Annotated in this window: 111 protein-coding genes and 1 pseudogene (1 of these 112 running past the window's edge); 51 read left to right on the top strand and 61 right to left on the bottom strand. The window is 71.0% G+C overall.

The window, feature by feature from the left end; translation table 11 throughout:
- Positions 1-522, top strand: partial view of a DUF461 domain-containing protein gene (locus IE145_RS10070; RefSeq protein WP_189520574.1) — the 3' portion only. 201 nt of this gene lie to the left of the window's left edge; the window shows 522 of its 723 coding nt (coding positions 202-723); its start codon lies off the left edge, out of view; it ends in the stop codon at positions 520-522.
- A 98-nt stretch (positions 523-620) separates the two neighbouring features.
- Here IE145_RS10070 and phoP read toward each other — a convergent pair whose 3' ends face one another.
- Together phoP and phoR are read right to left on the bottom strand one after the other, a co-directional pair.
- Positions 621-1301, bottom strand: a complete 681-nt coding sequence (phoP, locus tag IE145_RS10065; protein WP_189520573.1) for a two-component system response regulator PhoP — start codon at positions 1299-1301, stop codon at positions 621-623.
- Positions 1298-2560, bottom strand: coding sequence for a two-component system sensor histidine kinase PhoR (gene phoR, locus IE145_RS10060; RefSeq protein WP_030720523.1), 1263 nt, complete (start codon positions 2558-2560; stop codon positions 1298-1300). The genes phoP and phoR overlap by 4 nt, the downstream gene beginning before the upstream one ends.
- A gap of 198 nt (positions 2561-2758) precedes the next feature.
- Here phoR and phoU point away from each other — a divergent pair, with 198 nt between their 5' ends.
- Entirely contained in the window at positions 2759-3436 is a 678-nt protein-coding gene (gene phoU / locus IE145_RS10055) for a phosphate signaling complex protein PhoU (RefSeq protein ID WP_006125649.1), read from the top strand.
- A gap of 330 nt (positions 3437-3766) precedes the next feature.
- The gene (locus IE145_RS10050) at positions 3767-3916 is read left to right on the top strand and encodes a hypothetical protein (RefSeq protein ID WP_189520572.1); all 150 of its coding nucleotides are present in this window, start codon (positions 3767-3769) and stop codon (positions 3914-3916) included.
- 87 nt (positions 3917-4003) lie between these two features.
- On the opposite strand, the gene IE145_RS10045 is transcribed toward IE145_RS10050, so the two are convergent.
- A complete protein-coding gene (locus IE145_RS10045) occupies positions 4004-5332 on the bottom strand; it encodes an MDR family MFS transporter (protein ID WP_189520571.1) in 1329 nt (442 codons plus the stop codon).
- 229 nt (positions 5333-5561) lie between these two features.
- On the opposite strand from IE145_RS10045, the gene IE145_RS10040 reads away from it, so the two are divergent.
- Together IE145_RS10040 and IE145_RS10035 are read left to right on the top strand one after the other, a co-directional pair.
- Positions 5562-6323 carry a phosphoglyceromutase gene (locus IE145_RS10040; RefSeq protein ID WP_006125651.1) on the top strand — a complete coding sequence of 254 codons (762 nt, stop codon included), beginning with the start codon at positions 5562-5564 and terminating at the stop codon, positions 6321-6323.
- A 223-nt stretch (positions 6324-6546) separates the two neighbouring features.
- Positions 6547-6969: a hypothetical protein gene (locus IE145_RS10035; RefSeq protein ID WP_189520570.1), complete on the top strand. Its 423-nt coding sequence runs from the start codon at positions 6547-6549 to the stop codon at positions 6967-6969.
- 34 nt (positions 6970-7003) lie between these two features.
- Here the strand turns inward: IE145_RS10035 and IE145_RS10030 are convergent, their stop codons facing one another.
- The gene (locus IE145_RS10030; protein ID WP_189520569.1) at positions 7004-7744 is read right to left on the bottom strand and encodes a class I SAM-dependent DNA methyltransferase; all 741 of its coding nucleotides are present in this window, start codon (positions 7742-7744) and stop codon (positions 7004-7006) included.
- A 99-nt stretch (positions 7745-7843) separates the two neighbouring features.
- Here IE145_RS10030 and IE145_RS10025 point away from each other — a divergent pair, with 99 nt between their 5' ends.
- The 4 genes from IE145_RS10025 (at position 7844) to IE145_RS10010 (ending at position 9198) form a co-directional block, all read left to right on the top strand.
- On the top strand, positions 7844-8053 hold the full coding sequence (locus IE145_RS10025; RefSeq protein WP_229825468.1) for a hypothetical protein: 210 nt from the start codon (positions 7844-7846) through the stop codon (positions 8051-8053).
- Between the two features lie 42 nt (positions 8054-8095).
- The gene (locus IE145_RS10020; protein WP_189520568.1) at positions 8096-8482 is read left to right on the top strand and encodes a YunG family protein; all 387 of its coding nucleotides are present in this window, start codon (positions 8096-8098) and stop codon (positions 8480-8482) included.
- A 228-nt stretch (positions 8483-8710) separates the two neighbouring features.
- The gene (locus IE145_RS10015) at positions 8711-8959 is read left to right on the top strand and encodes a hypothetical protein (RefSeq protein ID WP_189520567.1); all 249 of its coding nucleotides are present in this window, start codon (positions 8711-8713) and stop codon (positions 8957-8959) included.
- A complete protein-coding gene (locus tag IE145_RS10010) occupies positions 8956-9198 on the top strand; it encodes a hypothetical protein (RefSeq protein ID WP_069738112.1) in 243 nt (80 codons plus the stop codon). Before IE145_RS10015 ends, IE145_RS10010 begins: the two co-directional genes overlap by 4 nt.
- A gap of 63 nt (positions 9199-9261) precedes the next feature.
- Here the strand turns inward: IE145_RS10010 and IE145_RS10005 are convergent, their stop codons facing one another.
- The 3 genes from IE145_RS10005 to mshA all read right to left on the bottom strand — a co-directional run bounded on the left by IE145_RS10005 (position 9262) and on the right by mshA (position 12256).
- Positions 9262-10068, bottom strand: a complete 807-nt coding sequence (locus tag IE145_RS10005; RefSeq protein ID WP_189520566.1) for a hypothetical protein — start codon at positions 10066-10068, stop codon at positions 9262-9264.
- Positions 10069-10298: 230 nt separating this feature from the next.
- The gene (locus IE145_RS10000; protein ID WP_189520565.1) at positions 10299-10811 is read right to left on the bottom strand and encodes a type III secretion system chaperone family protein; all 513 of its coding nucleotides are present in this window, start codon (positions 10809-10811) and stop codon (positions 10299-10301) included.
- A gap of 92 nt (positions 10812-10903) precedes the next feature.
- Positions 10904-12256: a D-inositol-3-phosphate glycosyltransferase gene (gene mshA, locus IE145_RS09995; RefSeq protein WP_189520564.1), complete on the bottom strand. Its 1353-nt coding sequence runs from the start codon at positions 12254-12256 to the stop codon at positions 10904-10906.
- Between the two features lie 202 nt (positions 12257-12458).
- Here mshA and IE145_RS09990 point away from each other — a divergent pair, with 202 nt between their 5' ends.
- The 3 genes from IE145_RS09990 (at position 12459) to IE145_RS09980 (ending at position 16264) form a co-directional block, all read left to right on the top strand.
- Positions 12459-13244, top strand: a complete 786-nt coding sequence (locus IE145_RS09990; protein WP_189520563.1) for a class I SAM-dependent methyltransferase — start codon at positions 12459-12461, stop codon at positions 13242-13244.
- A 283-nt stretch (positions 13245-13527) separates the two neighbouring features.
- Positions 13528-14610 carry a C40 family peptidase gene (locus IE145_RS09985; protein WP_189520562.1) on the top strand — a complete coding sequence of 361 codons (1083 nt, stop codon included), beginning with the start codon at positions 13528-13530 and terminating at the stop codon, positions 14608-14610.
- A 304-nt stretch (positions 14611-14914) separates the two neighbouring features.
- Entirely contained in the window at positions 14915-16264 is a 1350-nt protein-coding gene (locus IE145_RS09980; protein WP_189520561.1) for a PP2C family protein-serine/threonine phosphatase, read from the top strand.
- Here IE145_RS09980 and IE145_RS09975 read toward each other — a convergent pair.
- The 3 genes from IE145_RS09975 to IE145_RS09965 form a co-directional block, all read right to left on the bottom strand.
- A complete protein-coding gene (locus tag IE145_RS09975; protein WP_189520560.1) occupies positions 16246-16581 on the bottom strand; it encodes a DUF2516 family protein in 336 nt (111 codons plus the stop codon). The two genes, IE145_RS09980 and IE145_RS09975, sit on opposite strands and share 19 nt — an antisense overlap.
- A 275-nt stretch (positions 16582-16856) precedes the next feature.
- Complete coding sequence (locus IE145_RS09970) at positions 16857-17546, bottom strand: hypothetical protein (RefSeq protein ID WP_189520559.1); 690 nt, start codon at positions 17544-17546, stop codon at positions 16857-16859.
- A 37-nt stretch (positions 17547-17583) separates the two neighbouring features.
- Entirely contained in the window at positions 17584-18081 is a 498-nt protein-coding gene (locus IE145_RS09965; protein WP_189520558.1) for a helix-turn-helix domain-containing protein, read from the bottom strand.
- 365 nt (positions 18082-18446) lie between these two features.
- On the opposite strand from IE145_RS09965, the gene IE145_RS09960 reads away from it, so the two are divergent.
- The 4 genes from IE145_RS09960 (at position 18447) to IE145_RS09945 (ending at position 22411) form a co-directional block, all read left to right on the top strand.
- Positions 18447-19301, top strand: a complete 855-nt coding sequence (locus tag IE145_RS09960; protein WP_189520557.1) for an alpha/beta fold hydrolase — start codon at positions 18447-18449, stop codon at positions 19299-19301.
- Positions 19302-19636: 335 nt separating this feature from the next.
- Positions 19637-20668 carry a peptidoglycan-binding protein gene (locus IE145_RS09955; protein WP_189520678.1) on the top strand — a complete coding sequence of 344 codons (1032 nt, stop codon included), beginning with the start codon at positions 19637-19639 and terminating at the stop codon, positions 20666-20668.
- A 248-nt stretch (positions 20669-20916) separates the two neighbouring features.
- On the top strand, positions 20917-21564 hold the full coding sequence (locus IE145_RS09950) for an HAD-IA family hydrolase (RefSeq protein WP_229825489.1): 648 nt from the start codon (positions 20917-20919) through the stop codon (positions 21562-21564).
- Positions 21565-21598: 34 nt separating this feature from the next.
- Positions 21599-22411 carry a phosphotransferase gene (locus tag IE145_RS09945; protein WP_189520556.1) on the top strand — a complete coding sequence of 271 codons (813 nt, stop codon included), beginning with the start codon at positions 21599-21601 and terminating at the stop codon, positions 22409-22411.
- A gap of 27 nt (positions 22412-22438) precedes the next feature.
- Here the strand turns inward: IE145_RS09945 and IE145_RS09940 are convergent, their stop codons facing one another.
- From IE145_RS09940 to IE145_RS09925, 4 genes are all read right to left on the bottom strand, one after another.
- Positions 22439-23116 carry a TetR/AcrR family transcriptional regulator gene (locus IE145_RS09940; protein ID WP_189520555.1) on the bottom strand — a complete coding sequence of 226 codons (678 nt, stop codon included), beginning with the start codon at positions 23114-23116 and terminating at the stop codon, positions 22439-22441.
- Between the two features lie 64 nt (positions 23117-23180).
- Positions 23181-24437, bottom strand: coding sequence for a GNAT family N-acetyltransferase (locus IE145_RS09935; RefSeq protein WP_189520554.1), 1257 nt, complete (start codon positions 24435-24437; stop codon positions 23181-23183).
- Between the two features lie 24 nt (positions 24438-24461).
- Complete coding sequence (locus IE145_RS09930) at positions 24462-25448, bottom strand: asparaginase (protein WP_189520553.1); 987 nt, start codon at positions 25446-25448, stop codon at positions 24462-24464.
- A 51-nt stretch (positions 25449-25499) separates the two neighbouring features.
- Positions 25500-26147, bottom strand: coding sequence for an RsiG family protein (locus tag IE145_RS09925; RefSeq protein WP_229825465.1), 648 nt, complete (start codon positions 26145-26147; stop codon positions 25500-25502).
- Positions 26148-26262: 115 nt separating this feature from the next.
- On the opposite strand from IE145_RS09925, the gene dtd reads away from it, so the two are divergent.
- Positions 26263-26712 carry a D-aminoacyl-tRNA deacylase gene (dtd, locus tag IE145_RS09920; protein ID WP_189520552.1) on the top strand — a complete coding sequence of 150 codons (450 nt, stop codon included), beginning with the start codon at positions 26263-26265 and terminating at the stop codon, positions 26710-26712.
- Between the two features lie 15 nt (positions 26713-26727).
- Here dtd and ygfZ read toward each other — a convergent pair whose 3' ends face one another.
- Genes ygfZ through IE145_RS09905 form a run of 3 tightly spaced genes read right to left on the bottom strand, consistent with a single transcriptional unit; the run spans position 26728 to position 28861 of the window.
- Positions 26728-27693: a CAF17-like 4Fe-4S cluster assembly/insertion protein YgfZ gene (ygfZ, locus tag IE145_RS09915; protein WP_189520551.1), complete on the bottom strand. Its 966-nt coding sequence runs from the start codon at positions 27691-27693 to the stop codon at positions 26728-26730.
- Positions 27694-27703: 10 nt separating this feature from the next.
- The gene (locus IE145_RS09910; RefSeq protein WP_189520550.1) at positions 27704-28231 is read right to left on the bottom strand and encodes a Fur family transcriptional regulator; all 528 of its coding nucleotides are present in this window, start codon (positions 28229-28231) and stop codon (positions 27704-27706) included.
- Positions 28232-28288: 57 nt separating this feature from the next.
- Positions 28289-28861, bottom strand: a complete 573-nt coding sequence (locus IE145_RS09905) for a heme-binding beta-barrel domain-containing protein (RefSeq protein WP_032781356.1) — start codon at positions 28859-28861, stop codon at positions 28289-28291.
- Between the two features lie 358 nt (positions 28862-29219).
- On the opposite strand from IE145_RS09905, the gene IE145_RS09900 reads away from it, so the two are divergent.
- The gene (locus IE145_RS09900) at positions 29220-29582 is read left to right on the top strand and encodes a DsrE family protein (RefSeq protein WP_093807666.1); all 363 of its coding nucleotides are present in this window, start codon (positions 29220-29222) and stop codon (positions 29580-29582) included.
- Between the two features lie 42 nt (positions 29583-29624).
- Here IE145_RS09900 and IE145_RS09895 read toward each other — a convergent pair whose 3' ends face one another.
- From IE145_RS09895 to IE145_RS09865, 8 genes are all read right to left on the bottom strand, one after another.
- The gene (locus IE145_RS09895; protein ID WP_189520549.1) at positions 29625-29882 is read right to left on the bottom strand and encodes a DUF3099 domain-containing protein; all 258 of its coding nucleotides are present in this window, start codon (positions 29880-29882) and stop codon (positions 29625-29627) included.
- Positions 29883-30075: 193 nt separating this feature from the next.
- Positions 30076-30363 (bottom strand): DUF1416 domain-containing protein, encoded by a 288-nt coding sequence (locus IE145_RS09890; protein ID WP_003968135.1) that lies wholly within the window; start codon positions 30361-30363, stop codon positions 30076-30078.
- 38 nt (positions 30364-30401) lie between these two features.
- Positions 30402-31241, bottom strand: a complete 840-nt coding sequence (locus IE145_RS09885) for a sulfurtransferase (RefSeq protein ID WP_189520548.1) — start codon at positions 31239-31241, stop codon at positions 30402-30404.
- Positions 31242-31427: 186 nt separating this feature from the next.
- Positions 31428-31508 carry a putative leader peptide gene (locus tag IE145_RS33925; protein WP_350310325.1) on the bottom strand — a complete coding sequence of 27 codons (81 nt, stop codon included), beginning with the start codon at positions 31506-31508 and terminating at the stop codon, positions 31428-31430.
- A gap of 185 nt (positions 31509-31693) precedes the next feature.
- Entirely contained in the window at positions 31694-32383 is a 690-nt protein-coding gene (locus tag IE145_RS09880; protein WP_189520547.1) for an LmeA family phospholipid-binding protein, read from the bottom strand.
- Between the two features lie 233 nt (positions 32384-32616).
- The gene (locus IE145_RS09875; RefSeq protein ID WP_189520546.1) at positions 32617-34095 is read right to left on the bottom strand and encodes a hypothetical protein; all 1479 of its coding nucleotides are present in this window, start codon (positions 34093-34095) and stop codon (positions 32617-32619) included.
- A gap of 10 nt (positions 34096-34105) precedes the next feature.
- Positions 34106-34360, bottom strand: a complete 255-nt coding sequence (locus tag IE145_RS09870; protein ID WP_006125697.1) for a MoaD/ThiS family protein — start codon at positions 34358-34360, stop codon at positions 34106-34108.
- 62 nt (positions 34361-34422) lie between these two features.
- Positions 34423-35298 (bottom strand): alpha/beta hydrolase, encoded by an 876-nt coding sequence (locus IE145_RS09865; protein WP_189520545.1) that lies wholly within the window; start codon positions 35296-35298, stop codon positions 34423-34425.
- A gap of 344 nt (positions 35299-35642) precedes the next feature.
- Here IE145_RS09865 and IE145_RS09860 point away from each other — a divergent pair, with 344 nt between their 5' ends.
- The 5 genes from IE145_RS09860 (at position 35643) to IE145_RS09840 (ending at position 41079) form a co-directional block, all read left to right on the top strand.
- Complete coding sequence (locus IE145_RS09860; RefSeq protein WP_189520544.1) at positions 35643-36461, top strand: response regulator transcription factor; 819 nt, start codon at positions 35643-35645, stop codon at positions 36459-36461.
- A gap of 24 nt (positions 36462-36485) precedes the next feature.
- Positions 36486-37526, top strand: a complete 1041-nt coding sequence (locus tag IE145_RS09855) for a LacI family DNA-binding transcriptional regulator (protein ID WP_189520543.1) — start codon at positions 36486-36488, stop codon at positions 37524-37526.
- 103 nt (positions 37527-37629) lie between these two features.
- Positions 37630-38712: a S1C family serine protease gene (locus IE145_RS09850; protein ID WP_189520542.1), complete on the top strand. Its 1083-nt coding sequence runs from the start codon at positions 37630-37632 to the stop codon at positions 38710-38712.
- A 70-nt stretch (positions 38713-38782) separates the two neighbouring features.
- Positions 38783-39523, top strand: a complete 741-nt coding sequence (locus tag IE145_RS09845) for a response regulator transcription factor (protein ID WP_189520541.1) — start codon at positions 38783-38785, stop codon at positions 39521-39523.
- Between the two features lie 86 nt (positions 39524-39609).
- The gene (locus tag IE145_RS09840) at positions 39610-41079 is read left to right on the top strand and encodes a HAMP domain-containing sensor histidine kinase (RefSeq protein WP_189520540.1); all 1470 of its coding nucleotides are present in this window, start codon (positions 39610-39612) and stop codon (positions 41077-41079) included.
- Between the two features lie 138 nt (positions 41080-41217).
- On the opposite strand, the gene IE145_RS09835 is transcribed toward IE145_RS09840, so the two are convergent.
- A complete protein-coding gene (locus IE145_RS09835; protein WP_189520539.1) occupies positions 41218-42171 on the bottom strand; it encodes a phosphatidylinositol-specific phospholipase C in 954 nt (317 codons plus the stop codon).
- A 380-nt stretch (positions 42172-42551) separates the two neighbouring features.
- Between IE145_RS09835 and IE145_RS09830 the strand changes: the two genes are divergently transcribed.
- The gene (locus IE145_RS09830) at positions 42552-43217 is read left to right on the top strand and encodes a fascin domain-containing protein (RefSeq protein ID WP_189520675.1); all 666 of its coding nucleotides are present in this window, start codon (positions 42552-42554) and stop codon (positions 43215-43217) included.
- 13 nt (positions 43218-43230) lie between these two features.
- On the opposite strand, the pseudogene IE145_RS33355 reads toward IE145_RS09830, so the two are convergent.
- Positions 43231-43441: pseudogene (locus IE145_RS33355) on the bottom strand (hypothetical protein); the annotation flags it as partial.
- Between the two features lie 221 nt (positions 43442-43662).
- On the opposite strand from IE145_RS33355, the gene IE145_RS09825 reads away from it, so the two are divergent.
- Both IE145_RS09825 and IE145_RS09820 read left to right on the top strand, forming a co-directional pair.
- The gene (locus IE145_RS09825) at positions 43663-44136 is read left to right on the top strand and encodes a spore-associated protein A (RefSeq protein ID WP_189520538.1); all 474 of its coding nucleotides are present in this window, start codon (positions 43663-43665) and stop codon (positions 44134-44136) included.
- A gap of 739 nt (positions 44137-44875) precedes the next feature.
- On the top strand, positions 44876-46216 hold the full coding sequence (locus tag IE145_RS09820) for an LAETG motif-containing sortase-dependent surface protein (RefSeq protein ID WP_189520537.1): 1341 nt from the start codon (positions 44876-44878) through the stop codon (positions 46214-46216).
- A gap of 97 nt (positions 46217-46313) precedes the next feature.
- Here the strand turns inward: IE145_RS09820 and IE145_RS09815 are convergent, their stop codons facing one another.
- From IE145_RS09815 to IE145_RS09710, 22 genes are all read right to left on the bottom strand, one after another.
- Positions 46314-47384 carry a dTDP-glucose 4,6-dehydratase gene (locus IE145_RS09815; protein WP_189520536.1) on the bottom strand — a complete coding sequence of 357 codons (1071 nt, stop codon included), beginning with the start codon at positions 47382-47384 and terminating at the stop codon, positions 46314-46316.
- Between the two features lie 43 nt (positions 47385-47427).
- Positions 47428-49743 (bottom strand): non-ribosomal peptide synthetase, encoded by a 2316-nt coding sequence (locus IE145_RS09810; protein ID WP_189520535.1) that lies wholly within the window; start codon positions 49741-49743, stop codon positions 47428-47430.
- A gap of 158 nt (positions 49744-49901) precedes the next feature.
- The gene (gene glyA / locus IE145_RS09805) at positions 49902-51260 is read right to left on the bottom strand and encodes a serine hydroxymethyltransferase (RefSeq protein ID WP_229825464.1); all 1359 of its coding nucleotides are present in this window, start codon (positions 51258-51260) and stop codon (positions 49902-49904) included.
- 58 nt (positions 51261-51318) lie between these two features.
- Positions 51319-52077: a hypothetical protein gene (locus IE145_RS09800; RefSeq protein ID WP_189520534.1), complete on the bottom strand. Its 759-nt coding sequence runs from the start codon at positions 52075-52077 to the stop codon at positions 51319-51321.
- Between the two features lie 182 nt (positions 52078-52259).
- On the bottom strand, positions 52260-53453 hold the full coding sequence (locus tag IE145_RS09795; RefSeq protein WP_189520533.1) for an MFS transporter: 1194 nt from the start codon (positions 53451-53453) through the stop codon (positions 52260-52262).
- Between the two features lie 46 nt (positions 53454-53499).
- Positions 53500-54117 (bottom strand): TetR/AcrR family transcriptional regulator, encoded by a 618-nt coding sequence (locus IE145_RS09790; protein WP_189520532.1) that lies wholly within the window; start codon positions 54115-54117, stop codon positions 53500-53502.
- A gap of 151 nt (positions 54118-54268) precedes the next feature.
- Entirely contained in the window at positions 54269-55948 is a 1680-nt protein-coding gene (locus IE145_RS09785) for an ATP-binding cassette domain-containing protein (RefSeq protein WP_189520531.1), read from the bottom strand.
- 44 nt (positions 55949-55992) lie between these two features.
- Entirely contained in the window at positions 55993-57312 is a 1320-nt protein-coding gene (gene rfbH, locus IE145_RS09780; RefSeq protein ID WP_189520530.1) for a lipopolysaccharide biosynthesis protein RfbH, read from the bottom strand.
- Between the two features lie 44 nt (positions 57313-57356).
- A complete protein-coding gene (pabB, locus tag IE145_RS09775) occupies positions 57357-59390 on the bottom strand; it encodes an aminodeoxychorismate synthase component I (RefSeq protein WP_189520529.1) in 2034 nt (677 codons plus the stop codon).
- Entirely contained in the window at positions 59387-60883 is a 1497-nt protein-coding gene (locus IE145_RS09770; RefSeq protein ID WP_189520528.1) for a class I adenylate-forming enzyme family protein, read from the bottom strand. Before IE145_RS09770 ends, pabB begins: the two co-directional genes overlap by 4 nt.
- 41 nt (positions 60884-60924) lie before the next feature.
- The gene (locus IE145_RS09765; RefSeq protein WP_189520527.1) at positions 60925-61890 is read right to left on the bottom strand and encodes an NAD-dependent epimerase/dehydratase family protein; all 966 of its coding nucleotides are present in this window, start codon (positions 61888-61890) and stop codon (positions 60925-60927) included.
- A 9-nt stretch (positions 61891-61899) separates the two neighbouring features.
- The gene (locus IE145_RS09760; protein ID WP_189520526.1) at positions 61900-63111 is read right to left on the bottom strand and encodes a hypothetical protein; all 1212 of its coding nucleotides are present in this window, start codon (positions 63109-63111) and stop codon (positions 61900-61902) included.
- Positions 63108-63656: a nucleoside 2-deoxyribosyltransferase gene (locus IE145_RS09755; protein WP_189520525.1), complete on the bottom strand. Its 549-nt coding sequence runs from the start codon at positions 63654-63656 to the stop codon at positions 63108-63110. Before IE145_RS09755 ends, IE145_RS09760 begins: the two co-directional genes overlap by 4 nt.
- Positions 63653-64402 carry a class I SAM-dependent DNA methyltransferase gene (locus IE145_RS09750; protein ID WP_189520524.1) on the bottom strand — a complete coding sequence of 250 codons (750 nt, stop codon included), beginning with the start codon at positions 64400-64402 and terminating at the stop codon, positions 63653-63655. Before IE145_RS09750 ends, IE145_RS09755 begins: the two co-directional genes overlap by 4 nt.
- A 7-nt stretch (positions 64403-64409) precedes the next feature.
- Positions 64410-65897, bottom strand: a complete 1488-nt coding sequence (locus IE145_RS09745) for a glycosyltransferase family 4 protein (protein ID WP_189520523.1) — start codon at positions 65895-65897, stop codon at positions 64410-64412.
- 40 nt (positions 65898-65937) lie between these two features.
- A complete protein-coding gene (locus IE145_RS09740) occupies positions 65938-67350 on the bottom strand; it encodes a GNAT family N-acetyltransferase (protein WP_189520522.1) in 1413 nt (470 codons plus the stop codon).
- A 26-nt stretch (positions 67351-67376) separates the two neighbouring features.
- On the bottom strand, positions 67377-68150 hold the full coding sequence (locus tag IE145_RS09735; RefSeq protein ID WP_189520521.1) for a sugar phosphate nucleotidyltransferase: 774 nt from the start codon (positions 68148-68150) through the stop codon (positions 67377-67379).
- Between the two features lie 45 nt (positions 68151-68195).
- Positions 68196-69176 carry a Gfo/Idh/MocA family protein gene (locus IE145_RS09730; RefSeq protein ID WP_189520520.1) on the bottom strand — a complete coding sequence of 327 codons (981 nt, stop codon included), beginning with the start codon at positions 69174-69176 and terminating at the stop codon, positions 68196-68198.
- Positions 69173-70498: an NDP-hexose 2,3-dehydratase family protein gene (locus tag IE145_RS09725; RefSeq protein WP_229825487.1), complete on the bottom strand. Its 1326-nt coding sequence runs from the start codon at positions 70496-70498 to the stop codon at positions 69173-69175. Before IE145_RS09725 ends, IE145_RS09730 begins: the two co-directional genes overlap by 4 nt.
- 50 nt (positions 70499-70548) lie before the next feature.
- Positions 70549-71619: a DegT/DnrJ/EryC1/StrS family aminotransferase gene (locus IE145_RS09720; RefSeq protein ID WP_189520518.1), complete on the bottom strand. Its 1071-nt coding sequence runs from the start codon at positions 71617-71619 to the stop codon at positions 70549-70551.
- A 437-nt stretch (positions 71620-72056) separates the two neighbouring features.
- Positions 72057-72848: an aminotransferase class IV gene (locus IE145_RS09715; RefSeq protein WP_189520517.1), complete on the bottom strand. Its 792-nt coding sequence runs from the start codon at positions 72846-72848 to the stop codon at positions 72057-72059.
- 357 nt (positions 72849-73205) lie between these two features.
- Entirely contained in the window at positions 73206-75029 is a 1824-nt protein-coding gene (locus IE145_RS09710; RefSeq protein ID WP_189520516.1) for a bifunctional metallophosphatase/5'-nucleotidase, read from the bottom strand.
- Positions 75030-75269: 240 nt separating this feature from the next.
- On the opposite strand from IE145_RS09710, the gene mshD reads away from it, so the two are divergent.
- The 12 genes from mshD to pstB all read left to right on the top strand — a co-directional run bounded on the left by mshD (position 75270) and on the right by pstB (position 88229).
- Entirely contained in the window at positions 75270-76193 is a 924-nt protein-coding gene (gene mshD, locus IE145_RS09705) for a mycothiol synthase (protein WP_189520515.1), read from the top strand.
- Between the two features lie 563 nt (positions 76194-76756).
- Entirely contained in the window at positions 76757-77095 is a 339-nt protein-coding gene (locus tag IE145_RS09700) for a MerR family transcriptional regulator (protein WP_069738074.1), read from the top strand.
- Positions 77096-77250: 155 nt separating this feature from the next.
- Positions 77251-77706 (top strand): GntR family transcriptional regulator, encoded by a 456-nt coding sequence (locus tag IE145_RS09695; protein WP_189520514.1) that lies wholly within the window; start codon positions 77251-77253, stop codon positions 77704-77706.
- Positions 77703-78614, top strand: coding sequence for an ABC transporter ATP-binding protein (locus tag IE145_RS09690; protein ID WP_189520513.1), 912 nt, complete (start codon positions 77703-77705; stop codon positions 78612-78614). The genes IE145_RS09695 and IE145_RS09690 overlap by 4 nt, the downstream gene beginning before the upstream one ends.
- The gene (locus IE145_RS09685) at positions 78611-79612 is read left to right on the top strand and encodes an ABC-2 membrane transporter-related protein (RefSeq protein ID WP_189520512.1); all 1002 of its coding nucleotides are present in this window, start codon (positions 78611-78613) and stop codon (positions 79610-79612) included. Before IE145_RS09690 ends, IE145_RS09685 begins: the two co-directional genes overlap by 4 nt.
- Positions 79613-79945: 333 nt before the next feature.
- Positions 79946-82195, top strand: coding sequence for an RNA degradosome polyphosphate kinase (locus IE145_RS09680; RefSeq protein ID WP_189520511.1), 2250 nt, complete (start codon positions 79946-79948; stop codon positions 82193-82195).
- On the top strand, positions 82182-83363 hold the full coding sequence (locus tag IE145_RS09675) for a CHAD domain-containing protein (RefSeq protein WP_189520510.1): 1182 nt from the start codon (positions 82182-82184) through the stop codon (positions 83361-83363). Before IE145_RS09680 ends, IE145_RS09675 begins: the two co-directional genes overlap by 14 nt.
- The gene (locus tag IE145_RS09670) at positions 83360-83785 is read left to right on the top strand and encodes an NUDIX hydrolase (RefSeq protein ID WP_189520509.1); all 426 of its coding nucleotides are present in this window, start codon (positions 83360-83362) and stop codon (positions 83783-83785) included. The genes IE145_RS09675 and IE145_RS09670 overlap by 4 nt, the downstream gene beginning before the upstream one ends.
- A 308-nt stretch (positions 83786-84093) precedes the next feature.
- The gene (gene pstS, locus IE145_RS09665; protein ID WP_189520508.1) at positions 84094-85230 is read left to right on the top strand and encodes a phosphate ABC transporter substrate-binding protein PstS; all 1137 of its coding nucleotides are present in this window, start codon (positions 84094-84096) and stop codon (positions 85228-85230) included.
- 102 nt (positions 85231-85332) lie between these two features.
- Positions 85333-86334: a phosphate ABC transporter permease subunit PstC gene (pstC, locus tag IE145_RS09660; protein WP_189520507.1), complete on the top strand. Its 1002-nt coding sequence runs from the start codon at positions 85333-85335 to the stop codon at positions 86332-86334.
- Positions 86331-87413, top strand: a complete 1083-nt coding sequence (gene pstA / locus IE145_RS09655) for a phosphate ABC transporter permease PstA (protein ID WP_189520506.1) — start codon at positions 86331-86333, stop codon at positions 87411-87413. Before pstC ends, pstA begins: the two co-directional genes overlap by 4 nt.
- A gap of 39 nt (positions 87414-87452) precedes the next feature.
- A complete protein-coding gene (gene pstB, locus IE145_RS09650; protein ID WP_189520505.1) occupies positions 87453-88229 on the top strand; it encodes a phosphate ABC transporter ATP-binding protein PstB in 777 nt (258 codons plus the stop codon).
- A 128-nt stretch (positions 88230-88357) separates the two neighbouring features.
- On the opposite strand, the gene IE145_RS09645 is transcribed toward pstB, so the two are convergent.
- Positions 88358-89356: an inorganic phosphate transporter gene (locus IE145_RS09645; protein WP_189520504.1), complete on the bottom strand. Its 999-nt coding sequence runs from the start codon at positions 89354-89356 to the stop codon at positions 88358-88360.
- A gap of 5 nt (positions 89357-89361) precedes the next feature.
- Positions 89362-89982, bottom strand: a complete 621-nt coding sequence (locus IE145_RS09640; protein WP_069740154.1) for a DUF47 domain-containing protein — start codon at positions 89980-89982, stop codon at positions 89362-89364.
- Positions 89983-90169: 187 nt separating this feature from the next.
- Between IE145_RS09640 and IE145_RS09635 the strand changes: the two genes are divergently transcribed.
- Positions 90170-90580 (top strand): metal-sensitive transcriptional regulator, encoded by a 411-nt coding sequence (locus IE145_RS09635; protein ID WP_308427801.1) that lies wholly within the window; start codon positions 90170-90172, stop codon positions 90578-90580.
- Positions 90581-90649: 69 nt separating this feature from the next.
- On the opposite strand, the gene IE145_RS09630 is transcribed toward IE145_RS09635, so the two are convergent.
- Positions 90650-90868, bottom strand: a complete 219-nt coding sequence (locus IE145_RS09630) for a hypothetical protein (protein WP_189520503.1) — start codon at positions 90866-90868, stop codon at positions 90650-90652.
- Positions 90869-91137: 269 nt separating this feature from the next.
- Positions 91138-92013 (bottom strand): SCO4651 family lipoprotein, encoded by an 876-nt coding sequence (locus IE145_RS09625; protein WP_189520502.1) that lies wholly within the window; start codon positions 92011-92013, stop codon positions 91138-91140.
- 113 nt (positions 92014-92126) lie between these two features.
- On the opposite strand from IE145_RS09625, the gene IE145_RS09620 reads away from it, so the two are divergent.
- On the top strand, positions 92127-92399 hold the full coding sequence (locus IE145_RS09620) for a hypothetical protein (protein WP_189520694.1): 273 nt from the start codon (positions 92127-92129) through the stop codon (positions 92397-92399).
- A 123-nt stretch (positions 92400-92522) separates the two neighbouring features.
- Here the strand turns inward: IE145_RS09620 and IE145_RS09615 are convergent, their stop codons facing one another.
- The 7 genes from IE145_RS09615 to IE145_RS09585 form a co-directional block, all read right to left on the bottom strand.
- On the bottom strand, positions 92523-93254 hold the full coding sequence (locus tag IE145_RS09615) for a phosphatase PAP2 family protein (protein ID WP_189520501.1): 732 nt from the start codon (positions 93252-93254) through the stop codon (positions 92523-92525).
- 335 nt (positions 93255-93589) lie between these two features.
- Positions 93590-94585 (bottom strand): C40 family peptidase, encoded by a 996-nt coding sequence (locus IE145_RS09610; RefSeq protein WP_373296582.1) that lies wholly within the window; start codon positions 94583-94585, stop codon positions 93590-93592.
- A 151-nt stretch (positions 94586-94736) separates the two neighbouring features.
- The gene (locus tag IE145_RS09605; RefSeq protein WP_189520500.1) at positions 94737-95324 is read right to left on the bottom strand and encodes a hypothetical protein; all 588 of its coding nucleotides are present in this window, start codon (positions 95322-95324) and stop codon (positions 94737-94739) included.
- Positions 95321-97798, bottom strand: a complete 2478-nt coding sequence (locus tag IE145_RS09600; RefSeq protein WP_189520499.1) for an alpha/beta hydrolase — start codon at positions 97796-97798, stop codon at positions 95321-95323. The genes IE145_RS09605 and IE145_RS09600 overlap by 4 nt, the downstream gene beginning before the upstream one ends.
- Positions 97799-98031: 233 nt before the next feature.
- Entirely contained in the window at positions 98032-98571 is a 540-nt protein-coding gene (locus IE145_RS09595; protein WP_229825463.1) for a hypothetical protein, read from the bottom strand.
- The gene (locus tag IE145_RS09590) at positions 98568-100379 is read right to left on the bottom strand and encodes an alpha/beta hydrolase (protein WP_189520498.1); all 1812 of its coding nucleotides are present in this window, start codon (positions 100377-100379) and stop codon (positions 98568-98570) included. Before IE145_RS09590 ends, IE145_RS09595 begins: the two co-directional genes overlap by 4 nt.
- Entirely contained in the window at positions 100376-100792 is a 417-nt protein-coding gene (locus tag IE145_RS09585; RefSeq protein ID WP_229825484.1) for a hypothetical protein, read from the bottom strand. The genes IE145_RS09590 and IE145_RS09585 overlap by 4 nt, the downstream gene beginning before the upstream one ends.
- Positions 100793-101142: 350 nt before the next feature.
- On the opposite strand from IE145_RS09585, the gene IE145_RS09580 reads away from it, so the two are divergent.
- The 7 genes from IE145_RS09580 to IE145_RS09550 all read left to right on the top strand — a co-directional run bounded on the left by IE145_RS09580 (position 101143) and on the right by IE145_RS09550 (position 109361).
- Positions 101143-101757 carry a hypothetical protein gene (locus IE145_RS09580; protein WP_189520496.1) on the top strand — a complete coding sequence of 205 codons (615 nt, stop codon included), beginning with the start codon at positions 101143-101145 and terminating at the stop codon, positions 101755-101757.
- A 197-nt stretch (positions 101758-101954) separates the two neighbouring features.
- On the top strand, positions 101955-102263 hold the full coding sequence (locus tag IE145_RS09575) for a DUF8827 family protein (protein ID WP_003968086.1): 309 nt from the start codon (positions 101955-101957) through the stop codon (positions 102261-102263).
- A gap of 199 nt (positions 102264-102462) precedes the next feature.
- Entirely contained in the window at positions 102463-103332 is an 870-nt protein-coding gene (locus IE145_RS09570; protein ID WP_189520495.1) for a DUF8175 domain-containg protein, read from the top strand.
- A complete protein-coding gene (locus IE145_RS09565; RefSeq protein WP_189520494.1) occupies positions 103322-104689 on the top strand; it encodes a hypothetical protein in 1368 nt (455 codons plus the stop codon). Before IE145_RS09570 ends, IE145_RS09565 begins: the two co-directional genes overlap by 11 nt.
- Positions 104686-106236 (top strand): SCO6880 family protein, encoded by a 1551-nt coding sequence (locus IE145_RS09560; protein WP_189520493.1) that lies wholly within the window; start codon positions 104686-104688, stop codon positions 106234-106236. Before IE145_RS09565 ends, IE145_RS09560 begins: the two co-directional genes overlap by 4 nt.
- A gap of 103 nt (positions 106237-106339) precedes the next feature.
- Entirely contained in the window at positions 106340-107767 is a 1428-nt protein-coding gene (locus IE145_RS09555) for an ATP-binding protein (RefSeq protein WP_189520492.1), read from the top strand.
- 1 nt (position 107768) lies between these two features.
- A complete protein-coding gene (locus IE145_RS09550; protein ID WP_189520491.1) occupies positions 107769-109361 on the top strand; it encodes a type IV secretory system conjugative DNA transfer family protein in 1593 nt (530 codons plus the stop codon).
- A gap of 19 nt (positions 109362-109380) precedes the next feature.
- On the opposite strand, the gene IE145_RS09545 is transcribed toward IE145_RS09550, so the two are convergent.
- Positions 109381-109941 (bottom strand): GNAT family N-acetyltransferase, encoded by a 561-nt coding sequence (locus tag IE145_RS09545; RefSeq protein ID WP_189520490.1) that lies wholly within the window; start codon positions 109939-109941, stop codon positions 109381-109383.
- 144 nt (positions 109942-110085) lie between these two features.
- Between IE145_RS09545 and IE145_RS09540 the strand changes: the two genes are divergently transcribed.
- From IE145_RS09540 to IE145_RS09525, 4 genes are read left to right on the top strand one after another with little or no spacing between them, the layout of a single operon-like run.
- Positions 110086-111060: an ABC transporter ATP-binding protein gene (locus IE145_RS09540; protein ID WP_189520489.1), complete on the top strand. Its 975-nt coding sequence runs from the start codon at positions 110086-110088 to the stop codon at positions 111058-111060.
- Positions 111057-111851 (top strand): ABC transporter permease, encoded by a 795-nt coding sequence (locus IE145_RS09535; RefSeq protein WP_189520488.1) that lies wholly within the window; start codon positions 111057-111059, stop codon positions 111849-111851. The genes IE145_RS09540 and IE145_RS09535 overlap by 4 nt, the downstream gene beginning before the upstream one ends.
- Before the next feature lie 18 nt (positions 111852-111869).
- Positions 111870-113225, top strand: coding sequence for a sensor histidine kinase (locus IE145_RS09530; RefSeq protein WP_373296580.1), 1356 nt, complete (start codon positions 111870-111872; stop codon positions 113223-113225).
- On the top strand, positions 113222-113887 hold the full coding sequence (locus IE145_RS09525) for a response regulator (RefSeq protein ID WP_189520487.1): 666 nt from the start codon (positions 113222-113224) through the stop codon (positions 113885-113887). Before IE145_RS09530 ends, IE145_RS09525 begins: the two co-directional genes overlap by 4 nt.
- The last annotated feature ends 79 nt before the right edge of the window (positions 113888-113966 follow it).

Below are 113966 nucleotides of genomic sequence, written 5' to 3'. Positions count from 1 at the left end.
GTCGTCGCCGCGACGCTGTTCAACGACGGCACCGAGCGCGAGGTGCTGGAGGCGATCACGCTGCCCGGCAGCGACGTCGAGGTGAAGCTCCAGGCGGCCGGCGGCAAGGGACCCATCGTGGTCCCGGCCGGCGGTCAGGTCATCATCGGCGGCAAGGGCAACGCCGCCGCCGTGATCGAGAACAGCGGCGAGGCCGCGCGCAACGGCGACGTCCAGCAGGTCGTCTTCAAGCTCAGCCGGACCGGCGACGTCGGCCTCGGCGCGAGCGTCTTCCCGGCCGAGGGCTTCTTCAAGGACTTCGGTCCCAGCCCGCAGGCCGAGCCGCCCGCCCCGAAGCCGAGCCCGACGCCGTCCGGCAGCGCGACCGGCGACGCCGCGAACCCCGGCACGGCCGAGGGCGCCACGGGCGGTACGCCGACGGACGGCGCGACCGCCGAGGGCGCCACGGGCCAGGGCGAGACGGGCGCACAGGGCGATGCGGCCGCGCAGGGCGCGGGCGACGACGTGCCCGCGGCTGACTGACACGGCAGTACCCGCAGCACACACGCCGAAGGGCGCTTCCCGGCCGGGAAGCGCCCTTCGGCGTACACAGGCGTGCGCAGGGCCGCCCGGCCCGCGGTTTACGGCTCGAACTTGTACCCCAGGCCGCGCACGGTGACGAGGTAGCGCGGGGCGCCCGGGTCGGGCTCGATCTTGGCGCGCAGACGCTTGACGTGGACGTCGAGGGTCTTGGTGTCGCCGACGTAGTCCGCGCCCCAGACCCGGTCGATGAGCTGCATGCGGGTGAGCACGCGGCCCGCGTTGCGCAGGAGCATCTCCAGGAGGTCGAACTCCTTGAGCGGGAGGTCGACCTTGCCGCCGGAGACGGTGACGACGTGCCGGTCGACGTCCATCCGGACCGGGCCCGCCTCCAGGGCGGCCGGGGTGACCTCCTCCGGCTCGCCGCGGCGGCGCAGGACGGCCCGGATGCGGGCGACGAGCTCACGGGAGGAGAAGGGCTTGGTGACGTAGTCGTCGGCTCCTATCTCCAGCCCGACGACCTTGTCGATCTCGCTGTCCTTGGCGGTGACCATGATCACCGGGACGTTGGAGCGGCTGCGGAGCTGGCGGCACACCTCGGTGCCGGGCAGGCCGGGCAGCATCAGGTCGAGGAGGACCAGATCGGCGCCGTTGCGCTCGAACTCGTCGAGTCCCTCGGGGCCGGTCGCCGCGATGGCGACCTCGAAGCCTTCTTTGCGCAGCATGTAGGACAGGGCGTCGCTGAAGGATTCCTCATCCTCGACGACAAGCACTCGGGTCACGGAAGAGCCTCCGGGGCAGGGAAGGGGTCAAAGGTGTCGGTCTCGTACGGCCCCTCGTCGTCGCCGTTGACGATAAGCGGTCCGCCGGTGGTGCGCTCCCTCGTGGCGCCCGTTTCGGGCAGCCGGAGGGTGAAGGTGGAGCCCTGTCCCTCGGAGCTCCAGACGGTGACCTCCCCGCCGTGCGAGGCGGCCACGTGTTTGACGATGGCGAGGCCGAGACCGGTGCCACCGGTGGCCCGTGAGCGGGCCGGGTCGACGCGGTAGAAGCGCTCGAAGACCCGTTCGCGGTCCTTCTCGGAGATGCCGATGCCCTGGTCGGTGACGGCTATCTCGATGAGGTCCCCGCCGGGCGAGGCGAGGCGGCGTGCGGCGATGCCGACGCGGGTGTGGGCGGGGCTGTAGTTGACGGCGTTCTCGACGAGATTGCCGAGCGCGCCCACGAGCTGGCCGCGGTTGCCCCAGACCGTGAGGCCCTCGGCTCCCGCGGAGGCCATGGTGATCTGCTTGGAGCCGGCCTGCTGGCGGCAGCGGTCGATCGCCTCGGCGACCAGCGTCTCCACCTTGACCGGCTCGGCGTCCTCCAGCGGGTCGTCGTTCTGCACCCGGGAGAGGTCGATGAGTTCCTGTACGAGGTTGGTGAGCCGGGTCGCCTCGATCTGCATCCGCCCGGCGAACCGCTCCACGGCCTCCGGGTCGTCGGAGGCGTCCATGACCGCTTCGGAGAGCAGGGAGAGCGCTCCGGTCGGGGTCTTGAGCTCGTGGCTGACGTTGGCGACGAAGTCGCGCCGTACCGCTTCTATCCGGCGGGCCTCGGTGAGGTCCTCCACCAGCAGCAGCACCAGCCGCGAGCCGAGCGGGGCGACCCGGGCGGAGACGGCGAGGGTGTCCCCCCGGCCCGTGCCACGCCGGGGCAGGTCCAGCTCGACCTGCCGTATCTCGCCGTCCCGCCGGGTGTCCCGGGCCATGTTGAGCATCGGCTCGACGGACAGCCGGCCGCCCCGCACCAGGCCCAGGGCGTACGCCGCGGAGCTGGCCTTGACCACGCTGTCGCTCTCGTCGAGGACGACGGCGGAGGAGCTGAGGACGGAGAGGACGGTGTCCACTCCGGGGGGAAGGGCGGCGTTGCTGTCCGGCCGCAGCGAGGTGCGCGTGGGCCGTTTCAGGTCGCGCTCGCTCCAGCGGAACGCCAGCATGGCGATCACGCCGGTCAGGAGACCGGCGATCGCCGCAGCTGCGGCGACCGCCGCGTTCACGTCCATGCTTCAAGGTTATGCGGGTGCGACGAGTCCCTCCCAGCCGTCCGAGTGCCATCTCGAACACTCGTCGCCCAGAGTTCACCGAGGGGTAGGAGCCGGTTCACTTAGGGGGCCGGATCCGGACGCGTTACGGCCCCACCGTGGCACCGTGGGGGTCGGTCCGAGACCCCGGCCTCAGTCTGGAACTGGAGAGGGACTTCCATGCGCGACGCTTACCACGAGGAACTCGATTCGATCGGAGAAGGCCTGGTCGAGATGGCCCGGCTGGTCGGTTCGGCGATCGGGCGGGCGACCACGTCCATGCTCGACGCCGACCTGACGCTGGCGGAGAACGTGATCGCCGGCGACCAGAAGGTCGACGACCTCCAGCACGACCTGGAGGCCCGCGCCATCGCGCTCCTGGCCCGCCAGCAGCCGGTGGCCACCGACCTGCGCATCGTGGTGACCTCGCTGCGGATGAGCGCCGACCTGGAGCGCTCGGGCGACCTCGCCCAGCACGTGGCGAAGCTGGCCCGGCTGCGCTTCCCGCAGTCGGCGGTCCCGCACGACCTGCACGCCACGATTCTGGAGATGGGCCAGCTCGCCCAGCGCCTGATGGCCAAGGCGGCCGAGGTCATCATCACCAAGGACGTCGATCTGGCGCTCCAGCTGGAGCAGGACGACGACGAGATGGACCTGCTGCACCGCACGCTGTTCCAGCACCTGATGGACGACCGCTGGAAGCACGGCATCGAGACGGCCGTGGACGTGACGCTGCTGGGCCGCTACTACGAGCGCTTCGCCGACCACGCGGTGTCGGTCGCCAAGCGCGTGGTCTACCTGGTGACGGGCGAGCACGCGGACGAGATCCAGGCGGCGGCCCCGGTCGAGGGCGCGTAGGGGAGGGCACGCGGGGAACGGCACGCGGGGACGGCCCGCACGGACGGGCCTGAACGGACGGTCCGCACGGACGGGCGGGGCGGACGGAGTCTGCACGCACGGACGGGCGGGGCGGACGGGCCGGGGCGCCTCCGACGTACCACCGGCGCTCACCGGCGTAGACGAGTCGCACATACGTTCCTGCGCGCGTGCGCCGTTGATGCGCCTGCCGGGATGGGCATGCAATGGGACGGGGGCGTCGCCATGGCCGGGAGCGGTGGGTCGTGCCGTACGTCCCCGGCGGCGACGCACCGGCGTCCGCCGCCCAGCCGTATGCCCTGAGGAGGGACCATGGCCGATTCCCCCACGACCGAACCCCAGCAGGAGACCCCGACCGAAGTGGTGCGCCTGACGGTGCTCGGAGCCTGCGGATGCGGGGCGGGCTGCGGGTGCGGCTGCCAGTCCGGAGCCCCGTGCCAGTGCGGCGGCTGCTGCGGCTGACCCGCACCCGCGGGTACGCGTACCTGCACGAGAAGCGCGCGGTGCCCGCCCGGACCCCCGTTCCGGATGGGCGCCGCGCGCCGCGTTTCAGCAGGCCCGCTCGACCGCCGCCGCGGGTGCGGCCTCCGGTTCGGCCTGGTCCGGCCGGGCCTCGGCCGGGACCGGCGCGGGCTCGGGCAGGACATCCGCCGGGGCGTGCTCCCCGCGCGGCAGGTTGCGCATCAGCAGCCAGTAGCCGAACCCGGCGAGGGTGCCGATGACGGCGCAGGCGGCCCAGAGCCAGGCGGCGCCGTAGTGGTCGATCACGAAGCCGGACATCAGCGGCGCGACGAGCGCGGCCACCGACCAGGACATCGTGTACATGCCCTGGTAGCGGCCCCGGCCCCGGGCGGGCGAGAGCTGGACGACGATGCCCGTCTGGGTGGGCGCGTTCACGATCTCGGCCAGCGTCCAGACGCAGACGGTGAGGGCGTACGCGGCGACCGACCCGGCGAAGGCGGTGAGCCCGAAGCCGTACCCGGCGAGCATCGACGAGATGATCAGCAGCCGGCGCGGGTCGCGGTCCTGGATGAAGCGGGTGACGGGGATCTGGAGGACCACGATCAGCACACCGTTGACGGCGATGGCGGTCCCGAAGTCGGAGCTGGACAGCCCGTCCGTACCCATCGCCACCGGCAGCGCCACGTACCCCTGCTGGAAGATCAGCGCCACCAGGAACGACAGCCCCACGACCCCCATGAACCGGCCGTCGCGCAGGACGGTGGTGAGCCGCACCTCGTCCTTGGGCCGCTTGCCGCCGGTGGTCTTCACCACCGCTTCCTCGGGCCGCGACTCCGGCACCTTCACGAAGACGAGGACGGCGCAGACGAGCGTCATCAGGGCCTCGCCGAGGAAGCCGGCGAGGTAGCTGTACTCGGCGATGAATCCGGCCCCGGCGGAGGAGATCGCGAAACCGAGGTTGATGGCCCAGTAGTTCAGCGAGAAGGCCCGGACCCGGTCCTTCGGGGGCACGATGTCCGCCATCATCGCCTGGACGGCGGGGCGGGACGCGTTGCTCGCCATGCCGACGAAGAACGCCACGGCGGCGATGGCGAACGGATGCTGCATGAAACCGAGCACCGCCACCGACACGGCGGTCGACGTCTGCGCGATCAGCATGGTGGGCCGCCGGCCGAGCCGGTCGGTCATCACGCCCGCGCCGAGCGAGGAGATGACCCCGCCGAGCCCGTGGAGGGCGGCGACGAGCCCCGCGTACGAGGCGGAGTAGCCCCGGTCCAGGGTCAGGTAGAGGGCCATGAAGGTCGCGACGAACGCGCCCAGGCGGTTGACGAGGGTGCTGGTCCACAGCCACCAGAACTCGCGGGGCATCCCCGAGACGGTCTCGCGGGCGGCTGTGCGCAGACCGGCGACGGACATAAGGATTCCCCCCACGGGACGTACGGATGGATGCGGAGACGGGCCTCGGGTAACACCCCCCGACCCGTTCGAGACATTACGAAGCCGGCTCCCCGCCCGCCACTGGATTGACGCCCCCCGTCAATCGTCCGCACGCCGGGCGCCGGGGCCCCGGCGTGCGTGGACCCGGCCCTGTCCGCGTTACGGGCGGGCGCGCGGGGGTCGCACGGGTTCGATTACGCTCGGACTCATGGCCGACGCACCGTACAAGCTGATCCTCCTCCGCCACGGCGAGAGCGAATGGAACGCGAAGAACCTGTTCACCGGTTGGGTGGACGTCAACCTCACCGAAAAGGGCGAGAAGGAAGCAGTCCGCGGCGGTGAGCTGCTCAAGGACGCCGGTCTGCTCCCCGACGTCCTGCACACCTCCCTCCAGCGCCGCGCGATCCGCACCGCGCAGCTGGCCCTGGAATCCGCCGACCGCCTGTGGATCCCGGTCCGCCGCTCCTGGCGCCTGAACGAGCGCCACTACGGCGCGCTCCAGGGCAAGGACAAGGCGCAGACGCTCGCCGAGTTCGGCGAGGAGCAGTTCATGCTGTGGCGCCGCTCGTACGACACCCCGCCGCCGCCGCTGGCCCGCGACGCCGAGTACAGCCAGTTCGACGACGCGCGCTACGCGACCCTCCCCCCGGAGCTGCGCCCGGACACGGAGTGCCTGAAGGACGTCGTCGTCCGCATGCTCCCGTACTGGTTCGACAGCATCGTCCCGGACCTCCTCACGGGCCGCACGGTCCTGGTCGCCGCGCACGGCAACAGCCTCCGCGCGCTGGTGAAGCACCTGGACGGCATCTCGGACGAGGACATCGCGGGCCTCAACATCCCGACCGGCATCCCGCTCTCCTACGAGCTCGACGCCGACTTCAAGCCGCTGAAGCCGGGCGGCACGTACCTCGATCCGGACGCCGCGAAGGCCGCGATCGAGGCCGTGAAGAACCAGGGCAAGAAGAAGTAGTTTCGCTGATCATGCCCCCGCCCCGCGCTTACGGCGCGGGGCGGGGGCATTTTCGCGGCCGGGCGAATGTTCCGGGCGCGGGCCGCTGGGTGCGACGGGCTGATTACCTCGAAGGTAATTGATGCCCTCCGGGGGGCCGCCTACTTTCGGCACTGTCCGGCGGCCCCACGGAGAACCCTCTTCCGTATCGGGCAACTCCGTTGCACACGAAAGGAAGACACCCATGGTTTTGACGCAGTACGACCGGGTTGCCCCAGACGCGAGGGCGACGGGAACCGACGGTTTCGCGCGGCTGGCACTCAAGCTGGACGCGGTGGCCACCGGCCTCAACGGCATCGCGTACCTGGCACTCGCCACGGTCCTCGACTCCGTCTTCGGCGTCCCGACGGCCGTCCAGTACCCCGTCGGGGCGTTCCTGCTCCTCTACGCGGTGGGAGTGCTCGCCATCGGGACGCGGAAGGCGATCAGCCGCACGGGACTGACGGCGGTCATCCTGGCGAACGTGCTCTGGGTCGTGCTCAGCCTGGCGGTCGTGGTCTCCGGTGCGCTCTCCCCGACCGGCGTCGGTGCGGTCTGGATCGTGCTGCAGAGTCTGACGGTCGGCGGGTTCGCCGGCCTCCAGTACGTCGGGCTCAAGCGGATGTGAGCTCCTTGAGCGGGCCGGCCTCCCCGGGATGGCCTCAGACCGGCTTGCGCCACACCGAGATGTGCTGGGCGGAGTCCGGGCCGAACGGCGTGCCGTTCCAGTCCTCGGCCCGGCTCTCCAGCTCCAGCCCCGCGATGCGGGCCATCAGGTCCAGCTCGGCCGGCCAGGCGTAGCGCTGGCGGCAGGTGTCCCGGCGGAAGCGGCCGTCGTCGCCGTCGCGGGTGAAGTGGTGAGAGACGAGGGTCTGCTCGACCAGGTCGAAGGTGTCGAAGCCGAGGTGCCGCTCGGACACGTCGAACGGCGCCGCGACCTGGCCGGGCGGCAGGAACCGCAGCGGCGGTACGGTCAGTTCGACGACGAACCGGCCCCCGGGGGCCAGATGGCGGGCCGCGTTCTCGAAGCACGCGACCTGTTCGTCCTGGGTGAGCAGGTTCCCGATGGTGTTGTAGACGAGGTAGACGAGGGTGAACGCGCCGGGGACGACCGTGGTGGCCATGTCCCCGATCACCACGGGGAGCGTCTCCTTGTCAGCCTTGCGGCGGAGCACCGCCGCCATCGGCTCGGAGAGTTCGATGCCCGTCACCGGTACGCCGCGCTGCCGGAGGGGAACGCCGACGCGGCCGGTGCCGATGGCGAACTCCAGGGCGCGGCCGTTCCCGGCGAGTTCGGCGAGGAAGTCGAGGGTCGGTCCGAGGGCGGCGGGTGAGGAGTTCTCCGCCTCCTCGGCGTCGTAGCGGTCGGCGGTCTCTCGGGTCCACAGTTCGCTGCTGGTCACGGGCGACCACTCTGCTGGAACCCCGCGGCCTCTGTCGACGTCATTTCCGGGGAAAATGGGTGCGGTTGGCGTCACCGGACGGCGGGCCGGAGAAGTGGGGTGGCAGTGGCCGGGAAACGGCTCTGTCTCGACACGCCGGGCTATCTGGCGTTCCTCGCCGTCGTGGCGTTCTGGGCGGCAGCGAGCTCCGGAAGCCCTCTCCACGTACGGGTGTTGGCAGGCATCACCGCAGCCCTCGCCGCAGGCCACCTGTCCGTGACCCTGGTCGGGCGGCGACGCGACCGCCGTACAGCCTCCGGTGGCGGCTGAGGTGCGGCCGCACTGTCAGTCCCCCCTGCCACGATGGTCACCATGACGATCCACCTGCTCACCGACATCGAACAGGCCCTGCGCGGCAGTTGGAGCGCCGAGACCTGCACGCCGGAGTACCGCGACCGCTGGACTCCGGACAATCCGGCGCGCGATCAGTGCGGGGTCACCGCCATGGTGCTCAACGACCTGCTCGGCGGGGAGCTGATCCGGGGCGAGGTGCATGTCGACGGGGTGCGCACCGACTTCCACTGGTGGAACCGGCTGGGCATGGGCGTCGAGGTCGATCTGACCCGGGAGCAGTTCGGGCCCGAGGAGGTCGTCGTGGGCGGTGAGGTCGTGGCCCGGCCGCCCGGCGAGCTGCCCCGGCTCCAGGAGGAGTACGCCCTCCTGCGCGACCGGGTCGCGGAGCGGCTCGGGCGGAGCTGAGCGCGGAGCGGCTCGGGCGGAGCTGAGCGCGGAGCGGCTCGGGCGCCGCTGAGCGCGGAGCGGCTCGGGCGGAGCTGAGCGCGGAGTCCCGCGTCGCACCTGATCCGTGGCCGATCCGTGCCCGGACGCGACGGCCGGAACACGCCTCGTACGCACTACGGTGAGCCCATGCCGTCACGCCGCCCGTGACGGCGACCCTCCAGGGCAAGGAGATCGAGGAGAGCGATCATGGGTGAGTCTCTGAAGACCTTCGTCGGCGGTACCGAGGTCGAGGTGCCCAACAGCATCCCGGACATCCGGGCCACGCTCCCCGAGGAGAGACGCGAGGAGTTCGATCTCGCCATCAACGAGGCGGGGGTGCACGAGATCCAGGCCGTCATGCGGCACTGGATGCTGGAGGCCGTCCCCGATCCCGAGGCCGAGAGGATCCTGGACCGGCTGGCGCGGGACGAGGCCGAGAGGCGGAGCGTCGCTTGAGCTTCCGCATCTCCTACGCACCGCCCGCCGACGACACCCTGGCCAAGATGCGCGGCGGCGAGTCCTTCCGGGACGAGATGGTCCGCACCCTCGGCGAGGAGCCGTACGGCCACGCCTCCTCCGCCGTCAAGAGCGAGCGGGACCGGCGTGAGGCGACCGTCGCCGGGGCCATCGTCCTCTACTACGTCTCCCGGTCCGTCCTGACCGTGACCGTCGTCCGGCTCGTGCCTCTGCCCTGATCCGCCACGAACGCGGCGCCCCTGCCCTGTGGCGGATCAGGACCAAGACGCCGCGGGCGTACGTCAGGCGAGCTTCTTGTCCTGCGCCGCCACGACCTCCGCCGGCACCTCGAACTTCACGTCGCCGCCGGCCGCCGCCAGGTTGAAGGCGAAGAACGTCGCCACGGAGCTTCCCTTGCGCAGCGCCACCAGCTTGAACGGGGCGGTCTCGCCCTCGTCCTCGGAGGTGACCGTCCAGGCGGCGGCCTCGTCGCCGCCGGTGACCTTCTCCTCGGTGATCGAGGCGACCTTGGTCGGCGTCCCCGCGACCGTGGCGGTGAAGCCGCCCGCGCAGTCGGCGGCGGCCTTCTTCAGCGCGGCGAAGGCGTCCGGGCCCGCGGTCCCCTCGTAGGAGGTCAGCGCGACGAACGTGGACGTCAGGTTGAACGCGTCCTTGAAGGCGTCGGCACCCTCGCCCTTCGCCACGTCCTCCAGCGACTTCTTGCCGTCGGCCTTCGGCTCGTCGATCACCTTGCGCTTCGTGGTGGCCACGGCGTCCTTCTGCGCCACGCCGTACATGGCGTGGGCGACCGGCAGGCAGGCCTCCTTGTCGGCCTTGACACCGTCCGCCGGAACCTCGTCGGCCGGACCCGTCTTGGTGATCTTGGTGCCCTTGACGTCGCCCTGGGCGAGGGTGGCCGTCTCCAGCTCGGCGGCGGTGAGCGCCTTGGCGGGGGCTTTCGGGGCCGAGCTGCTGCCGTTCGCGGCGCCCTTCTCGTCCTTGCCGTCCTTGGCGTCGGCGTCCGACGAGCCGCCGCAGGCGGTGGCCAGCAGGGCGAGGGCGGCCGCGGAGGCGGCGAGGGCGGTACGTCGTACGGCAGTGGCGCGCATGGTTCTTCTCTCCGGTTCGAGGAGCGACCGCCCTTTCCCCGTACGGCGGTTCGACACCGCCTGGGACGGGCCGTCGCAGTGATCCACACCTTACGATCGAACCTGTGAGCGAAGACGGGTCCGGCGGCGCTCTGCCGTGATCGTCATTTCGTTGTGATCATTCTGTGCATGCACCGTGCGGAAAGGCCGTGCAACCTTCCTGCCCCTTCCCGAATCCAGGAGGGCGGGCGTCAGCCGCCGGACGCGTCCCGGGTCAGGTGGCTGAACGCGTCAAGGTTCCGGGTGGACTCACCGCGCGCCACCCGCCACGCGTACTCCTTGCGGATCGAGTTCGCGAAACCCAGCTCCAGAAGGGTGTTGAACGCCCCGTCGGCCGCTTCGAGGACAACGCCGAGCAGCCGGTCCAGCTCCTCGGGGGTGACCACCGCGAGGGGCAGCTTGCCGACGAGATAGACGTCTCCGAGTGAGTCGATGGCGTAACTCACCCCGAACAGGCGGAGGTTGCGCTCCAGGAGCCAGCGGTGCACCTCGGCGTCGTTCTCGTCCGGGTGCCGGACGACGAACGCGTTGAGGGAGAGGGAGTGCTTGCCGACGATCAGGGAACAGGTCGTCGACAGCTTGCGGGTGCCCGGCAGGGTCACGACGTAGTTGCCGCGCTCCGGGCTCTCCCATTCGAGCCCGGCATCGTTCAGCGTCGCCTCGATGACCTGGGCCGCTGCTGTCTCGTCGGGTGCGTCAGCCATGCAGCGAGCGTACGACAGGCCGGTGCCGGCGGCAGGAGGGGCCTCGGCGGCCGTCCGCCCCGGGCGGTCAGCCCTGATACGCCGCCGGCCGGTCAGCCGTGGTGGGACCGGGCGCGGCGGCGGTGGTCGCAGAGCGCGGCCGTGTACACGTCGGCGGTCGCCGACGCGGAGGTGTCCCAGCCGAAGGACTGGGCGTGCGCCGCGGCGGCCGCGCCCATGCGTTCGACCAGCTCCGGCGCGTCCGCGAACCGCCCGAGCGCGCGGGCGTACGCCTCCGGCTCGTGCCCGGGTATCAGAAAGCCGCTGACCTCGTCGCGCACCGCCACCGGGAGCCCGCCCACGGCCGCCGCGACCACCGGCGTACCGGTCGCCTGGGCCTCGATCGCGACCAGGCCGAAGGACTCGCTGTACGACGGCATGACCAGCACCGACGCGGCCCGGAACCAGTCCGCCAGCAGGTCCTGGCCCACCGGCGGGCAGAACCGTACGACGTCGGCGATGCCGAGGCGCGCGGCCAGCTTCTGGAGCCCCTCGGGCTTGGCGAGACCGCTGCCGCTCGGCCCGCCGACCACCGGCACCACGATGCGCGAGCGCAGCGACGGGTCCCTCTCCAGCAGCACGGCCACCGCCCGCAGCAGGACGTCCGGGGCCTTCAGCGGCTGGATGCGCCCCGCGAAGAGCGGGATCAGCGCGTCCTGCGGCAACCCGAGCCGGGCGCGCGCGGCGGCACGGCCGTCGGCCCGGCGGAAGCGGTCGAGGTTGACGCCAGGGTGCACGACGGCGACGGCGGCGGGGTCGGCGCCGTAGAAGCGGACGAGTTCGTCGGCCTCCTCGGCGGTGTTGGCGATCAGCCGGTCGGAGGCGTTCACGATCTGGGTCTCGCCGATGACCCGGGCGGCCGGCTCGGCGGTGTCGCCCTCGGCGAGCGCGGCGTTCTTGACCTTGGCCATGGTGTGCATGGCGTGCACGAGCGGGACGCCCCAGCGCTGGGCGGCGAGCCAGCCGACCTGGCCGGAGAGCCAGTAGTGGGAGTGCACGAGGTCGTAGTAGCCGGGGCGCTGGCCGGCCCAGGCCTGCATCACGCCGTGGGTGAAGGCGCAGAGCTGGGCGGGCAGATCCTCCTTGGCGAGACCTTCGTACGGCCCGGCGTCGACGTGCCGGACCAGGACGCCGGGGGCCAGCTCGACCGCGGGGGGCAGGGAGCCGGTGGTCGCCCGGGTGAAGATCTCGACCTCGATGTTGATCGCGGCGAGGCGCTTGGCCAGCTCGACGATGTAGACGTTCATCCCGCCCGCGTCACCGGTACCGGGCTGGTGGAGGGGGGAGGTGTGCACGGAGAGCATCGCGACGCGGCGCGGCTTGCGGGAGGCCCCGGAGAGGCCTCCGGGGAACCTGAGGCGCGCGGCCGCGCGGGTGGAGCCGAGCCGGGAGACGTACTGGCTCACCTCGTCGGTCCTCCTCGATAGGGGCATGCTGCCGGGGAGGGCGTGAGGTCCCTCCGAAGGGCGAGAACAGCGGAACGCCGCCTTTCATTTCCGCTTTGCCAAATCATTACGCGGTCGGCGGCGTGTCGCACCGGGCGCCCGCCCGTCCGGGCGGGGCCCACCGCCGCCGGGTGCCCCGCGTCGCGTCGCATACGCTCGACCCATGCGCCAGCGCCCCATCGGCACCGCCACCCGCGGGACCACCAACCCGAACCGGCTGCGCCGCATGGACCGCTGGATCGCCGACGCGCACGGACCCGCCCTGCGCCGCGCCGGGACGCCCGTGGCCGTCGACCTCGGGTACGGGGCGGCCCCGTGGACCGCGGTCGAGCTGCTGGGCCGCCTGCGCACCGCCGAGCCGCGCACCGCGGTGGCGGGGATCGAGATCGATCCGGACCGGGTCGCGGCGGCGAAGCCGTACGAACGTGAGGGGCTCACGTTCGCGCACGGCGGCTTCGAGGTCCCCCTGGCGGTGCGGCCCTTGCTCATCCGGGCGGCGAACGTGCTGCGTCAGTACGACGAGGACCGGGTCGCCGAGGTCTGGGCGCGGCTGTGTTCCCGCCTCGACGCGGACGGGCTGCTGGTGGAGGGGACCTGCGACGAGATCGGCCGCCGTCACGTCTGGGTGGCACTGGGGCCCGAGGGGCCGCGCACGGTCACCTTCGCGACCCGGCTCGGCTCGCTGGAGCGCCCCTCCGACCTGGCGGAACGGCTGCCGAAGGCGCTGATCCACCGCAATGTGCCGGGCGAGCCGGTCCACGCGTTCCTGCGGGACTTCGACCGGGCGTGGGCGGCGGCCTCCCCGTACGCCTCGCTGGGCGCGCGGCAGCGCTGGATCGCGGCGGTGCGGGCGGTGGCGGCGGACTGGCCGGTGACGGACGGGGTACGGCGGTGGCGGCAGGGCGAGATCACCGTGGCGTGGGACGCCCTGCGGCCCAACAGCCGCTGAACGCTCCCCCCTAACCGGAGACCGCCGGCAGAACACCGGCAGATCACCGACATTTCACCGGCGGAGATCGTCCGCTACGGGAACGCCACGGGGGCATCGTTCGTCCCTGAGGGTGGGGATGACGGAGCCCGGGGGGGTTCCTGGCGAACTTGTCCTGTGCGGGCGGTATGTGACGTAGCGGGTGCCGTCGGCCTCTGTTGCTTTGGAGGACGACATGGCACGATCGCGACGTTGCCGCAAAGTTACTGACGGTAAGTCAGATGTGTGCCCGGAGGGGGAGCTCGTGAACCGACGCCACTGCGCCACTGCCGCCATCACGCTGGTCTGTGCGCTGGCCCTGCTGACGTCCACGGGCCAGGCCTCGGCCGCCCCGATCCCGGAGCCCTCCTCGTCGCCCTCCGCCCCGGCCGATCCCTCGCAGCGCTACTCCAACGCGGACCTGGAGAAGGTCCGTGAGCAGATCGAGACGCTGTACCGGAAGGCGGGCGCGGCGACCGACGCGTACAACCTCGCCGAGGAGCAGACGAAGAAGCAGTCCGGCGAGATCGTGAAGCTGGCCAAGGCGATCGTCGACGGCCAGGCGCGCATCGCCGCACTGAAGGACCGGGCCGGCGCCCAGGCCCGCGAGCAGTACCGCAACGGCGGCCTGCCGCCCGGCGCGCAGCTGGCCCTGAGCAACGACCCCAAGCTCTTCCTGGACGGGATCAACAAGGTCCGCCAGAGCCAGCAGGCCTCCAAGTCGCTGCTGACCGAGCTGAACCAGACGCAGCAGGACCTGGAGACCTACACCCAGGACGCCAGCGCCAACTGGGAGAAGCTGGAAGCCAACCGGGTCAAGCAGGCCAAGGCCAAGAAGAAGATCAACGCCCAGATCAAGGCGGCGGAGAAGCTCGAATCGCGGCTGGAGAAGAAGGAGCGCGACCGGCTGCGCCAGTTGGAGCAGGACGCGGCGAACCGGGCGCAGACCGCCTGGCTCTCCTCCGGCGCGGTCAAGGACGTCAGCGGCGAGGCGAGCGAGACCGGAGCGGCGGCGGTGGCCTTCGCGACGGCGCAGATCGGCAAGCCGTACGTCTGGGGGGCCGAGGGCCCCGGTTCGTACGACTGCTCCGGCCTGACGTCCCGGGCCTGGCTGGCGGCGAAGCGGCCGATCCCACGCACCTCGCAGGAGCAGTGGCGGCTGCTCCCCCGCATCGACATCCAGGACATGCGCCCCGGCGATCTGATCATCTACCACGCCGACGCCAGCCACGTCGGGATGTACGTCGGCGACGGCGCGATCGTCCACGCCCCGCGCCCCGGCCGCAACGTCACACTGGCGGGCGCGGGTTCGATGAAGATCCTCGGCGTGGTCCGCCCGGACAAGTAGGGATCCGCCCGGACAAGCAGTGCCCGCCCGGACGGGGAACCCATCGACGTGGCCCGGGCCACGTGAGCGGGGCCACGCCGTCGGCGGTGGGAGCGTGATGTTTGTCATGGGCGCTTCCGCCCCCGAACGGCCGCCCATCGCGCCGGATCCGTGTCGGGACGCGGCTTATGGCGGCGCATATGACAGGGGCCCGTCCCCGTGTGCCATTCCGTTCCCCCACCGGGGACCGCTATCGTCCCCGACTGGCGGATCGTCGATCGTCGACCCGCCGCGCCCTCGGGGGGAGGGAAGGAAACCTGAACCGATGCCCGTACCCGTACCGCAGCAGCGATCCGTTCCCGCTGCGGAGACCTCCCACGGCGACCTCACCCTGCTGGTGATCGAGGACGACCCGGCGGGCACCACCATCACCGTGCCCGAACTCTCGGCGGCGGCCGGGACCCGGGTCCGTATCCGTACCGCCCGCAACCTCACCGAGGCGGCGCGGCTGCTCACCGACGACGTGGACTGCATCCTGCTGGACCTGGCCCTGCCGGTCGCGGGCTCCGACAGCGGCCCCGGCGACGGCGCGGGCCCCGGCCGGGCCGCCGAGCTGGCCGCCCTCACCCACGTCCTGCGCATCGCCCCGCTGCACGCCGTCCTGGCGCTGACCGCCGAGGACGACACGGAGCTGGCGGCGGAGGCGGTACGCGTCGGGGCGCAGGACTACCTCTTCCGCGGCGAACTGGACGCGCGCGTGCTGAGCCGCGCCATCCGGTACGCCGTGGAGCGCAAGCGCGCCGACATCGCCCAGCACCAGCTGACCGAGTCCCGGCTGCGCGCCCAGGAGAACGCCCGCCTGGAACGCGGCCTGCTCCCCACCCCGCTGCTGGACGGCTCCGGCCTGAGCTTCGCCGCCCGCTACCGTCCCGGCCGCAGCCGCGCCCTGCTCGGCGGCGACTTCTACGACGTCGTCCGCACCCCCGACGGCACGGTGCACGCGATGATCGGCGACGTCTGCGGCCACGGCCCGGACGAGGCGGCGCTCGGCGTCGAGCTGCGGATCGCCTGGCGGGCGCTGACGCTGGCCGGGCTGTGCGGGGACGAGCTGCTCTCCACGCTCCAGCAGGTGCTGGAGCACGAGCGGCAGAGCGAGGAGATCTTCGCGACGCTCTGCACCGTCGACATCGCGCCCGACGGGCGGCGGGCCGGCCTCTGCCTGGCCGGACACCCCGCGCCGCTGCTCGCCCGCCACGGCCGGCCGGCCGAGCTGCTCCCGTACGAGGACGGCGGCCCGGCGCTGGGGCTGCTGCCGCGGGCCCGGTGGCCGCGCCGCCAGGTCGAGCTGGGCGGCGCCTGGAGCCTGATGATGTACACCGACGGGCTCATCGAGGGGCGGGTGGGGGCCGGCACCAGCGAGCGGCTCGGCCAGGACGGCATGGTCGCGATGGTCAACGGCCGACTGGCGGAGGGGCTGGCCGGCGAGGAGTTGCTGGAGGCGGCGGTCGCCGAGGTGCGGGAGCGGCACGGCGGCGAGCTGACCGACGATGTGGCGGTCCTGCTGCTGGGCCGCGATCCGGAGCGGATACGACGAGGGGGCGGCAGCGCACCGCGCTCCCGCCCCGCTTCATCCGTCGTCGCACGCCCCCCGGGCGCTCAGCGCCCGCCGTTGTAGGGGCCGTAGGGGCCGTCGCTGCTGGAACCGCCCCTGCGGCCACCGCCGCCGCCCGAGACCGCCTTGAGGGCGGGGCGCACGTCGACCATGAACACGATCGACGCGACGACGCCCGCGAGCTGCAGGAACAGCATCGGGATCAGGTTCACGGCGACGGCGATGCCGAGAATGATCAGCCAGAACGACTTCTTCTTCTTGTCGGCGGCACGGTAGGCGTCCTCACGGGCGGTCGCCGCGAAGACGAACGCGACCACGGCCAGCACCAGCATCGCCAGATAGAGCAGCTGGAGCATCGTGCCGAATCCTGAGAGCAACATGCTGTGTACCGCCTAGTGAGTGGATGAGCGCCCTGCGGCCGAGAAGGCCAAGGTACCGGGACAACGAACCGGCACCCCGTAAAGGTGCCCGCCCCGCGTCCCGGTCACGCGTACCGCGTCGGGGTCCCGTCCGGGTCCCGCGTCCCGGTCACGCGTACCGCGTCGGGGTCCCGTCCGGGCCCCGCGTCTGGGTCCCGTCCAGGTCCCGCCGGGTTTCGCTTCCGGGTCCCGTCCAGGTCCTGCCGGGTCCCGCGTCCGGCAGGGACCCGTGAGGGTCACTTGCCGTCGGCCGGAGGGGTCTTCCGGGCGGCGGGCTTGCGCGGCGCGGGCGCCTTCTTGGCGGGCGCGGCCTTGGCCTCGGCGGGCTTGGCCGGGGCGGCCTTCACGGAGCCCCCGGCGGCGGGCCCGCTCTTGGCCTCGCCCTTGGGGGCGGCCTTGGGCGTGACCTTGGAGGCGGCGGGCTTCGAGGCGGCGGGCTTCGAGGCGGCGGGCCCGGGCCCGGCCTTCGGCTCGGCCTCGACGACGGCGGCGATCTCGACGATCTCCTCCGCGGTCTCCCCGCGCCAGGTCCGTACGGTCTGCTCGCCGTGCTCGGCGACCTTCTCGTACGTCTCGCGGGCCTTGATCGCGTACTCGGCGGCCACGCCCACGCTGCGGAGCGCCAGGTCCTGAGCGCTCTCGCCGAGCTTCTTCAGATCGGCGGCGTCGAACGAGCCGAAGACCTCGGTCACCTTCGCCTGCACGGTGGCCTGGGCCTCCTTGGCCTGCGTGGTCACCTTCTCCTGCACGGCCTTGGGGTCGGTGTTGCGCACGGCGTCGATCCGCTCGGGCGCCTCGGCGCGCAGCTGCTCGATCAGCGCCGGGACCTTGCGCGCCTGCTGGACGGCCAGGTCGGCCGTACCGGCGGCGAAGTAGAGGGGGGTGGGGTCGGTGAGGGTCTTGCGCAGGTCATCGGTGATGGCCATGACTGTGGTCCTCCCGGATCATCGGAATCAGCCGCTGTCAGCTGTGAGGGTGTTGGTCCTTGGTGGCGCCCGTACCGGCGTCGTCGCCGTCACGGGTCCCGGCATCGCCGCCCGCGTCGCCGCCGGCGCCGGCGTCCGCGCTCGCACCGGCATCCGCTTCCGCGTTCACGTCCGCGCCGGGCCCGGGCGGGAATCCGTTCTCGCGGCGGAAGGAGTCGTAGATCTGGAGCAGAACGTTCTTCTGCCGCTCGTTGATCGACGGATCGGCCAGAATGACCGCCCGCGTCTCCAGCTCCTCCCGCTCCCGCTCGTCGAGGATCCCCGCACGTACGTACAGGGTCTCGGCCGAGATCCGCAGCGCCTTGGCGACCTGCTGGAGCACGTCCGCGCTGGGCTTGCGCAGACCGCGCTCGATCTGGCTGAGATACGGGTTCGACACCCCGGTGGCATCGGCGAGCTGCCGCAGCGAGAGCTGTGCTGCACGGCGCTGCTCCCGCAGGTACTCACCGAGATTGCCGACGTTGAGTGATGCCATGACTCGATAGTGCAACACCCTTGCTAACTTTTGCAAGCAGGTGCTTGCAAAAGTGTCGCGTGTCCGGGCTGGAGGACGCCCCCGTTGATCGCGAATGTTCTGGCCCGTCAGCCATCGCCCGGCCGGCCCCGCGAGGAAGGCGACCACGTCCGTCAGATCCTCGGGCCGGCCGAGGCGTCCGAGGGAGGTCATGGCGATGGCCATCGCCAGCTTCTCCGGCTCGTTGGCAGCGTTCAGGAGACCGACTCCCCGCTGACGGCCACCACCACCTTCGCCGACGCCGACGCGGTGACCCGGCTCCGGGGCCGAAAACCTCGCCTCCCGGACCTTGCCCCCGAAGATCATTTCGTTGGAGCCTGGGGAGTATGCCGAATCTTCCGACCTTCGTCCTCGTCCACGGCGCCTTCGCGAACTCGTTCTCCTTCGCGCCCCTCCAGGCCGAACTCGCCCTGCTCGGCCACCGGTCCGCCGCGGTCGACCTTCCGGGGCACGGGTTCGGGGCCACGTACCCCGCCGCCTACCAGACACCCCAGGATCTCGGCGCGCTCGCCGCCGAGCCGGGGGCCATCAAGGGCGTCACGCTCGCGGACAACGTGGCCCATGTGATCGAGGTCCTCGAACGGGCCAAGCGGAACGGGCCGACCATCCTCGTCTCGCACAGCCGGGGCGGGGTCACGGCCACCGCCGTCGCCAACGCCCGGCCGGACCTCATCGACCGGCTCGTCTACGTCTCCGCCTGGTGCCCCGTCGCCCTGGACGTGAACGACTACTACGCCGAGCCGGAGATGGCCGACGTCGACGCGGGCGCCCTGGCCCTCGCGCTCGTCGGGAACCCTGCCGAACTCGGGCTGCTGCGGGTCAACTTCCGTACCGCCGACCCGGCGGCGCTCGACGCGTTCAAGCACGCGTTCGCCGCCGACCTCACCGATGACGAGTTCCGGACCTTCCTCAACACCTTCCAGCCCGACGAGAACCTCGACGTCGGCACGTCGGCCGACCGGGCACAGGCCGCGACCTGGGGCCGGGTCCCCCGGACCTATGTGCGCCTGGCCGCCGACACCAGCCTTCCGCCCGCCCTGCAGGACCGCATGATCCGCGAGGCCGACGCGCTCACCCCCGACAACCCCTTCGACGTGCGGACCCTCGAAGGCAGCCATCTGCGCTGGCTCGTGCGCCCGAAGCCGGCCGCCGAACTGCTCGCCGGACTCGCCGCGCTCTGACACCCCCTCCGGGGCGGTCGGCCGGCGTCGGAGGAGGCGTCCCGCCGCCTCTGACGCCGACAGCGTGGGCCCGGGGCGGGCCGCTCCCGCCACGCCCCCGGCAAGGGGCCGCCGTGGCCTCCACCGCGCTGTGCGGGTCCCGCCGGACGGGCACTGCGGAAGGGGCGAGCTGATCGCTCAACACGCCTTACTGGTAAGTCCATTGGGCCCGCGCGTAGGCCCGTGGGCCCCTGACAGGGCGGCCGGACAACCCTAGCGTCTATGCGGGTAGAACCTCGTACCCCCGCTCGTGCCCCGCGCCCCGCCGACCACCCGCCTGCTTCGAGGGAGACATGATGTGCCGATCCTGCGCAACCACTACCGCACCGGCCGAAACCCCGGTGGACGCGAAGAGTCCGGCCCACGGGCTGTCACGGCGAGGGCTGCTGGCCGGGATCGGTCTGGGCGCGCTCACCGTGAACCTGAGCCTGTCGACCGGAGCGTCCGCGGCGGAAGCGGCCGAAGCGCTTGAAGCGGTTGAAGCGGCCGAAGCGGCGGCGACCATGGCCGCGAAGAACGGGGCGTGGGCCAATCCCGCCCTGGGGCGGTTCCCGGCCGGCGGCCACTACGGCGCACCCCGGGGCGGCGCGTCCCACGCCGGCCAGGACATCAGCAACTCCACGGGCACCGCCGTCCACGCGGCGGCCGCGGGCACCGTCGTCCGCCGCTCGTGGGGCGGAGGTCTGCCGGGCCGGACCGGTAACGGCCTGGTGATCGCCCATGGCGGCAACCAGTACACGTACTACGGACACCTCAGCGCCTACCGGGTCGCCCTCAACGCAAGGGTCTCCGCCGGACAGCGGATCGCCGACATGGGGGCGACCGGCAATGTGACAGGGCCGCACCTCCACTTCGAGACGCACTCGGGGAGCCTCGGCGCCACGGTGAACCCGGTCCGCTTCCTGGCCGCCCGGGGCGTGGACCTGGCCGGCGGCTGGTCGAGGATCGACCCGGGCGCGAGCGGCGCCACGGTCGTCGTGATCCAGCACCTGATGACCCGGCGCGGCTACGCGCTGGTCGCCGACGGACAGTACGGCTCCGTGTCGGTCGCCGCCGTCAAGCGGTTCCAGAGCTCCAAGGGGCTGGTGGCCGACGGTCAGGTCGGCCCGGCGACCTGGCCCGCGCTCGTGTACACGCTGCGGCAGGGCGCCGGCGGGGCCCACGTCCGGGCCCTGCAGACCGCGCTGAACAAGCGCGGCGCCCGGCTGGCGGTCGACGGCGCCTTCGGTTCCGTCACCACGACCGCCGTCCGCGCCTACCAGAGCTCCAACCGGCTGGTGACCGACGGCGAGGCGGGCCCGGTGACCTGGCGGGCGCTGACCGGCTGACCCACCGCCGTCCGGGGGCACGCGGTGACGTGTACTGTCCCGCAGGCCGCTCGGAAGGGCGGTGCCGTGGTCGGCCAGGAACGGTCCGGCGGCCGCTCGTGGCCGACCACGTCCTCCCCCGTCGAAGCCCACGCAGGAGACCAGCCATGAGCACGCGATCCGCCCCGGCCGGGGGCCGCGCCCCGATCGCCGCCACCGCTCCCCCGCCCGCCGCCGCACCGGGCCCCGCCGACCGCGCCTTCGACGCGGTGCTCTGCGATGTCGACAACGTGATCCGCTTCTACGACACCGCCCCTCTCGCCGCCCTGGAGCGGGCCGCCGGACTGCCGGAAGGCACCACGACCGGCATCGGCTACGCGCCCGCGGTCGACCTCCCGCTGCTGCTCGGCCGGATCACCCCGGACGCCTGGGTGGAGTCCATCGCCGCCGGGCTCACGGACCGGGTGGGCGCGGAGCGGGCCCACGAACTGGGCCGGGCGCTCGCGGACGCGCCGTTCCGGGCCGACGAGGAGGTGGTGTCGCTGCTGCGCCGGGCCAGGACCCACGTCCCGCTGGTCCTCGTCACCAACACGACCCTCCAACTGGACGCGGATCTGGCCTCATTGGGCCTGACCGACCTGGCCGACGCGGTCGTGAGCAGCGCGGTGGAGCAGGTGGCCAAGCCCGACCCGGCCATCTACCGCATCGCGGCCGAGCGGGCGGGCGTACCGATGGCACGATGCCTGTTCGTGGACGACCGCCAGGAGAACATCGACGCGGCCGCCGCCCTCGGCATGACCACCGCCCTCTACCGCGAACCGGCCGATCTGCGAGCGGCGTTGGGGCACTGTGCGGAGGAGGCAGCGGAGGAGGCAGCGGAGGAGACAGCGGAGGACCCGGCGGTGGGTCAGTGGTGAAGGCGCAGCGCGCCGGGCGGGAGCCGTGAGCCCCGTGAACCGCGAACCGGAAGCGGATCGCGAACCCGAAGTGCTGTCCGGCGGGCTGGCCAACGCCGGGGCCGTCCTGCGTCACGGCGATACCGTCGAACGTCCCGCCCCACCGCACGTCAGCCTCCTGCACGCCCACCTCCGGGCCCTCCGGGAGCAAGGGTTCGACGGTGTGCCCGTGCCCCTGGGCGTCTCCGCGTCCGGGCAGCGCGAGCAACTCTCGTACGTCCCCGGCGAGGTCGCCGTCAGTCCCTACCCGGACCGGGTCTGGACGGACGACGCCCTGCGCTCGGTGGGGGCGCTGCTCCGGCGCATGCACGACGCGGCGACGGGGGTACCGTTCGACCGCGCGGCCGGCTGGCCCGCCGACCTGGCCGATCCGGAGGGGGCGACGGCTCCCGGTGCGGTGATCTGCCACAACGACGCGTGCCTGGAGAACGTGGTGTTCCGGGGCGGTCGTGGCGCCGCCGCCCTCATCGACTTCGACCTGGCCGCGCCCGGCCGCCTGGTGTGGGACGTGGCCATGGCGGCGCGTTACTGGGTGCCGATGCGGGGCCGCCCCGGCCTCGACCCGGCACACCGGCTGCGCGTCCTGGCCGGCGGCCACGGACTGGGGCGCGCGGACCGGGCGGCCCTGCCCCGGGTGATCGAGCAGGCCACCGCGGTGTGCCGGGCGTTCGTCGAGCGGCGGGTGGCGCGGGGAGACGCGGCGTACTCGGCGGCGTACGAGCGGAACGGGCGTACGGAGTGGGACCGGCACCAGGAATGGCTGGCGGACCACCGCCCCGCCCTCACCGCCGCCCTGCTCGCCGACTGACCGGAGTCCTCCCCCTCGGGCGTGCGGCTACGACGGAGGCTCCAGCCCCGTCCGCAGCTGGACGAACGCCTCCTCGGCCGCCTGCACCGCCCCCGCGTAGACCCGGTCGGCGCTCTCCCCCGCGTCGATCCGCCTCCAGTTCTCCAGGGCCAGGATGCGCTGGACGGCGACGATCTGCCCGGCCGCCAGGCGATCGGGGACCCGGCCGCCGAGGGCGCGGGCGAGGGCCGCCTCGGAGCGGCCCTGGTAGGCGTGGAGGCGGGCGACCAGGGACGGTGTTCCGTACAGCAGGCGCAGGAACGCCAGCACCTGCGGTATGTCGCAGAGGCCGGTCACCGGGTCGCGGCGGTCGAGGCCGTCGAGGAAGTGGCGGCGCAGGGCGTCCAGCGGGGTCTCGTCCGGGGCGCGGCCCGTGACCACCCGGGCCGCCTCGTCCTCGTGGTCGGCGAACCGGTGCAGGACCAGGTCCTCCTTGGCGGGGAAGTACCGGAACAGCGTCGGCTTGGAGATGTCCGCCGCGGCCGCCACCTCCGCCACCGACACCTTGTCGAAGCCCCGCTCCAGGAACATCGTGATCGCCGCGTCGGAGACCGCCTGGTAGGTCAGCCGCTTCTTGCGCTCCCGTAGCCCGACCGGCGCCGCCCCGTCGCCGGAAGCGGAATCGGAACGGTCGCCGTTCGCGGGGTTCTCTCCGTTCATGACCATGAAGCGTACGCGCCCGGCCTCAGGCGGAATTGACGCCATCGGCCGGGTGCCGGAGCCGGGCCGCTCAGAACACGTCCGGGCACCAGGGCCGCCGGCCCGTGCGGAACACCGCGTCCGCCGTCGTCGCCGCGGCCGGCCGCAGCTCCTCCGCCCGGCCCAGGTCCACCAGCCGCCGCACGGACTCGTCGCCCAGGTACAGCGTGGACAGCTCCGCCACGTCCAGGGCGAGATCGGCGCTCCGGGTGGTCGGCGTGCAGCGGGCGCCGGAGTCCGAGGCGTCCAGCAGGAAGCGGCCCCCGGCCAGACCCGCCGGGTCCCGGACGTCCAGGACGAGCGATGCCTCGACGGCGTACGTCCGGGCCTCCAGGGCGCGCGGCACGTCCAGCAGCCTCAGCCACAGCCAGTCCGCGTGGGTGACCATGCGGGCCGCACGCGGGTCGGGCAGCAGCAGCGGAAGCAGGTCGTCGGGGGCGCGGTGGCCGGAGCGGACCGTGGTGATCCAGTCGACCGAGCAGAGGTAGTGCCACAGGGCCCGCTCCGCCGCCGGGTTCAGCGCGATCAGGTCCCGTACGGAAGCGGTGTTCAGCGGCTGCTTGGCGTCGCTCCACTTGTCGTCCACGCCGTACACCAGCAGGCCGTCGACCTCGCCGTCCGCGGCGCGGTGCACCACGTAGAACGGCTCGGTCCACGTCTCGTGCTCCGCCCGGGGCGCGACGCCCGTACGCGTCCGCCACCAGCGCTCGCCGCGGCCGACGACGCCGGGCTGCCGGGCCGCCAGCGCGGCGTGCACCTCGGGGCCGGTCTTGCGGACCTCCGCGCCGTCGACCAGCTCGACGCGGCCGCCGTCCGCCGGCTGCCCGGAGCGGCGCGGGTCGAGCCCGGCGCGGTCCACCGAGATCTCCCACTCGGCGGCCCAGGCGGCGGGGCCGAAGCCGTACCGTCCGTAGATCGGGTACTCCGCGGCGATCAGCGAGGCGACGACCTCGCCGCGCTCCTTGGCCGCCGCCAGGTCCGTGGCCATCATCCGGCTGAGCAGTCCGCGGCGGCGGTGCGTGGGCGACACCGTCACGCCGGTGACCGCGTCGGCCGTCACGGCGGCCCCGCCCACCACGGTGAGCTGCTGGGCGAACGAGCGGAACGTCGCCACGCAGCGCCCCTCGTCGAAGACTCCCTGCATCCGGGAGAGGTCCGTGTCGCCGAACCGGTCGGCGACCAGCTCCTCACCCGGCTTCTCTGCGGCGGGGGTCAGGAAACCGGTGCCCACCGCCTTCATCCAGTCGGCGATCTCGGAGCGGGTGACGGGGCGGACATCGAGGCTCATTCCTCCACGCTAAGCAGGCACGGTTCAGAATGTCGCCCGAATTTCCCCGACCTCGGCCGCCCCGCCGAGCAGCGGCGCCCGTCCGATCCTGGCGACCACCGGGGCATCGACGCCCAGCAGCTCCAGGGCGCGGGCGAGCACCGGGCCGAGGGCCCGGCCCGCTCCGTCGTCGATCTTGAAGGCGAGGGCCCGACCGTCGGCGAGGGCGACCGCCTGGACGGCCTCGGCGCCCATCTTGGAGAGCGTCCCGGGCACCTCACGCATCAGCCAGGTGTCGGGGCGCCGGGTGCCCGCCACGTACTCCGGGTGGGCCCGCATCGCGTCGGCGACCCGTCGCTCGGCGGTCCCGGGCTCCGCGAGCACGAAGGAGCGGTAGGCGCGGGCCAGACCGGTCAGTCCGATCGCCATCAGCGGGGCCCCGCAGCCGTCCGTGCCGAGGGCCGCGACGGGCTCGCCCGCGGCCTCGGCGACGACCTGGCCGACGAGCCGCTGGAGCGGGTGGGCGGGGTCCAGGTAGGTGGCGGTGTCCCAGCCGTTGCGGACGCAGACGGCGAGCATCGCGGCGTGCTTGCCGGAGCAGTTCATCGTGATCCGCTCGCGTACGTTCCCGGCCGCGAGGTACGTCTCCGCCTCCACCGGGTCCAGCGGCAGGTCGGGCGGGGTCCGGAGATCGGCGGTGCTCAGTCCGTACTCGGCGAGCATCTTCCGCGCGAGGTCGAGGTGGAAGGGCTCCCCGGAGTGGCTCGCGGCGGCCAGCGCCAGCCGCTCGCCCGACAGGTCGAGGCCCGCCCGCAGGATCGCGGCGGCCTGCATCGGCTTGTTGGAGGACCGGGGGAAGACCGGCGCCGCCGGGTCGCCGATCGCCCGCTCCACGCTGCCGTCGGCGGCCAGCAGGACCAGCGACCCCCGGTGGTGGCCTTCGGTGAATCCGGAGCGCACGACCTCGGCCAGGACGGGCGGGGTGGCCGCCGGGGCGGAGGATATGGCGGACGGGGCGTCGCTCGATGTCATGGGTGACCTTCCGGGGACGGGGGTGCGGGACCCGCGCCCGGAAGGATCGCTTCAGGCGAGCAGGTCGTCCACTTGTGCTTCCCCGTCACGGTACCTGCGGGCGATCTCCGCGCCGCAATCGTCGGCCGTGCGCTGGAGCTCGTGACGACGCCGGGAGACCTGCTGTTCGTAGCGGACGAGCCGACCCATCGCCGTGTGCAGTTCCTCGTCCGTCCGGGCGTCCAGGTCGGACAGCTCGACCTCGGCGAGGTTCTCGGCGGCGAGCTGCCGGAACTCGTCGCCGCGCGGCGTCGTCAGCGTGACGTGCCGGGCGGAGGAGCGGTGCCGGGACGGGGTGTCGGCCAGGATCTCCGAGAGCCGGTCGACCACCGCGGCGTCCTCCACCGGCGCCTCCGGGTCCCGGCGGCGGGCCAGTTCGGCCCGGAGGATGTCGATCCGGCCCTGCACGAGTCGGCGTACGTAACTGAGATCGGCCTCGTCGCGCTGGGCCTCCCGGCGCAGCGTCCGCAGCTCCGGCAGCCGCAGCCCGCCGAACCCCGCGTCGCCGCCGGCCTGCTCCGGCACGGTGGCGGTGGCGGGCGTGGCGGGTGGCACCACGGGAGCATGTCCCGGCAGACTGCGCTGTACGGGTGACCTCAGGGTGCTGGTACGGGCCCCCGGTACGGCACCGGGAGATTGTCCTGCTCCATATGTGCTCATGCTGTTTTGTCCCCTCGACCGGTGCGTCGGCACACCGACATCGTGCATCGTGCCACCCCGGCCCGTGCCCCCGCTGGCGTCTTGTACCCGTTCAGCCCAAGATAGGTTGGTCTGTATGCGTGCAGTGGTACAGAGAGTGGATGGCGCGAGCGTCTCCGTCGCCGGCGCGACGGACGACCCGTCGGCCCCGGGAATCGTCGGGGAGATCGTCGGCGAGGGCCTGTGTGTACTGGTCGGGGTCACCCATGACGACACCCCCGAGAAGGCGGCGCAGCTGGCCCGCAAGCTCTGGTCGGTGCGCATTCTGGAGGGCGAGAAGTCCTGTTCGGATGTGAATGCGCCCCTCCTGGTGATTTCTCAGTTCACTCTCTACGGGGACGCCCGCAAGGGGCGCCGGCCCACCTGGAACGCCGCCGCGCCGGGCGAGGTCGCCGAGCCGCTGGTGGACGAGGTGGTGGCGCAGCTGCGGGCGCTCGGGGCGCACGTCGAGACGGGCCGGTTCGGAGCGGACATGCGCGTCTCGCTCACGAACCACGGCCCGTTCACGGTGATCGTCGAGGTGTAGCCGTACGGGGCGTGCTTACGGCTCGACGACCGTCTCCTGAGCGGCCGCCGTGTCCCCGGCGATCAGCTCCGCGTCGACGGCCACGTTCCGCTTGACCAGGGCCAGGGCGATCGGGCCCAGTTCGTGGTGGCGGGCCGAGGTGGTGATGAAGCCGAGCTGGCGGCCTTCGGGACCGTCGGCGGCCAGCCGTACCGGTGTGCCGTGGCCGGGCAGGTGCACCTCGCTGCCGTCCAGGTGCAGGAAGACGAGCCGGCGCGGCGGCTTCCCCAGGTTGTGGACGCGGGCCACGGTCTCCTGGCCCCGGTAGCAGCCCTTCTGGAGGTGGACGGCGGTGCCGATCCAGCCCAGCTCGTGCGGGATGGTGCGGTGGTCGGTCTCGAAGCCGACGCGCGGCCGGTGCCCCTCGACGCGCAGCGCCTCGTAGGCCAGGATCCCGGCGGCGGGCCCATGGGTGGCGGCGAACGCCTCCAGGTCCTCGCGCGGCAGGAACAGGTCCCGGCCCTGCGGGGTCTCCCGTACGGTCACCCCGTCCGGGGCCTCGGCGATGGAGCCGACCGGGAGGTGGACGACGGCGATGTCCTGGGTCCGGTCGGCGACCTCGACCCGGTAGAAGAACTTCATCGACTCCAGATAGGCGATCAGCTCGGCCTGGGTGTCGGGTTCGACGTGCATCCACACCGTCGTGCCGTCGTCCACCAGATACATCGCGTGCTCGATGTGCCCGTTGGCGGAGAGGATGAGCGCCTCGGTGGCCCGGTGCGGGGCGAGGTCGCTGACGTGCTGGGTGAGCAGCAGGTGCAGCCAGCTCAGCCGGTCGTCGCCGGTGACGGTGACGACGCCCCGGTGGGAGAGGTCGACGAAGCCGTTGCCGTCGGCGAGGGCGCGTTGCTCGCGGAACAGGTCGCCGTAGTGCGCGGCGACACCTTCGTCGCGGCCTTCGGCGGGGACGGCGCCGGGCAGGGACAGCAGGGGGCTCTTCATGCCGCCCAGCCTACGACTTGGCGGAGGCGTCCTTCGCGGCGTCCTGCGCCTTCCCCGCCGCCTCCGTCTTCGCGGCGTCCCGCGCCTTGCCCGCCGCCTCCGTCTTCGCGGGCTCCGTCCTCGCCGCCGTGCAGTCCGCGCAGCGGCCGAAGATCGCGAAGTGCTTCATGTCCGTGTCGAAGCCGAAGTCGGCGCGCAGCTTCTCCGTGAACTCCGCGACGACGGACAGGTCCGCCTCGATGACGTCCTTGCAGTCCCGGCAGACCAGGTGGATGTGGTGGTGCCGGTCGGCCAGGTGGTACGAGGGGGCGCCGTGGCCGAGATGTGTGTGGCTGACCAGCCCGAGCTCTTCGAGGAGCTCCAGGGTCCGGTAGACGGTGGAGATGTTCACGCCGGACGCCGTCTTGCGCACCTCGCACAGGATGTCGTCCGGAGTGCCGTGCTCCAGGGCGTCGACCGCCTCCAGGACGAGCTGCCGCTGGGGCGTCAGCCGGTAGCCGCGCTGCCGAAGATCGGTCTTCCAGTCGGTGGTCACCACACGCCCAGTCTAGGACGTGTGGTCAAACCCCGGCCGGTCCCGCGGTCCTGGCTGTTCCTACTTGAAGAAAGCGATGCCGTCGTCCGGCATGTCCTCGAGGTTCCGCGCCATCTCGGCGACCTCCTCGGGGGTGACGACCTTCTTCAGGTGCGCCGACATGTACGGGCGCAGCTCGACGTCGGGGGTGGCCTTCTCGCCGACCCACATCAGGTCGCTGTTGACGTACCCGTAGAGCCGCTTGCCACCGCTGTACGGGCCGGAGGCCGCCGTGCGGGCGACCGCGTCGGTGACCAGGTCGATCTGCGGCTTCTGGTCGGCCAGCTCGCCGTACCAGATCTCGATGACGCCCTGGTCGCGGGACATGACGACCTCGACCTTGCGGTCCTTGTCGATGCGCCAGTAGCCGCTCTCGGTCTCCAGCGGCCGGACCTGCTTGCCCTCGCCGTCCAGGACCCAGGTGTGGGAGACGTACTCAAGGAAGTCCCGGCCGTCGTGGCTGAAGGTGACTTCCTGGCCGAAGTTGCACTTCTCGGCACCGGGGAAGTCGGACACGCCCGCGCCCGCCCAGTTGCCGAGGAGGAAGGCCAGCGGGACGAGGTCCGGGTGGAGGTCGGACGGAATCTCGATCATGAGCGGCTCAGACGATCTGTGAGGGTGCGAGCGGTGGGCGGGAACCGACGGCCGACGAGGGTCAGCGCTGGCCCTGATACAGCTTCTTCACGGTGAGCGCGGCGAAGGCGGTGACGCCCACGCAGACCAGGACCAGCAGGGCGGTGAAGAAGGCTTCAAGCACGGGGAGCTCCTCGTGACGGGCGGTTGGGCGGCGGTGACAGGGCCGGGCCCCCAGCCTAATGGGTGGGGGCCCGGTCTTCTCGTTCAGGTGTCGGCCCGGCGGGAGGCTGCCGTCCGGGCAGGTGCGGACGGATGCCGGCGGATGCCGTCGGATGCCGTCAGATGTCGTCGGACACGGATGGATACAGTTCGCGATATGCCGAAGAAGCTCGTGATCAAGGTGACCGCCGGGCCCGAGGCCGCCGAGCGCTGTTCGCAGGCCTTCACCGTGGCGGCCGTGGGGGTCGCCAGCGGGGTGGAGGTCTCGCTCTGGCTGACCGGGGAGTCCTCGTGGTTCGCGCTGCCGGGCCGGGCCGCCGAGTTCGAACTGCCGCACGCCGCCCCGCTGCCCGACCTGCTGGACTCGATCCTGGCGGGCGGCCGGATCACCCTGTGCACCCAGTGCGCGGCCCGGCGCGACATCACCGAGAAGGACGTGCTGGAGGGCGTACGCATCGCGGGTGCGCAGGTCTTCGTGCAGGAGGCCATGGCGGACGACACGCAGGCGCTCGTCTACTGATCCCCCGCTCCTCCCCCCGCCCGGGCGGGGGGAGGCCAGGTCTCAGTGGCGTTTCTTGCCGTCCAGCTCGTCCCACCACGCGTCGGACTCCGGGTCACCGGAGGGGTCGTCCCACCAACGGTCCTCCGGGCCCCGCCGGTTGGCGATCATCGCGGCGATCGGCGGGATGACCATGGCGACGACGCACATGCCGACGGCGACGGGCATGGACCACAGGCGCACCACGGCCCAGGCGGACACGAAGAGCACGATGCATCCGCCCATCATCAGGAAGTAGTTCCTCCTGCGTCGGGCGTACATGCTTCCAGCGTAGGTCTCCGGCCGTCGGAGGGCACGAACCACGGACAGCACGAACCACTCGACGGCACGAAGCACCGGACGGCACGAAGGGCCGCCCCCCGCGTCAGGTGGCGTCCAACCCCCTGGGGTGCGGCCCTTCGGCCGTTCGGTGTGCCGGGAACAACGCGTCCCGGCGTGCCCTGATCCCTGAGGATCAGACGGCGATGGCGACCTCCGAGAGCCCGCCCGTCTGCGCGACGACCGTGCGGTCGGCGCTGCCGCCCGGCACCAGGGCGCGGAGCGTCCAGGTGCCTTCGGCGGCGTAGAACCGGAACTGTCCCGTCGCGGAGGTCGGGACCTCGGCGGTGAACTCGCCGGTCGAGTCCAGAAGACGCACGTAGCCGGTGACGGGCTCGCCGTCACGGGTCACGCTGCCCTGGATGGTGGTCTCACCGGGCTTGATCGTCGAAGCGTCGGGGCCACCGGCCTGTGCTCCACACATGGTTCTGTCCTTCGGTCGTCGTGGTGCTGGTCGGTGGGTTACTTGTTGGCGCCGAGCTCGATCGGCACGCCGACGAGGGAGCCGTACTCGGTCCAGGAACCGTCGTAGTTCTTGACGTTCTCCTGGCCGAGCAGCTCGTGGAGCACGAACCAGGTGAGCGCGGAGCGCTCACCGATGCGGCAGTAGGCGATGGTGTCCTTCGCCAGGTCGACCTGCTCGGCCTCGTAGAGGGCCTTCAGCTCGTCGTCCGACTTGAAGGTGCCGTCGTCGTTGGCGTTCTTCGACCACGGGATGTTGCGGGCGCTCGGCACGTGGCCGGGGCGCTGCGACTGCTCCTGCGGGAGGTGGGCCGGGGCGAGCAGCTTGCCGCTGAACTCGTCGGGCGAGCGCACGTCGACCAGGTTCTGGTTGCCGATGGCCTTGACGACGTCGTCGCGGTAGGCGCGGATCGACTCGTCCTGCGGCTTGGCCGTGTACCGGGTGGCCGGCCGCGTCGGGACGACGTCGGTCAGGTCGCGGGAGTCCAGCTCCCACTTCTTGCGGCCGCCGTCGAGGAGCTTGACGTTCTCGTGGCCGTACAGCTTGAAGTACCAGTAGGCGTACGACGCGAACCAGTTGTTGTTGCCGCCGTAGAGGACGACCAGCGTGTCGTTGGCGATGCCCTTCTCGCTGAGCAGCTTCTCGAAGCCGGCCTGGTCGACGAAGTCACGGCGGACCGGGTCCTGGAGGTCCTTGGTCCAGTCGATCCGGATCGCGTTCTTGATGTGGTTCTTCTCGTACGCCGAGGTGTCCTCGTCCACCTCGACGATCGCGACCTGCGGGTCGTCGATGTGGGCCTCGACCCAGTCGGCGTCTACCAGGACGTCGCTGCGGCTCATGCTGTTCTCCTCCGGGGCAGTCTGCGGCGGGGTGGTGCGAGATGCGGAGTTGCTGGGTGCGGGTGTACGCGCGGAGGCACGGAACGCGGCGCGTACGGGGCACGGGGCCGGCCCTGGTGACGGTCGGGGGTGACGGTCGGAGGGCCGGGGGAAGCGGGGTGGCTGCGACGGTGCGAGCGGTCCCGCTCAGAAGGTGCGACAGAGCATGGCGGCGACGCGGCACAGGTCTACTGCCCGCCGCTTCGTGAGATCCGCCTGTCGCTTCATGCGTCCGATCGTAGGGAGGTACGGACGGAGATGTCACCGTCGTGTCGCATGGTGAGACACGATCATCCGTGATGCGAGACGGAAGAGCGACGATCCGGCCCGGATCCGCTGCCGTGTCCCCCTGAGCCTGCCCCGCATCTGCGGACCGGACGCGGGTGTCTCACCATCCGGATCGGAGGGCCGGATCAGCCGGTCAGGGAGACGTCCGAGCCGGTCACCGAGATCTCCAGGCCCTTCTCGGTCACCTTGACCTCCTGGAGCTCCAGCCCCCTCGGCAGCCCGTCGATGTCGCCCTCGAAGTCGGTCTTCTTGCGGACCAGCTCCTCCACGCCGGGAATCCCCTCGCCCGGCACCTCGTCCGCACGCACCTTGATCGTGTGGCCGTCGACACGGGTCACGGTGGACAGCACGCTGCGCGAGATCGGCCGGCCGAGGACCTCGACCGTGCCGGTGACCTTCGCCTTGCCCTTGCCGCCGTACTCCACGACGACGCCGTCGCTGGCCGCCGCCGTGAGGTCCTCGTAGCTGACGAGCGCGGTGCCGGTGGCGCGGGTGGCGGTCGCGGTCCGGTAGCCGGAGCCGAGCTTCACGTCGTGGAGCCGGGCCCGGACCTCGCTGACCCGGATCGTGCGGCCCGCGGCGCTGGTCTTCATTCCGGTGAGGCTGACGTCGACCCGGTCGAGCTTCGATCCGGCGAGCTGGGTGAGGAAGGGGAAGCCCTTGATCGAGATCTCCGTCGTGGCGGGGCCGCCCCCGCTGATCGTGACCCGGTCCTCGGCCTCGGACTCGGCGAACCAGAGGGCCGCGCGGTCGACGGCGAGGAAGAGGCCGCCGAGCACCACCACCAGGACCAGCAGTATTCGCAGTGCGCGCATGTCTCGATTCCCCACCCTGAGCCGATCGGTCCCCCTGGCGCCCGTGAGCCTACTGCGGCAGGAGTGGACGCCCTGGATGATCGACGACCGACGGCCCCCCGGTGGTTCCCGAGGGGCCGTCAGCAGCCGTACGAAGCAGATGTCGGCGGTCAGCCCCAGGCGGTCGGTCGTCGGCGGTCGGTCGTCGGCGGTCGGTCGTCGGCGGTCGGTCGCAGGCGGTCGGTCGCAGGCGGTCAGAGGAGGGCGCGGCCGACCACGTGGACGGCCGGGGCCGCCAGGGTCAGCGGCAGCGCCACCCCGGCGGTCATGTGCACGAACCGGGACGGGTAGTCGTAGCTCGCCACGCGCAGCCCGATGAGCGCGCAGCCGGCCACCGCGAGACCGAGCAACGTGCCCTGCGGACCGAGGTCGGTCGAGTTGCCGAGGACGAGGCCCGCGCCGACCCCCGTGACCAGCGCCATCACGAGGGAGGCCGCGCCGGGCAGCGGGAGGGCGCGGACGAGCGTGGCCGCCGCCACGGCCGCCCCGCCGACGACCACCGCGTCCGGGTCCGCCGCGAGGAACCCGCCCGCGAGCACCGCGAGGGCCGCGGAGACGACGGTGGCCATCAGGCCGTACATCCGCTCGTCGGCCCCCGCGTGGCTGCGGAGCTGGAGGACCACGGTGAGCAGCACCCAGACGCCCAGGGTGCCCAGCAGCGCGGCCGGACCGTGCTCCCGGCCCGCCACGAGCAGGGCGACATCGGCGACCAGGCCCCCGGCGAAGGCGAGCGCGATGCCCTGGCGGGCGGGCCACATGCCGTTGAGCCGGAACCAGCCGGCGGCCGTCACCGCCTGGAGGAGCACCACCGCGACGAGCAGGGCGTACGTCCCGATCGCCGCGCCGCCCGCGAGCAGCAGGCCGAGCGCGGCGGTGAGCGCCGCGGGCTGGATCCCCGGCGCGATGATCGGCGAGCGCCCCTCGGCTCGGGCCCGCTGGGCGTCGGTGACACGGGCGTTGCCCAGCGTCGTGGGCGCGCTGTAGCCGGTGTCGCCGGGGCCCGACTGCGCGGTGGCGGGCGCGGGCGCGGTCCCCGGCTCGGACACGGCCGCGGGTGCGGCCGGCGTGGCGGGTGCGGCCGGCGTGGCCGGAACCTCGGGCGGCAGCGGGTAGGAGCCCGAGGCTCCCTGGGGCGGCAGGTAGGCGGTGTCGGCGGCCGAGGGCGGGTACGCGTGCCGCTGGTCCTGCCGCTGCTGCTGTCCCTGCCCCTGGGACTGCTGGTGCTGCTGGGGGTACGAAGGCTGAGGCTGAGGCGTCCCGTACGGATCCGGCGCGGGCTGCTGTCGCCCGTACGGCTCCGAGTGAGACTGCGGCTGCTGCCCGTACGGCTCCGCGTGAGACTGCGGCTGCTGCGCGTACGGCTCCGCGTGAGGCTGCGACTGCTGCGCGTACGGATCCGGCTGCCGGCCGTACCCGGGGCCCTCCCCGTAACCGTGCGCCTGCCCGTACCCCTGGCTCTGCCCCGGGTCCCCGTCCGGGCGGATCGTCGGCTGGTACTGGGTGTCCCAGGTCGGTGCCTGCCACGTCTGCGTACCGCCCTGGTCGAAGGCGGCCGGCTCCTTGGGCCCGGCGTGCTGCCCGGCCGTCCCGTCGGGCCACTGCGGCGCGGGCGGCGGCTGCTGCCGCTGCTCGGGGTCGTACGGATACGGGTACTGCTGATCGCTGCTGCTCATGGCCTGCGGTTCACCCTCCTGCGAACGGCGGGAGCACCTCGACCGTGCCGCCCTCGGCAAGGCGTACGGTCTCATGCTCGCGGGTCCCCACGGGGTCCCCGTCGACGAGGAACGAGCACCGCCGGAGCACCTGGCTCAGCTCGCCGGGGTGCCTCTCGCGCACCGCGTCGAGGGCCTCGGCGAGGGTCGCCGCCGCGTACGGCTCCTCCGCGGTGCCCGCGGCAGCCTTCGCCGCGGCCCAGTAGCGGATCGTCCCCGCTGCCATGGCGCCACTCCTTCGGTCGGTCGGTTCGTCGGACGCCTCGTGCGTCAGCTCTCCATGATGGGTCACGCGGGCGGTGCGCCCGTCGCCCAGTCGGCGATGCGGGCCAGGAGGGCGTCGTCCGCCGCGTCCTCCGCGTGCCCCATCCCGCGCTCCAGCCACAGCTCCGCGCCGCCGGGACCGGCCGCCTCCGCCAGCATCCTCGGGTGGTCCAGCGGGAAGTACGGGTCCCGGTCGCCGTGGACGAGCAGCAGCGGGGCCGGGGCGATGAGCGGGACCGAGGCGACCGGGGAGAGCGGGACGGGGTCCCAGTCCTCCGTGGCGATACGGGTGCGGAATCCGTAGCGGCCGACGAGGCGGCCCGAGGGGCGGGTGACCACCCAGTGCAGCCGGCGCATCGGGGCCGTCCCCCGGTAGTACCAACGGGCGGGCGCGCTGACGGAGACCACCGCATCCGAGTGCGCCCCTGTGCGCTGTGTGCGCCCCTCGCGCTCCGGCACGCGAACGGGTGTATCCCCGGCCGCGGATTCCGCCCCCTCGGCGACGGGGTCCGCCGCGTACAGAGCGCCGTGCCGGAGCACCACCGAGCCGCCCATCGAGAACCCGACCGTCACCACCCGGGTGTGCCCGAGCTGCCGCGCCCAGGCCACCGCCGCCGCCAGGTCCAGCACCTCGCGGTCGCCCACCGTGGACCGCCCGCCGGACCGCCCGTGCCCCCGGAACGAGAACGTGATCACGGCCGCACGCTGGGCGAACACCCGCGCGGCACGGCGTACGGCGGGACGGTCGGCCGACCCGGTGAACCCGTGCGCGACGACGATCGCGGGAGTCGTCGCCGAGGTCGCGGAGAGGGCCCCGGAGGCCCCGCCGCCCGGGGCTCCGAAGCCCGCCGTACACGGTTCGTACACCGCCTCGACCGGCACGCCGTCATCCGTCAGCAACGTGGCGCATCGTGGGGGTGGCGTGAGCAAGGGAACAGAGGAACCCCGGAATCGACCCTCGGACACGGAACTCATGTGGGCTATTCTGCTGCGAAGAGGATCCGGGCAAAGCAGCCCCCGGGTCCTTTTGTGCTTTACGGGCGTTGTTACGACGACGTTTCCACAAGCTCAGCGGTCCCCGGGGCGCGGGACCGCACGCAACACCCGCTTGACGTACGAAGCAGTGCCGCATACTCCCCCGGGTCCGGCCCGGGAGTGCCCCTCTCGCAGGGAACGAGGAGGACCGACGTAATGGGCGAGCGAACCGTGCAACACGATCGACCGAACCGGGCAGGTGGGCGGCGATGAGTTCACTGCTGCTTCTGACGAACGCACTCCAGCCGTCGACGGAGGTGCTTCCCGCCCTCGGCCTTCTGCTCCACAGCGTGCGCGTGGCCCCCGCCGAGGGCCCGGCCCTCGTGGACACCCCGGGCGCCGACGTGATCCTCGTCGACGGGCGGCGCGACCTTCCGCAGGTCCGCTCGCTCTGTCAGCTGCTGCGGTCCACGGGACCCGGCTGCCCGCTGATCCTCGTCGTCACCGAGGGCGGTCTCGCGGCCGTCACCGCCGACTGGGGCGTGGACGACGTCCTGCTGGACACGGCGGGACCGGCGGAGGTCGAGGCGCGGCTGCGGCTCGCCATGGGCCGCCAGCAGATCACCTCCGACGACTCCCCGATGGAGATCCGCAACGGTGATCTCTCCGTCGACGAGGCGACGTACAGCGCGAAACTCAAGGGCCGGGTCCTGGACCTGACCTTCAAGGAATTCGAACTGCTGAAATACCTGGCCCAGCACCCGGGCCGGGTGTTCACCCGCGCCCAGCTCCTCCAGGAGGTCTGGGGGTACGACTACTTCGGCGGTACGCGGACGGTCGACGTCCACGTACGGCGGCTGCGCGCCAAGCTCGGCCCCGAGCACGAGTCGCTGATCGGGACCGTCCGCAACGTCGGCTACCGCTTCGTCGTCCCGGAGAAGGTGGAGCGCGCGGCGGAGGAGGCGAAGGAGCGCGCGGGCGGGCGGCCGAAGGCGGAGGGACCCGACTCCCGGCCTGTCGCCCGTTCGGAGCAGTCCTCTTCGGCCACGGCGGAGCAAGAAGCCCCGGTCCGGGCTGCCAAGGGATAGGTCCATCCGCGTAGACTGCCGCGCGTGGCCAAGGTGACGCGGGACGATGTGGCGAGACTGGCGGGGACGTCGACCGCGGTCGTCAGCTACGTCATCAACAACGGACCCCGGCCGGTCGCCCCGGCCACGCGCGAGCGGGTGCTCGCCGCGATCAAGCAGCTGGGCTACCGGCCCGACCGGGTCGCCCAGGCCATGGCCTCGCGCCGCACGGACCTCATAGGCATGATCGTGCCGGACGCCCGCCAGCCGTTCTTCGCGGAGATGGCGCACGCGGTCGAACAGGCCGCCGCCGAGCGCGGGAAAATGGTGCTGGTCGGCAATTCCGACTACCGCGACGAGCGCGAGGTCCACTATCTGCGGGCTTTCCTCGGGATGCGGGTCTCCGGGCTGATCCTGGTCAGCCAGGGCCCCAGCGAGCGCGCCGCCGCCGAGATCGAGGCCTGGGACGCCCGGGTCGTCCTGCTGCACGAGCGCCCCGAGGCGATCGACGACGTCGCCGTCGTCACCGACGACGTGGGCGGCGCCCAGCTCGCCACCCGGCATCTGCTGGAGCACGGCCATCCGTACGTGGCCTGCCTCGGCGGGACGGAGGAGACCCCGGCGGTCGGCGACCCGGTCGCCGACCACGTCGAGGGCTGGCGGCGGGCGATGCACGAGTCGGGCCGCTCCACGGAGGGCCGGCTGTTCCAGGCCCCGTACAACCGCTACGACGCCTACCAGGTGGCCCTCGGTCTCCTCTCCGGCCCCGACCGGCCGCCGGCGATCTTCTGCGCCACGGACGACCAGGCCTTCGGCGTGCTGCGGGCCGCCCGCGAGCTGCGCATCGACGTGCCGGGCGAGCTGGCGGTGGCGGGCTTCGACGACGTGAAGGAGGCGGGTCTCACGGACCCGCCGCTGACCACGGTCCACTCCGACCGTCCGGCGATGGCACGGGCGGCCGTGGACCTGGTCCTGGACGACGCGCTGCGGGTCTCGGGATCGCGGCGGGAGCGGCTGAAGCAGTTCCCCTCGGCGCTGGTGGTCCGGCGCTCGTGCGGCTGCGGAGAGCCCACACCGTCCGTCTGACCGCCGGCCCCCGCCGGGTCTTTACAGCGGGCATACGCGGTTCTTCCGGGCTTCTCAGGACGTACTCAGGCCGTTCTCATCTTCGCCGCTCAGCCTGGTGGACATGACGGAGAACCTTCGCCCGAGCGGCGCGCACTCGACGGACCAGGACCCGACCTCGTACCCGTACGCCCCCTCCTACGCCACGGCGTACGACGGCACAACGGGCGCAACGGGCGCAACGGCGTACGACAGCGCTGCGGGCGGTTACCCCCCGCCGCCCGCGTACGCCCCCACCGCCGGCAGGCGCAGGGCGAAGCGGCCGGTGGCGCTGCTGGCGGCGGTGGCGATCGCGGCGGGTGTGATCGGCGGCGGCACCGCCACGCTCGTCGGCCATCTGAACGGCCAGAACGCGGCCGCCACCGCTTCGGGCGGCGCGGTCAACGGCACCACCGTCGCGCAGAGCAGCAAGGGCACGGTGGCGGGCGTCGCGGAGGCGGTCTCGCCCGCGATCGTGGAGATCGGCGCGGCCTCCTCGGCGGGCAGGTCCACCGGGTCCGGTGTGGTGATCACCGAGGACGGCGAGATCGTCACCAACAACCACGTCATCTCGGGCGCCCAGCAGATCCAGGTCACCCTCTCCACCGGCAAGACGTACACCGCCGACGTCGTGGGCACCGACCCCGACAAGGACCTGGCGCTCATCAAGCTCCGGAACGCGAGCGGGCTGAAGACGGCGCCGCTGGGCGACTCCTCCAAGGTCAAGGTCGGCGAGCAGGTCGTGGCGATCGGCTCGCCGGAGGGCCTGACCGGCACCGTCACCAGCGGGATCGTCTCCGCACTCGACCGGGACGTGACGGTCGCCAAGGACGACTCCGGCGGCTCCGGGCAGGGTCAGGGCCGGCAGGGTGGCGGCCAGGAGTGGCCCTTCGAGTTCGGCGGGCAGCAGTTCAACGGCGACACGGGCGAGGAGACCACCACGTACAAGGCGCTCCAGACCGACGCCTCGCTCAACCCCGGCAACTCCGGTGGCGCGCTGATCAACATGAACGGCGAGATCATCGGGATCAACTCGGCCATGTACTCGCCCAGTTCGTCTGCAGCGGGCAGCGGTTCCGCGGCCGGAAGCGTGGGTCTCGGCTTCGCGATCCCGGTGAACACGCTCAAGGCCGACCTGGACACCCTGCGCGCCGGGAACGGCTCCTGACCGTGCGAGGCTGAGAGTGCCCGCGCAGGGCGGACGGACCGGGTCGACACGAGAAGAGGACCAGACAGCGATGAGCCCCGCCGAAGACGATCCCCAGCGCATCCTGATCGTCGACGACGAGCCGGCCGTGCGCGAGGCGCTGCGGCGCAGCCTCGCCTTCGAGGGGTACGGGACGCAGGTCGCGGTCGACGGGTACGACGCCCTGGCGGTGGTCGAGACGTACGCCCCCGACCTCATCGTCCTGGACATCCAGATGCCCCGGATGGACGGCCTCACCGCCGCCCGGCGCATCCGGGCCACCGGCTCGACCACGCCCATCCTGATGCTCACCGCCCGCGACACCGTCGGGGACCGGGTCACCGGCCTCGACGCCGGGGCGGACGACTACCTGGTCAAGCCGTTCGAGCTGGACGAGCTGTTCGCCAGGATCCGGGCCCTGCTGCGCCGCAGCTCGTACGCGTCGGCAGCGGCGGCGGGCGCGGAGGCCCCCGACGACGACGTCCTGTCCTTCGCGGACCTGCGGATGGACCTGTCGACCCGCGAGGTCACCCGGGGCGGGCGGCGGGTGGAGCTGACCCGCACCGAGTTCACGCTCCTTGAGATGTTCCTGTCCCACCCCCGCCAGGTGCTGACCCGGGAGCAGATCCTCAAGGCCGTCTGGGGCTTCGACTTCGAGCCGAGCTCCAACTCCCTGGACGTGTACGTGATGTACCTGCGCCGCAAGACGGAGGCGGGCGGCGAGCCGCGCCTCGTCCACACCGTGCGCGGGGTGGGGTACGCGCTGCGGACGGGCGGGAGCGGGGAGGCGTGAGCGGGTCGTCGCCCATCGCGGACGGGCGGGGGCAGGAAGGCATGAGCGGGTCGTCGCCCATCTCCGACGGGCGGAGGCAGGAAGGCATGAGCGGGTCGACGGCTGCCACGACCGGGCGCGGGCGGCGGGGCAGGGGTCCGCTGCGCCGGTTCCGGGCGCTGCCGCTGCGCTCGCGGCTGGCTCTGCTGGTGGCCACGGCGGTGGCGGTGGCGGTCGCGGCGGTGGCGGTGGCGTGCTGGTTCGTGACCCGGGAGCAGTTGGAGGACCAGCTCGACGACTCGTTGCGCAACGCGAAGATGGACAACGCGCCGATGCGCGATCTGCTGTCCTCGTGTCTGAGCGGAGGGCAGTTGCCCGCCCAGGAGTTCCCCGGCCAGTACACGGTGCAGATCGTCGCGGCCAACGGCGACTACTGCACGGCCCCGAACACGACGCCCGTCCCGGCCCAGCCCAGCGACATCGCGGTGGCGGCGGGGCGCGAGGCCGACGCCCTGCACACGACGGAGAACGACGCCGGACAGGCGATGCGGGTCTACACGCGCAAGCTGCCGCCGGTGGTCAGCTCCGGCCAGGCCAACAACGACCTGGCGGTCTCGGTGGCCCGCCCGCTCAGCGAGATCGACGCGCCGCTGTCCACGCTCGCCTGGGTGCTGGCCCTCGTCGGCGGCATCGGCGTCGTCGGCGCGGGCGCGGCCGGGCTGTGGGTGGCGCGGGCGGGGCTGCGCCCGGTGGACGAACTCACCGACGCGGTCGAACACGTGGCACGCACCGAGGACTTGACCGTACGGATCCCGGTCGACGGCGAGGACGAGATCGCCCGGCTGTCGAACTCCTTCAACTCCATGGCCGCCCGCCTGGCCTCCTCGCGCGACCGCCAGTCGCAGTTGATCGCGGACGCGGGGCACGAGCTGCGCACCCCGCTGACCTCGCTGCGGACGAACGTGGAACTGCTGGCCCGCAGCGACGAGACGGGCCGGGTGATCCCGGCGGAGGACCGCAAGGCGCTGATGGCCTCGGTGAAGGCCCAGATGACGGAGCTGGCCGCGCTGATCGGTGACCTCCAGGAGCTCGCCCGTCCGGACGCGGCCGAGCCGGGCCCGCTCCAGGTGGTGGCCCTGCACGAGATCACCCGCACCGCCCTGCGCCGGGCCCGCCTGCGCGGCCCGGAGCTGACGATCACGGAGGACCTGGCCCCCTGGTACGTACGGGCGGAGCCGGCCGCGCTGGAGAGGGCGATCGTCAACGTCCTGGACAACGCGGTGAAGTTCAGCCCGCCGCGCGCCACGGTCGACGTGCGGCTGCACCGGGGCGAGCTGACGGTACGGGACCGGGGCCCCGGCATCCCCGCCGAGGAACTCCCCCACGTCTTCGAACGCTTCTGGCGTTCCCCGACCGCCCGCCAGCTCCCCGGCTCGGGCCTGGGCCTGTCCATCGTGGCCCGCACGGTGCACCAGGCGGGCGGCACGATCACCCTGCGCCCGGCCCCGGACGGGGGCCCCGGCACGGTCGCGGCCCTGACGCTGCCGGGGGCGCCGACGCCGCCGCCGGAGATGTGAGGCCGCCCGGGATCAGGCGGTCGGGACCAGCCGACCGGGATCAGCCGACCGGGGTCACCCGGCCGGGGTCAGCCGACCGGGGTCACCCGGCCGGGGTCAGCCGACCGGGGTCAACAGCCCGGGATCACCCGGCAGAGGTCAGCCGACCGGGTTGTGCCGGATCAACGACTCGACGAGGCCGGACCGCTGGTTCGGATAGTCCAGCGGGACGATGCCGAGACCCGTCCATCCGGCGGTCTCCGCGCGCTCCAGGAAGGCGTGCACCTGCGGGTTGAGCCGGTCGGCGTTCCAGCGGGGCGGCATGAGGGCGGCGGTGGAGACGTAGTTCATGTAGAACGCGCCCGGCCGCGAGGCCGCCTTGCGGAACTGTGCCTCGATCTTCGGGTACTTCGCGAACGGCTCCGCCATGTAGTCGTCCTGGATGTCGAAGAGCGCCGGGTCCGCGTACCGCACCCCGGGCAGCCCGCCGTTGTCCGCGAGCAGCACCACCTTGCCCCGGGCCCCGCCGAGGTCGGGGAGGTCGGAGTCGAGGCGGAACAGGGACCGCCAGCCCCGTCGGTCCAGGTAGTCGTCGAAGACCGCCCGGAACGCGGCGTCGCTCGCGGAGGAGTACTCCTGCTTGACCCGCATCAGCACGGTCTCGGTGGGGCGCGCGGCGAGGAAGTCCCGGCAGGCGATGAGGACATCGCCGAACATCATGTTCTGGAACGACGCCCCGTGGTGGATCGCGAACGAGCCGTCGATCAGCCGGCAGCGCACGTCGAGGAAGCGGATGCCACTCGTCAACTGCTGGGCGACCGTGGTGTTCTGGCACTCCGACCAGGGCCCTCCGAACCGGGCCCCCGAGTCGTGCGTCCCCGGGATCGTCAGCCGCTGGAGCGCGGTGCCGTCGGGCAGGGCGGCCATCCAGTCCTGCACGCCCCGGACCGCCCGGGCCTTCTCCCGCGTGGCGGCGACGGCGGGTGCCGCACCGACGATCGCGGTGGCGGATACGGCGAGGGCACCGGCCAGAAAGCCTCGGCGGGAGGGTATGGAGAGCCGGGAGAGCCGGGACGAGGACGCGGGGTCGGGCGTGCGCGCAGGGGTGGACATGCGGGGTGCCTCCAAGGGCCGTGGGGGAGCCGGACCGGGCCGGGCCTGACCGGGCGGGACCCTTGGATTCTGTCGGGTACATGCCATATAGGAAAGAGGACGTACGCGCCCGACCTGCGGGGCAGAGCCGCGTCAGAGTGAACGGAATACCACGGAACAGAATATTCACCATGTCGCCGGGCAGAATTACCGAAGCCGCATAAAAAGATTGCCGGAAATAGTGAAATGCCTCTATTCTGAGGCCACTTGACCGGACCTTTCGGCCTGCATCTCCGCGGAGAAAAGGCGATTCTCGGCAAGCTCACGAGCAGCGGCCGACGCCTTCATTTCCCTCCGCCACGGAATCCATCGACCACATGTGAGGAAGACCCGTGCGACGTATGACCTCCGCCGTCCTTTCCCTGAGCGCCCTCCTGGCCGCCTCCGCCCTCGTCGCCCCCGCGGCGGGCGCCGCACCGCAGAACGACAGGCCGGCCGCGGCGCCCGCCGGATGGGAGAGGGTGGACGGGGCCGAGCTGGCGAAATTCGCCCGGAACGACGGGAGAGCCCAGGCCCCGGCCGCCAACGGCCTCAGCGCCTCCGCCCAGGCGGACGACTCCGGAACGTTCGCCCTGAAGTCGGTCCGCAACGGAAGGTTCACGGCCACCGAGAAGAACTACGCCGCCCCCAACACCGGTGTCCTGCGGGCACGTTCCGCAGAGGTGACCGGCGGCTGGGAGGGCTTCGCCTTCGAATGGCACGAGGCCACCGAAACGTATGCGCTGAAGTCGTTGGCGAACAACCGCTACGTAGCCGTCGAGGGGAACTACACCGGCAACACGCAGAACGTCCTGCGCGCCCGCTCGACCGGCGCGGGCACCTGGGAGCGGTTCACGCTCTACTACAACGAGGACGCGGACCGCTGGGCGCTCCAGTCCGCGCTGAACGGGCGCTTCGTCGCCATGGAGAACGGCTACACGGGTTCACTCCAGTACGTGCTGCGCGCCCGGTCCCTCGAAGTCACCGGCTCCTGGGAGCAGTTCGAGCTCTTCGAGATCACCGGCTGACACCACCGGCCCCTCAGGGCTCCTCGGATCCTTCGGGGCTCTCAGCCACCGGCCCCGCGAACGGCCCGACCCCCGGTCCGTCCAGTTCGCCGAGCGCCACCCGGCGACCGGACACGGCCAGGAGCAGGGACAGGGCGGGGGTCCGCCACCTCCGGCCCCTCCCCGATCGACAGGTCGGCGTCCGTCGCCGTCAGCCGGACGGACGCCACCGCCTCCCTCGCCCCCGGCCGCGTCCGAAACTCATCGCCGCCGGACACCCGGCAACTGATCAATAAAGGTGATCTTGCCCCTTTGTGTCATGAATTCGTAACAGCGCGCAGACAGCACAACTCCTCCGCGTCACGACCTGTCCGACAGGGTGTGACTCACACCACTTCGAGGGGTGGGGAGCCGGGCGCCCGACCAGGCGTCGCGCAGTGAACGAATCAAGAAACCGGGGAACGACATGATCAACATCCGACGTGCGTCAGCCATCGGCGCCGCTGTCACCGCCACCGCCTGCGCCGCGGTCGCGCTCGCACCGGCCGCCGTCGCGGCCGAGCCCGCCGCCCAGCGGGCCACCGCGGCGCCGAAGGCCGCCGCCGCTCAGTACAACGGGGTCTGCGGCAGCGGCTACGCCGTGGTGAACTCCGCGCAGATCGGCTCCAAGGGCTCGGTCTTCCTCACGTACAACTCCGCCACCGGCAAGAACTGTGTGGTGACCATCCGCACCAATCCCGGGACGGCCGTGCACATGACGGCCTCGCTCGGCTTCGCCTCGCCCACCACGAGGGTCACGGACACCGGGTACTTCACCACGTACGCGGGTCCGGTCTACCTCGACGCACGCGGCCTGTGCGTGACGTGGCGCGGCGAGATCTCCGGCGAGGTGGCGGGCAAGAACGGCACCAACTGCGGCACCCTGGCCGCGAACCGGTGACGGTCCCGCACTGAACGTCAGCGGCCCGCCGCGTGGTGTGCGCACACCACGCGGCGGGCCGCGGCGGGTCACGCGCGGGGACCGGGCCGGGGCCGGGGCCGACGCGGCGGCCGCGGTGCGTCATGGGGCTCCGTGGGCGACGCCGTCGGGACACGCGCTCCGGGAAGGTCCGGCGTGACGTAACGGGGCGGAAGATCGGGGGTGAGCAGTTGGCGTGCGGTCATGGGTCCCACCTGCCGTACGAGGGGAGCCGGTCGGTCTCTCACCAGTGATTCGTAGCCGTACGGCAGGAGGATTGGGCCCGCCGCGCCCGGCTCAGACGCTCAGGCACTCAGGCGCCCGGGTCAGGCGCTCAGGCGCTCAGGCGCTCAGGCGCTCATCAGCGAGATCCCCAGCATCCGCTTCGGCGATGCCAGCGACAGCAGGCCCGACAGGTGGCTCAGCAGGACACTCCCGCATGGCCTTCGTCACAGCGAAAACACAGAAATCGAGGGCAACTGCACGCTTTGGCGACGTCTGTCCGCTCCGCGTGACACCGCCCCGCCCCCGGGCCCCCCAATATTCACCCGGCACCGTCACAGAACCCCCATACGATCGGTGCAGGCAGCCCGCGTGATCCATTCCGCCGTGGCAGCCGCCTCTCCGTGCTCACGCACCCATGACCTCAACTCCACACCGCCGGAACGCCGCTCGCCGCACCGCAGTTCGACCTCCTTCCGGAGCCGACCCAAGGGAACCTGTGAAGATTCGCCGCGTACTCGCCACCGCTGTCGCCCTCGCCGTGACCACCCCCGCCGCGCTGCTCGCGGTGAGCCCCGCGTACGCCGACGCCAAGCCGGCGGCGCAGACGCAGGACCAGCGGAAGAACAAGCCGACCATCAAGGAGCTGGAGGAAGCGGCCGCCGAGGCCCAGAAGGCGTACGACAAGGCCGCCAAGGCGGAGGCCGCCGGGCGCGTCGAGCTGGAGAAGACGCTCGACGACCTGAGCGAGGTCAATGGCACCCGCCCCCTCGCGGTGGCCTCGGCCGCCGCCAAGCAGGCCGCCACGGACGCCGCTGCCGCGAAGACCGCCGCCGACCAGGCCGTGACCGACGCGAAGGCGGCCCTGGACGCCCTGACCGAGGCCGCCACGGAGGAGGAGAGGACCGCCGCCGAGACCGCGCTCTCCGAGGCCGAGGCGACCGCAACGGCCGCCGCCACCGCCAAGACGGACGCCGACACCGCGGCCGCCGAGGCCGGGGAGAAGCTCGACGACGCACGCATCGCGGCGGTCCGCGCCTACGGGGTGCTCCAGAGTGCGGCGGAGGACGCGCTCGCCGTGAAGGCCGCGGCCGACGCCGCGCTGGCCAAGGCCATCAAGGAAGCCGAAGAGGCCGGAGAAGGGGAGGGCGAGGAAGGCGGGGACTGCGAGCCCGAGCTCGACCTCACCGCCGAGGTGACCGGCCTGCCGAACAAGCTCGTCGCGGGGACGTCCACCGACTTCTCCGTCCGGGTCACCAACGGCTCCGACCGGCACATGGACGAGGTCCTCACGTACATCTCGGTCTACGCCACCGACAAGAGCGGCCTCAAGGACACGGACAAGTTCTTCCGCCTCCAGTGGTCCTCCAAGTCCGCCCCGAAGTGGCAGAACGCCGACGCGGACGACTACATCGACGGTGTGGGCGCGCTGAAGCCCGGCGCGCACGCCGATCTGAAGCTGCGCCTCACCCTGGACAAGGCCACCCCGGCCGGCAACGGGGTCGCGTTCATCGCGGCCGACTTCTTCAACGAGGACGGCACCTGCGGCGGAGCGCCCGGCCTGGACATGTACGAGTTCGACGTCAAGGCCGCCGGCAGCAAGCCCGGCAAGACGGAGGACGCCAAGCCCTCCAAGACCACGAAGCCGGGCAACACCGGGACGACGCCGCAGGGTTCGACGTCGGCCACCCCGGTGACCACCGGCACGAACGGCAGCCTCGCCGCCACCGGTTCGTCCTCCGCCACCACATCGATCGCCCTCGCGGGCGGCGCGGCCGTGCTGCTCGGCGCGGCGGCGGTGTTCGTGGTCCGCCGCCGGAAGGCGGACGCGGACGCCTGACGTTTCGTCACGCACCAAGTCCTGAGGGGGTGGTGAGCCGAGTCCGGCTCACCACCCCCTCAGGGCGCTCCGGCCACCGCGCCGCCGGTCGGCTCGGTCAATGCCTTCGCGCCGCCGGGCTCACCGCTCCCCAGTCGACGCCCAGTTCGCCCTTCTCCTCCAGGATCCGCTCCCACCAGGCCCGGTTCTCCACGTACCAGCCGACCGTCTCGGCCACTGCGGTGTCGAAGTCGTGCACCGGACGCCAGCCCAGCCGGGTCTCGGCCTTCTCCGGGTTGATCAGGTACCGACGGTCGTGGTTCGGCCGGTCCGGAATGTGCTCGATCCACTCCGCCGGGTCCAGCCCCAGCGCGGTCACCACGCGGTGCACCATGTCCAGGTTGGTCACCTCGTGACGGGCGGAGATGTCGAAGATGGGCAGGAGGGCCGGGTCCGTCGCCGCCTGCGGTGGTGTCGGGTCCAGTTCGGCGTGCAGCACCCGGTGCACAGCGGCGCAGTGGTCGGTCACATGGAGCCAGTCCCGGCTCTGGAGGCCGTCTCCGTAGACCGGTACCTTTCGGCCGCGCAGGAGGTTCGTCACCGCCAGCGGGATCAGCTTCTCGGGCAGCTGGTACGGCCCGTAGTTGTTCGCGCAGTGCGTCATCCGGATGTTCAGCTCCGGATAGGTCTGCATGTACGCCCGTACCATCTGGTCGCCGGCGGCCTTGGCCGCGCTGTACGGCGTCTTCGCGTTCAGCGGCGAGCCTTCGGTGAACCACCGCTCTCCCTCCGGGAGTTCGCCGTACACCTCGATGGTCGACACATGGACGTGCGACCGCACCGGCACCAGACGGCTGCACTCGGCCATCACCTGTGCGCCGAGCGCGTTGGACCTCATGAACACGCTCGGTCCCAGGATCGCGCGGTCGTTGTGCGACTCCGCGGCGAAGTTCACGACGTAGTCCGGCCGATGACGCCGGTAGATCGCCTCCATGGCGACGGGATCGGCGATGTCGGCCTGCTCGAAGACCACGCGGTCGGACACCGGGTCCAGATTCGCTCTGTTCCCGGCGAACCCCAGGTAGTCCACCGCCACCACTTCGGTGTCCGAGGACTCCCATTCCAGCAGGCGGTGCACATAGTTCGCGCCGATGAATCCGGCGGCTCCGGTCACGAGGTATACGGACATGGCTGCTCCGGGAGGGCTTGAGGGCGGCTTCGGGGCGAGGAGTTCAGGACGAGGGCGCGGGGGGCTCGCCGTACGTCTCTGCGAGGTGGTCCGCCAGGGCGGCGGCGGTCCGGTGCCGGTAGAGATCCGAGATCCGGAGCCGGGGGTCGATGCGCACCATGGCCCGGATGGCCTTCATGGAGTCCCCGCCCTCTTCGAAGAAGTCGTCGTCGTCCTCCAGGTGATCGGCTCCCAGGACGTCCCGCCACGCCTCGACGACGAGCCGGTGCCACGGCCCGGGCCCCGCGGACTGCCGCACCCGCGCCAGCGGCCGTCGCGCCCCCCGCTCCACCGGCGAGGCGAGCGCGCGGCGGTCCACCTTGCCGTTCCCGTTCAGCGGCAGTGCGTCCATGACCTCGACGGACTCGGGGACCATGTGCTCCGGGAGCCGCTCCCGGAGTTCCTGGAGGAGCGACGCGCCGTCCAGCGCTCCGGGGCGCTGGGCTGTCACGTACCCCACCAGTGCCGTGCGCCCCCGCGGATCGGTCCGGGGCACCACCACAGCCCGCTTGACCCCCGGTCGGCCGGCGAGGGCCGACTCGATGTCGCCCAGCTCCACCCTGATGCCGTTGATCTTGACCTGGAAATCCTTCCTGCCCAGGATCTCGATCAGACCGTCGGACGAGATCCTCGCCATGTCGCCCGTACGGTAGAGCCGCTCCTCGGGTCGGTCGCGGTAGGTCCACGGGACGAACCTCTCCTTCGTCTCCTCCGGGCGGCCGAGGTAGCCGCGAGCCAGGCCGACCCCGCCGAGGCACAGTTCCCCGGCCACCCCCACCGGCACAGGCAACATCCGGTCGTCCAGAACGAACGTCCGCTGATTGGCCAGTGGCCGGCCGTAGGGCAGATGTCCTCCGTCCCACGCCGTCGACGGGTCGGCCTCGTAAGCCGTGGAGTGGATGGAGGCCTCGGTGGCACCGCCCAGCGCAATGAACCTCAGCCGGGGGGCGGCCTTCCGGAAGCGGGCGGCCATCGCCGCGGCCACCCAGTCCCCTCCCGTCAGGGCGAGTTCGACCGGGAGGGGCCGCCGGTCACCGGTGACCTCGACGAAGTCGAGGAAGAGGTCCATCAGCGGTGGCGCGGAGTTCCAGACGGTGACCCGATGGCGGTGTACCAGCTCCAGCCAGGAAGCCGGGTGCCGGCCGGCCTCCGGCTCCGGAATCACGACCGTCCCTCCGGCCAGGGTGATCCCGAGTAACTCGTACACCGACATGTCGAAGCCCGGTGAGGACAGCGCGAGCACCGCGTCGTCGGGGCCCACGTCGTATCTCGTGTTGAGGTCGACGAGGTTGTTGAGAACCCCCCGGTGGCACAGCGCGATCGGCTTCGGCGTGCCGGTGGAGCCCGAGGTGTGGATCACGTAGCACAGGTGGCCCGGGCCGACCTCGGTGACGGGGTTCTCCCGCCGGGTCTCCGGTTGCTCGGGCTGCTCGTCGACCAGGAGACGGTGGCGCACTCGGGCGGGAAGGGCCCCGGCGAGCGCCCGGCTGCTGACCATGACCGCGCAGTCGGTGCCGAGAACCATGCTCTCCAGCCGGGACCTGGGGTACTCCGGGTCCAGGGGGACGTACGCGCCGCCCGCCTTCAGGATCGCCAGGATGGCCACCAGGAGGCCCGGGCTGCGCTGCAGGTGGACGGCCACCCGGACGTCCGGTCCCACTCCCAGCCCGATCAGCCGGTGGGCCAGTTCGTTCGCCCGGAGGTTGACCCGCCCGAACGACCACGACTCGTCGCCGAAGACGGCGGCCACGGCCTCGGGTTGAGCGGCGGCCCGGGCCTCGAACGCCTGGTGGAGGCAGATATCGTCCGTGAGGCGCCGGTCGGTCGCGTTCCACTCCCGCAGGAGGGTGTCGGCCTCCCGGTCCGTGAGGATGTCCAGCTGCCGGACGGGATCGCCGGGAGCCTTCGCCATACGGTCCAGCAGGACTTCGAGGTGGCCCGCGACGCGGTCGGCGAACGCGCCGTCGAAACGGGACCCGTCGAGGCTCAGTGTCGCCCTCGATGCGGCCACGTCCGCGTACAGGACCATTTCACAGCCTGCTGCCTTCCCCTCCGCACTGCCGGTATCGCCGGTGAACGAGACGGCGACGGCTCCGGGCGTGGGTGCCGGCGGCGGGCCCGTGACCGGTGAGAACGTCAGATCCTCGACGAGCCGACTGGTGCTTCCGTCGCCGGACAGGAGGACGGAGACCGTGCCGGTGCCGTCGAGCACCTCGACGGAGACCTGGTCGAGGCCTGTGTAGCGGTGGACGAGGACGGCCGTCGCCACGATCAGGAACGAGCGGCGAAAGGTTTCATCGCCGACTGCCGGGAACGTCATGCCGAGTGAACGGGTCAGCCGCTCGCCCGGCTCTCCGGATCCCGGTCGCGGGCGGAGTCCCAGGGCCGAGGACAGCGGGTGATGATCCGGCGGAGGTGCGTTGTGGGACAGGGGGGCGTGGAACGTCATGGCCTGCGCAACCTTTCCGATCGGACCGTCTATGCGCGTTCGAGCGGGAGCGGAAACCGCAGGCACAGAGAGGCCACGCGGTCGCGCACCGCGTCGCGGCGCGCACCGTCCAGCTCGTAGTGCGTGGCGCCCACCACCTGGATCCCCGACAGCACTTCATGCACGAGACTCGCGCACGTGCGAACCTCGAAGGGGCCCATGCCGCGCTGCGCGAGGATGTTGGTGCCGAACCGCAGGCCGCCCGTCACCGTCGGCGGTAGCAGATCGCCGGGGATCTTGTTGCGGTTGACCAGAATCCCGCACTCCTCCAGCGCCTGCTCGGCGATGATTCCGGTGAGCCCGGCGGCCTGGGCGTCGACCAGGACCATGTGGTTGTCGGTTCCCCCGGTCAGCACCCTGTATCCGAGCGCCTGAAGCTCGTCCGCCAGGACCTTCGCGTTGTCGACGACCCGCTTCATCGTCGCGTGGAAGTCGCCGCTCGACGCAATCGCCAGGGCCCGCGCCTTGGCCGCGATCGAGGACGGGTCCGGGGTTCCCTGGAAGCCCGGGAAGACGGCGCGCTGCATGAGCTGCCACAGCCTGGTCCGTCCGTCGGGACCGGTGCTGCGATAGTCCTCACCGAGCAGGATCAGCCCGCCCCGGGGGCCGGCGAGCTGCTTGTAGGTGCTGGTCGTGGTGATGTGGGCATGGTCGATCGGGCTCGGGTGCATCCCTGCCGCCACCAGTCCCGCGATGTGGGAGATGTCGGCGAGGAGGAAGGCGCCGGTCTCGTCGGCAACGTCCCGGAACCGGCCGAAGTCGATGTACCGGGGATAGGCGCTGGCCCCCGCGATGATGACGTCCGGTCGGTGTTCTCGGGCGCGGTCGCATATCGCCCCGTAGTCGAGCGTCCCGTCGGACCCGACCTCGTAGCGGGCCACGTCGTAGTACTTTCCGCTGACCGAGGCGCGGGCGCCGTGCGTCAGATGTCCGCCCGCGTCGAGGTCCAGCGCGAGCAGCCGGCCCCCGCGGGGAAGCAGCGCCGCGAGGACTGCCAGGTTGGCCGAGGAGCAGGAGTGCGGCTGCACATTGGCGTACCGGGCTTGGAAGACCCGCTTCGCGCGCTCGACGGCGAGCGTCTCCACCCCGTCGAAGTGAACGGCGCCCGGGTGGTAACGGGCTCCGGGATAGCCCTCGGCGGTGACACTGGAAAGGACCGTGCCGTTCGCGCAGAGGACGGACGGCGGGGCCAGACTGGCCGACGCGACCATCGATAAGCAACCGGACTGGTAACGCGCTTCGGCGTCCAGCAGCGCTCCGAGATCCGGGTCGTCCCTGGTGAGTACCTGCCAGCCCGTCTCGGCGATGGACCTGGTCGTGGGAATGACTGTTTGCCCAGCTTCAAGCACAGGGGATTCCTTACATGCGATGACGTCCAAGGCAGGCCGAAAAGGGGCCCGGACGCTCTCAGGGGGATGTCCGGCCGAACTTCCGTTCCAGCCAGACGTCGTCCACGTATTCGGTCGGAGCGTGGAAATCGATCTCCAGCTGGCGCAGGAAGGAGCTGATCACGTACGCCCGGCCGGGTGCGTGACTCCGGGACGCCTCCACCAGGCCCGGAACGTCGAGAGGTTGGGTCTCGCTGGCGACGAGAGCGTCCGCGGCCTCCGCTCCGGACGACACGGTGTACCTGCCGGGAATCGAAGTGACCACCGGAGTCGCCGGACGTTCGAGCGTGCTCCGCTTCAGGAGCGATTCCAGCCGCTGCCGGCCCGGTTCCCGGAACGGTGAATGGTACGCCTGGTGAGCGAGGGCGCGGTCCACGACCTGGAGGTCCGCGGGGCCCTCCGTGCGTGCGGACTCCAGGGCCGACCGCAAGCCGGACACCATGATCATCCGACCTGCGCCCCCGAGCACCGGACCGTAGTCGCACGAGACCGTCATGCGCTCGGGCTGCTCGTAGTACCGCCAGTCCTGCGAAGCGGGGACGAACGCGAATCCGATGGCCTCTTCCCGGTCGACGTCCTGGAGATGCCTCTCGTGGAGGAACTTCACCACGAATTCGGTCGTGATCGCACCGGACGCGCGCAGCGCGGCGAGCTCCCCCAATGAAATGCCCCCGTAGAGGGAGGCCGCCCCGTGATCCTCTTCGAGAACACGTGCCACGGCGAGCATTCCGGCCAACTGCTTCAGCCAGCGCAGTAACACCGGGTGAAAGCTGGGCACTTCGCCGTCTATGAGTCGGCCCACCGGAATCCCGGCGGAGTCGGCGAACTCTTCGTAGAGAGACCGCGCGGCTGTCGAATTCCGCACCATCGGTTCGTACACGCGGAAATCTTCCGTGGCGTCAGCAGGACCGAACAGAAGGAAGTTCTTCAACTCGACTCCACCCTTCGCTCTTGCGAGCATCAGTGTTCCGCTACGACTGCCTCGTTGTTCTGCGACCGCTTGGACGCCTTGATGGCGAGCGTCAGCAGCGCCAGGGCGGTCAGCCCCAGGGCCGCGGCGACGGTCGGCAGATGGCCCGCCCCCACGCCACTCACGGTCAGACCTCCGACGGCCCCGCCCAGGGAGACCCCGAGATACGTCCCGGAGGTGTTGAGGGCCAGCGCCTGGGCCGCGGATGGTCCGGCGAGCAGATAGAGGCGGGCCTGGATCGCCGGGGAGTTCCAGAAGGCCATGCCGCCCCAGACCGTGCCCACGACGACGAGGAGGGAGAACGGCAGGGGACGGGCGAACCAGAGGACCCCCTGGAGCGCCATGATGCCGATGAACAGGCCGATGCCGGCAACCAGACAACGGTCCGGCCCCCAGCGGTCGGTGGCTCTGCCGCCCGCCCAGATGCAGACGATGCCGGCGAACCCGGAGAGGCTGAACGCCAGCGCGCGCTGGTCCACACTGGCGCTGCTCACCGCGTCGAGATAGGTGGCCATGTAGGTGAGCATCATCATCGACCCGGTCATGAGCACGCAGTTGGCGAGGATCCCGAGCGATACGGGAGCACTGGCCAGGGCGCGTACCTGCTCGCGAATGCTCGGAGTCTCGCCGGACGGGCCGCTCCCCCGCTCCAGGGTCGCGAGCAGGAAGAGCAGCGCCGCGGTACCGGCCGCCGCCATCGCGAGGAAGGTCGCCCGCCAGCCGAAGTGGCCGCCGATCCACGTTCCGATCGGAACGCCCGCCGCGATCGAGCCGGTGACGCCCAGCGCGACCACGGCGACGTACCTGCCGATATGGCCCTCCGGAGCCCGCTCGGCGGCATAGGCGAACACCGCCGGGGTCGAGGCGGCGGCCGCGAGAGCCGCCATGACCCGCAGGGCCATCAGGAAGCCGAAGCCGTCGGCCGTGGCCGCCATGAGGTTCGCCGCGACGAAGACCGCGAAGGAGGCGGTGAACAGATGCCTGCGAGGAACCCGGGCCAGCGTCACTCCGGCGATGGGCGCGGCCACGGCCACCGTCAGCGAGAAGACGGTCACCAACTGGCCGGCCTGCGCCTCGCTGACCCCCAGGTCTCGGGCGATCTCCGGCAGGACCCCGGCGATCACATAGTCGTCGGTGTAGAAGACAAAAGCCGCAGCAAGCAGCGCGAACAGCCACGCGGGCACAACTGATCTCCTCGTGTACGTGGATGAGGCCCGGCCGTGCGAGAGGTCAGGCCACCGGGCGGCCTTCGCGTCCGGCCACCAGCACCGAGCGCAGATGGGCCCGCAACGTCCTGCGAATACGTTCGTCGCCGAGCGATCCGTGCGGTGTCACCGCGTCGAGGATCAGTCCCCCCAGGATCGCGATGAGCCGCTCCGCCTCTTCGGCCGGCTCAGACACGTCGAGAACGCCCAGCGCATGCGTGATGACCTGCCGCATGTCGGCGGCCATCTGCTCGGTCACCGGGCGGAAGATCGGATTCACCCGTGCGGCGACGATGAACTCGGTCAGCACGATCGACTCGACGCGCCGTTCGTCGTCGAGCGGTAGCAACTCCTCCAGCAGAGCCTGCAGAGCGTCCACCGCGGGTTCACCGTCGAGCCCGACCAGGGTGTCGGTCGAATATCGCGTGAGCCTCTTACCCATACGGTCGCCGACCTCGGTTACGGCCGCGACGAGAAGATTGCGGTGATCGTCGAAATAATGGCGCACAGACCCGATGTTCAGCCCCGACTCGGCAGCGACCTTCCGCAGCGAAAGGCCGGTGATTCCTTCGGCGGCCAAAAGGCGAAAGGCCGCCTCAATGACGTCCTTGCGGCGCTGTTCGAGGTCAATCCGAGCTGGCATTTCCCAACAATATCACAGGTGTGACAACAACGGGAAGGCTCAGTGCGGCGCCGCCCCGGAACGGGCCGGTGGAGTGACGGGTGCCGCGATCATAGCGGCATGCACGCCAACTTCCCCTGCTCCGGAGCGACTTCGCACACGCCGGTGTTGCTCAGCGGCGTCGGCGTGCGACGCGCTTCTCGTCCCACACCGGGTCGGGCGACTCGTATACCGTGCCGTCGGAGCCGAAGACCAGGAACCGGTCGAAGTCCCGGGCGAACCACCGGTCGTGCGTCACCGCGAGCACCGTCCCCTCGAAGCCTCGCAGCGCGTGCTGCAGCGCCTCCGCGGAGACGAGGTCGAGGTTGTCGGTGGGTTCGTCCAGCAGGAGCAGTGTCGTGCCGCCGAGTTCGAGCAGGAGGATCTGGAAGCGGGCCTGCTGCCCTCCCGACAGCGAGTCGAACTCCTGCTCCGCCGCACCGGCCAACTCGTAGCGCGCCAGCACCCGCGAGGCCTCCTCCCGGGGCAGCCCCTCCCGGCGCTCGTCGCCGCGGTGCAGGATGGACACCAGCGTGCGGCCGGCCAGATCGGGCCGCCCGTGGACCTGCGCGAACCAGCCGGGCCGCACCCGCGCGCCCAGTCGTGCGACGCCCTTGTGCGACACGGGCTCGACCGGAAGGTCGCCCACGGGCTCGTGCTCGGCCTCGGGAGCGCTGCCGCCGGCCGCGAGAAGGCGCAGGAAGTGCGACTTGCCCGAACCGTTGGACCCGAGCACGGCCACCCGGTCACCGAACCGGACCTCCAGATCGAACGGCTTCATCAGACCGGTGAGTTCCAGATCGGCACAGATCACGGCCCGCTTCCCCGTGCGTCCCCCGCGCAGCCGCATCGCCAGATGCTGCTCGCGCGGCTGCGCGGGCGGCGGGCCCGCACTCTCGAACCGGGCGAGACGCGTCTGGGCGGAGCGGTAGCGGGAGGCCATGTCCGAGTTGTAGGAGGCCTTCTGCTTGTACATCTGCACCAGGGCCTTCAACTTGGCGCGCTCCTCGTCCCAGCGGTTGCGCATCTCGTCGAACCGCTCGAACCGGTCGGCCCGCGCCTGGTGGTAGCTGCCGAAACCGGCCGGATGGACCCAGGCGGTGTTCCCCGCGGCGCCGAGCTCCACCGTGATGATGCTCTTCGCCGTGCGCGCCAGCAGCTCGCGGTCGTGACTGATGTACAGGACGGTCTTCGGCGTCTCCAGGAGGCGCTCCTCCAACCAGCGCTTACTGGGAACGTCGAGGTAGTTGTCGGGCTCGTCGAGCATCAGCACCTGATCAGGACCCCGCAGCAGCGCCTCCAGGACGAGCCGCTTCTGCTCCCCGCCGGACAGCGAATCCACCGCCCGCTGCCCGCACCGGTCGAAGGGGATGCCCAGGGCCTCGGTGGTGCAGACATCCCACAGCACTTCGGCGTCGTAGCCGCCGGCGTCGCCCCAGTCCGCCAGCGCGGCCGCGTAGGCCATCTGCGCCTTGGTGTCCCCGCTCGACCCCATGGCCGCCTCCGCCGCGTCCACGGCGGCGGCGGCCCGGCGAATTCGGGGATCGGCCACCGATAACAGCAGATCGCGGACCTGGTCGCCCTCGCGGGCGATGAACTGCCTCATGATCCCCAGGCTTCCACCCCGGCTCACCGCGCCACCGTGCGCCGCAAGGTCCCCGGCGATGATCCGCAGCAGTGTGGTCTTGCCGGACCCGTTGGCCCCGATCAGCGCGGTCTTGGCCCCCTCCCCCACCCGGAACGAGATCTCGTCGAGCAACACCCGGCCGTCCGGCAGCCCGTAAGAAACAGAGTTGACGTCGATATATCCCACATCCGTGACCTTATCACGGATGTGATAGAAAGATTCTCCGGATTTCAGCCGTCGCTGCGGGCGCCATCCAGCACGAACTCCCGGACGCTCTCCGCAACGTAGTCGATCTTTTCCAGGCTCAGGCCGGGATAGACGCCCACCCAAAAGGTGTTCTCGGTGATGATGTCGGCGTTCCCCAGATCGCCGGATATCCGGAAGTCGCGCCCGATGTACGCGGGATGGCGGGTGAGATTCCCGCCGAAGAGCCGACGGGTACCGATCTTGCGCCCCTCCAGGAAGGCCACCAACTCCCCTCTGCTGAAGGGCGCGTCGGGCAGCACGGTCAGGACGAACCCGAACCAGCTGGGGTCGCTCCCGGGGGTCGGCTCCGGCAGCAGCAGTCCGGGGAGCCCGTCCAGGGACCCCCTCAGCCGGTTCCAGTTCCGGCGCCGGCTCTCACCGAATTCCGGCAGCTTCTCGAGTTGGCTCAGACCGAGCGCGGCCTGCAGATCGGTCGTCTTCAGGTTGTAGCCGATCTCGGAGAAGATGTATTTGTGGTCGTACCCCTCCGGAAGGGTTCCGAGCTGGTATCCGAAGCGCTTGAAGCAGGTATTGTCCTGTCCCGGCTCGCACCAGCAGTCCCGGCCCCAGTCGCGCAGTTGCTCCACGAGCCGGGCCAGCCTGAGATCGCTGGTCAGTACGCATCCGCCCTCGCCCGTGGTGATGTGGTGGGCCGGGTAGAAGCTGACGGTGGCGAAGTGCCCGAAGGTGCCGGTGAGCTGCCCCTGATACGTCGATCCGACGGCATCGCAGTTGTCCTCGACCAGGAACAGACCGTGGTCCTCGGCCAGTTGGGCGATCTCCGCGACCGGGTAGGGATTGCCCAGCGTATGGGCGATCGCGATCGCCCGGGTACGCGGTGAGATAGCGGCGGCCACCCGGTCCACTGTGGTGTTGTAGGTGCCCAGTTCGACGTCGACGAAGACGGGGATCAGCCCGTTCTGGATGATCGGATTCACCGTGGTGGGGAAGCCCGCCGCGACGGTGATGACCTCGTCACCCGGGCGTAGCCGCCGGTCGCCGAGTTGTGGCGAGCACAGGGCCGACACGGCCAGCAGATTGGCGGACGACCCGGAGTTCGTCAGATGGGCCTTGCGCAGCCCGAAGAACTTCGTCAGACCGCGCTCGAACTTGCGGGCGGCGTCCCCCGCGGCGATCCGCAGGTCCAGCGCGGCGGCCACGAGAGCCACCCGGTCGCTCTCGTCGAGGGCGGCCCCGGACGGCCAGATGGGCGTGACGCCGGGAACGAACTCCTCGGTGACGGCACTCCGGTCGTACTTCCGGGTGAGCTCCAGAATCTGCGCTTTGTCGTTTCCGGCGGACATACTGGCCTCCTGATCGGTCAACGGTGAATGGCTCGGGCGTTCCGTCAGTCCAGGCCGTCGAACGCCGACTTCGGAGCGGCCGCCTTCACCAGCGTCTCGGCGTACTCCGCCTCCGGATCCGACAGCAGGGTGATCGCGCCGCCGACTCCGAACGTCGCGGCGTTCCTCTCCACGACCAGCGTCCTGATCACCACGCTCAGGTCGGCACGGCCGTCCAGGGAGACCCAGCCCAGCACTCCCGAGTAGACGCCTCGGGGCTCCTCCTCCAGCGCCGCCAGGATCTCCATGCTGCGCAGCTTCGGCGCACCGGTCATGGACCCCGGCGGAAACGCCCTGCGGATGCAGTCCACGGCGGCCACCTCCTCCCGCAGCTTCGACTCGATCGTGCTCACCATCTGGTGGACCGTGGAGAAGGCATGTACGCCGAACAGTTCGACGGGCCGTACGGACCCGATCTCGGAAACCCGGCTGAGGTCGTTCCGCATCAAGTCGACGATCATGAGATTCTCGGCGAGTTCCTTCTCATCAGCCGCGAGTTCACGCCTCAGCGCCGTGTCCTCGGCCTCGGTGGCACCACGCCGCCTGGTTCCCTTGATCGGGCTCACCAGTACGCGCCGGTCCCCCGAGATGGTCATGAACCGCTCGGGTGAGGCGGACAGGACGGAGAACTCGGGGTTCCGCAAGAACGCGCCGTAGGGCACCGGGCTGGCGGACCGGAGCCGGTCGTAGGTCGCCGAGTCGTCGAACTCGCCGGCTATCCGCGCGGTGTTGGTCAGACAGAGCTCGTAGGACTCACCGCTGGTCAGGTAGTCCTGACACTTGAGGATCTTCGACAGATAGGCCGTCTTGCCGTCCCGGAAGGAGACATGCCCCGATCTCGCGGCAGGCAGTGCCCCGTGGTCCCGGGGCGGCGCCGACCGCACGTCCTCGACCGTGCGAGCAGCACTCTCCAACCACGCCTTCCCCTGCGCCGGTGTCCCCAGCCCGGGGCCGGACGCGAACAGCAGATACACCTGGTCGTCCCGGTGGTCGACGACCACATAGCGGTCGGTGAGCAGGAACCGGGCATCGGGCAGCCGCGAGTGCCGGGAGACGGTCATCCCCTCGGTGACCGCCCGCAGCTCGTACCCGAAGTAGCCGACGAAGCCGGGCCGGAACTCGAAGGGCAGCAGGTCTTCCCCGGCCATCCGCACGACGCGCTGTTGGTCCTTGAGGAAGGTGAAGATGTCGGCGTCGACGTGCCGTACCGCGCCGTCGTGGCCCGTCACCGTGGTGCGGCCCTCGGCCACGCGGTAGCTGACGGTCGTGGTGGTCGCGCCGAGGAAGCCGCCGAGGACGGAGAACCGCCCCTGGTCCGTGTCGGAGCTGTCCAGCCAGAAGGTCTCCGCCGACGAGTCGCAGAACGCGTCGAACAGGGCCCGCCCGTCGACCTCACCGTCCAGGCGCACCCAGGCGCAGTCGATGGCGTCGCTCGTGCCCGGAACTTCGTCCTGAGGCCTTTCGTCGCCCCTGACGATCTCGACGAAGTTGCGCAGCAGCACTCTTCCGTCGTCGCTGAGGATCGACTCCGGGTGGAACTGCACACCCCACACCGGCCGGTCGCTGTGCCGGATCGCCATCGGGACGCCGTCCTCGTCCTCCGCGACGACCTCCAGTGGCGCCTCGACACCCGAGAGGGCCAGCGAGTGGTACCGCACGGCGGTGAACACCTCGTCCATCCCGCGGAACAGGCGGTCGCCGTTGTGGTGCACCCGAGAGGTCCTCCCGTGCATGATCCGGGGCGCGGGGCCGACCTTCGCCCCGTAGACACTGCCGATCAACTGATGGCCGAGGCAGACGCCGAGGATCGGCTTGTCCACCGACGTCACCACCATGCGAGAGATACCCACATCGCCCGGTACGTCGGGGCTGCCGGGGCCGGGCGAGATCACGACGCCGTCGAACGTCTCCAGGTCCTCCGGGGAGAGCGGGTCGTCGTTCTTCACGACGACGCATTCGACGCTCGGTACCTCGCTCAGGTACATCCAGATGTTGTACGTGAAGGAGTCGTGGTTGTCGACGAGAAGAATGCGCGTCATCGGTCCCTTCCAGGTGTCTCGCCGCCGAGCAGCGCGGGCAGCTTGTGCCTCATGATCTTTCCGCTGGCCGTTCTGGGGATCTCCGGAACCGGCGTCCACCGCCTCGGTACGCGGAAGGGGTCGAGGTCCCGGCGGAGCCGCTCCCGGAGCGTGGCGGGCCAGTCGTCCGCACCGCCGGCCGGGGAAGCGAGCACCACGAGCGCGGTCAGGGTGGAGACCCCGTCGACGAGGGGTGCGAGCACCGCGCAGTCCTGGACGCCGACACTGTCGCGGATGGCCGACTCGATCTCCACCGCCGAGATGGAGATGCCGCCGACGTGCAGGAAGTCGTCCGTGCGGCCGACCACCACGAGACCGCCGTTGTCGGCCCAGTACCCGTAGTCCTTGGTCTCCAGCCAGCCGTCGGACAGCAGCGGTTCCGGCCCGCTCGCGGTGACGGCGGTGGCCGGAATGGTGGGACCGGACACCCAGACCGCGCCGATCTTGTGCTCCGACCCCACGGCCGGCAGCGGGCGTTCGGGGTCGTCGCGCAGTTCGACGTCGTACCCGGGGCAGACCGGGCCGGCCGTGCCCGCGGCCCGCCGCCCCACACCGTTCGCGCAGAAGGCGTTGCCGACCTCCGTGGAGCCGATCTGGTTCAGCACCGGGACCTGCCACCGGTCCTCGATCCGCGCGGCCACGGCGTCGGGCAGCGGCTCGCCCGCGGAGACGACCGCTCGCAGGCCTTCCGGAGCGTCGACGGCCGAGCGCTCGATGTGATCGGCCAGCCTGGCCAGCGCCGAGGGCACGGAGAAGGCCACGGTCGCGCCGTACCGGTGCAGGGCGTCGGTGAACGTCCGCTCGTTCCTGCGTTCCCGGCTCAGCACCACCGACGCTCCGCTGAAGAGCGGGTAGACGAACTGGTTGTTGAACCCGTAGGTGAAGTAGTACTGGGACAGCGACACGATGGTGTCCGTGGCCCGCAGGTCCAGCCCGTCCGCGCCGCAGACAGCGTCGTGGAAGAAGGGCAGATCGGTGCTCGCATGGGCGACCGCCTTGGGATGTCCGGTCGTTCCGGAGCTGAAGAGGTAGTAGCGCGAGGCTCCGGAATCTGCCGGAGTTCCGTCGGGGACGGCCGTCTCCGGCAGATCGCGCCTCTCCACGACCGGCTCGCCGCCCCGGCAGGAGACCACGTGTCGGGTCGGCAGGATTCCCAGCATCCGGGACCGGGACCGCTCGTCCAGATCCGGGTTCACGACCAGCGGAACGGCTCCGATGGCCTGCAGAGCGAGGAAGGCGGGCATCCATGCGGGCCGGTCGCCCACCAGGAGGCCGACGTGGTCGCCCGCGCCGATCCCGTGCCGGGAGAAGTCGTCGGCGAGCGCTCGCGCTCCGGCGTGCACGTCACGGTGCCGGTAGGTCTCCCCCGTCGCTTCGTCGATGACGGCGGTCGTGTCCGTCCACCCGCCTTTCTCCGCGAGCCGCTGGGCCAGGGTGAAGGTGTCGCTGTTCATGGCTCTCCCCGCTTCCATGGATAGGGCGTCGTTCGGCCGCGTCAGCTGAGTGCGGGCCGTGCCGCCGCGTCCCGCGCCCCTTCTTCGGGGGCGACTGCCGCGGCGATGGAGTCGGCCAGGGTGAACCGCCGGGTCCAGCCGAGCTGTGCCCGGGCCCGTGCGATGTCCGCACGCTGCCACGTCGGTCCCGTGCGCAGTCCGACGGCGTTCCGCCTGAACCGGTGGGGTATCCCGGTGTGTTTCGTGAAGGCGTTGAAGAGACATTCGATCGTCGTCCCGGTGCCGGACGCCGCGTTGTAGACGTCCACGGCCGAGCCCGGGCGTTCCGCGGCCAGACGCACCAGCGCCGCCACGTCCCGCACGTCGATCAGGTCCCGCGCGGTCTCCGGCAACGGGACCTCGGCCACCACACGCGGTGCGGCCGTCTCCGCCGCGGCCCGGTAGAGCCCCACCGCCGTGGCCCAGATGCCCTGCGCCCCATGGCCCGGGCCGATCACATTGAAGGCGCGGACGAGCGTCAGCGGCCGGCCCGTGCGAAAGGCCGCGCGGACCAGATGGGAAGCCCCCTCGACCTTCGACCTGCCGTACTCCGTCACGGGGGCCAGGACGCTCCGCTCGCCGACCGAACCGCCCGGGACGGTGTCGCCGTACTCGTGCGAGGACCCCAGATGCACGATCGACACGGGCGTCCCCGCCGCCTCGCACGCTTCCGCGAGCCGGGCCGGCCAGACGACGTTGTCCCGGCGCACCACCGCGGGGTCCACGGACCAGGAGGCCCCCACGGCGTTGACGACCACGGCGGGGCCGCAGCGCCGCAGGAAGCGTCCGAGCGCGACGGACGACCAGTCGTGCCCGTCGTAGTAGGTGCCTTCGACCTCTCCGAACCCGCCCGTCGCGCGCCCGTACCGGTCCACTCCGGCGCATCGCCAGCCGGCCGAGGCCAGAGCAGCGCTCACCTGACTGCCGATGAATCCCCGGGCGCCGAAGACGACTGCGATCCTCACCACGGCCGCCCGTCAGCTCTCGGCGCCGGAGCGGGCGGTGTCCAGCACGACCTCCGCGATCTCCTTCGCGCCGTCCGTCCCCACCTTCTCCACCAGGCCGGTCCAGACGTCGGGGGGCAGTGCCAGGCATTCCGGAATCAGCTTCTCCAGCTGGTCCCGGAGAGATCGGCGCGTCGCGTCCGCCCGGCGGGCGAGGCCGTCCGCGATCGCCGCGTAGACGTAGTCGTTGCCCGCCGCCTCGGACTCCCCCGCCTTCCGCGCGACGACAGCTTCGTCGACGACGTCGGTGGGCCAGTCCAGGCCTGTGTGCGCCCCGGTCGCGATCCGGTGGATCTCGGCCTGCTGGAATCCGGACACGTTCTGCGGGGGAAGCCGGATCAACGGCGTACCCGTGGAACTCGCCTCCAGCAGGCTCATCAGCCCCGGCTGGCTGAAGCACAGCGCGCTCTCGGCGATCCGCGTGCGGTACTCGGCGCGGGACAGGGGGCCGAAGCGGAACTCCGCCTGTGCGCGATACGGCGCGACCATGGCTTCCAGATCCGGCCGGGGTGTGTTGCCGGCGATCAGGATGCTCTCGAAACCGGCCTCGATCAGGGCTTCCACAGCCCCGGGCAGCACCAGGGAAGGGTAGGTGGTGGTGTCCCGCGTGCTCAGGCCGAGCATCCCTCCCAGCGTGACGATCGCCCGCCGGTTGCCCTCGGCGTGGCTCCGGGCGACGGGCTGTACGTCCGGGGACTGCCACGGCACCACCGCGCCGACCCACCGCAGGTTACGGATGCCCCGCATCCAGTCGAGGGTCTCCGAGGACAGCCCGGGGAGCCGCAGCGCGAGGTAGTGGCTGACGTCCAGCGGCGGCACCGCGAGGTCCGGTCCGTGCCACAGGAAGGGCATGAGGTCGACGAAGACCGTCCGCACCCCCGCCGCCTCGAACGCGCGGGCGGCCAACCCCTCCAGCGTCACGAGAGCCACGTCGAGTTCCTGCGCGGCAACGGCGCGCGTCAGGGCGGCGTAGTCCGTCCCGTCGAACTCGATCCACTCGTCGACGACGTTGTCCAGGAGAGGCCGCCCGTATTCGCTGCCGAAGGCAATGATCCGGCAGTCGCCGGACACCGTCCGCCTGATCTCGCTGATGGCGGTCTCCAGCGCGGCGTGCGGTCCCCAGCCGAAGTTCACGCCCAGGACGCCGATCCGTATCCCGCCGGGAGTGCGGTCCGCGACGCTCATCCGGTCACCGCCGAGGAGCGGAACTTCAACGCGCGCCCGACCTCCGGGCTCTCCCAGAAGCGGTCCGACTTTCGGTACTTCGCGCCCAGGTCGAACGCCGCCGAGCAGGCCTTCTCGACGACCGCCCGGCTGCTCGGATCGCCTTCGACCACCTCCAGTTCGAGCAAGGTGCCCATGCCCCGGATCATGGAGGACTGGGAGCGGAAGGAGGAGGTGACCAGCACGGTGGGCCGCCGGACCGATGCCGCGTACCCCAGCTCGAAGGCCACCCCGGCCGAGGGCTGGTCGCCGAGGAGCGCGCACAGGGAGTCCGCCGCGTGCAGAGCGCGCAGATCGTCACGCATGCAGTCCTCGGGCGGCAGCCCGGCGGCGCCCCAGTCCTCGTTCAGGTGCGAGCTGAACACCGAGGCGCCCAGCTCGGTGAGACGGGTGTGGTATCCGAGGATCTCCGCCTTCCTCGCCGGCAGGAACACGCCGTCCCGGACGTGGGCGCCGAAGGTCGCCGCGAGAAAGACCTTCGGGCCGGTGGCGAGATGGCTGCTCATACGTTGACCGCCTTCACTACGATGCTGCCGCCGAACCTGCCGCGCTCTTCGCCCGTCACGTAGTCCCGGAAGCCGATGCGCGCGGATGCGAACCCCGCCTCCCGCAGGAGCACGGCCACTTCGGAGGCGCGGAAGAGATGGACCCGTGTCCGCAGGACCTCGTCGTCGGCCCGATAGGAGGCGGTGAAATCCCGCCCGCGGGGCAGTACACAGTCCCTCAGCACATTCCGCGCCACGCTGACCACTCCGTAACTCACGGCGTTGTAACGGTTGTTCACGTCGAACACGAACGCCCCGCCGGGCTTCAGCAGACCCCTGATCTGCCGCAGCCCGGGGACCAGCAGATCCCGGGGCACGTGGCCCAGCACATTGGACAGGCAGGTCACCAGGTCGAACGCCCCCGGGATCGCGGACGGCAGTCCGGGGTCGCCGAGCGCCAGGGCCCGGACGTCGGCGGCGGGGCAGTTCCGCTGGGCGAGGGCGACCATTCCCGGGCTCTCGTCGATCGCGACCACCCGGTCGGGGCGGAGCTCCGCGACCAGTCGTTGCAGACGTTCTCCGGTGCCGGTGCCCACGTCCAGCAGGGCGATGTCCGGCCGGCCCCGGGATGCCTCGGCTATCGCCTTCTCGACGGCGAGAAGGTATCCGTCGTGGCCTCGCAGATAGGCGTCGTAGCCGCTTGCGTACGCGTCGTAGAACCGCCGGGAGGACACCGAGGCGCCCTGCGGCGTCGAACTCTTCGCCATACGTCTCCTAATTCCGGATGTAGCCGAGGCAGCTCTCGCTGTCGAACCGGCCCCAGTCCGCCGCGTGCTCCAGGCCTGCGGCGACGGTCTCCTTCGGCAGCCGGCCGGTGGACCTCAGCACGTGCGCGCAGACCTCGCGCAGCCGGTCGAGGGGCACACCGGTCGCCCAGGCCAGGTAGTAGAAGGCATCGGCCCCGTGTCCCAGCGCACGGAAGCCGGGGTCCGCCGTCGCCAGCACCAGGTCCTCGACCGCCTGCGGCGTGCGCCACGGGTGGTCCAGGGTGGCGGCGCTGCCGGCGGGAACGGCGAGGTCCTCCCACAACGCGGAGGTGATCATGTCCCAGGGTGCGAACCCCCGCGGGTGCCACGTCTTGATCAGGTCGGCGTAGACGTCGGTGTACTCCGCCGCCAGCACCCGCGTCGAGAAGCGCTCCGAGAGGGCGAGCGCGTCGGTGACGAGCCTCTCCCGGGCGTCCGGGGCGCGCCACAGGGTCCGGATGCCGTCCGCGATCATCCGGCCGTCCGGCGCGTCCACGTACAGCGCGCCCGACTCACCGCCCAGATACTCGGCGATACCGCCCGCCCGTGTGGCGATCACCGGACAGCCTGCCGCCTGGGCCTCGACGTTGACCAGGCCACCGCCCTCCGACTTCGATGCCACGACGGTGGCGAACGCGCCCTTCAGCAAGGAGGCGGCCTCCTCGATCGGCACGTCCCCGATGAAGTGGACCCGGGAAGCCAGCCCGAGCCGGTCGGCGTACGCGACGAGCTCCGAGCGCATGCTGCCGTCGCCCGCCACGATCAGCCGGAGCTCCGGGATCTCGTCCTTCAGCAGACTCATCGCCTCGATCGTCCGGTCCACGGACTTCGCTGGTTCGAGCCGCCTCAGGGACAGCACGTACGGCCCCAAGGACGTCGCGTACGGGTGAGGAGCCGCCCCGCTGAACAGCTCGTGATCGATGCCCACGTAGAGCGTGGGCACCGGAGCCTTCTCGCCCACCAGCAGCTCGGTCTGCCGGGCGAGATCGTCCGAGGCCGCGTTGAGCAGGTCGGCACGTCGCATGGCGGGCAGGACGAAGTCCCGTCCGGTCAGCCAGACGAGCCGTGGATCGGGGTCGACCACGTCGGGGATGTCGTAACCGCCGACCGTCTGGATCACCGGCACCTGCCACCAGCAGCCCAACAGCTCGGCGATCATCGGAAGCGGCCGCCGCAGACCGACCACATGGATGACGTCCGGCTTCCGTACGGCCCGGGCGAATTCCCGTAACCGGGCGGTCAGCGCCCTGAAGTCGGAGGGCAGTACCGCGTTGGGTATCCGGTGGATGCGAACCCCGTTCCGCACCTCCTCCTTCGGAGTGGTGTCGGGAACGTGTCTCGTCAGAACGTCCACGCGGTGTCCGCGGGCGACCAGTTCGGCCCCGAGCTGGTCGATGGGATCCTGCGCGCCCCCGGTCACCGGGTAGTAGACGCTGCACACAAAGAGAATGTTCACTGGCTCCGCTTCCTCGTGCCGTCGGCCGCCCGCTCCCCGCTCAACTCCCGGCCTTGTAGCGCTTCCCCTTCAGGCCGTGGACCTCCTCCACGGGGAACCGGTCGATGTTGACCGCCAGCTTCTTGTCCGCCGCCTCGATGAGATCGAAGTCGCAGTAACGGGCAAAGCGAATCAAGTAGTTGAGGATGTCGGCCGCTTCGAACGACAGCTTGCTCCTGAACTCCCGGTCGGAATCCAGCAGTTCGACAACCTCAGGCTCGCTCAGCCATTGGAGCTCGGCCAGGAGCTCGCCCGCCTCGCCGCCGACGGCCATGGCAAGGCTGCGCGCCTCCTCCAACCGGTCCCAGCCACGGTCCTGGACAAAGCTCAGGAACCGTTCGGTGTATGCCTTGAGCCGGTCGGAGTTCCGCCCCAGATGCGTGCTCTCACCGACGAGCCAGCCCCATTGAGCCGCTACCTTCCCCTGCCCGTAGGCCTCCGGAAGCAGCCCTTCGAGCGTCCACATCTCGCTCTGGAAGGCGGTCACCACCGCAGGATCCACGTGCTGGTGCGTATACAGCTTGTGCGTGCGCCCCGCAGCCCAGGACTGGGCGAACCTGAGCGTCTCCCGCAATGCCCTCCCGGACACGGCGCTGAGCGGCATCAGCTTGACCGAGCCGCCCTTCTTCGGCCCGAACGCTATGACGGAGCTGAGCACGTCGGAGTCGTAACCGAGGTAGAGCTCTTTGTACTTGGCCTCCACGGAACGAGAGGCCCGCCGTTCGTGTCCCGCCACCAGGGAACGGACGAAGCCGGCGTCGATGCCGTCCACGAAGACGTCCATGCGGGTGGTCAGGAACGCTTCGAGCTCCTCGTACTTCGAGGGTGTGTACTCCTCGAACTTCAGCCGGTCCGGCGTCCCGGCGGGCTCGCCCTCGTCGATGGTGTAGTAGATGGCGTGCTCCACGACGCCGGGGCGGTACTGGCTGTTCGACTGTGATCCGCAGGTCCAGCCACGGTTCAGGTAGAAGGTCTCGATCCATGAACTCGGCTCGGCGACCGTGCCGTAGAGCTGCCGGACGCCCCGTGCCTTCGCCACTTCGACGGACTTCGCCAGGAGCGCCGATCCGGCTCCGTTGGATCCGCGGAAGTCCGGGTTGACGATGAGAGGGCTGATCTTCATCGTGCCCTGACGCTTCTCGGCGATGTTCATGACGCCGACGACTTCGCCGCTGGACTCGGCCACATAGACGTGCTGCGTCCGGGAGAAGTGGCCCACGGGGTCCTTGCCGCCGGCCAGGTGCGCGTCGAGGATGCGATCGGCCTGGGCGACGTGGTCACCGTCGTAGTTCCTCCTGAGTGAACCGTGCAGCAGCCCCCGAATGGCCGCGCGGTCCCCTCCCGTGGCGTCCCTGATGATCAGGTCCTCCGCCCCGGCGGGCGACGTTCCGTTGATGTCCTGCTGCGTGGTCACTTTTGTCTCCCCTGTGTGTGACGGACTCAGACCAGCTGTCGTCGACGCGCGACCGCGGCGTCGACCAGGCGGTCCGGCGTACCGACGTCGAACCAGCCGGCTTCTTCGGGAACCACCACCGCGGTCAGGCCGCCGTCGTCGATATAGGATTCGAGCAAGGAAGTGATTTCCAGTTCGCCCCGCTGCGACGGAACGATCGACTCCAGCCTCTTCCACATCGACTCGTCGAAGGAATAGAGACCTGTGCACACCTGACTGCGGTGGCGCACATCGCTTTTCTCGTTCACCCGGACGACCGCGCCGCCCGCAGCGCTCTCCACGACTCCGAAGTCCCTGGGATCGGGGTGCTCGATGACCGCGACCGCGGCCCCGCACCCGGCTTCATCGGCCTGGGTGAGGATGTTCCCCGCCCAGGCGGAGCTGGAGACGTAGAGCGTGTCCCCGAGGGCGACGACGATACGCCGATACCCCTCGGACTCCAGGTGGTCCCGGGCACAGGAAATGGCGCCCGCGATGCCGTTCGGCTCATTCTGGACCACCGTACGGATCTCGATGTCGGAATACCCGAGCCAGGCGGGAATGCTTCGGTATACCTCTTCGTCGGCCGCATTGCAGACAAGCACCAGCGTGTCGACACCGCACTCCCTCATGACGTCCAGGGAGAAGGCGATCGCCGGCCTGTCATAAACCGGAAGAAGGTGTTTGTTGACGACGCGGGTGGCCGGAAACAGCCGGGATCCGGTGCCTCCTGCCAAGACGATTCCGGCTATTCGATCCTTCGCAGGGCTGGTCGTCCCCATGTCATACCGCTTTCTGGCCCGCAGCGGGGCCGGGTCGATCGACGGTCAAGAGGTACGGGCGTGCGCGGGAGGGGAGGTGGTAAGGGTCTCCAGCGCGGCGATCCGGCGTGCGATGACCTGGTTTCCCACCAGTCCCGCCGTTCCGGTGTCCCGCACCTGGCGCATGCCGTCCGCCAGGCACGCACGGGTGGCGTTGGCCGGACCGGCGGACACGACGGGTGTCGGCTCCCGCCCGTCCAGCGGCCGTTCGACCACGAGGCCGGGAGCGTCCGGCGGCAGGGAGAACACCCGGAACAACTCCAGGCGGCGGCCGGGATCCGCGACGACGACGCTGTTGCGGTAGGTGTCGCCAATCGCCCAGGAACCGGTGAAAGTCCGGCCGTCGAGCGGCCGGCTCGCGATCGCGGTGCCGGCGTCGGCGTCGGGGAGCAGCACCGCGCCGACCGCGAGGTCCTCGACGGCCGCGCCGAGCCTCACCAGTGCGTCGACGCAGTAGGTGCCCAGGTCAGCGGCCGCGCCGCCGTGCCGGGGGTGGAGACGGAAGTCCGTCGCCTCCCGTCCCGGAATGCGGAACACCGCCGAGACGGTCGCGGGCCCAGCCAGGTCCATGGCCCGCACGCGGGCGACGAACTCCCGCCAAGCGGGGTGGTACGGGTAGGAAAGGCACTCGAAGACCGTGCGGCCCGCGGCCCGGGCCAGCCGGTCCAGCTCCGCGGCCTCTGCCGCTCTCAGACAGACCGGCTTCTCCACCAGCACGTGCTTCCCGGCGGCCAACGCCGCGCGACAGTCGGCGAAGTGACGTCCCGTGGCGCTGGAGATGTAGACACGGTCGACGTTCCGGTCGGCCAGCACCGCGTCGCGGTCGGTGATCACGGTCCTCCCGGCCCGCTCCACGGGGAGCGCGCCGCCGGGATGGTCGGTGCCCACGAGCAGCGGGGAGTCCGTGCCGTCGTGTTCGTTCAATTCCCGGAGCAGCGGGGCGGTCCGCCGGGTCAGGTAGGCGGAGTTCCCGATGGCCGCGATCATGGTGTGAGGGTTCCGGTCACGATGAGGCCTTTCAACATCGTCAGGCAGGTCCGCAGCTCGACACTGAGCCGGTCTCCGCGCTGCTCCAGGGCTTCCAGTTCCTCCAGGGCGATCCAGCGGCCGGCCGGTCCGTCGCCCCGGTCGTCGGGGTCCGGGTCGGTGTCGGTGCCGGTGTCGGTGAGAAGTCCCAGCCGGTAGTGGACGAGGGCGCCGCGGAAGCGCCCGCCCTCCTCGGCGTGGACGGCGGAGTGGATCGCCCGGCAGCGCGCCAGCCCTGCCGACTCCGCGGCCATCGAACGCCGTCGGGACTCGGTCGTGTAGTCGGCGATGTCACCGCGCTGGAAGCCCGCCTCGATGCTGGGGCCGCGGACGGACCCGATGCGGACGCGCTCGGCGACCCACAGGTGCGGTCCGCCGACGCCGGCCCGGACCAGCAGGGTGACCTGCCCCATGCCGACCGGGGCCAACAAGGGCTGGTCCCAGGACGCGACCTCGCGGCCCTGCCCTTCGACACGGCACCCCACGACGGAGAAGAAGCGCCGCTGCCGATGTTCGATTCCTTCGCTCATTTGCCATTGCGACAGGCTGGTCAGGGGGAGGCGCTCGACGATCGACCCCGGACCCGGTCGGCAGCCGGCCGCCGGGCCGATCCCCGTGGGGGCGATCTCTCCTGGGGAGGCGGTGGCCTCCAGGGGCCACATCGACAGGACCGACCGCAGATCCATATTGATGAGTCGGCTTTCCAGGGCCGCCTGCAAGAGAATGGGAATCGGCACCCAACTGCTTTGCGCAACGGTCCGGCCGATATCTTCGGCCTCTTTCGCATCGAGCAGGATGATGCGATTACGGTTGACCTTGCCGAGGAACCAGGATTCCTGCTCGCGCTGCACGGCATCGGCGAGAGTGCAGGCATCCTCGGACAAGGCTAATTCCGCAGCAGGAACCCCCGTTCCGCCGTGCGCCGATTCATAATTGCTGCGCGTGGCCTGAACCGTGGGGGCGACCTCGATGCCGTCCGGAGTGCCCGGCTCGAATTTATACGTGATCAGGCCGTGGAATTCGCCGTCGATGCGCGTGACGAACAGGCACAGCATGCCGATTTCAGACTGCTCGATGAGAGGCTGCTCATGCGGGTGATCCGGGTCGGACAGGTCTCTTGCACCGATGATCCGGAAGAACCGGCCGGTCCGGTGCGCGAGGACACCGTCCTCCGTCATGGACCAGGACCGCAGTCCGTCCAGCGGGACGGGATGGACGTGCGCCGTGAGTTCCTTCCTCCGGCGCAGGCACTCCGAGCGTAGTTCGTGGACACTGTCGATCATCTGCACGCGGGGCTTTTTCAGCTCTCCCGCAGCATTCGTCGCCGTTATGCTCATACGACGGATTCACTTAATCGGTCGCAGACATAATCGACTTCGTCAAGACTGATCAGTGGGTGGACGGGAAGACAGATGACATCACGCGAGAAGAGTTCTGCCACGGGGGTGGCGCGTGTGGCGTGGAGCGGAAACGCGCCGAGCGGCCGAAAATATATCTCGGACTCGATTCCGGCGGCGTCGAGCTCCTTACGGACGCGTTCCCGGTCCTTCACCAGGACGGGCACGGCGAAGCCACCGGTCCGGTCGGAGTCCCCGGCCTCGCACACCAGCTCCACCGGCGTCCCGGCCAGCCGCTCACGGTACCGCTGCACGATGGACCAGCGTTTTTGCAGCTTGTCCGGCAGGCTCGCCAGCTGCCCGAGACCGACCGCCGCAGCGATGTCCCCCATGTTGTACTTGAATCCGAGCTCGGGGATGTCGTAGGGCTTCGCCCAGGACCGGGTACTCATGTCGATACCGAGCCGGCGTAACCGTTTCGCCCGCTCCGCGGACGCTCGGTCGTTGAAGGTGACGCAGCCGCCCTCACCGAGAGCGAGAGCCTTCGTCGCATGGAATGAATAGGCCTGGATGTGCGGAGACTCGCTCATGGGCCGCCCCTGCCACACCGAACCGATGGCGTGGGCACAGTCCTCGATGACCGGCACGCCGTACTGTCTGGATATCTCGTCCAGGCCGGCTATGTCACACGGGATACCCGAGTAATGGACGGCGATGACGGCACCCACGTCCGGCTCGGTGTCCAGGATATCCCGGACGGACTCCAGGTCGATGTTGCCCGTCGCGCGTTCGATATCGGCGAGAATCACCCGGCACTTGTGCTGAAGCGCGACCGATGCCGTCGAGACGAACGTATTGGCGGGAACGATGACCGCACTGCCTTCGGGAACATCGGCCACAACCAGTGCCAGATGCAGGGCCGCGGTTCCGGAGTTCACGGCGACCGGGTGCTTGCCGACCCAATCCGAGTGCGCCAGTTCCTGTTCGAACTGCTTTGTCACGGGACCCAGCCCGATCCAGCCGGATTCGAGTACCTGCCGAAGTCTCTCCAGCGAGGACGGATCCACTTGCGGACGGTACATTCTGATGTCGCTCTTCGGTGGGACAGACTGCATCCTCACCCGCCCCCTTCTACCATCCGTGTCTACACTTAGGCCAAAAAGGTACTAGCGCACATGCCTGCTCGCTTGCCGGTGAATTACCCTGCGGCCCGCCGCGGAACGGCGAGTTGATCACACTCTATATCGACTGTGATAAAACGTAAAGCTTTCGCATGGTCTTGTTGATGATTCACCCCGTGACCTGCACTGATATATCAGGCGGGGCAGGCCCGCCGACCTAGCCGGGGCAACCGCGCGCCGAGGAAGGCGGCCCGCCGGACGGCACGGGGGACCGGCCCGCCGACGACCGGCGGAGCGGGCCGCAGCACGAGGGTGGCCCCGTCGCACATCACGAAAGCAAAGGATCCTGAATCGGTGAACCGGTGGCCGGGCGGCCCACCGCCCTACAGGGCCTCACCGCGGATCGCCAGGTATCTCTCACGGAGGCGGTCCAGCACCGGGTGCCCGGCGGCGTACGCGATCCCGTCGATCGCGGCCAGCGGCCGGACACCGGTGCTCGCGTTCGTCGCGAAGGCGGCCGCCATGCCCGCGGCACGCTCCAACGAGATGTCGGCGTCGCGGTGTTCGATGCTCCCGGCGTACTGCCGAAGCAGAGCCATGGTGATGCCGGGCAGCGCACCGGTCCTCGGCCACAGCACGGCGCCGTCCCGGTCGACGAAACCCACGTTCCAGGTCACGCCTTCGGTGACGCAGCCGTCGTGTCCGGTGAACACCGCGTCCCCGTATCCGGCCAGCTGCGCCGTACGCCGGGCGTGCAGGGCGCCGAAGAGCCCGACGTGCTTGACATGGGGAAGGTCTCGTTCGAACGCGACGCTCTTGGCCCGCAGCGGCGTCGTCGGGGGCCCGCCGGCCCGCCGCGTGGACACCATGACGCGCGGTTCGTCCGCGTTCGCCGGTCTCGCCAGGTCCGCGCCCGGGTCGTGGATGGTGACGCGCACGACGCGGGGCAGCTCGCACTCTGCCAGCTCCTGGCGGACGCAGTCCCGTACGAGCCCGGTGTCAAGGGCCACGCCGAACACGGCCGAGCAGTCCCGCACAAGGCGGTCCAGGTGCCGGGAAAGGCCGCGGACCGTGCCATCGGATTCGACGCGGAACGTCGTGAAGTGGCCCAGATTGGTCAGGGCCAGGGGCAGCAAGTCGTCTGCGGATACCGGCTTTCCCTCGAGTGTCGCCATGTCATCAGCATGTCAGGGCGGCCGTCTCCCGCGTCCGGCTCTCAGGACGAAATGGCCGAACGACATAGCACTGAAGGGCTGCCGGGAGGTGATCGGACGGGAATCGGGCGGCGGGCCCGGAGGCACGCCGCCCCGACCTCGCGTTCGCCCCTTCCCTGGTCCCGGCCGGGCCGGGCGGCCCCCGCCGCCCTCTGCCGGTCAGCCCGTCCGGGTGGTCCGGAGCCTGCTCCGGACCTTTCGCCGGCCGCTGTTCATCCTCAGTACGTTGCTCAACCAGCTTCGCAAGACGGTCACCAGGAAGGCCAAGAGAAAGGGGCGGCCGGCCCGCAGGCCCGCCGCCCCTCCTTCACCGGGGAGTTACTTGATGACCGTGATCCGGTCCGTCGCCGGCGGGGCCAGCGGTGCGGTGGCCGTGGAGTGGGCCGCCAGGTAGGCGTTGAACAGGTCCAGGTCGGATGCGCCGACCAGCTTGTTCGTGCCCTGGCCCAGGGCCGGGAAGCCGTCGCCGCCGCCCGCGAGGAACTCGTTCATCGCGACACGGTAGGTGCGCGCCGGGTCGATCGCCTCGCCGTTCAGCTTGATGGTGCCGACGACCACGCGGTCCGCGCCGCTCTTCGTCAGGTCGAGCGTGTAGGTGAGGCCCCTGGAGACCTGGAGGATCTTCGGGCTGGCCTCGTTGGACCCGCTGACCTGCTGCTGGAGTGCGGTGACCAGCTGGGCGCCGGTCAGGTCGACGACGTTCATCATGTTGGTGAACGGCTGCACGGTGAACGCCTCGCCGTAGGTGACGACCCCGTCGCCCTCGCTGCCGGACGCCTTGTGCACCAGGTCCGCGCGGATACCGCCCGGGTTCATGAACGCGACTTCCGCACCGCCCTTGTCGGCCGGGGCGAGGCCTTCGAGCTGAGCGTCGGCGATGACGTTGCCGAGCGGCTTCTCCGGGGCCGTGGAGCCGCGGCCGTTGATGTCGGCGCTGATCCAGCCCTGCGGCCTGTTCGCGATCGGGGCCGCGAGCTTGTTCCAGCGGTCGATGAGGCGGGTCATGTCGGGGGCCTTGGGCTGGTCCCGGGTCACGACGTGGTTCGCGGACTTCACCGACGTACGGACGATGTCCTTGGTACGGCGGTCGTAGGTCAGCGTGGTGTCCGTGTACAGCTTGCCGAACGACGACGCCGAGGTGACCATGCGCGGCTTGCCGGACGGGTCCGGGACCGTGCACACGTACGCCTGGTGGGTGTGGCCCGTGACCAGGGCGTCCACCTTCGGCGTGATGCCCTTGGCGATGTCGACGATCGGGCCGGAGATGCCGTCGCCCGCGCCGGGGCTGTCGCAGTCGTAGTTGTACGAGGTCGAGGCCGGGGCCCCGCCCTCGTGGATCAGCGCCACGATGGACTTGACGCCCTTGCGGTCCAGCTCGCGGGCGTACTTGTTGATCGTCTCGACCTCGTCGTGGAACTTCAGGCCCTTGACGCCGTTGGCGGTGACGATGTTCGGGGTGCCCTCCAGGGTCACTCCGATGAAGCCGATCTTGACACCCTTCTTCTTCCAGACGGTGTACGGCTTCAGCAGCGGCTTGCCGGTCTTCTCCTCGGTCACGTTGGCCGCGAGGTAGGGGAAGTCCGCTCCCTCGAACTCCTTGCCCTGCTCGTAGCAGCCCTCGACCGGGTGGCAGCCGCCGTTCTGGAGGCGGGCCAGCTCGGTGGCGCCCTCGTCGAACTCGTGGTTGCCGACCGCCGTGACGTCCAGGTCGAGCTTGTTCAGCGCCTCGATCGTCGGCTCGTCGTGGAAGAGGCCCGACAGCAGCGGACTCGCGCCGACCATGTCGCCGCCGGCCGCCGTGACGGAGTACGGGTTGCCCTTGCGCGCGGTGCGCAGCGAGGTCGCCAGGTACTCGACGCCACCGGCCGGGATCGACTCGACCGTGCCGTCGGGGTGCGTCTTCGAGACGTTCCCCGCCGAACCGGCCGGCGGCTCCAGGTTGCCGTGCAGGTCGTTGAACGACAGCAACTGCACGTCGACGGTACGGGGCTTGTGGCCGTGCCCGTGCCCGCCGCCGTGCCCGTGGCCCCGGTCGTGGGCCCCGGCCGGCATCGCGGCGACGAGCGCGCCCACGGTGGCCAGACCGGCCGCGGCGGCGAGCACCCGCCGGGAAGCGCGGTTCTTCTGTGGAGTCGCTGACATCGGTCCCCTTGTGTGTCAGTCCAGTGGTGTCGGTACTGCATGCTGCGTGCCGCAGCCTAGAGTCAACGCGCGTAGCGCAACAGGTGTTCGGGGTTACGGACTGGTTGCCATCCGGCCACATGGCTCCATATAGCCCCTTTGCGTGCCGCAGAGGACCGAACTCCCCGCCACAGGCGGCCCGCCCACGCACCCGCCCCGCCGCGCCACCGCCGGGCGCGCCGCCGCCGTACGCTCGGAGGCATGACGACTGACGCACCCCTCCCCGCTCCCGGACGCGAGATTCAGGCCCTCGACGCACTCGACTCCGCGCAGGCCGAGGCCGTCCTCGCCCTGCTCACCGAGGCGGCCGCGTCCGACGGCCGGCAGGCGGTCTCCGAGCAGGGCAGGCTACGGATCCGGGGCGGACACCGCGACGGCGTACGGCACTTCCTGCTCACCGTCGACGGCACGCTCGCCGGATACGCCCAGCTGGAGGACACCGACCCGGTCGAGGCCCCGGCCGCCGAGCTGGTCGTCCACCCCGACCGGCGCGGCGGCGGACACGGCCGGGCGCTCGGGGCCGCGCTCCTCGCCACGACCGGCAAGCGGCTGCGGGTCTGGGCGCACGGCGGCACCTCCGCGGCCCGCCACCTCGCCCAGGTGCTCGGCCTCTCCCTCTTCCGCGAACTGCGCCAGCTGCGGCGGAGCCTGGTCCCGCTGGACCTCGCCGAGCCGGTCCTGCCCGAGGGCGTCACCGTACGGACCTTCGAGCCGGGGCGGGACGACGCCGCCTGGCTCGCCGTGAACCGCGCCGCGTTCGCTCATCACCCGGAGCAGGGTTCACTGACCCAGCAGGACCTGGACGACCGCAAGGCGGAGCCCTGGTTCGACCCGAAGGGCTTCTTCCTGGCCGAACGGGACGGGGAGCTCGTCGGCTTCCACTGGACGAAGGTGCACGCCGAGGAGCAGGTCGGCGAGGTGTACGTCGTCGGGGTCCTGCCCGAGGCCCAGGGCGGCGGCCTCGGCAAGGCGCTGACCTCGATCGGCCTGCACCACCTGGCCGCCCAGGCGCTGCCCACCGCGATGCTCTACGTGGACGCGGACAACAAGGCGGCCGTGACGGTGTACGAGCGGATCGGCTTCACCACGCACGAGGTGGACCTGATGTACCGCACGGAGTCCTGAGGTCTCTCGCCACAACAGCTTCTGAGACGTCGGCACCACAGAAGTGCCTCATCCGACTCGACAGAAAATCTATCGTGGCGGGAGTAGACATCTACCTCTCGGCAGGGTTAGCGTTTCCTCGTAGCCGGAAGGAAAGAAGGCACGGCAGACACGAACTGCCGCGCATGCAGGTCAGAGCAGTAAGCGGAACGGCAGTGGAGCGAGGGAGCCGGAAACGGTGGGTTCCCCCACTGACTGCCGGGCCGGGCGACCCCAGGGGCCGCACGCGTTACCGCAACATCCGCAGTACCCGCAGTACGGAAAGAGTGAAACCGAACGAGGTAAGGAGCAGACGCCATCAGGATCGCCTGAGCGAGGAGGATTCCGCTCGGGTACCGCAGAGACCCCGGAACGGAAGGTGGTCCCCGGTCACGCATTCGCGATCCCCGCTTCCCCGCCCCCTCGGGCGGACCGGCGGAAAAGAGGAGCCGGCGCAGTCGGCCGGCAGATGGTGTTGAAAGCTCGGGGCCCGAGCACCGCGAGGTGCTCGGGCCCCCCGACGTGTCCCCGAAAGAAGAGGTGCTATGCCCCCTCGCAGTACCCGCCCCACCGACAAGTTCGACGATGACGACTACCCCGCCTACACCATGGGCCGGGCCGCCGAGATGCTCGGCACCACCCCCGCCTTCCTCCGCGCGCTCGGCGAGAACCGCCTGATCACCCCGCTGCGCTCCGACGGAGGCCACCGCCGTTACTCCCGCTACCAGCTGCGCATCGCGTCCCGCGCCCGTGAACTGGTCGACCAGGGCACGAAGATCGAGGACGCCTGCCGCATCGTCGTCCTCGAGGACCAGCTGGAAGAGGCACAGCGCATCAACGAGGAGCTGCGGGCCGACCGCACCCCGGCCCCGCCGGCCGCGTAACCGCGTACCGCGCAAGCGCCCGGCCACCGGGCCGCGTGCCGCACAAGCGCCCGGCAAGCTCTTCTCCGAACACCTCCCGGGGCGGCGTCACTTGACGCCGCCCCTTCTTTGCACCACCCTTTCACTACTCAATTAGTGAAAGGGTGGTTCTGCGCATGGCAGCCGAGTCCGCAGCGGTCGAGTTCCGCATCGACCGGCGCAGCGGCGTCGCCACCTATCTCCAGATCGTCCAGCAGACGAAGCAGGCCCTGCGCCTGGGCGTACTCGAACCGGGCGACCGGCTGCCGACCGCCCGCGAGGTCGTGGAAGCCACCGCGATCAACCCGAACACCGTCCTCAAGGCCTACCGGGAGCTGGAGCGCGAAGGGCTCGTCGAGGCCCGCCGCGGGCTCGGCACCTTCGTCCGCCGGACGCTGGGCGGCGCACCCGACGCGACCGCCGCCGACGCGCCCCTGCGCACCGAACTCGCCGACTGGGCCCGCCGGGCCCGGGCGGCCGGACTGGAGAAGGACGACGTCGGCGCGCTCTTCACCGCCGTACTGGACAGCACGTACAGCACGAACGGCACGGATTTCGCAGACCGTTCACACGAGGGGGACCAGGAACGATGACCGGCGTCGCGATCGAGGCACACGGCCTCGGAAAGACCTACGGGCGCAGAGGAGGCGGCAACCGCGCCCTGCACGACTGCTCGTTCCGGCTGCCCGCCGGACGCGTCTGCGCCCTCGTCGGCCCCAACGGCGCAGGCAAGTCGACCCTGTTGAACCTGGCGGCTGGCCTGGACCGCCCCGGCGCCGGGTCCCTCGCCGTCCTCGGCTCCGCCGATCCCGCCGCCGTACGCGACAGGATCGCCTACGTCGCCCAGGACAAGCCGCTGTACCCGCAGCTCACCGTCGAGGACACGCTGTGGGCCGGCGCCGAGCTGAACCCCGGGCGCTGGGACCGCGCCATCGCGGACCGGGTCGCCGGGGCGCTGCCGCGCACCGCCCGCGTCGTCACGCTCTCCGGCGGGCAGCGCACCCGGCTCGCGCTGGCCCTCGCGCTCGGCAAGCGGCCCGAACTGATGCTGCTGGACGAGCCGATGGCCGACCTCGACCCGCTGGCCCGGCACGAGCTGATGGGCACGCTGATGGCGGAGGCCGCCGAGCACGGCACCACGATCGTGATGTCCTCGCACATCCTCACCGAGCTGGAGGGCGCCTGCGACTACCTCCTGTTCGTCGACGGCGGGCGCGTCCGGCTCGGCGGCGAGGCCGAGGACATCGTGGACGCGCACGCCCTGCTCACCGGCCAGACCCGCGACCTGGCCCCGCACACCGTCGTCGAATCCCGTACGACGGGGCGTCAGCTCACCGCGCTCGTCAGAAAGGAGGGCCCCGTGGACACCGCCGCCTGGGCCGTCACTCAGCCTTCCCTGGAGGAGCTGCTGCTCGCCCATCTGCGCTCCCCGGACGCGCCGCCGCTGCTGACGTCGAGCGCGTCGGCGGCCGGGACGCGTGCGGAGGTGGCGTCCGCATGAGCACGCTCACCCGGCCGGAGACCGACACCGTCGCCACGACGCCCGGCACCCTGCGGGGGTCCGCCCGCGTCCTGCTCCGCGTGCACCGCAAGGCCCTCTGGGCGGCCGGCGGTCTGCTGGTCACCGGCATCGGCATCGTCGTCGCCCTCCGCATCTGGATGGCCTCCGCGAAGGAGCTGTGCGCGGACGGCGACATCACCCCGTGCGGCGGCCCCGTCTACCAGCCCAGCTACGCCCGTACGTCCACCGAGGTCTTCCTGGGCGACGGCGGCACGGTGCTGCTCCTGCTGGCCGGACTCGTCGGCGTCTTCGTCGCCGGACCGCTGATCGCCCGCGAACTGGAGAGCGGCACCTTCCGGCTGGCCTGGGCCCAGTCGGTCTCCCCCGCCCACTGGCTCGCCGCCCGGCTGGCCGTGCCCGCCGCGCTGGCGGTCGTCGGGATGACGGTCCTGATCGCCGTCTACCGCTGGGGCCTGTGGGCGCTCCGCGGATACCCGTACTCCAGCCTGGACCACTGGTACGCATCCGGCGTCTTCCCCGGCACCGGGCCCGCCCTTCTCGGCTTCACGCTGCTGGCCGTGGCGGTGGGGGCGCTGTGCGCGGTGCTCGTCCGCCGCGCTCTGCTGTCCATGTCCCTCACCGGGCTCGTCCTCGGTGTGGTGGCCCTCGGCCTGGGCAAGCGCCGTTACGAACTGTGGCCCCACATCCTCCGTCACGGTCAAGGCCCCAAGGCCTTCAGCGCGGGCGACTGGCACCTCGATTACGGCATGCTCACCGCATCGGGCCAAAGGCTGTACTGGCGGGACTGTTTCGACACCGGCATGGCGGAGAATGCCAGGGCCTGTATGCGCGCCCGGGGCGGAGTCACCAACTTCACCGAGGTCCACCCCGCCTCCCACTACTGGCCCCTCCAGCTCGTCGAGACCGGCATCCTCCTCGCTCTCGCCGCCCTCGCCGTCTTCGCCGCCTTCCGGCTCCTGCGCCGCCTCCACGGCTGAGCGCCCACACCCGGCAGACCCGTCGTCCGGGCCCCACGAGGGGTGGGCCCGGACGACGCAGACGTACACCGGCCCGGCAGGCCGCCCCCCGGCGGCGAACACGTACAGTGACCGAGAGGCCCTCCACGGTCCACCCGCAGGCACACCGCTTCCTGAACGTCATGTCGCCGTTACCGGCCATTCAGACGCCCTTGCGACCCTCACGGGATGCAGCCAGCTGTGCCCGCCCCCCGCCGCAACGGGAGAGCCCGGGACCCGGGGTTTCCCAAGCCTCCCGCGATCTTTCCGGGCTCCGACGCGCCTGAGGAGCGTTCCGCGCGGAACAATAGGTCCATGAGCCAGCAGCCCAGCTCCGAGGTCCCCGTCCAGCCCACCGCCCAGCCGTCGGTGGGCTCGCTCGCCGCGCACCGGCCGCACGCCACCCCGGCCTCCCACGGGGTCGGCTTCTCCACCGCCGCCGACCTGGATCCCGATCTCGACGCCGACGCGGACGCCTACGAGCCCGACCGGGACGGCGACGAGCTGCCCCAGGGGCGTTTCCTGGACCGCGAACGCAGCTGGCTCGCGTTCAACGAGCGGGTCCTGGAGCTGGCCGAGGACCCGGCCACGCCCATCCTGGAGCGGGCCAACTTCCTCGCCATCTTCGCCTCGAACCTGGACGAGTTCTTCATGGTCCGGGTGGCCGGCCTCAAGCGCCGCATCGCCACCGGCGTCGCCACCCGCTCCGCCTCCGGCCTCCAGCCCCGCGAGGTCCTGGACCTCATCTGGACCCGCTCGCGCGAGCTCATGGCGCGGCACGCCGCCTGCTTCCAGCAGGACATCGCCCCGGACCTGTCCGACGAGGGCATCCAGCTGATCCGCTGGCCGGACCTGACCGAGAAGGAGCAGGCCCGCCTGTTCACCTTCTTCCGGCAGCGCGTCTTCCCGGTCCTGACCCCGCTGGCCGTCGACCCCGCGCACCCCTTCCCGTACATCTCCGGGCTCTCCCTCAACCTCGCCGTCGTCGTCCGCAACCCGGTCAGCGGCCACCGCCACTTCGCCCGGGTCAAGGTCCCGCCGCTGCTGACCCGCTTCCTGGAGGCCTCGCCCCAGCGGTACGTCCCCATCGAGGACGTCATCGCGGCGCACCTGGAGGAGCTGTTCCCGGGGATGGAGGTGCTGGCGCACCACATGTTCCGGGTCACCAGGAACGAGGACCTGGAGGTCGAGGAGGACGACGCGGAGAACCTCCTCCAGGCCCTGGAGAAGGAGCTCATGCGCCGCCGGTTCGGCCCGCCGGTCCGGCTGGAGGTCGAGGAGTCCATCGACCCGTACGTGCTGGACCTGCTGGTCCGCGAGCTGAAGGTGTCCGACGCCGAGGTCTACCCGCTGCCCGGCCCGCTCGACCTGACCGGGCTGTTCGCGATCGCCTCGCTGGACCGGCCCGAGCTGAAGTACCCGAAGTTCGTCGCGGGCACCCACCGGGACCTGGCCGAGGTGGAGTCCGCCTCCGCGCCCGACATCTTCGCCGCCCTGCGCGAACGGGACGTGCTGCTCCACCACCCGTACGACTCGTTCTCCACCTCCGTCCAGGCGTTCCTGGAGCAGGCGGCGGGCGACCCGGACGTGCTGGCCATCAAGCAGACGCTGTACCGCACCTCCGGCGACTCCCCGATAGTGGACGCCCTCATCGACGCCGCCGAGTCCGGCAAGCAGGTCCTCGTCCTCGTCGAGATCAAGGCCCGCTTCGACGAGCAGGCCAACATCAAGTGGGCCCGCAAGCTGGAGGAGGCGGGCTGCCACGTCGTCTACGGGCTCGTCGGGCTGAAGACCCACTGCAAGCTGTCGCTCGTCGTCCGCCAGGAGGGCGACACCCTGCGCCGCTACTCCCACGTCGGCACCGGCAACTACCACCCCAAGACGGCCCGGCTGTACGAGGACCTCGGCCTGCTCACGGCCGACCCGCAGGTCGGGGCGGACCTCTCCGACCTGTTCAACCGGCTCTCCGGTTACTCCCGCCGCGAGACCTACCGCCGCCTCCTGGTCGCCCCGAAGTCCCTGCGCGACGGGCTGATCGCCCGCATCAACAAGGAGATCGCCCACCACCGGGCCGGCCGCCCCGCCTACGTCCGGTTCAAGGTCAACTCGATGGTCGACGAAGCGATCATCGACGCCTGCTACCGGGCCGCCCAGGCGGGCGTCCCGGTCGACATCTGGGTGCGCGGGATCTGCGCGATCCGCCCCGGGGTCGCCGGGCTCTCCGAGAACATCCGGGTCCGTTCCATACTCGGCCGCTTCCTCGAACACTCCCGGATCTTCGCCTTCGGCAACGGCGGCGAGCCCGAGGTGTGGTTCGGCAGCGCCGACATGATGCACCGCAACCTCGACCGCCGGATCGAAGCCCTGGTCCGGGTCACCGACCCCGCCCACCGCGCCGCACTCAGCCGACTCCTGGAGACCGGTATGGCCGACACCACCTCCTCCTGGCACCTGGGCCCCGACGGGGACTGGACCCGGCACGCCACGGACGCGGACGGCCAGCCGCTGCGGCACGTCCAGGAAATGCTCATCGACGCCCGGAGGCGCAGGCGTGCGACGCCCTGAACAGCAGACGACGATCCGGCCCACGACGGATCCCGCCCCGGGGGCCGGCACGGAGGCGGGGGCGGAGCCCCGGGGCGGCCCCTCCGGAAGCGGAGCCTCCGGACCCGGGTCCTCCCGGCCCGGAGCCTGTGAACCCGGATGCTCCGCTCCCACCGCGGCCCCCGGGACCGGGCCCGTCGCGGAGGACCACCCCGTCGGGGACCTGACCACGGAGGCGGTCCTCGCGCCCTACCTCCGGGGGCAGGCCGCCGACTTCCTGCGCAGCCTGCGCCAGCACCACGAGCACAGCGCCCCCGCCGAGTCCGGCGGCCACGACGCCGCGGCCGCCACCCGGGCCCTGCGCCGCGCGGCCCGCCGGATCAGCGGCTCCCTGCACACCTTCCGGGCCGCCCTCGACCCACACTGGGCCGACCAGCTCCGCGCCGAGCTGGCCTGGCTCTCCGGCGTACTCGCCCGCGAACACGCCTACGCCAACCGCCTCGCCCGGCTCGTCGAGGCCCTGCACCAGCTCTCCGGCCCCGCCCTCCCCGCCGCCCGGGGGGCCAGGGCCGCCGGGGAGACCGCCGCGTCCGACGCCCAGGGCCGCGCCGCCCTCGGGGTCGGGGCCGCGCGCGCCGGGGCGCTGCTGGAACGCCGCCTCACCCTCGCCCGGACCCGGTCCCACTCCGCGGCCCTCCAGGCGCTCGGCTCCTCCCGGTTCCACGCGGTCGCCGACGCCGTCGCGCTCCTGGCCTCCGACGTACCGCTGGCCCCCGGCACCACGGGCCGGACCGCCGAGGCGCTGCTGGAGCCCGCCGAACGCGCCGAGCAGCGCCTCCTCACCGCGGTGGCCGCCCTCCCGCCCGCCGGCTCCGAGCCGTACAACGAGGCGCAGGACGCCGCCTGGCACCAGGCCCGTCTGCTGCTGCGGCTCCACCGGTACGCCCACGAGGTCGTGCTCGGCGCCGCCGCCCCGGCCCTCGCCTCCTGCGGGCACGCCCTCGATCTGCACCGGGACGCGGTGGAGGCGGCCGCGGCGGCGGCAGCGGCGGCCCGCACCCCCCGGATCGCCCCGGCCACGGCGTACGCGCTGGGCGTGCTCCACGCGGACCAGCGGCACGAGGTGGAGGCGGCGCGGGCGGTGTTCCGCGAGACCTGGCCGTACGCCACGGCCCTGACGGCGTCATGAGCGGCGGCCCGCGCGGCCCCGTGATCCGCGCCGCGGGCTGCGTGCTGTGGCGGCGCGGCCCGGGCGGCGGCAGCGTGGAGGTCTGCCTCGTGCACCGCCCCCGCTACGACGACTGGTCGTTCCCCAAGGGCAAGCTGAAGCGCGGCGAGGACCCGCGCGCCGCCGCCGTGCGGGAGGTGCTGGAAGAGACCGGCCACCACTGCGCCCTCGGCGAGCCGCTGCCGGCCTCCCGCTATCCGGTGGACGGCCGCCCCAAGGTCGTCGACTACTGGGCGGCCGAGGCGACCGGCGGCTCGTTCACCGCCAATGACGAGGTGGACCGCATCCTGTGGCTGGCCCCGGACGCCGCCCGTGCCCGGCTCACCCAGCCCCGCGACGTCCAGCAGCTGACCGCGCTCCTGGACACGCTGCCCAGGCCCTGACCCGGACACGCTGCCCGGGCCCTGATCCGGACGCGCTGCCCGGGCCCTGACCACGCCCTGGTCAGGGCCCTGTCCTCCGCCCCGGCCACGGGCCCTGTCCCCCGCCCTGACCACGGCCTCGGACCTGCCCCGCACCCGCCTGCCCGACACGGTTCACCTGCCGTTCACTCTCCCCCGTCGGCGGCTTCACCTGTTCTGCCTAATTTCGGACGTACAAGGTGCGCGGCGGCAAGCCACAGCACCCCTCCTCATCGCACGCCGTCGTAGAACGAAACGACCACGGCGGCTCCTGGAAGGAACACCCGAAAGTGAAGCTTCAGCGCAAGAACCGGCTTCGTGCCACCGCGCTCGGTGCCCTCGCCGTCTCCGGCGCCCTGGTCCTCACGGCGTGCGGTTCGGATGACAACACGGGCGGCGGCACGGCCGGCACCGGCGAGAAGACGACCGCCGCGTCGAACGTCGACTGCGGCAAGGCCAAGGGCCAGCTGCGCGCTTCCGGCTCCAGCGCGCAGAAGAACGCCATGGACCTCTGGGTCAAGAACTACATGGCCGCCTGCTCCGGTGTGGAGATCAACTACAACTCGTCCTCCTCCGGCGAGGGCATCGTCGCCTTCAACCAGGGCACCGTCGGCTTCGCTGGCTCCGACTCGGCGCTGAAGCCCGAAGAGGTCGCCGACTCCAAGAAGATGTGCAAGACCGGCCAGGGCATCAACCTGCCGATGGTCGGCGGCCCGGTCGCGATCGGCTTCAAGCTGGAGGGTGTCGACAAGCTCACGCTGGACGCCCCGACCCTCGCCAAGATCTTCGACAGCAAGATCAAGAAGTGGAACGACCCGGCGATCGCCAAGCTGAACGACGGCGTCGACCTGCCGGACAAGGCGATCCAGGCCTTCCACCGCTCCGAGGACTCCGGCACCACGCAGAACCTCGGCAAGTACCTCGGCGCCGCCGCTCCGGACGACTGGAAGTACGAGGCCGAGAAGAAGTGGCCGGCCCCCGGTGGCCAGGCCGCGTCCGGCTCCTCCGGTGTCGCCGCCCAGGTGAAGCAGGTCGACGGCTCGATCGGCTACTTCGAGCTCTCCTACGCCAAGTCGCAGTCCATCCCCACCGTGGACATCGACACCGGTGGCTCCGCCCCGGTCCAGGCCACCTCGGAGAACGCCTCCAAGGCCATCGCCGCCGCCAAGGTCAAGGGCACCGGCAAGGACCTGGCGCTGGAGCTGGACTACACCACCAAGGCCGAGGGCGCCTACCCGCTGGTCCTGGTGACGTACGAGGTCGTCTGCGACAGCGGCAACAAGCCCGAGACGCTCGACACCGTCAAGTCCTTCCTCTCCTACGCCGCCTCCGACGACGGCCAGAAGATCCTGACCGACGCCGGCTACGCCCCGATCCCGGCCGAGATCAACGCCAAGGTCCGCGAGACCATCGGCTCCCTCTCGTAACACCCCGGGGCGGCCGGGTCCCCACCCGGGCCCGGCCGCCCCGGCCATCCGGTGCACCGCCGCCAGGGGAGCCACGGCTCCCCCACACAGACCGGAAAGACCATGGCTTCCACCACACCCATAGACATGCCACCGGCCCCGCCGGCCCCGCCGGAACGGGCCGGGCTCCCCAAGTCCACCGGGCAGCTGGGCGACAAGATCTTCCTGGGCCTCTCCCGCGGCTCGGGCATCCTGCTGCTCGTGATCATGGCGTCGATCGCCGCCTTCCTCACCTACCGCTCGGTGCTCGCCATCTCGAAGGACGAGGGCAACTTCCTCACCACCTTCGACTGGAACCCGGCCGGCGACCCCCCGGTCTTCGGCATCGCGGTCCTGCTCTTCGGCACGGTCGTCAGCTCGATCATCGCGATGGTCATCGCGGTTCCGATCGCTGTCGGCATCGCCCTGTTCATCTCGCACTACGCGCCGCGCAAGCTGGCCGCCCCGATCGCGTACGTGGTCGACCTGCTGGCCGCCGTGCCCAGCATCGTCTACGGCATCTGGGGCGCCCTCGTCCTCGTGCCGTACCTGGAGGGCCTCAACCTCTGGCTCGACCAGTTCTTCGGCTGGACGTACATCTTCGAGAAGACCGAGGTCGGCGTCGCCCGCTCGCTCTTCACCGTCGGCATCCTCCTCGCGATCATGATCCTGCCGATCGTGACCAGCGTCAGCCGCGAGGTCTTCCTCCAGGTCCCGAAGATGAACGAGGAGGCCGCGCTCGCGCTCGGCGCCACCCGCTGGGAGGTCATCCGCCTCTCCGTGCTGCCCTTCGGCCGCTCCGGCATCATCTCCGCCTCGATGCTGGGCCTCGGCCGCGCGCTCGGCGAGACGATGGCCGTCGCCACGGTCCTCTCCCCGAGCTTCCTCATCTCGCTGCACCTGCTCAACCCGGGCGGCGGCACGTTCGCCCAGAACATCGCGGCCAAGTTCGGCGAGGCCGACGCGTTCGGGCGGGACGCCCTGATCGCCTCCGGCCTCGTCCTCTTCGTCCTCACCCTGCTGGTCAACGGCGCGGCCCGGCTCATCATCGCCCGCCGCAAGGAGTACTCGGGGGCCAACGCATGAGCCACGCACCCACCGGCGTCGTGGAACGCCCGTCGCCCGCCTCGCCCTCCCCGAAGAGCAGCCTCGGCAGCCGCTCCCTGCCCCGCCTCGCGCCGCTCGGCTTCGCCGTCGTCTCCGTCGCGCTCGGCGTCGGCCTCTCGCTGGCCGCCGGCTGGGAGAGCCGCATCCAGTGGGGCCTGATCTCGGCCCTGTTCTTCCTGGCCGTCTCCTACGTCGCCACGACGGTCGTCGAGAACCAGCGCCAGGCCAGGGACCGGCTCGCCACCAGCGTGATGTGGGTCTGCTTCCTGATCGCCGTCGTCCCGCTCGCCTCGCTGCTCTGGACCACGATCGTCCGCGGCGCCGAACGCCTCGACGGCTACTTCCTCACCCACTCGATGGCCGGTGTGCTCGGCTCCGAGGCCAGCGGCGGCGTCTACCACGCGCTGATCGGCACCCTGGAGCAGGTCGGCATCGCCACGGCGATCTCCGCCCCGCTCGGCCTGCTGACCGCCGTGTACCTCGTCGAGTACGGCAAGGGCGCGCTGGCCAGGGCCGTCACCTTCTTCGTCGACGTGATGACGGGCATCCCGTCCATCGTGGCCGGTCTCTTCATCCTGTCGATCATGCTGATCGCCAACCTGGAGCCCTCCGGCCTGATGGGCGCGCTCGCCCTGACGATCCTGATGATCCCCGTCGTGGTCCGCTCCACCGAGGAGATGCTCAAGCTCGTCCCCAACGAGCTGCGCGAGGCCTCCCTCGCCCTCGGCATCCCGAAGTGGCGCACCATCCTCAAGGTGGTCCTGCCGACCGCGATCGGCGGCATCACCACGGGCGTCATGCTGGCCATCGCCCGTATCGCCGGTGAGACGGCCCCGATCATCCTGCTGGTCTTCGGCAGCCAGCTGATCAACGCGAACCCCTTCGAAGGCGCCCAGTCCTCGCTGCCGTTCTACATCTACGAGCAGTACAAGATCGGCGAGGCCGCGTCCTACGACCGCGCCTGGGCGGCGGCCCTGGTGCTGATCGCCTTCGTCATGATCCTCAACCTCGTGGCCCGCGGCATCGCCCGCTGGAAGGCCCCGAAGACCGGTCGCTGACGCGGCCATCAGCGACCTCCGAAAGAAGCAGTGATTCCCATGGCCAAGCGCATCGACATCAGCGGCCTCACCGCCTACTACGGCAGCCACAAGGCCATCGAGGACATCTCGATGACCGTGGAGCCCCGCTCCGTGACGGCCTTCATCGGCCCGTCCGGCTGCGGCAAGTCCACCTTCCTGCGCACCCTGAACCGGATGCACGAGGTCACCCCCGGCGGCCGCGTCGAGGGCAAGGTGCTGCTGGACGACGAGAACCTCTACGCCTCCAACGTCGACCCGGTCACCGTGCGCCGCACGGTCGGCATGGTCTTCCAGCGCCCCAACCCCTTCCCCACCATGTCGATCTTCGACAACGTGGCGGCGGGCCTGCGGCTGAACGGCAGCTACCGCAAGAGCGAGCTGAACGACATCGTCGAGAAGTCCCTGCGCGGCGCGAACCTCTGGAACGAGGTCAAGGACCGGCTGGGCAAGCCCGGCTCCGGCCTCTCCGGCGGCCAGCAGCAGCGTCTGTGCATCGCCCGCGCCATCGCGGTCGAGCCGCAGGTCCTGCTGATGGACGAGCCGTGCTCGGCGCTCGACCCGATCTCGACCCTGGCCATCGAGGACCTGATCGGCGAGCTGAAGGAACGGTTCACGATCGTCATCGTGACGCACAACATGCAGCAGGCGGCCCGGGTCTCGGACCGCACCGCGTTCTTCAACCTCGCGGCGGTCGGCAAGCCCGGCCGGCTCATCGAGATCGACGAGACCGAGCGGATCTTCTCCAACCCGTCGGTCCAGGCCACGGAGGACTACATCTCCGGCCGCTTCGGCTGAGCCGTACGCCGCCTCCCCGATACGGCCTTGCGGTGCTGCATGGCGGTGCCACCACAAGGCGAAAGGGTCCGCCCCCGTACTCGTACGAGTACGGGGGCGGACCCACACGTGTAACCGGCCGCAACCGCTCAGCCGAAGAGCAGCAGGACCGCCCCGTAGCTCAGCGCGGCGACCAGGGCCGCGGCGGGCATGGTGATGAACCAGCCCAGGATGATGTTCTTCGCGACGCCCCAGCGCACGGCGTTGACCCGCTTGGTGGCGCCGACGCCCATGATCGCGGAGGTGATGACGTGGGTGGTCGAGATCGGCGCGTGGAAGAGGAACGCCGAACCGAACATGATCGAGGCGCCGGTGGTCTCCGCCGCGAAGCCCTGCGGCGGGTCCAGCTCGATGATCTTGCGGCCGAGGGTCCGCATGATGCGCCAGCCGCCCGCGTACGTCCCCAGCGAGAGCATCACGGCACAGGCGATCTTGACCCAGACCGGGATCTCGTCGTTCGGGCCCTCGATGTCGGCGATGACCAGGGCCATCACCACGATGCCCATCGTCTTCTGCGCGTCCTGGAGGCCGTGGCCGAGCGCCATGCCGGCCGCCGAGACCGTCTGCGCGATCCGGAAGCCGCGCTTGGCCTTGTGCGGGTTGGCGTCCCGGAAGATCCACATGATGCCGACCATCACCAGATAACCGACGATCAGGCCGACGAACGGCGAGATGAACATCGGGATGACGATCTTCTCCAGCACACCGGACCAGATGACGTCCGTGCCACCGGCCAGCGCCGCCCCGACCATGCCGCCGAACAGGGCGTGCGAGGACGAGGAGGGGAGACCGTAGTACCAGGTGATCAGGTTCCAGATGATCGCGCCGACGAGCGCCGCGAACAGGATCCCCATCCCCTTCTGCCCGACGGGCGTGGCGATGAGGCCCTCGCTGACGGTCTTGGCGACCCCCTGGCCCAGGAAGGCGCCGGCGAGGTTCATCACCGCCGCCATCGCCAGGGCCGCACGCGGGGTCAGCGCCCGGGTGGAGACCGAGGTGGCGATGGCGTTCGCGGAGTCGTGGAAGCCGTTCGTATACGTGAAGCCGAGCGCGACACCGATGGTCACGATCAGCGCAAAGGTGTCCACGAGGTTCAGGACTCCTTGACCGCGATGGTCTCCACGGTGTTCGCGACGTGCTCGAACGCGTCAGCCGCCTCTTCCAGCACATCCACGATCTGCTTGAGCTTCAGCACCTCCATGGCGTCGTACTTGCCGTTGAAGAGGTGGGCCAGCAGCTTGCGGTGGATCTGGTCGGCCTGGTTCTCCAGCCGGTTGACCTCGATCCAGTACTCCGTGAGGTTGTCCATCGTCCGCAGCCCCGGCATGGCCTCGGCGGTCAGCTCCGCCGCCCGGGCCAGCACCTCGATCTGCTGCTCGACACCCTTGGGGAGCTCCTGGACCTGGTAGAGGACGACCAGGTCGACGGCCTCCTCCATGAAGTCCATGATGTCGTCGAGCGAGGACGCCAGCTTGTAGATGTCCTCACGGTCGAACGGCGTGATGAAGGAGGAGTTCAGCTGGTGGAAGATCGCGTGGGTCGCGTCGTCCCCCGCGTGCTCCGCTGCCCGCATACGCTCCGCGATCTCGACTCGGGAGGCAGAATCCGCCCCGAGCAGTTCCATCAGGAGCTTCGAGCCCGTGACAATGTTGTCCGCGGATGCGGAGAACATGTCGTAGAAGCTCGTCTCCCTGGGGGTCAGACGAAAGCGCACGTGGGGTCCTCGGGATGCTCTGGATTCGGTCAGGCTGATGCTAGGCGCATCATCCGGCCACGGCTAACCGGCGTTCTTCAGTGTCGCCCATCGGACAGGGCGATCGACACGGACCCCCGGTCACGTTTGGGCAGGATTCGTTACGATATACCCGGCAGGGGTATATCAGGACAACGGGAGGACGCAGATGACCACGACCGGGACCGGGGCCGAGGCCGGAATCACGGGGGCGGAAGCGGCGGGCACGGCCGACGTGGCGGCTCCGGACACGGGGGCGGCCGCACCTGTGGACATCGTCACGGACCATGACCGCGGCATCCACGGCTACCACCACCAGAAGGACGAGCACCTCAAACGCCTGCGCCGGATCGAGGGCCAGATCCGCGGCCTCCAGCGCATGGTCGACGAGGACGTCTACTGCATCGACATACTCACGCAGGTGTCGGCGTCCACGAAGGCCCTGCAGTCCTTCGCCCTCCAGCTGCTGGAGGAGCACCTGCGCCACTGCGTGGCCGACGCGGCGGTCAAGGGCGGCGAGGAGATCGACGCGAAGGTCGAGGAGGCCACGAAGGCGATCGCCCGGCTGCTCCGTACCTGACGCGCGACCGCGCGGGCGGTGCCGGCGGAGGTTCCGGCGACGGTAGGGGTACGGGCGCGGGTACGGGCGTCACCCTCGGCGGGCGTCACCCCGGCGGGCGGCCTGCCGGGGCACCGTCGCCCAGGACTCCGCACCCCGGACGTCGAGCACTTCGTCGATCCGGTCGGGACTGAGGCGCTCCTCGCCCGCGGCCGACGCGGCGATCATCAGCTCGCCGCACAGCTCGATCTCGGCGAGGGCCACACAGTCCTGAGCGTTCGGAGCGCTGAGCGTCACCACGTGCGTCACCTCTCTCTGCCGTCCTCCCGGCCGTACCCGGCCTCTGGCAACACCGACATCCCAGCCTAGAGAGCGCGACCCGTGCCGCGCATGGCACGGACGGACCATTTTGAGCCCCCTCCCAACCGGCGCCGTCCCCCGGCCCGTGCCGGTCCCCGCGCCTCCCCCACCCCGCCCGGCACCTCCACCCCGCCCGGCACCTCCGCCTCGCGCGGCATCTCCACCTCGCGCGGCACCTCCACCCCGCGCGGCACCCCGCCCCCTTCGGCCGACACCCCTCAGCCCTGCCGGATCTCGCCGGTGTAGATGGCGCCCTCGTCCGGCAGCGTCACCGTGACCGGCAGCCCGAACCCGTACAGCAGCAGCGTCGAGACCACCGACACCCCCGGGCCCCGGTCGTCGGAGGAGAAGGTGAAGCGGTGCCGGACCTTCCGCAGCCGGCCGTCGTCGTCGAGGTAGGCGTCGAAGGGCACGGCATCCTTGCGGAACCCTTTCGCAGCCGCGCTCAGCGCCCCGCGCGACTGCGCCGAGGCGGCCCGGGCGGCCCGGCCCAGGTCGGCGACGCCCCGGTAGTGATGCACCGTCACCCCGGCCAGCTCGGTCTTACCCGCGTACGTCACATCGGCCGCGCCGCGCAGCAGTTCGGCCGCGGCCATCGGGTCGGTGACCCCGCCGGTGACGAGGTTGCCGTCCTTCAGGCCGGTGGTGTCGATCCTGACCCACTTGTCGTCGGGCACCCCGGCCCCGCGGTTCTTCATGTACAGCGCCCCGGGGGCCAGCAGCTCGGTGATCGGCCGGTGCCCGCCCACACCGGCGGCGTCCTTGCCCGCGGCGTCCTTGGGGAGCACCACCCGCAGCTGTCCCATCTGCTTGCGGAAGTCGTACGCCCCCTGCCCCCGGATCGTCACCCGCGTACCGCCGGCCGCCGTCTCCATCGACGTACGGGTCTCCGCACCGCCCGCCTCGACGAGGACGTCCGCCGCCTGCCCGAGCAGATCGAGCGGCCGGTCGGCGGCCACGGAACGCTGCCCGGATCCGTCGCCCGCGCCGCCGCTCCCGCCGAAACACCCGGCGGTGACCGCGATCACCCCGACCGCGGTGAGGGCGCGGACAGCACGGGCCCGGCCTCCGTCCCTGTACTGCTGCACCACCATCGCCTGCCAACCCCCAACGACTGCCGCCCGGCCGAGCCCTGACCCGCTCCGCATAACGACCGCCGCCGTCCCCCGTCACGCCACGGGGGCTCCGGGGCCAGTACCGTGGACGGGTGCATGAGGATTCCCCCGCCGCGGCCCGCACCACCGCCGCGCCCCGCACCCCCGTCCGGACCGCCCCCGCCCTCGCGGAACCGCTGTCCGAACCGCTGTCCGCATCCCTGTCGGAGGCTCCCCCTCCGGGCCCGCCCGCCGGGCACAGCGCCACGACGATCGAACGAGGCTCGTTCTGCCTGGCCCGGTGCAGCTGCGGCTGGTCGGGCCCGGCACGCAGATCCCGGGACCGGGCCCGCACGGACGCCGCCGAACACCTCGCCGCCCCCTGATCCACCGCGCGGGTCCGCCGTACGGCTGCGCCGCAACCGGGCCCGTACAGCACGAACCCCCAGGCGCGGAAGACACCTGGGGGAACGGGGAGAGCGGAAGGGGGGAGGCAGGGCCCCGGGGGATCAGGCAGCCAGGTCCTTCTCGCCCGGGTCGCCCCGCCGGGAACCGGGCCGCGGCTCGGGGATGCCGACCGCCTCGCCGCGCTCGTCCGCGTACGCGACGGCCGCGCTCGTGGACCGGACGAACCAGCCGACGCGCGGCGAGCGGGCGACCGCCGCCATCAGCGGGGTCAGCAGCGCCATGGCGAGCGGGGCCAGCAGCAGGGTGACCGCCGTACCGAGGGCGAAGCCACCGATCACGTCGGTCGGGTAGTGGACGCCCATGTAGATCCGGCTGAACCCGGCGAAGAGCGCGAGTCCGATCGCGTAGAAGCCGAACTTCCGGTTCGCCACGAAGATGCCGACGGCGATGCCCATGGCCAGGGTGGAGTGGTCGCTGACGAACGAGAAGTCCGTCTTGCCGTGGATCAGGACCTCAAGGCCGTCATGGTCGTTGAAGGGGCGTGGCCGTTCGACGAAGCCGCGGATCGGAATGTTGATGAGGATGGCGATGGCGGCGGCGAGCGGCGCCCAGACGATGGCGGCGGCGGCCGTCACGGCGTCCTCGGCCGTCCCGCGCCCCCGCATGCTCCACCAGCACCACAGGCCCACCAGGACGAGACCGAACATGATCCCGTACTCGCCGACGTACTCCATGACCCGGTCGAACCAGGTCGGAGCGGCCTTCGCGAGGCCGTTGATGTCGTAGAGCAGACTGACGTCCGGGTTCGACCCGTCGAGTTCGAGTCCAGCCATCTGCTGCGGCCCCTTGCCTTGTCTGCTTCTCTGCCGCGACGCGCGTCCTTACGCGCCGCCCTGGTCGAACCCCCGTATCCGGTGCGATCCGTCACCGCACTGCACCGCACAGTTTCACAGCGACGCATGGTCGGTGCGCGTGGCGTTCCCGTTCCCTGTCCAGGGAACGGCCCGGGCGTCGCGTGCGTTCCGTTCTCCACCGAATGATCACTATGACGTTATCGAAGAGTGACTCGTCGTCGCAGCTCAGGGCCCAGGCTTCACGGAGAGTTCCCGCCAGGGCCGACTGCCCGTCAGCACCCTTCGCCGCTCCGGAAGCCCGCGCGAGACGTACGTCACCCCGTGGGCAGGTCGGTCGGCAGGGCGGCGGCACCGTCCTTGGTGACCCGGGTCGCACCGAAGTAGTCCGGTGTGTCGATCTTGTCGAACCGGATGACCGCCCCGGTGAACGGCGCATTGATCATATAGCCGCCCCCGACGTACAACCCGACGTGCCGGATGGCCCGCGAATTGGTGAGGTCGTCCGAGAAGAACACCAGATCTCCCGGGAGCAGCTCGTCCCGCGAGGGATGCGGCCCGGCGTTGTACTGGTCATTGGCAACGCGCGGCAGGTCGATCCCGACAGTCCGGTACGCGGCCTGGGTCAGCCCGGAACAGTCGAACCGCCCCTGCTGCTCGGGCGTTCCGTTCCCGCCCCACAGATAGGGCGTGCCGAGCTTCTTCTGGGCGAAGTAGATGGCCCCGGCGGCCTGCCGGGAGGGCGCGACCCGGCCGACGGGCCGGGCGAAGCTCTTCTCCAGGGACCGAATGATCTTGACGTAGTTCTGCGTCTCTTTATAAGGAGGCACACCGCCGTACTTGATCACCGCGTAGGCGCCGGCGTTGTACGCGGCGAGCATGTTGCTCGTCGGATCGCCCGGGACCTTCTTCACGTACCCGGCGAGCTCGCAGTCGTACGAAGCGGCCGAGGGGATCGCGTCGGCGGGATCCCACACGTCTCGCTTGCCGTCGCCGTTGCCGTCGATCCCGTGCGTGGCCCAGGTGCCGGGGATGAACTGGGCGATCCCCTGCGCGGCGGCGTGGCTCTGCGCCCTCGGGTTCCAGCCGCTCTCCTGGTACAACTGCGCGGCCAGCAGCGCGGGGTTGATGGCGGGACAGAGGTTGCCCCATTTCTGCACCAGAGGCTGGAAGCGTGCGGGTACGGCCCCCTTGGCCAGCGCGACGGCGCCGCCGCCCCCCGACCCGGCGAGCCCGGCGGCGGCGGAGTACGTACCGACGACGAGCAGCGCCAGGAAGCACATGACCATGCCGACGCCGATGCCACCGAACACCCAGAATTTCCGCACCCCTCAACCATCCCCCATCGGGACGCGCTTCAGAGGTGTTTTCGACGGTGTGTACGAGTCATCCGCGGCACACCACCGGCGCACCCGAAGCACACGGGGGCGCCGACGGCTCACCGGCAACAGAGCTGACAGCCCCTCACTCACCCTCTCCCGACCAGAAGTCGGAACGGACATTCGGCCGGGGCAGCGGGTAGACGTTCTCGTAGGCGGGACCGTTCGGCTCGGAGGTGGGGGCGGCGACCTTCGATTCCTTCACACAGGGGGTGTCGGCCTCCAGGAAGGCCTGCCCCTTCCCCCGGAAGGAGACGCTGACACCGAATCCGCTCTTGGTGACCGCGTAGACCGCGGGGAACTTCTCGTCCTTGTTGACGGCCTTGATCCGGTAGCCGTTCTTCCGCCAGAAGTTCTCCGCCCGGTCGAGGAACGTCTGCCGACGCTCGGCCGAGACGATGGTCATGACGGTACGCCGACGGGTCACCCCGCAGGCCCGGGTGGTGGTGGGCCCGTGGGCCCACTGCAGATCGGGATCGATGCCTTCCAGGACGGCATCGAGCATGGCGTCGGACCGCTCGGCGGCTTCCTGCATATCCACGCCTGTCTCCTTCCCGGCACTGGTGGTGCTCCCCCGCGAACCGCTCTCGCTCCCGCACCCGGCCAGCGGAACCCCGAGGGCCAGGACCAGGACCACCGCGACGGGGGGCAGGGCCCGCTTCGCTCGCCTCACTTCGGTTCCTCCATCTTGAGCCGTTCGGCGTTGCCCGACACGATCAGGGCGATGCTGTCCGCGGACACGGCGTCGCGTTCCGGGCTGAAGTAGTTCGAGTGCGAGTCCAGACTGATGCCGCTCCCGCTGACGAGGGGCGGACCGTCGGCCACCGGGAAGCGCCGCGCACCGAACGCCTTGCTCGCGGGATCCTTCCCGAACCAGAGGTCGTCGTCACCCGGATCGGCCAGATCCCCGGCGACGTACGCCCCGCCGGGCCCGCCCAGGACCAGCCCGAGCCCGCCCACCACGACCTGGGTCTTCGAGGGCAACTTGGTCACCGGGTCGTTGGCGGCGGCGCCCACGAAGACGTGCTCGCTGCCGACGCCGAGGTCCACGGCGTGGTCGACGCCGACGCCGGGGCTGCCGACGAGGATGATGTCGTCGACCCCGGGAATCCCCCCGGGCCGGGCCGCGGCCGCGCCCACGGTGCGGGAGCCGTAGGAGTGCCCGATGGCGGTCAGGTGCGGGTCCTTGCTCTGGTTGGTGACGGAGATCCCGCTCATGAAGTCGCGGTAGGCCGCCCCGCCCTTCTCGGCGCGCCCGGTGCCCATGACGGCGAAGTAGCCGGCCACCCCGTCCTTGTCCGGCAGCTGCGGAGCGTCGTACCCGAGCCAGACGATGGACGCCGTGGACTCGTCGTACCCCTGCGCCCCGATCGCGGTGTCGCGGGCCCGCCCGAGGTCGTTCTTGGCGAACTCCTCGTCGAGGGAGGTGTTGAGCCCCGGCACATACGCGGACACATGCTGCGAGGCATCAGGGTTCCCGAACGACACGATCGCCCGCCCGTTCCCCTCGTCCCCGATCCCGATGAGATACATCGGCGGCTGCCCGTTCTCGTTCAACTGCCGCTCGATCTCGCGCAGCCCGGCCAGCTGGTCGCGGGCCTTGTCGGTGTCGACCCCCTCCAGCTTGTCGATGAGCGCCGGAAGGTTACGGCGGTTGGCGGCGTCCCGGGCGAGGACGGGGATGCCGTCGAGGTTGCCGATCCGCTCCGGGACGAGCTCGATGTACAGCTCCCGCTCCTCCGGCGAGAGCCCGTCCCACCAGGCCTTGCGCTCGGCGGGCGTGGCGTTCTGCGGGATCCGCGCGCCGAGGTGCGCGCGCTCGGCGTCCCGCACCTCGGCGTCGACCCGCGCCCCGGACCCGGGCATCGCCAGCCCGGCGCCGGCACCGCCGACGGCCTTGTTCCAGTCCCAGGCCGCGCCGATGTAGTCACCCCGCGCCCACTTCTGCTCCGCGCCACGGGTGTCGCGCGCCCACCGATCGACGATGCCCCGCCCGGTCTCCCCGGGCCGCAGAACAGCGTCGACGACCCCGCGGACGTCGCCCCCCAGCCCGTCCCCGAGGAACCCGCCGAGGAACCCGCCGCCGTTGGGCCCTGCGGGTCTACCCGCGTCAACCGACACGATGAAGTCGCTGTGGGGGAAGGGGGTGTTGCCTTGGGGGGTGTCGTGGGGGGCGGTGGGGGTGTCGGAGGCGTTGGGGGTATCGCCGGGGCGGCCGTCGGTGCTGGAGTCGCCGCCGGTGGTGCCGGGGCGGCCAGTGCTACCGCTGGTGCCAGGGGCGTCAGGGGTGCCAGTGCCACTGGTGCTGCCGCTGTCACCTGTGCCACCTGTGCCACCTGAGTTGCCTGTGTCGCCCGCGTCGCCTGAGCCGCCTGAGTCGCCTGAGTCGCCTGAGTCATCTGTGTCGCCGGTCTCACCCCTGGTACCGGTGCTGCCGGTACCACCGGTGAGGCTGGACTCGCCCGCTCCACCACTGCCGTCGGCGCCGGCTCCAGGGGCGTCAGGGGGACCGCTGCCGTCGGTGCTTCCGCCTGTGCTGCCGCTGTCACCACCGGCCACGACGTCGCGTCCCGGCGCCGGGCACGAACTGCCGGTCAGTTCACAGATCGCGCTGCGGATCTCCGCGGTCAGCTGCTGCCCCGTCCCCGTGGCCATGAGCCCGCCGACGAGAGCGACGACGACCAGGACGAGGCCGAGGTACTCCAGGGCGGTCTGCCCGCGGTCGCGGCGAAGCTTCATCATCCCGGCGAAGCTGAACAGCCGTTGCTCGGCCCGTTGCTCCGGGCCGCTGCGGAACCACCGGCGGCTCTCCGGTCGGCACAGCAGGACGACGGCGGCCACCGGTAGGACCAGCCGCGCGAGGCCCAGGCCCTCGGCCCCGCCGCTGAGCTCGGCGAGGGCGCCGAGGACGATCCAGCCCAGCACGGCAAGGAGCCCGTACCAGACGCGAACCCCGCCGTGACGGACGTACAGCGACAGCACGAAGACGGCGACCCCGGGTAACGACGCGTAGAGCAGCAGCCCGAGGAGGTACCCGTCGACCGCGTCGACCGAGGAAGCCGTCGACAGGGCCCGGACGGCGCCCACCAGGGTGGCCACGAAGAGAACGTGAAGCAGGATCAGGGCCGCCTGCAACGGCCGAGGCATGAACCGCCCGCCGGGATCCGCTACGGCAGCGCTTACATCGACGCCATCAGGGACCACGCTTCTTCGTATGCCGGACAAGAGCAGTCCCCTACCTCGTGAGTGGGCGGAACGGGCGACAGGTCAGTCACTCCGCGTATGCGACCACACGAGCAGGGGACACGACATGGGCCCCAGGACCCAATACGGGGCTCAAAGCCCTTGTGGGCCAGCCCAGTTGAGCCAGGGTGGCCCGATCACGACCCACCTGCCGACCAGAAGTCGGAGTGGATGTCGGGGCGTGGGATGAGCTCCGCGTCGGGGTCGAGGAACGCGGTGGCCGGGGTGGTGGAGTCCAGCACTTCCGACTTCTGAACACAGGGCGTATCCACCTGGAAAAATGCTTGCCCTTGGCCACCAATGCTCAGACTCATTCGGTACCCATCGATGGTGCGGGCATAGATGGCAGGAAACTCGGCACTATTGTTCACCGCAGTCATCTGGTATCCACTCTTGCGCCAGAACCTATCGACCACCCCTAGAAAGCTCCCTCTCCGCTCTTCCGAGATCCTGGTCATCACGACGCGCCTCCGCGTCACCTCGCACACCCCCGTCGAAGTGAAACCGTGCACCCAGCGCACCTCCGGGCGAATTTCTCGAATAACGGCATCAAGAATCGCATCCGAACGCATCGCGGCATCCTGCATGTCCAATCGACTCTCCTCTTGCTTGGCGCACCCCATCGACCCAATTCCAGCAGTGAGTGCCAGCGCCAGAATTCGCAAGCGCAGCTTCACCGCGGCCGCTCCGGCTTAACTTCCTCCCCGCGCCCGGCAGCAATCAGTGCAATACTCCGGGAAGATGTGGAGTCCAACTCTGGATCGAAGTACTGCGAATGCGCGTCGGTAGTAACGCGCCCGGGGCCGATCAACGGAGGCCCGTCATCCGCACTGAAGCGCCGACCACCGAACTCTTCGCTCGCCGGATCCGTGCCGAACCATAGGTCGGCGTCTCCTCCGTTCGCCAAGTCCACCAGGGAACCAACCGGGCCCAAAGCTCGCCCTATTCCCGAGATCACCGCGTGCTCGCTCGCCGGAAGTTTGGTCACCACGTCGTTCTCTGCCGCCCCCACGTAGACATGATCCCTCCCCACTCCCAGATCCTCGGCCCGATCCACACCCACGCCAGGACTGCCGACCAGTACGATGTCCGTCACACCGGGAATTCCACCCCCTTGCTGCGTCGCAGCTCCGACCGTTCGCGACCCGTAGGAATGACCGATAGCCGTTAGGTTCGGATCAGCGTGATCGTTCGACGCCACCATCCCGGCCATAAAGCCGTTGAACGCGCGACCGCCGGCCTCCGCTCTCCCAGTACCAGCGACCGCCAGACTGCTCCAGCCATCCGGACTCTGCGGTGCGTCATATCCCAACCAAGTGATCACGGCACTTGACTGGTCAATATCCCGTGCAGCGGCAGCGGTGTCACGCGCCCGCTTAAGATCCCCCTCCGCAAACTCCTTGTCCAACGACGTATTCAACCCCGGCACATAAGCCGCCACATTCCGCGAGGTATCCGGGTTCCCGTACGAAACGATCGCCCGGCCGTTCCCCTGATCCCCGATCCCGAGCAGGTACATCGGCGGCTCCCCCACCTTCGGCACCGCCCTCAGCTGCCGGTCGATCTCCCGCAGCGCCGCAAGCTTGGTCGCCGAATCGGCGTCGTCCCGCCCCTCCAGCTTCCCCATGAGCAACTGGAGGTTGTCCCGGTTCGCCGCGTCCCGCACCAGGGCCGGGATCCCGTCCAGGTTCCCGATCTGGTCCGGATACACCGCGAGGTACTCCTCGCGCTGTTCGTCCGTCAGGCCCGCCCACCACGCCTTCCGCTCCGCCGGACTCGCATCGTGCGGAATCGCATCCTTCAGGTATCCGCGCGCCGCACCCCGTACCGCCGCCGCATCGGCCGCCGCGTCCGTCCACGTCCCCACCGGAACGCCCAGCCCCTCGTGCGCCTTCAGCGACCGCAGGATCCTGGCGTGCCGCCAGTCCGCATCGGCTGCCGCCCGCACCGCCTGCGCCACCCGGTCCGCGATGTCCTGGGCCTTGCCCGCGTTCGGGTTGGGCGGGACGAGGCCCGACGGCGGGACCATGCCCGGGTTCGGCACCCCCGACGCCGTCCCGCCCGCCAGCGGCTTCCCGTCGATCAGGCCTTCCCCCGCCGCCGGATACGTCACCGAACCGTCCGCCCGCACCGTGAACTTCAGCGCCGCCGCATCGTCCAGCGCCCCCTGCAACACCCGCTGCTGGGTCTTGATCTCATGGGCCAGGCTGTTCAGCGTGGTCCGCAGCAGCCCGCATTCGGTGTAGATGTACTGGAAGTTCTTCCCCAGCCGCCGCAACCCCTTCACGGCCGCGTCCGGCGCCTCCCCCTTCTGCGTATCGCGCAGGCCCGGCAGCAGCTCTCCCTCGATACGGTCCCGGACCGCGTCCGCCCGGTTGCTGACCCGGCCCCAGCCGTCCGCCGCCTGCTCCAGTTCGGCGCACTTCACCGCGCGTAACGCCGACCAGGTCAGGGCGGAACCCGCCCCACCGCTCCGCCCGCTCACCGCGCGCCACCGACGCTCGGCGCCTTCACCCCGTCGAAGCCGCTCCTCACCGCCTCGTTGGCCTGTGTCTGGCCCTGGACGACCGCGCGCATCTTCCCGCCGAGGCTTCCGCACTCCTTGCGGGCCTCCTCGATCCGGCGCTCCCACGAGGCCCGCACGGTACCCAGTTCCGCCAGTGCGGACAGCGCTCCGGCCCCGGCGGTCAAGCCCTGGTGCGCCACCTCCAGTTCGCCCTTCACCGGGCCGAGGAGCGTAACCAGCTGGTCGGCCCCGGCGGCGGCCCGCACCCACGGGCCACGGCTGTGACGGAGATCCCCTCCCTCAGCCGCCCCCGCCGATCCGGCCGCGCCCGCCGGCGCCCCCGCCCACTCCCGGCCGTCGTTCGGCTGCCCGACCACGGTCACTCCGCCCATACCGCTCACCCCGTTCTCCTGATCATGGGGCGGCACTGTGCCAAATCCGCCGTACGCGACATGCCGTACGTCAACACGCGGAACGCCAGTGCCCCACGCACCCGCTCCCCGTGATTCCCGGCCGGTCGAAGCAGCGCTCCCGTTCCTGCGGAGCCCGCCCGGTTCACCCGAACGAAGGGGGAGGCGGACACAGGCGCACACACGGGCGCACGGCGGCGGTCGCTCGTACGGAGCGCGCGCGGCCGAGGCCCTCTCCGCCACACGGCGGAGCCCCGTGCACCGGGCCTCGTACCGCGGAACCGGAGAGTCGGGAACAGAAGCTGACGCCCAGCCACAGCCCACTGACCACGATGGAACGCATGCGCCCCCAAGAGGAACGCCCCACCGCCACATCCCCGCCCCCTCGGTGGGCGGTCCGCGCCGCGCAGTTGATCACGCTGCTCGCGCTGCCGACCGGGCTCTGGAGGCTGGCGATGATGTGCGGGTTCCCGTCCGGATACACGGCGGCCGGCTTCGTGCCGTTCGACACCCCGGGCGCCAAGCTGTGGATGCTGATGCTGAGCATCGTGAGCGAGCTGCTCGCCCTGCTCTCCCTCGGCCTGGTACGGCCGTGGGGCGAGACGCTGCCCCGCTGGATACCCGTCATCGGTGGCCGCCCCGTCCGCCCGCTGGCCGCCGTAGTGCCGGCCGCCGCAGGGGCCCTCGCGCTGACGGCGCTCTGGGCGGCCATGCCGCTGTGGTGGACGTATCCCCACCCGGACATGACCCCCGTCGGCCGTCTGCTGGTCGGTGTCATCTACCAGCCGCTCGTCCTGTGGGGTCCACTCCTCGGGGCCGTCACGGTCTCCTACTACCGGCGCACCCACGGCTCTCGAACGGCGCATACGAACACGCCGTGCCCCGCGAACGCTGCCACCGCATCAGAACCCATGGCCACCGTCGTTGCTCCTGGTCACGGCCCGTGATACACAGAGTAACCAGCCATATCCACGAGAAGTGGACGAGCCGCAGGTCAGGGCGGCCGCCCCGGTCAAACGTGCGAGATTCCGGGTAAAGAGACCCCGGAAGGCGTCGTGCGAGCGCGGCTTCATCAGCGAAGATAGAAGGCGACCCATGCCGGACGGCACGGGCAGCGAACTACCCAACAGGGGCGGTGACTTACATGATCCTGGCAGCAGAGAAGGGCGACATCACCACCATCATCGGCGGAATCGCCCCGGACTGGGGGCCGTTCGGGACGCTGGGCAATGAGGCGCGCATCATGATCGAGGTGGTGATGGCCATTGCCATCCTCCTCTGCCTCGGCATCGCGATCTGGGGCGCCGCGAAGCAGCGCATCGGAGCGACGGCACTGCGCGACACGTTCAGCGCGGAGCAGGGCAAGGGGCTGATCGTGGCAGGGCTGACAGGGGTCTTCATCATCGGCTCCCTGGGGACCCTGTTCACCATCGTGTACGGCATGGCCGTCTGATACGGAACGGCCGTCTGACCCACCGACGGCCTGTTCCCGCCGGGCCGTCCCAGCCCGCTCCCCACCATCCGCCCGTCGCGCCCACCGGCTGAGGTTGCGTTTCCCTGATGTCGAGTCACCACACCGCGTCCAAGCGGCAACCAGCACAGCTACCGTCGTCCTGCGCGGATCTGCACACGACCGAGGGAGCGAACGCGGCATGAGTCCCGGTGACGAGCACGACTACCGCGGCAAGGACCAGGGGGGCCGGACGGACGACCCGTACAGCACGCTCGGCGGCACCCGTCAGACCCGTACCCGTCTCCCCGACGGCGACCCGGGCAACCCCGGCGCGCGCCGCCCCGCCCGCAACTCCCGCTCCCTCGTGACGATCACCGGCATCGTCGTCCTCCTCGTCGCCGCCATCGCCTTCGCCAACCGGGGCGGTGGCAGCGACGACGACGCGTCCCCGGGCGCCAAGAGCCCCGGAACCGGGGGAAGCGCCCCCACCGCGGCCACCGGCACCAAGCCCGTCCAGGGCAAGAACGGCACGATCCCCTCCGGCTTCGCCCACGACGAGCAGGGGGCGCAGAGCGCGGCGGCGAACTATGCGGTGGCGCTGGGGTCGGCGGAGATGTTCAACTCCGACACACGTCGCAACATCATCGAGGTTACGCACGATCCAGCAGTGGTACCGAAGCTGCAGAAAAGCCTAGACGCCGCCTATTCTCCAGCTTTCTACGCAAACGTCGGTCTCAACGAGGACGGGACGACACCAACCGGCCTGACGTTCATCTCAAGGACCGTGCCGGTCGGAACCAAGGTTGTCGACATGGACGGCGACGCGGCCACAGTCGAGGTCTGGTGCACCGGTCTCGTCGGACTAGCTGGAGAAGGCGCCACCAAGCCGGTCACCGGAACGTGGTTCACCATCTCGCAGGAGCTCAAGTGGGTTGCAGGGGATTGGAAGATCTCCTCATCGAGCCAGGCGGAGGGGCCGACGCCGGTCAACGGAGACAACCGTGCCTCAACCGCCGACGACATGGCAGCCGCGGTCGACGGATACGGAGGCTTCACCTATGCCCGATAGCCGTCGGCCGAACAGGTTGAAACTGGCCGGTATCGCAGGCATCGTGCCCACGCTCCTGCTCCTCACCGCACCACGAGCAGCCGCTGATCCCACGCCGTCGCCCTCCCCAAGCCAGAGCGACAACCCCTGTGACCTCATTGTGGGGCTCGCCCGGGACTACTGCGAAGACGGAGAGAACGCCCGGAGCGGGTCCGCGCCTCCGGTTACCGATGACGCCCTCGACCCCCTCTCCTCCCTCGCCCGAGGCTGCGCCGACGCCGCCTCCTGGATCGTCGGCAAGCTCAGCGAGGCCGTCGACTCCACGGCCAACGTCGACTTCACCAACCCCAAGTTCCTCCAGCAGTACGCCGTCATCTTCGCGGCCTCCACCATCCTCACCCTCGTCCTCTGGCTCCTCGCCGTCGCCAAGCGGGCCATCCGCGGCGTCCCCCTCACCACCGCGATCTCCGAGGCCGTCGGCTACCTCTGGCTCACCGTCCTCGCCTCGGCCTTCACCCCGCTGATCCTCTACACGATCGTCTCCGCCACCGACGGCGTCACCGAGATCATCGCCTCCGCCACCGGCGGCCAGACCGACGTGTTCTTCGGCTCGTTCGCCGAGGCCCTCAAGAAGGGCGAGAACATCGGCGGCGGCCCCATCATGCTGATCGTCGTCTCGCTCGTCTCGATCCTCGCCGCCGGCATCCTCTGGCTGGAGCTCGTCATCCGCGCCGCCCTGCTCTACGTCGGCGCGCTCCTCGGGATCGTCGTCTACGCCGGCCTCGTCGACAAGAACATGTGGGGCCACGTCCGCCGCTGGGCCGGCATCATGATCGCGGTGATCATGGTCAAGCCGGTCATCGTCATCGTCCTCGGCCTCGCCGGCGCACTCTCCTCGGGCGACGGCCCCGACGCCTTCTCCGCCGTCGTCTCCGGCCTCTCCATCATCCTGCTGGCCATCTTCGCCTCCGCCATGATCTACCGCTTCGTCCCCGGCTTCGGCGACGAGATCCAGGGCGCCCGCACCAACCGCAAGCAGGCCACCGACGGCTCCCAGGCCGCCGCCCTCATCAGCTCCCCGGCCGCCCTCGTCTCCCAGGGCATCAAGACCCACAGCGGCCGCAACGACCAGCACAGCGGCGGAGGCGGCGCCCGCCCCGCCAACCCGGTCAGCGGCGGCGTCGCCGCCCACAGCTCCCGCACCTCCGGCGGAAGCGGAGGCGGCGGGGGCGGCGGCGGATCTGTCCCCTCCGCCGCCCCCTCGCCCCGCAGCGGCTCCGCACCCACCTCCGCCACCCCCCACAGCAGCCGCTCCTCCCGAGGCGGAGGCGGCTTCGGCACCACAGGTAACTCGAGCACAGGAGGTGGAGGGCGTTGACGACCCAGTCCCACACGATGACGCCCCGCCGCACGTATCTCATCGGCCGTGCCCGGCCGAACGCGATCGTCGGCAAGAACCGCGAGACCGGCGAGATCGCCCTGATCATCGCCGGTGCGTTCCTCGGCATGATGAGCGGACTCCTCGTCCCCCTCCTCTCCCTCCGCATCGTCTGCCTCGTCGGCTTCCCGATGCTGGCCCTCGCCATCGTGTACGTCCCGTACAAGGGCCGCACCTTCTACAAGTGGTTCGAGATCAACCGCACCTTCAAGCGCTCCCTGCGCCGCGGCACCACCTACCGCTCCGGCGCCATGGAGGCCGGCGTCAGCGTCGACGGCCGCGAGGTCGAGATCGGCCCGCCCCCCGGCATCGGCCGGATCAGCTGGCTCGCCGCCCCCTTCGGCCCCGACGAGATCGCCGTACTCCTCCACGCCGACCGGCGCACCGTCACCGCCGCCATCGAGATCGAAGGCCCCGGCGTCGGCCTCCGCGACAGCGAGGACCAGGAAGCCCTCGTCGACCGCTTCGGCACCCTCCTCAAGCACGTCGCCAACGGCGACGGCTTCGTCACCCGCCTCCAGATGCTCGCCCGCACCCTCCCCGCCGACCCCGACGCCCACGCCAAGGACGTCGCCCAGCGCGGCGACCACGCGTCCCCGGCCTGGCTCCAGGACTCCTACGACCAGCTCCAGTCCATGGTCTCCACCTCCAGCGAGCAGCACCGCGCCTACCTCGTCGCCTGCATGCACTACAGCCGCGAACTGGCCGCCGAGGCCAACGCCGTGGCCCGCGCGGCCCGCCCCCACGGCGGCCGCAAGCTCGACCGCGACGCCGGCCTCGCCGCCGTCATGGCCCGCGAGCTCACCGACATCTGCGCCCGTCTCGCCGAGGCCGACATCCGGGTCCGTCAGCCGCTCGGCCAGAGCCGCGTCGCCTCCCTCGTGCACTCGATGTACGACCCCGACCACCCCATCGACCACATCCAGGCCATGACCAAGCGCAACGCCTGGCCCGCCGAACTGGACGCGGTCGAGCCCACGTTCCTCCAGGCCAAGACCCGCGAGTCCACCACCCGCGCCCCGTGGTGCCACGCCACGGCCTGGGTGAAGGAGTGGCCGATGACCCCCGTCGGCGTCAACTTCCTCGCCCCGCTCCTCGTCCACACCCCCGACGTCATCCGTACCGTCGCCGTCTGCATGGACCTCGAACCCACCGAGGTCGCCATCGAACGCATGCTGACCGAGAAGACCAACGACGACGCCGAGGCCAGCCGCCAGGCCAAGATGAACCGCACCGTCGACCCCCGCGACATCGCCGCCCACGGCCGGCTCGACCAGCGGGGTGAAGATCTCGCCAGCGGTGCGGCCGGAGTGAACCTGGTGGGGTACATCACGGTGTCGTCCCGCTCACCCGAAGCGCTCGCCCGCGACAAGCGCACGATCCGCGCCTCCGCCGGCAAGTCGTACCTCAAGCTGGAGTGGTGCGACCGCGAGCACCACCGCGCCTTCGTGAACACGCTCCCGTTCGCCACCGGCATCCGCCGCTGACCCGAACACCCGCACAGCACACCGAACCCAAGCCGCCCAAGCCGCCCAAGCCGCCCAAGCCGCCCGAGCCGCCCAACCCGCAGGAAGAGAGGGCACCCACGCCATGCGAGACCCCCTGTCCGCATTGTCGGATGCCTTCACCTCCTTCCTCTTCGGCAAGGTGGAGACAACTCGCCTCCCCGTCCGTACGTCCACGGGCCAGGCCCAGGCCGTCTACCTCCCCACCGCCGCCCCCGGCCTCGGCGACTCCGGCGTGATCATCGGCCGCGAGGTCTACAGCGGCAAGGGCTACATCTACGACCCCTTCCAGCTGTACGGCCAGCAGCTCCCCGCCCCTCACTGGCTGGTCCTCGGCGAGTCCGGCAACGGCAAGTCGGCACTGGAGAAGACCTACGTCCTGCGCCAGCTCCGCTTCCGCGACCGCCAGGTCGTCGTCCTCGACGCCCAGGGCGAGGACGGCGTCGGCGAGTGGAACCTCATCGCCCAGGAGCTGGGCATAACCCCCATCCGCCTGGACCCGACCGCAGCCCTCAACGGCGGCATCCGCCTCAACCCCCTCGACCCGTCCATCACCACCACCGGCCAGCTCGCCCTGCTCCGTACGATCATCGAAGTCGCGATGGGCCACGGCCTCGACGAGCGTTCCGGCTTCGCGCTCAAGGTCGCCCACGCCTACGTCACCGCGACCATCACCGACCGCCAGCCGGTGCTGATGGACATCGTGGAGCAGCTGCGCCACCCCGAGCCCGAGTCCGCCGAGGCGATGAACGTCGACATAGACGATGTACGGGCCTGGGGCCTGGACGTCGCCCTCGTCCTGGACCGGCTCGTCGACGGTGACCTGCGCGGCATGTTCGACGGCCCGACCACCGTCGGCATCGACCTCGACGCGCCGCTCATCGTCTTCGACCTCTCGCACATCGACCGCAACTCGATCGCGATGCCGATCCTGATGGCGATCGTCGGCGTCTGGCTGGAACACACCTGGATCAGGCCCGACCGCAAGAAGCGCATCTTCCTGGTCGAGGAGGCGTGGCACATCATCAACTCGCCTTTCGTCGCCCAGCTCTTCCAGCGCCTGCTGAAGTTCGGACGACGCCTCGGCCTCTCGTTCGTCGCCGTCGTCCACCACCTCAGCGACGTGGTGGACGGAGCAGCGGCGAAGGAAGCGGCGGCCATCCTCAAGATGGCCTCCACCCGCACGATCTACGCACAGAAGACGGACGAGGCCAGAGCGACCGGCCGGGTCATCGGCCTGCCCCGCTGGGCCGTCGAGATCATCCCGACGCTCACCCCCGGCATCGCGGTCTGGGACGTCAACGGCAACGTCCAGGTGGTCAAACACCTGATCACCGAGGCTGAACGGCCTCTGGTCTTCACCGACCGCGCCATGACCGAGGGCTCGGCCCCGGACCCGGACGACCTGCTCCCCGACGACATCCGCGCCGCCGAACTGGAGGCGGAGCAACGGGCGGCCCGAATCGAGCACCAGAAACGGATGAACGAGTCGTCAGAGTCAACGGTGGCCTGACATGGCACGCCAGGCACCGCGCGGCCGGAGCAACGGCCCCGCCCATCAGGACAGTGACGACGCCCGCTCCCCGGGCGGAGGCGGCATCCCGGACGGCCTGCTGATCGGCCTCCTGGCCCTCTTCCTCGCGGCCACCCTGGTCACCTGGACGGCCACCGGCCTGGCCTGCCTCCTCACCCACGGGGCCTGGCCGGACGGGGTGACGTTCATCCGCACCCCGCTCGCCCTGCGCGAACTGGTCACCGCGCCCCAGGACCTCCCCGCGGCCTGGCCGGAGACGCCCCCGGCCCAGCTCTCCGGATACGGCCTGTTCTGGGGCCTGTTCATCGGCGAACTGATGGTGCTGCTGGTCCTCACGGTGTTCACGCTCGGGGTCGTGTCCCGTGGCCGCGCCGTACGGGAACAACGCCGCGAGGAACGGGCCCTCAAGGCACACGCGCCGCAGCTCCCCGCGGACAGGCCGGCACCGACCCCACCCCAGGAGCAGGAACAGCTACACCCCCAGCCGCACCCCCACCCCCTGCCCCAGCCCCAGGCACCACCCCAAGCGCAAGCCGAAACCCCACCACCAGCACCTCCGACATCGACACCACCTCCGGCCGAGAAGCCGCCCTCTCCGCCCGAAGCGAGCACGGCGCTTCTCCCGTCCCCCCGCACGCCCCTCCTGGTCTACGCCCCCGCCTCCGCCCGGCGCCCCACCGTCGTCCAAGCGATCCACGACGCCGAGGGCCCCGCCCTGGTCGTCACATCGGACCCGACGGTCTGGGCCGAGACGAAGGACGCCCGGGCCAAGCTCGGCCCCGTCCTCGTCCACGACCCCGGCCACCTCTGCGACACCCCCGCCCGCCTCCACTGGTCGCCCACCGCAGGCTGCGAGCTGCCCGACACAGCCGCCGCCCGGGCAGCAGCCCTCCTCGCCCCGGTCCGCCCACCGGCCAGGATCGACGCGGCCGTGGCCGACACCGCACAGACGCTCCTCCAGTGCTGGCTGCACGCCGCGGCGGTGGACGGCCGCCCGTTCCGCCAGGTCGCCCGCTGGGCCTCGGGGTCCCCCGCTCACGAACCGGTACGCCTTCTCCGTACGCACCCCAAGGCCGCGTCAGGTCTCGCCGGGCTCCTGGAGTCGGCACTCACGGCCTACCCGGAACGGCGCGAGGCGGCTCGGGAGTTGACCGTACGGGCCCTCTCGGCGCTCTCCTCGGTGCACATCCGCGAGGCCTGCACGGCCAACCGATCGGATACGGCCGCGCTGGAATCTTTTGCCCGCGAGGGGGGAACGCTCTACCTCGTGGGCGAACCGATCGAGGATCCCCGCTCACACCCCGGCGCGATGCCCCTCCTCACCGCGCTGGCCGCAGACGTGGTCGAGCACGGCCGCCGCATGGCCGCACGGTCAACCGACGGTCGGCTCGACCCACCAATGACGCTCGTCCTGGACGACGTCGCGGCCGTGGCACCGTTCCCCCAGCTCCCGGAACTGCTGGCGACCGGCACAGCCCGAGGCATGCCCGCGCTGGTACTGCTCCGCTCCCGGGAACAGGGCCGGGCCCGCTGGCGGGAACCCCTGCACGCACCGGCCCCGGGCATGGGCTAGCGAGACAGGCAGGGCCTCCCTACCTCGCCCTCCCGAGGACGTACTCCACCTCTTCCTCACCCCGGTCACCCGGCGCCAGAATCCGTCGGCCGGAGGGCACGAAGCCGAACTTCCGGTAGAACGCCGCGGCCCGCGGGTTCTTCTCGTGCACGTAGAGGCGCACCCGCTCCATCCGGGGCGCGGACAGCGACCACGCCCACGCGACGGCCTCCCGGAACAACGCGTCGGTCACGCCGGTCCCCCGCACCTCGGGCCGGACGAACACACCGACCAGGTGCGCCTGGTGCACCGGTGGGGCCTCCCCGAAGCGCACCTCGTCGTCCGGGCTCTCGACGAGAACGGTGACCGTCCCCACCCACTCCCCCTCGGGCGACTCCGCGACGAACTGGCGGACGCGGCCGGGTCCGTCCTCGGCGGCATCGGCAGCACGCTCCTGCCAGAACACATCCGGCTTCGCCGCAGCGTCCTCGTACGACTCCAGGAATGCCACCGGGGCCGCCGGGTCCTGCAATGCGTCCAACCGCAACTGCCTGACCTGCGGCCATTCGTCGGCCCGCGCCACCCGCACCACATAGTCCATACCGCGATCCTCACCCGCGCCCGTCCCACGTTCAACCGAGTAATCCGCCGCACCGGCACCCGTCGTACCCCGGTACTACGCCCGCCCCCACGTCCGGTCCCCGGTCGGACGACCGGCCGCCACCGGCTCCGTAGCGTCGACCGCATGATCACGGCACACGGACTCACCAAGCGGTACGGCGACAGAACCGTCGTCCGGGACCTCGACTTCACCGTCCGCCCCGGCACGGTGACCGGCTTCCTCGGCCCCAACGGCGCCGGGAAATCGACGACGATGCGCATGCTCCTCGGCCTCGACGCCCCGACGCAGGGCCGCTCCACCGTCAACGGGCGCTCCTACGCCACCCATCCCGCGCCCCTCACCCAGGTCGGGGCCCTGCTGGAGGCCCGGTCCGTCCACCCCGGCCGGTCCGCCTTCAACCACCTGATGGCCCTCGCCCTCACCCACGGCATCCCACGCCGCCGCGTCGAGGAGGTCATCGACCTCGCCGGGCTGACCGACGCCGCCCACCGCAGGGTGAAGGGCTTCTCCCTCGGCATGGGCCAACGGCTCGGTATCGCCGCCGCCCTCCTCGGCGACCCCGCGACCGTCATCCTGGACGAACCGGTCAACGGGCTGGACCCCGAAGGCGTCCTGTGGGTCCGCACCCTCCTGACCTCCCTCGCCGCCGAAGGCCGCACGGTCCTCGTCTCCTCCCACCTGATGAGCGAGATGGCCCTCACCGCCGACCACCTGATCGTCATCGGCCGCGGCAGACTCCTCGCCGACACCACGGTGGCCGAACTGATCCGGTCGGCCGGCGGGGCGTCCGTCAGGGTCGTCACCCCGCAACCGGACGACCTGAGAGCCCACCTCACGACCCCGAACGTCACCATCACCGCGGCTCGCACGACCAGCCCCGCCCCCGGCCCCACTCCGGAAGCCCACGAGCTCCGGATCCGAGGAGTGGACGCGGTACACATCGGACACGTGGCCGCCGCGCACGGGATCACCCTGCACGAACTCACACCGCAGACCGTGTCGCTGGAACAGGCGTTCATGGACCTCACCCAGAAAGCGGTCGACCACCGTCCGCAACGCCCGCGTCGGCCGACACCCACCACCGGAGCAGCAGCATGACCACAGCACACCCCACCGCCTCGGCGCGGCACCGCATCACCCCGCCCCGCGTCCTGCACGCGGAATGGCACAAACTCCGTTCCCTGCGCTCCACCTGGATCACCATCACCTCGGCGGTCGTCATGGTGCTCGGCGTCGGCCTGGCCATGGGCGCGACCTACACCTCCGGCGGCGGGGACTCCGACGTCGACACCGTCGTCCTGTCGCTGTACGGCAGCATGCTCGCCCAGATCTTCCTGGTCGTCCTGGGCATCCTCATGACCGCCGGCGAGTACGCGACCGGCATGATCCGCTCCTCGCTCACCGCCGTACCCACCCGGCTTCCCGTCCTGTGGGCCAAAGCCACGGTCTTCGCCGCCACCGCCTTCACGGTCATGCTCACGACGTCGGTGGTGACGTTCGCGGCGGCCCAGGCCTTCCTCCACGACACCGACCAGGCCGCCTCGTTCACCGACCCGGGCGTCCTGCGCGCGCTGGTGGGCAACGCCGGAGCCCTCACCCTGCTGGGCCTGCTCGCCCTCGGCCTCGGCGCGCTGCTGCGGTCGGTGCCGGGCGCGATCGGCGCGTTCATCGGCGGGGTCATGATCCTGCCGGAGATCCTCGGGATGCTCCCGTACGACGTCGTCGAGCGCGCCATCATGTACTTTCCCACCCAGGCCGCCGGCGCCCTCGGCTCCGCGACCCCCATCCCGGGCACGATCTCCCCCGGCCCCGCCCTGCTCGCCCTGTCCCTGTGGGCGGGCGTGACACTGGCCGCGGCAGCGCTGACACTCAAGCGCCGCGACGTCTGACCCACGAGGAGCGACCAGGTGACCACCCCACCCACGAATCCCGCCCCGGGCCGGGACCGCGTCCGGGACGGCGACCGGGACGGCGGCCGGGACCGCGTCCGGGGCCGGAACGGCGACCGGGACCGGGACACCGAGGCCACGGTCCCGCCCCTCACCCGGATCATCCGCGACGCCCTGGACCGGCTCCGCGCCTTCGACCGGCGCCGGCCACGGGTCTGGGACGCGGCGCTGACCGGGTTCTGGACGGTGGCCGCGGTCCTCGACTACACGTCCGGCGGCTGGCGGACCACCGCACACGAGACCGTGACCGCCCCCGAGCACCTGGTGCTCCTGATGAGCCTCGGGTTCTCCCTGCCGCTGCTGTGGCGCCGCACGCACCCCCTGGCCGTACTCCTCCTGATGACGCCGATATCCGTCGTCAACATCTGGACGGGGACCGTGGTGCAGGCCTCTCTCCTCCAGTTGATCCCGGTCTTCCAGATCGTCCTGCGCCGCTCGTTCCGTACGGTCGGGGCAGCGACCCTCCTGTTCGTCGCCCCGGTCCTGTCGGGCGGCGTCCGTATCCCCTCCACCTGGGGCCAGGAAGTGGTCTCGTACGTCTGGGGCCTGGTCTTCGTCGTGCTCCTGGGGATCGCGGTACGCACGCGGCGCGAGTACACCGAGGCCCTGGTCGAACGCGCCCACCGGCTGGAACGCGAACGCGACCAGCAGGCCCGGCTCGCGGCCGCCGCCGAACGCACCCGTATCGCACGGGAGATGCACGACATCATCGGCCACAACCTGTCCGTCATCACGGGCCTGGCGGACGGCGGAGCGTACGCGGCCCGGAAGAACCCCGAACGCGCGGGCCAGGCCCTGGAGGCCATCGGTACGACCAGCAGGCAGGCCCTGTCCGAACTCCGCCGCCTCCTCGGTGTCCTGCGCGACGACCACCCCGACGCCGAACGCACCCCTCAGCCGACGCTGGACGAACTGGCCCCCCTGATCGAACGCGTACGCCGAGCCGGCCTGCCCGTCCACCTGGAGCTGAAGGGCGAACCCACCCCGCACGCCCTCACCCCGGGCCGCCAACTCACCGTGTACCGGGTGATCCAGGAGGCCCTGACCAACACCCTCAAGCACGCGACCACCCCCATGTCCGCGACGGTCACCCTCACCTACTCACGCACGCACCTGGACGCCCGCATCACCGACACAGGCACCGGAGCCGGCAGGACCGCGGAAACAGAAGACCCGCCACTGGCAGCCCAGGGCATCATGGGCATGCGCGAACGCGCCGCGCTGTACGACGGCTCCCTCGAAGCGGGCCCGCTTCCGGACGACACCGGATGGCAGGTACAGCTCCGTCTTCCCTTGAAGGAGTCGCACCCGTGACGACGGTACTCATCGCCGACGACCAGCCGATGCAGCGCTTCGGGTTCCGCATGCTGCTGGAGAGCCAGGACGACATGACCGTGGTCGGCGAGGCGAACAACGGCACCGAGGCCGTCCACCTGGTCGCCCGCCACCACCCTGACGTCGTACTGATGGACATCCGCATGCCGGGCCTCGACGGCATCGAGGCGACCCGGCGCATCATCGCGTCGGGCGCCCGCACCCGCATCCTCATCGTCACGACGTTCGACCTCGACGAGTACGCCTACGACGGCCTGCGCGCCGGCGCCAGCGGCTTCCTGGTCAAGGACGCCCTTCCGGAGGAACTCCTCGCCGGTATCCGCGCCGTGGCGGCGGGCGACGCGGTGGTCGCCCCGACACTGACCCGCCGGCTCCTCGACGCGTACGTCCACCATCTCCCGGCCGTCCCCGGCACCCGGGCCGTCTCGGATCCGCGCATCACCGCCCTGACGGAACGGGAGCGCGAGATCCTCACGGTCATAGGGCAGGGCTGGTCCAACACCGAGATCGCCACCCGTCTCCACCTCGCCGAATCCACCGTGAAGACACACGTGACCCGCATCCTCGCGAAGACCGGCGCAAGGGACCGCGTCCAGGCAGTCATCCTGGCCTACGACGCGCGCCTGGTCACTCCCGTGTGACAGTGCGTAAGGGCCCGTGAACGCAGAAAAGCCCCGCACCAGAAGGTGCGGGGCTTTCCCACAATAATTGTTCGGCGGC

The sequence above is a fragment of the Streptomyces sindenensis genome (assembly GCF_014649035.1).
Lineage (GTDB): Bacteria > Actinomycetota > Actinomycetes > Streptomycetales > Streptomycetaceae > Streptomyces > Streptomyces sindenensis.
The sequence above is the reverse complement of the archived record's forward strand: the minus strand, read 5'-3'. Positions and strand labels throughout refer to the sequence as shown.

Excerpts from the sequence above, each read along its gene's own strand:
- IE145_RS09755 (WP_189520525.1), bottom strand. The coding sequence starts at position 63,656 with ATGAGCAGCCATCTCGCCACCGGCCCGAAGGTCTTTCTCGCGGCGACC.
- IE145_RS09565 (WP_189520494.1), top strand. The coding sequence starts at position 103,322 with ATGCCCGATAGCCGTCGGCCGAACAGGTTGAAACTGGCCGGTATCGCA.
- rfbH (WP_189520530.1), bottom strand. The coding sequence starts at position 57,312 with ATGTCCGCCGGAAACGACAAAGCGCAGATTCTGGAGCTCACCCGGAAG.
- IE145_RS09825 (WP_189520538.1), top strand. The coding sequence starts at position 43,663 with ATGATCAACATCCGACGTGCGTCAGCCATCGGCGCCGCTGTCACCGCC.
- IE145_RS09965 (WP_189520558.1), bottom strand. The coding sequence starts at position 18,081 with ATGGCATCACTCAACGTCGGCAATCTCGGTGAGTACCTGCGGGAGCAG.
- IE145_RS09815 (WP_189520536.1), bottom strand. The coding sequence starts at position 47,384 with ATGTCCGTATACCTCGTGACCGGAGCCGCCGGATTCATCGGCGCGAAC.
- IE145_RS09535 (WP_189520488.1), top strand. The coding sequence starts at position 111,057 with ATGACCACAGCACACCCCACCGCCTCGGCGCGGCACCGCATCACCCCG.
- IE145_RS09890 (WP_003968135.1), bottom strand. The coding sequence starts at position 30,363 with ATGTGTGGAGCACAGGCCGGTGGCCCCGACGCTTCGACGATCAAGCCC.
- IE145_RS09735 (WP_189520521.1), bottom strand. The coding sequence starts at position 68,150 with ATGGGGACGACCAGCCCTGCGAAGGATCGAATAGCCGGAATCGTCTTG.
- pstA (WP_189520506.1), top strand. The coding sequence starts at position 86,331 with ATGAGCCACGCACCCACCGGCGTCGTGGAACGCCCGTCGCCCGCCTCG.
- pstB (WP_189520505.1), top strand. The coding sequence starts at position 87,453 with ATGGCCAAGCGCATCGACATCAGCGGCCTCACCGCCTACTACGGCAGC.
- IE145_RS09730 (WP_189520520.1), bottom strand. The coding sequence starts at position 69,176 with ATGATCGCGGCCATCGGGAACTCCGCCTACCTGACCCGGCGGACCGCC.
- IE145_RS09750 (WP_189520524.1), bottom strand. The coding sequence starts at position 64,402 with ATGGCGAAGAGTTCGACGCCGCAGGGCGCCTCGGTGTCCTCCCGGCGG.
- IE145_RS09725 (WP_229825487.1), bottom strand. The coding sequence starts at position 70,498 with ATGATCGACAGTGTCCACGAACTACGCTCGGAGTGCCTGCGCCGGAGG.
- IE145_RS09895 (WP_189520549.1), bottom strand. The coding sequence starts at position 29,882 with ATGTACGCCCGACGCAGGAGGAACTACTTCCTGATGATGGGCGGATGC.
- phoU (WP_006125649.1), top strand. The coding sequence starts at position 2,759 with ATGCGCGACGCTTACCACGAGGAACTCGATTCGATCGGAGAAGGCCTG.
- IE145_RS09600 (WP_189520499.1), bottom strand. The coding sequence starts at position 97,798 with ATGCCTCGGCCGTTGCAGGCGGCCCTGATCCTGCTTCACGTTCTCTTC.
- IE145_RS09715 (WP_189520517.1), bottom strand. The coding sequence starts at position 72,848 with ATGGCGACACTCGAGGGAAAGCCGGTATCCGCAGACGACTTGCTGCCC.
- IE145_RS10040 (WP_006125651.1), top strand. The coding sequence starts at position 5,562 with ATGGCCGACGCACCGTACAAGCTGATCCTCCTCCGCCACGGCGAGAGC.
- IE145_RS09540 (WP_189520489.1), top strand. The coding sequence starts at position 110,086 with ATGATCACGGCACACGGACTCACCAAGCGGTACGGCGACAGAACCGTC.
- IE145_RS09870 (WP_006125697.1), bottom strand. The coding sequence starts at position 34,360 with ATGGCAGCGGGGACGATCCGCTACTGGGCCGCGGCGAAGGCTGCCGCG.
- IE145_RS09990 (WP_189520563.1), top strand. The coding sequence starts at position 12,459 with ATGCGCCAGCGCCCCATCGGCACCGCCACCCGCGGGACCACCAACCCG.
- IE145_RS09830 (WP_189520675.1), top strand. The coding sequence starts at position 42,552 with ATGACCTCCGCCGTCCTTTCCCTGAGCGCCCTCCTGGCCGCCTCCGCC.
- IE145_RS09925 (WP_229825465.1), bottom strand. The coding sequence starts at position 26,147 with ATGAGCACATATGGAGCAGGACAATCTCCCGGTGCCGTACCGGGGGCC.
- phoR (WP_030720523.1), bottom strand. The coding sequence starts at position 2,560 with ATGGACGTGAACGCGGCGGTCGCCGCAGCTGCGGCGATCGCCGGTCTC.
- IE145_RS09550 (WP_189520491.1), top strand. The coding sequence starts at position 107,769 with ATGGCACGCCAGGCACCGCGCGGCCGGAGCAACGGCCCCGCCCATCAG.
- IE145_RS10045 (WP_189520571.1), bottom strand. The coding sequence starts at position 5,332 with ATGTCCGTCGCCGGTCTGCGCACAGCCGCCCGCGAGACCGTCTCGGGG.
- IE145_RS09580 (WP_189520496.1), top strand. The coding sequence starts at position 101,143 with ATGGAACGCATGCGCCCCCAAGAGGAACGCCCCACCGCCACATCCCCG.
- ygfZ (WP_189520551.1), bottom strand. The coding sequence starts at position 27,693 with ATGAAGAGCCCCCTGCTGTCCCTGCCCGGCGCCGTCCCCGCCGAAGGC.
- IE145_RS09970 (WP_189520559.1), bottom strand. The coding sequence starts at position 17,546 with ATGGCCATCACCGATGACCTGCGCAAGACCCTCACCGACCCCACCCCC.
- IE145_RS09905 (WP_032781356.1), bottom strand. The coding sequence starts at position 28,861 with ATGATCGAGATTCCGTCCGACCTCCACCCGGACCTCGTCCCGCTGGCC.
- IE145_RS09900 (WP_093807666.1), top strand. The coding sequence starts at position 29,220 with ATGCCGAAGAAGCTCGTGATCAAGGTGACCGCCGGGCCCGAGGCCGCC.
- IE145_RS09860 (WP_189520544.1), top strand. The coding sequence starts at position 35,643 with ATGAGTTCACTGCTGCTTCTGACGAACGCACTCCAGCCGTCGACGGAG.
- IE145_RS09710 (WP_189520516.1), bottom strand. The coding sequence starts at position 75,029 with ATGTCAGCGACTCCACAGAAGAACCGCGCTTCCCGGCGGGTGCTCGCC.
- dtd (WP_189520552.1), top strand. The coding sequence starts at position 26,263 with ATGCGTGCAGTGGTACAGAGAGTGGATGGCGCGAGCGTCTCCGTCGCC.
- IE145_RS09690 (WP_189520513.1), top strand. The coding sequence starts at position 77,703 with ATGACCGGCGTCGCGATCGAGGCACACGGCCTCGGAAAGACCTACGGG.
- IE145_RS09875 (WP_189520546.1), bottom strand. The coding sequence starts at position 34,095 with ATGAGCAGCAGCGATCAGCAGTACCCGTATCCGTACGACCCCGAGCAG.
- IE145_RS09700 (WP_069738074.1), top strand. The coding sequence starts at position 76,757 with ATGCCCCCTCGCAGTACCCGCCCCACCGACAAGTTCGACGATGACGAC.
- IE145_RS10005 (WP_189520566.1), bottom strand. The coding sequence starts at position 10,068 with ATGCGCGCCACTGCCGTACGACGTACCGCCCTCGCCGCCTCCGCGGCC.
- IE145_RS09955 (WP_189520678.1), top strand. The coding sequence starts at position 19,637 with ATGTGCCGATCCTGCGCAACCACTACCGCACCGGCCGAAACCCCGGTG.
- IE145_RS09840 (WP_189520540.1), top strand. The coding sequence starts at position 39,610 with ATGAGCGGGTCGACGGCTGCCACGACCGGGCGCGGGCGGCGGGGCAGG.
- IE145_RS09625 (WP_189520502.1), bottom strand. The coding sequence starts at position 92,013 with ATGGTGGTGCAGCAGTACAGGGACGGAGGCCGGGCCCGTGCTGTCCGC.
- mshD (WP_189520515.1), top strand. The coding sequence starts at position 75,270 with ATGACGACTGACGCACCCCTCCCCGCTCCCGGACGCGAGATTCAGGCC.
- IE145_RS09555 (WP_189520492.1), top strand. The coding sequence starts at position 106,340 with ATGCGAGACCCCCTGTCCGCATTGTCGGATGCCTTCACCTCCTTCCTC.
- IE145_RS09960 (WP_189520557.1), top strand. The coding sequence starts at position 18,447 with ATGCCGAATCTTCCGACCTTCGTCCTCGTCCACGGCGCCTTCGCGAAC.
- IE145_RS09940 (WP_189520555.1), bottom strand. The coding sequence starts at position 23,116 with ATGGTCATGAACGGAGAGAACCCCGCGAACGGCGACCGTTCCGATTCC.
- IE145_RS09570 (WP_189520495.1), top strand. The coding sequence starts at position 102,463 with ATGAGTCCCGGTGACGAGCACGACTACCGCGGCAAGGACCAGGGGGGC.
- pabB (WP_189520529.1), bottom strand. The coding sequence starts at position 59,390 with ATGACGCGCATTCTTCTCGTCGACAACCACGACTCCTTCACGTACAAC.
- IE145_RS33925 (WP_350310325.1), bottom strand. The coding sequence starts at position 31,508 with ATGAAGCGACAGGCGGATCTCACGAAGCGGCGGGCAGTAGACCTGTGC.
- IE145_RS09835 (WP_189520539.1), bottom strand. The coding sequence starts at position 42,171 with ATGTCCACCCCTGCGCGCACGCCCGACCCCGCGTCCTCGTCCCGGCTC.
- IE145_RS09930 (WP_189520553.1), bottom strand. The coding sequence starts at position 25,448 with ATGACATCGAGCGACGCCCCGTCCGCCATATCCTCCGCCCCGGCGGCC.
- IE145_RS09980 (WP_189520561.1), top strand. The coding sequence starts at position 14,915 with ATGCCCGTACCCGTACCGCAGCAGCGATCCGTTCCCGCTGCGGAGACC.
- IE145_RS09975 (WP_189520560.1), bottom strand. The coding sequence starts at position 16,581 with ATGTTGCTCTCAGGATTCGGCACGATGCTCCAGCTGCTCTATCTGGCG.
- IE145_RS09760 (WP_189520526.1), bottom strand. The coding sequence starts at position 63,111 with ATGAGCGTCGCGGACCGCACTCCCGGCGGGATACGGATCGGCGTCCTG.
- IE145_RS09790 (WP_189520532.1), bottom strand. The coding sequence starts at position 54,117 with ATGCCAGCTCGGATTGACCTCGAACAGCGCCGCAAGGACGTCATTGAG.
- IE145_RS09685 (WP_189520512.1), top strand. The coding sequence starts at position 78,611 with ATGAGCACGCTCACCCGGCCGGAGACCGACACCGTCGCCACGACGCCC.
- IE145_RS09845 (WP_189520541.1), top strand. The coding sequence starts at position 38,783 with ATGAGCCCCGCCGAAGACGATCCCCAGCGCATCCTGATCGTCGACGAC.
- IE145_RS09935 (WP_189520554.1), bottom strand. The coding sequence starts at position 24,437 with ATGAGCCTCGATGTCCGCCCCGTCACCCGCTCCGAGATCGCCGACTGG.
- IE145_RS09615 (WP_189520501.1), bottom strand. The coding sequence starts at position 93,254 with ATGGCTGGACTCGAACTCGACGGGTCGAACCCGGACGTCAGTCTGCTC.
- IE145_RS09585 (WP_229825484.1), bottom strand. The coding sequence starts at position 100,792 with ATGGGCGGAGTGACCGTGGTCGGGCAGCCGAACGACGGCCGGGAGTGG.
- IE145_RS09695 (WP_189520514.1), top strand. The coding sequence starts at position 77,251 with ATGGCAGCCGAGTCCGCAGCGGTCGAGTTCCGCATCGACCGGCGCAGC.
- IE145_RS09770 (WP_189520528.1), bottom strand. The coding sequence starts at position 60,883 with ATGAACAGCGACACCTTCACCCTGGCCCAGCGGCTCGCGGAGAAAGGC.
- IE145_RS09635 (WP_308427801.1), top strand. The coding sequence starts at position 90,170 with ATGACCACGACCGGGACCGGGGCCGAGGCCGGAATCACGGGGGCGGAA.
- IE145_RS09545 (WP_189520490.1), bottom strand. The coding sequence starts at position 109,941 with ATGGACTATGTGGTGCGGGTGGCGCGGGCCGACGAATGGCCGCAGGTC.
- IE145_RS09880 (WP_189520547.1), bottom strand. The coding sequence starts at position 32,383 with ATGCGCGCACTGCGAATACTGCTGGTCCTGGTGGTGGTGCTCGGCGGC.
- IE145_RS10015 (WP_189520567.1), top strand. The coding sequence starts at position 8,711 with ATGGGTGAGTCTCTGAAGACCTTCGTCGGCGGTACCGAGGTCGAGGTG.
- IE145_RS09810 (WP_189520535.1), bottom strand. The coding sequence starts at position 49,743 with ATGACGTTCCCGGCAGTCGGCGATGAAACCTTTCGCCGCTCGTTCCTG.
- IE145_RS10000 (WP_189520565.1), bottom strand. The coding sequence starts at position 10,811 with ATGGCTGACGCACCCGACGAGACAGCAGCGGCCCAGGTCATCGAGGCG.
- IE145_RS10050 (WP_189520572.1), top strand. The coding sequence starts at position 3,767 with ATGGCCGATTCCCCCACGACCGAACCCCAGCAGGAGACCCCGACCGAA.
- IE145_RS09670 (WP_189520509.1), top strand. The coding sequence starts at position 83,360 with ATGAGCGGCGGCCCGCGCGGCCCCGTGATCCGCGCCGCGGGCTGCGTG.
- IE145_RS10020 (WP_189520568.1), top strand. The coding sequence starts at position 8,096 with ATGACGATCCACCTGCTCACCGACATCGAACAGGCCCTGCGCGGCAGT.
- IE145_RS09850 (WP_189520542.1), top strand. The coding sequence starts at position 37,630 with ATGACGGAGAACCTTCGCCCGAGCGGCGCGCACTCGACGGACCAGGAC.
- IE145_RS09680 (WP_189520511.1), top strand. The coding sequence starts at position 79,946 with ATGAGCCAGCAGCCCAGCTCCGAGGTCCCCGTCCAGCCCACCGCCCAG.
- IE145_RS09885 (WP_189520548.1), bottom strand. The coding sequence starts at position 31,241 with ATGAGCCGCAGCGACGTCCTGGTAGACGCCGACTGGGTCGAGGCCCAC.
- IE145_RS10035 (WP_189520570.1), top strand. The coding sequence starts at position 6,547 with ATGGTTTTGACGCAGTACGACCGGGTTGCCCCAGACGCGAGGGCGACG.
- pstC (WP_189520507.1), top strand. The coding sequence starts at position 85,333 with ATGGCTTCCACCACACCCATAGACATGCCACCGGCCCCGCCGGCCCCG.
- IE145_RS09575 (WP_003968086.1), top strand. The coding sequence starts at position 101,955 with ATGATCCTGGCAGCAGAGAAGGGCGACATCACCACCATCATCGGCGGA.